At 65.2% G+C, this 114,681-nt stretch carries 95 protein-coding genes and 2 tRNA genes (1 of these 97 only partly in view); 48 read left to right on the top strand and 49 right to left on the bottom strand.

Going from position 1 to position 114,681, the window contains the following annotated elements:
* The 3 genes in view from trpD to AC1RDJ_RS24640 are tightly spaced (at most 32 nt apart) and all read left to right on the top strand, a layout consistent with a single transcriptional unit that may run on beyond the window.
* On the top strand, positions 1-78 hold the 3' portion of the coding sequence (gene trpD / locus AC1RDJ_RS24650; protein ID WP_493028995.1) for an anthranilate phosphoribosyltransferase. The gene continues 966 nt to the left of window position 1, outside the view; the window shows 78 of its 1,044 coding nt (coding positions 967-1,044); its start codon lies beyond the left edge, outside the window; its stop codon occupies positions 76-78.
* 32 nt (positions 79-110) lie between these two features.
* Positions 111-911, top strand: a complete 801-nt coding sequence (gene trpC / locus AC1RDJ_RS24645) for an indole-3-glycerol phosphate synthase TrpC (RefSeq protein WP_493028994.1) — start codon at positions 111-113, stop codon at positions 909-911.
* Positions 912-931: 20 nt separating this feature from the next.
* Positions 932-1,405 carry an energy transducer TonB gene (locus AC1RDJ_RS24640; protein ID WP_493028993.1) on the top strand — a complete coding sequence of 158 codons (474 nt, stop codon included), beginning with the start codon at positions 932-934 and terminating at the stop codon, positions 1,403-1,405.
* Here the strand turns inward: AC1RDJ_RS24640 and AC1RDJ_RS24635 are convergent.
* From AC1RDJ_RS24635 to dkgB, 10 genes are all read right to left on the bottom strand, one after another.
* A complete protein-coding gene (locus tag AC1RDJ_RS24635; protein ID WP_232250983.1) occupies positions 1,356-2,561 on the bottom strand; it encodes a GGDEF domain-containing protein in 1,206 nt (401 codons plus the stop codon). The two genes, AC1RDJ_RS24640 and AC1RDJ_RS24635, sit on opposite strands and share 50 nt — an antisense overlap.
* A 105-nt stretch (positions 2,562-2,666) precedes the next feature.
* On the bottom strand, positions 2,667-3,860 hold the full coding sequence (locus AC1RDJ_RS24630) for a GGDEF domain-containing protein (protein WP_493028992.1): 1,194 nt from the start codon (positions 3,858-3,860) through the stop codon (positions 2,667-2,669).
* Positions 3,861-4,025: 165 nt separating this feature from the next.
* Complete coding sequence (locus AC1RDJ_RS24625; RefSeq protein ID WP_493028999.1) at positions 4,026-5,825, bottom strand: M61 family metallopeptidase; 1,800 nt, start codon at positions 5,823-5,825, stop codon at positions 4,026-4,028.
* Positions 5,826-5,972: 147 nt separating this feature from the next.
* Positions 5,973-6,551: a nucleotidyltransferase family protein gene (locus AC1RDJ_RS24620; protein ID WP_493028990.1), complete on the bottom strand. Its 579-nt coding sequence runs from the start codon at positions 6,549-6,551 to the stop codon at positions 5,973-5,975.
* A 13-nt stretch (positions 6,552-6,564) separates the two neighbouring features.
* The gene (locus tag AC1RDJ_RS24615) at positions 6,565-8,817 is read right to left on the bottom strand and encodes a xanthine dehydrogenase family protein molybdopterin-binding subunit (RefSeq protein WP_493028989.1); all 2,253 of its coding nucleotides are present in this window, start codon (positions 8,815-8,817) and stop codon (positions 6,565-6,567) included.
* Positions 8,818-8,827: 10 nt separating this feature from the next.
* Positions 8,828-9,286, bottom strand: coding sequence for a (2Fe-2S)-binding protein (locus AC1RDJ_RS24610; protein WP_071325478.1), 459 nt, complete (start codon positions 9,284-9,286; stop codon positions 8,828-8,830).
* Positions 9,287-9,416: 130 nt separating this feature from the next.
* Positions 9,417-10,133: a DsbC family protein gene (locus AC1RDJ_RS24605; RefSeq protein ID WP_034785648.1), complete on the bottom strand. Its 717-nt coding sequence runs from the start codon at positions 10,131-10,133 to the stop codon at positions 9,417-9,419.
* A 149-nt stretch (positions 10,134-10,282) separates the two neighbouring features.
* A complete protein-coding gene (locus AC1RDJ_RS24600; protein WP_071325479.1) occupies positions 10,283-11,521 on the bottom strand; it encodes an FAD-dependent monooxygenase in 1,239 nt (412 codons plus the stop codon).
* A 66-nt stretch (positions 11,522-11,587) separates the two neighbouring features.
* The gene (locus AC1RDJ_RS24595) at positions 11,588-12,520 is read right to left on the bottom strand and encodes an LLM class oxidoreductase (RefSeq protein WP_071326725.1); all 933 of its coding nucleotides are present in this window, start codon (positions 12,518-12,520) and stop codon (positions 11,588-11,590) included.
* A 10-nt stretch (positions 12,521-12,530) separates the two neighbouring features.
* Positions 12,531-13,355, bottom strand: a complete 825-nt coding sequence (gene dkgB, locus AC1RDJ_RS24590) for a 2,5-didehydrogluconate reductase DkgB (RefSeq protein WP_493028988.1) — start codon at positions 13,353-13,355, stop codon at positions 12,531-12,533.
* A gap of 186 nt (positions 13,356-13,541) precedes the next feature.
* Here dkgB and AC1RDJ_RS24585 point away from each other — a divergent pair.
* A tRNA-Phe gene (locus AC1RDJ_RS24585) sits at positions 13,542-13,617 on the top strand.
* A gap of 131 nt (positions 13,618-13,748) precedes the next feature.
* Here the strand turns inward: AC1RDJ_RS24585 and AC1RDJ_RS24580 are convergent.
* On the bottom strand, positions 13,749-14,288 hold the full coding sequence (locus tag AC1RDJ_RS24580; protein ID WP_071325481.1) for a DUF2058 domain-containing protein: 540 nt from the start codon (positions 14,286-14,288) through the stop codon (positions 13,749-13,751).
* 277 nt (positions 14,289-14,565) lie between these two features.
* Here AC1RDJ_RS24580 and AC1RDJ_RS24575 point away from each other — a divergent pair, with 277 nt between their 5' ends.
* From AC1RDJ_RS24575 to AC1RDJ_RS24560, 4 genes are all read left to right on the top strand, one after another.
* Entirely contained in the window at positions 14,566-14,871 is a 306-nt protein-coding gene (locus tag AC1RDJ_RS24575) for a PsiF family protein (RefSeq protein ID WP_071325482.1), read from the top strand.
* A gap of 74 nt (positions 14,872-14,945) precedes the next feature.
* The gene (locus AC1RDJ_RS24570) at positions 14,946-15,341 is read left to right on the top strand and encodes an energy transducer TonB (protein ID WP_493028987.1); all 396 of its coding nucleotides are present in this window, start codon (positions 14,946-14,948) and stop codon (positions 15,339-15,341) included.
* A 123-nt stretch (positions 15,342-15,464) separates the two neighbouring features.
* Positions 15,465-17,717 (top strand): putative bifunctional diguanylate cyclase/phosphodiesterase, encoded by a 2,253-nt coding sequence (locus AC1RDJ_RS24565; RefSeq protein ID WP_493028986.1) that lies wholly within the window; start codon positions 15,465-15,467, stop codon positions 17,715-17,717.
* Positions 17,718-17,807: 90 nt separating this feature from the next.
* Complete coding sequence (locus AC1RDJ_RS24560; RefSeq protein WP_493028985.1) at positions 17,808-20,210, top strand: S9 family peptidase; 2,403 nt, start codon at positions 17,808-17,810, stop codon at positions 20,208-20,210.
* Between the two features lie 105 nt (positions 20,211-20,315).
* Here AC1RDJ_RS24560 and AC1RDJ_RS24555 read toward each other — a convergent pair whose 3' ends face one another.
* The gene (locus tag AC1RDJ_RS24555; RefSeq protein WP_493028997.1) at positions 20,316-21,254 is read right to left on the bottom strand and encodes a cytochrome-c peroxidase; all 939 of its coding nucleotides are present in this window, start codon (positions 21,252-21,254) and stop codon (positions 20,316-20,318) included.
* Between the two features lie 265 nt (positions 21,255-21,519).
* On the opposite strand from AC1RDJ_RS24555, the gene AC1RDJ_RS24550 reads away from it, so the two are divergent.
* Positions 21,520-21,951, top strand: a complete 432-nt coding sequence (locus AC1RDJ_RS24550) for a hypothetical protein (RefSeq protein WP_493028984.1) — start codon at positions 21,520-21,522, stop codon at positions 21,949-21,951.
* 36 nt (positions 21,952-21,987) lie between these two features.
* Here AC1RDJ_RS24550 and AC1RDJ_RS24545 read toward each other — a convergent pair whose 3' ends face one another.
* On the bottom strand, positions 21,988-22,758 hold the full coding sequence (locus AC1RDJ_RS24545) for a hypothetical protein (protein WP_493028983.1): 771 nt from the start codon (positions 22,756-22,758) through the stop codon (positions 21,988-21,990).
* 117 nt (positions 22,759-22,875) lie between these two features.
* On the opposite strand from AC1RDJ_RS24545, the gene AC1RDJ_RS24540 reads away from it, so the two are divergent.
* From AC1RDJ_RS24540 to AC1RDJ_RS24525, 4 genes are all read left to right on the top strand, one after another.
* Positions 22,876-22,951: transfer RNA gene (locus tag AC1RDJ_RS24540), tRNA-Phe, on the top strand.
* Positions 22,952-23,217: 266 nt separating this feature from the next.
* Positions 23,218-23,523: a collagen-like protein gene (locus AC1RDJ_RS24535; RefSeq protein ID WP_493028982.1), complete on the top strand. Its 306-nt coding sequence runs from the start codon at positions 23,218-23,220 to the stop codon at positions 23,521-23,523.
* A 132-nt stretch (positions 23,524-23,655) separates the two neighbouring features.
* Positions 23,656-26,037, top strand: coding sequence for an acyl-CoA dehydrogenase (locus AC1RDJ_RS24530; protein WP_493028981.1), 2,382 nt, complete (start codon positions 23,656-23,658; stop codon positions 26,035-26,037).
* A gap of 71 nt (positions 26,038-26,108) precedes the next feature.
* Positions 26,109-26,354, top strand: coding sequence for a DUF1059 domain-containing protein (locus AC1RDJ_RS24525; protein ID WP_071325489.1), 246 nt, complete (start codon positions 26,109-26,111; stop codon positions 26,352-26,354).
* Here the strand turns inward: AC1RDJ_RS24525 and AC1RDJ_RS24520 are convergent.
* A complete protein-coding gene (locus tag AC1RDJ_RS24520) occupies positions 26,351-27,571 on the bottom strand; it encodes a TCR/Tet family MFS transporter (RefSeq protein WP_493028980.1) in 1,221 nt (406 codons plus the stop codon). The two genes, AC1RDJ_RS24525 and AC1RDJ_RS24520, sit on opposite strands and share 4 nt — an antisense overlap.
* A gap of 105 nt (positions 27,572-27,676) precedes the next feature.
* On the opposite strand from AC1RDJ_RS24520, the gene AC1RDJ_RS24515 reads away from it, so the two are divergent.
* The 4 genes from AC1RDJ_RS24515 (at position 27,677) to gdhA (ending at position 32,934) form a co-directional block, all read left to right on the top strand.
* The gene (locus AC1RDJ_RS24515; RefSeq protein WP_493028979.1) at positions 27,677-28,315 is read left to right on the top strand and encodes a TetR/AcrR family transcriptional regulator; all 639 of its coding nucleotides are present in this window, start codon (positions 27,677-27,679) and stop codon (positions 28,313-28,315) included.
* Positions 28,316-28,410: 95 nt separating this feature from the next.
* Complete coding sequence (gene trhP / locus AC1RDJ_RS24510) at positions 28,411-29,772, top strand: prephenate-dependent tRNA uridine(34) hydroxylase TrhP (protein ID WP_493028978.1); 1,362 nt, start codon at positions 28,411-28,413, stop codon at positions 29,770-29,772.
* Positions 29,773-29,955: 183 nt separating this feature from the next.
* Positions 29,956-31,203, top strand: coding sequence for a DUF819 family protein (locus AC1RDJ_RS24505; protein ID WP_493028977.1), 1,248 nt, complete (start codon positions 29,956-29,958; stop codon positions 31,201-31,203).
* Positions 31,204-31,590: 387 nt separating this feature from the next.
* Positions 31,591-32,934: an NADP-specific glutamate dehydrogenase gene (gdhA, locus tag AC1RDJ_RS24500; protein WP_289887396.1), complete on the top strand. Its 1,344-nt coding sequence runs from the start codon at positions 31,591-31,593 to the stop codon at positions 32,932-32,934.
* A gap of 101 nt (positions 32,935-33,035) precedes the next feature.
* Here gdhA and AC1RDJ_RS24495 read toward each other — a convergent pair whose 3' ends face one another.
* On the bottom strand, positions 33,036-33,593 hold the full coding sequence (locus AC1RDJ_RS24495) for a flavin reductase family protein (RefSeq protein WP_071325495.1): 558 nt from the start codon (positions 33,591-33,593) through the stop codon (positions 33,036-33,038).
* A 179-nt stretch (positions 33,594-33,772) separates the two neighbouring features.
* Here AC1RDJ_RS24495 and AC1RDJ_RS24490 point away from each other — a divergent pair, with 179 nt between their 5' ends.
* Together AC1RDJ_RS24490 and AC1RDJ_RS24485 are read left to right on the top strand one after the other, a co-directional pair.
* Positions 33,773-34,393, top strand: coding sequence for a head GIN domain-containing protein (locus AC1RDJ_RS24490; protein ID WP_071325496.1), 621 nt, complete (start codon positions 33,773-33,775; stop codon positions 34,391-34,393).
* Positions 34,394-34,435: 42 nt separating this feature from the next.
* A complete protein-coding gene (locus AC1RDJ_RS24485; RefSeq protein ID WP_071325497.1) occupies positions 34,436-35,233 on the top strand; it encodes an enoyl-CoA hydratase in 798 nt (265 codons plus the stop codon).
* Between the two features lie 137 nt (positions 35,234-35,370).
* Here AC1RDJ_RS24485 and AC1RDJ_RS24480 read toward each other — a convergent pair whose 3' ends face one another.
* The 5 genes from AC1RDJ_RS24480 to AC1RDJ_RS24460 all read right to left on the bottom strand — a co-directional run bounded on the left by AC1RDJ_RS24480 (position 35,371) and on the right by AC1RDJ_RS24460 (position 41,409).
* Positions 35,371-36,108: an AIM24 family protein gene (locus AC1RDJ_RS24480; RefSeq protein ID WP_071325498.1), complete on the bottom strand. Its 738-nt coding sequence runs from the start codon at positions 36,106-36,108 to the stop codon at positions 35,371-35,373.
* A gap of 3 nt (positions 36,109-36,111) precedes the next feature.
* The gene (locus tag AC1RDJ_RS24475) at positions 36,112-36,753 is read right to left on the bottom strand and encodes an AIM24 family protein (protein WP_493028976.1); all 642 of its coding nucleotides are present in this window, start codon (positions 36,751-36,753) and stop codon (positions 36,112-36,114) included.
* Between the two features lie 17 nt (positions 36,754-36,770).
* Complete coding sequence (locus AC1RDJ_RS24470) at positions 36,771-37,388, bottom strand: AIM24 family protein (protein ID WP_198043804.1); 618 nt, start codon at positions 37,386-37,388, stop codon at positions 36,771-36,773.
* Positions 37,389-37,543: 155 nt separating this feature from the next.
* A complete protein-coding gene (locus AC1RDJ_RS24465; protein ID WP_071325500.1) occupies positions 37,544-40,708 on the bottom strand; it encodes a S8 family peptidase in 3,165 nt (1,054 codons plus the stop codon).
* Between the two features lie 2 nt (positions 40,709-40,710).
* The gene (locus AC1RDJ_RS24460) at positions 40,711-41,409 is read right to left on the bottom strand and encodes an NF038120 family PEP-CTERM protein (protein ID WP_071325501.1); all 699 of its coding nucleotides are present in this window, start codon (positions 41,407-41,409) and stop codon (positions 40,711-40,713) included.
* 580 nt (positions 41,410-41,989) lie between these two features.
* Between AC1RDJ_RS24460 and AC1RDJ_RS24455 the strand changes: the two genes are divergently transcribed.
* Together AC1RDJ_RS24455 and AC1RDJ_RS24450 are read left to right on the top strand one after the other, a co-directional pair.
* Positions 41,990-42,919, top strand: a complete 930-nt coding sequence (locus AC1RDJ_RS24455; RefSeq protein WP_493028974.1) for a histidine kinase — start codon at positions 41,990-41,992, stop codon at positions 42,917-42,919.
* A complete protein-coding gene (locus AC1RDJ_RS24450) occupies positions 42,916-43,587 on the top strand; it encodes a response regulator (RefSeq protein ID WP_493028973.1) in 672 nt (223 codons plus the stop codon). The genes AC1RDJ_RS24455 and AC1RDJ_RS24450 overlap by 4 nt, the downstream gene beginning before the upstream one ends.
* Here the strand turns inward: AC1RDJ_RS24450 and AC1RDJ_RS24445 are convergent.
* Together AC1RDJ_RS24445 and AC1RDJ_RS24440 are read right to left on the bottom strand one after the other, a co-directional pair.
* Complete coding sequence (locus tag AC1RDJ_RS24445) at positions 43,584-46,082, bottom strand: TonB-dependent receptor (protein WP_493028972.1); 2,499 nt, start codon at positions 46,080-46,082, stop codon at positions 43,584-43,586. The two genes, AC1RDJ_RS24450 and AC1RDJ_RS24445, sit on opposite strands and share 4 nt — an antisense overlap.
* Positions 46,083-46,186: 104 nt before the next feature.
* Positions 46,187-46,648 carry an Lrp/AsnC family transcriptional regulator gene (locus AC1RDJ_RS24440; protein WP_071325505.1) on the bottom strand — a complete coding sequence of 154 codons (462 nt, stop codon included), beginning with the start codon at positions 46,646-46,648 and terminating at the stop codon, positions 46,187-46,189.
* A 99-nt stretch (positions 46,649-46,747) separates the two neighbouring features.
* On the opposite strand from AC1RDJ_RS24440, the gene ilvB reads away from it, so the two are divergent.
* On the top strand, positions 46,748-48,502 hold the full coding sequence (ilvB, locus tag AC1RDJ_RS24435; RefSeq protein ID WP_493028971.1) for a biosynthetic-type acetolactate synthase large subunit: 1,755 nt from the start codon (positions 46,748-46,750) through the stop codon (positions 48,500-48,502).
* Between the two features lie 85 nt (positions 48,503-48,587).
* Here ilvB and AC1RDJ_RS24430 read toward each other — a convergent pair whose 3' ends face one another.
* Positions 48,588-49,457, bottom strand: coding sequence for a helix-turn-helix domain-containing protein (locus AC1RDJ_RS24430; RefSeq protein ID WP_289887404.1), 870 nt, complete (start codon positions 49,455-49,457; stop codon positions 48,588-48,590).
* A gap of 135 nt (positions 49,458-49,592) precedes the next feature.
* On the opposite strand from AC1RDJ_RS24430, the gene AC1RDJ_RS24425 reads away from it, so the two are divergent.
* From AC1RDJ_RS24425 to bamE, 5 genes are all read left to right on the top strand, one after another.
* Complete coding sequence (locus AC1RDJ_RS24425) at positions 49,593-51,035, top strand: cytochrome P450 (protein ID WP_071325507.1); 1,443 nt, start codon at positions 49,593-49,595, stop codon at positions 51,033-51,035.
* Between the two features lie 36 nt (positions 51,036-51,071).
* Entirely contained in the window at positions 51,072-51,533 is a 462-nt protein-coding gene (locus AC1RDJ_RS24420; protein ID WP_071325508.1) for a GNAT family N-acetyltransferase, read from the top strand.
* Positions 51,530-51,889: a nucleotide pyrophosphohydrolase gene (locus AC1RDJ_RS24415; RefSeq protein ID WP_071325509.1), complete on the top strand. Its 360-nt coding sequence runs from the start codon at positions 51,530-51,532 to the stop codon at positions 51,887-51,889. The genes AC1RDJ_RS24420 and AC1RDJ_RS24415 overlap by 4 nt, the downstream gene beginning before the upstream one ends.
* A gap of 209 nt (positions 51,890-52,098) precedes the next feature.
* Entirely contained in the window at positions 52,099-52,887 is a 789-nt protein-coding gene (locus AC1RDJ_RS24410; protein WP_493028969.1) for a hypothetical protein, read from the top strand.
* Positions 52,884-53,192, top strand: coding sequence for an outer membrane protein assembly factor BamE domain-containing protein (gene bamE / locus AC1RDJ_RS24405; protein WP_493028968.1), 309 nt, complete (start codon positions 52,884-52,886; stop codon positions 53,190-53,192). The genes AC1RDJ_RS24410 and bamE overlap by 4 nt, the downstream gene beginning before the upstream one ends.
* Positions 53,193-53,225: 33 nt before the next feature.
* Here bamE and AC1RDJ_RS24400 read toward each other — a convergent pair whose 3' ends face one another.
* Positions 53,226-54,881: a methyl-accepting chemotaxis protein gene (locus AC1RDJ_RS24400; protein ID WP_071325512.1), complete on the bottom strand. Its 1,656-nt coding sequence runs from the start codon at positions 54,879-54,881 to the stop codon at positions 53,226-53,228.
* Positions 54,882-55,322: 441 nt separating this feature from the next.
* Positions 55,323-57,467, bottom strand: coding sequence for a DEAD/DEAH box helicase (locus AC1RDJ_RS24395; RefSeq protein ID WP_071325513.1), 2,145 nt, complete (start codon positions 57,465-57,467; stop codon positions 55,323-55,325).
* A gap of 326 nt (positions 57,468-57,793) precedes the next feature.
* Between AC1RDJ_RS24395 and AC1RDJ_RS24390 the strand changes: the two genes are divergently transcribed.
* On the top strand, positions 57,794-59,410 hold the full coding sequence (locus AC1RDJ_RS24390) for a M28 family peptidase (protein ID WP_071325514.1): 1,617 nt from the start codon (positions 57,794-57,796) through the stop codon (positions 59,408-59,410).
* Positions 59,411-59,558: 148 nt separating this feature from the next.
* Here AC1RDJ_RS24390 and AC1RDJ_RS24385 read toward each other — a convergent pair whose 3' ends face one another.
* The 3 genes from AC1RDJ_RS24385 to AC1RDJ_RS24375 all read right to left on the bottom strand — a co-directional run bounded on the left by AC1RDJ_RS24385 (position 59,559) and on the right by AC1RDJ_RS24375 (position 63,894).
* Positions 59,559-59,975, bottom strand: coding sequence for an SRPBCC family protein (locus AC1RDJ_RS24385; protein WP_071325515.1), 417 nt, complete (start codon positions 59,973-59,975; stop codon positions 59,559-59,561).
* Positions 59,976-60,127: 152 nt separating this feature from the next.
* A complete protein-coding gene (locus AC1RDJ_RS24380) occupies positions 60,128-60,826 on the bottom strand; it encodes a dienelactone hydrolase family protein (RefSeq protein WP_071325516.1) in 699 nt (232 codons plus the stop codon).
* Positions 60,827-60,951: 125 nt separating this feature from the next.
* Positions 60,952-63,894: a DUF6701 domain-containing protein gene (locus AC1RDJ_RS24375; protein ID WP_493028967.1), complete on the bottom strand. Its 2,943-nt coding sequence runs from the start codon at positions 63,892-63,894 to the stop codon at positions 60,952-60,954.
* A 115-nt stretch (positions 63,895-64,009) separates the two neighbouring features.
* Between AC1RDJ_RS24375 and AC1RDJ_RS24370 the strand changes: the two genes are divergently transcribed.
* Positions 64,010-65,014, top strand: a complete 1,005-nt coding sequence (locus AC1RDJ_RS24370; RefSeq protein ID WP_071325518.1) for a GlxA family transcriptional regulator — start codon at positions 64,010-64,012, stop codon at positions 65,012-65,014.
* Positions 65,015-65,026: 12 nt separating this feature from the next.
* Here AC1RDJ_RS24370 and AC1RDJ_RS24365 read toward each other — a convergent pair whose 3' ends face one another.
* Both AC1RDJ_RS24365 and AC1RDJ_RS24360 read right to left on the bottom strand, forming a co-directional pair.
* Positions 65,027-65,260 (bottom strand): hypothetical protein, encoded by a 234-nt coding sequence (locus tag AC1RDJ_RS24365; RefSeq protein WP_071325519.1) that lies wholly within the window; start codon positions 65,258-65,260, stop codon positions 65,027-65,029.
* 125 nt (positions 65,261-65,385) lie between these two features.
* Positions 65,386-66,492: an S-(hydroxymethyl)glutathione dehydrogenase/class III alcohol dehydrogenase gene (locus AC1RDJ_RS24360; RefSeq protein ID WP_289887415.1), complete on the bottom strand. Its 1,107-nt coding sequence runs from the start codon at positions 66,490-66,492 to the stop codon at positions 65,386-65,388.
* A gap of 270 nt (positions 66,493-66,762) precedes the next feature.
* Between AC1RDJ_RS24360 and AC1RDJ_RS24355 the strand changes: the two genes are divergently transcribed.
* The 3 genes from AC1RDJ_RS24355 (at position 66,763) to AC1RDJ_RS24345 (ending at position 69,628) form a co-directional block, all read left to right on the top strand.
* Positions 66,763-68,214 (top strand): PQQ-dependent sugar dehydrogenase, encoded by a 1,452-nt coding sequence (locus tag AC1RDJ_RS24355; RefSeq protein WP_493028966.1) that lies wholly within the window; start codon positions 66,763-66,765, stop codon positions 68,212-68,214.
* 132 nt (positions 68,215-68,346) lie between these two features.
* The gene (locus AC1RDJ_RS24350; RefSeq protein ID WP_034784316.1) at positions 68,347-68,790 is read left to right on the top strand and encodes a thioesterase family protein; all 444 of its coding nucleotides are present in this window, start codon (positions 68,347-68,349) and stop codon (positions 68,788-68,790) included.
* Positions 68,791-68,842: 52 nt separating this feature from the next.
* On the top strand, positions 68,843-69,628 hold the full coding sequence (locus tag AC1RDJ_RS24345) for a substrate-binding periplasmic protein (protein ID WP_071325522.1): 786 nt from the start codon (positions 68,843-68,845) through the stop codon (positions 69,626-69,628).
* On the opposite strand, the gene AC1RDJ_RS24340 is transcribed toward AC1RDJ_RS24345, so the two are convergent.
* Positions 69,629-70,171, bottom strand: a complete 543-nt coding sequence (locus tag AC1RDJ_RS24340) for a DUF3016 domain-containing protein (protein WP_071326730.1) — start codon at positions 70,169-70,171, stop codon at positions 69,629-69,631. It lies immediately after the preceding gene.
* Positions 70,172-70,329: 158 nt separating this feature from the next.
* Positions 70,330-70,926 (bottom strand): DUF3016 domain-containing protein, encoded by a 597-nt coding sequence (locus AC1RDJ_RS24335; RefSeq protein ID WP_493028965.1) that lies wholly within the window; start codon positions 70,924-70,926, stop codon positions 70,330-70,332.
* A gap of 345 nt (positions 70,927-71,271) precedes the next feature.
* Here AC1RDJ_RS24335 and AC1RDJ_RS24330 point away from each other — a divergent pair, with 345 nt between their 5' ends.
* A complete protein-coding gene (locus AC1RDJ_RS24330; protein ID WP_071325523.1) occupies positions 71,272-72,783 on the top strand; it encodes a DUF3369 domain-containing protein in 1,512 nt (503 codons plus the stop codon).
* A gap of 308 nt (positions 72,784-73,091) precedes the next feature.
* Here the strand turns inward: AC1RDJ_RS24330 and AC1RDJ_RS24325 are convergent, their stop codons facing one another.
* Positions 73,092-75,035 carry a GAF domain-containing sensor histidine kinase gene (locus tag AC1RDJ_RS24325; RefSeq protein ID WP_289887422.1) on the bottom strand — a complete coding sequence of 648 codons (1,944 nt, stop codon included), beginning with the start codon at positions 75,033-75,035 and terminating at the stop codon, positions 73,092-73,094.
* A gap of 181 nt (positions 75,036-75,216) precedes the next feature.
* On the opposite strand from AC1RDJ_RS24325, the gene AC1RDJ_RS24320 reads away from it, so the two are divergent.
* The 5 genes from AC1RDJ_RS24320 to AC1RDJ_RS24300 all read left to right on the top strand — a co-directional run bounded on the left by AC1RDJ_RS24320 (position 75,217) and on the right by AC1RDJ_RS24300 (position 82,957).
* Positions 75,217-76,767 carry a C13 family peptidase gene (locus tag AC1RDJ_RS24320; protein ID WP_289887423.1) on the top strand — a complete coding sequence of 517 codons (1,551 nt, stop codon included), beginning with the start codon at positions 75,217-75,219 and terminating at the stop codon, positions 76,765-76,767.
* A 42-nt stretch (positions 76,768-76,809) separates the two neighbouring features.
* Positions 76,810-77,190, top strand: coding sequence for a cation efflux protein, CzcI family (gene czcI, locus AC1RDJ_RS24315; RefSeq protein WP_289887424.1), 381 nt, complete (start codon positions 76,810-76,812; stop codon positions 77,188-77,190).
* Positions 77,191-77,296: 106 nt separating this feature from the next.
* Positions 77,297-78,535, top strand: coding sequence for a TolC family protein (locus tag AC1RDJ_RS24310; RefSeq protein WP_493028963.1), 1,239 nt, complete (start codon positions 77,297-77,299; stop codon positions 78,533-78,535).
* 10 nt (positions 78,536-78,545) lie between these two features.
* The gene (locus AC1RDJ_RS24305) at positions 78,546-79,751 is read left to right on the top strand and encodes an efflux RND transporter periplasmic adaptor subunit (RefSeq protein ID WP_493028962.1); all 1,206 of its coding nucleotides are present in this window, start codon (positions 78,546-78,548) and stop codon (positions 79,749-79,751) included.
* 23 nt (positions 79,752-79,774) lie between these two features.
* Entirely contained in the window at positions 79,775-82,957 is a 3,183-nt protein-coding gene (locus AC1RDJ_RS24300; protein WP_493028960.1) for an efflux RND transporter permease subunit, read from the top strand.
* Between the two features lie 27 nt (positions 82,958-82,984).
* On the opposite strand, the gene AC1RDJ_RS24295 is transcribed toward AC1RDJ_RS24300, so the two are convergent.
* Positions 82,985-83,497, bottom strand: coding sequence for a hypothetical protein (locus tag AC1RDJ_RS24295; RefSeq protein WP_071325530.1), 513 nt, complete (start codon positions 83,495-83,497; stop codon positions 82,985-82,987).
* A gap of 359 nt (positions 83,498-83,856) precedes the next feature.
* On the opposite strand from AC1RDJ_RS24295, the gene AC1RDJ_RS24290 reads away from it, so the two are divergent.
* Positions 83,857-84,495 carry an Npun_F0296 family exosortase-dependent surface protein gene (locus AC1RDJ_RS24290; protein WP_493028959.1) on the top strand — a complete coding sequence of 213 codons (639 nt, stop codon included), beginning with the start codon at positions 83,857-83,859 and terminating at the stop codon, positions 84,493-84,495.
* Between the two features lie 84 nt (positions 84,496-84,579).
* Here the strand turns inward: AC1RDJ_RS24290 and AC1RDJ_RS24285 are convergent, their stop codons facing one another.
* Positions 84,580-84,816 (bottom strand): hypothetical protein, encoded by a 237-nt coding sequence (locus tag AC1RDJ_RS24285; RefSeq protein ID WP_071325532.1) that lies wholly within the window; start codon positions 84,814-84,816, stop codon positions 84,580-84,582.
* Between the two features lie 211 nt (positions 84,817-85,027).
* Between AC1RDJ_RS24285 and AC1RDJ_RS24280 the strand changes: the two genes are divergently transcribed.
* Positions 85,028-85,402 (top strand): hypothetical protein, encoded by a 375-nt coding sequence (locus tag AC1RDJ_RS24280; protein WP_071325533.1) that lies wholly within the window; start codon positions 85,028-85,030, stop codon positions 85,400-85,402.
* Here AC1RDJ_RS24280 and AC1RDJ_RS24275 read toward each other — a convergent pair whose 3' ends face one another.
* Positions 85,403-88,447, bottom strand: a complete 3,045-nt coding sequence (locus AC1RDJ_RS24275; RefSeq protein WP_289887428.1) for a CHASE domain-containing protein — start codon at positions 88,445-88,447, stop codon at positions 85,403-85,405. It abuts the gene before it with no gap.
* A 24-nt stretch (positions 88,448-88,471) separates the two neighbouring features.
* Positions 88,472-88,669 (bottom strand): hypothetical protein, encoded by a 198-nt coding sequence (locus AC1RDJ_RS24270; protein ID WP_493028958.1) that lies wholly within the window; start codon positions 88,667-88,669, stop codon positions 88,472-88,474.
* A gap of 38 nt (positions 88,670-88,707) precedes the next feature.
* Here AC1RDJ_RS24270 and AC1RDJ_RS24265 point away from each other — a divergent pair, with 38 nt between their 5' ends.
* The 5 genes from AC1RDJ_RS24265 to AC1RDJ_RS24245 all read left to right on the top strand — a co-directional run bounded on the left by AC1RDJ_RS24265 (position 88,708) and on the right by AC1RDJ_RS24245 (position 94,171).
* Positions 88,708-89,583 (top strand): helix-turn-helix transcriptional regulator, encoded by an 876-nt coding sequence (locus AC1RDJ_RS24265; protein ID WP_493028957.1) that lies wholly within the window; start codon positions 88,708-88,710, stop codon positions 89,581-89,583.
* A 107-nt stretch (positions 89,584-89,690) separates the two neighbouring features.
* Positions 89,691-91,811 carry a TonB-dependent siderophore receptor gene (locus AC1RDJ_RS24260; RefSeq protein WP_493028956.1) on the top strand — a complete coding sequence of 707 codons (2,121 nt, stop codon included), beginning with the start codon at positions 89,691-89,693 and terminating at the stop codon, positions 91,809-91,811.
* 8 nt (positions 91,812-91,819) lie between these two features.
* On the top strand, positions 91,820-92,218 hold the full coding sequence (locus AC1RDJ_RS24255) for a cupin domain-containing protein (RefSeq protein WP_289887431.1): 399 nt from the start codon (positions 91,820-91,822) through the stop codon (positions 92,216-92,218).
* The gene (locus AC1RDJ_RS24250; RefSeq protein WP_493028955.1) at positions 92,215-93,441 is read left to right on the top strand and encodes a RhtX/FptX family siderophore transporter; all 1,227 of its coding nucleotides are present in this window, start codon (positions 92,215-92,217) and stop codon (positions 93,439-93,441) included. Before AC1RDJ_RS24255 ends, AC1RDJ_RS24250 begins: the two co-directional genes overlap by 4 nt.
* 46 nt (positions 93,442-93,487) lie before the next feature.
* The gene (locus AC1RDJ_RS24245; protein WP_493028954.1) at positions 93,488-94,171 is read left to right on the top strand and encodes a helix-turn-helix domain-containing protein; all 684 of its coding nucleotides are present in this window, start codon (positions 93,488-93,490) and stop codon (positions 94,169-94,171) included.
* On the opposite strand, the gene AC1RDJ_RS24240 is transcribed toward AC1RDJ_RS24245, so the two are convergent.
* On the bottom strand, positions 94,155-95,060 hold the full coding sequence (locus AC1RDJ_RS24240) for a sterol desaturase family protein (protein WP_493028953.1): 906 nt from the start codon (positions 95,058-95,060) through the stop codon (positions 94,155-94,157). The two genes, AC1RDJ_RS24245 and AC1RDJ_RS24240, sit on opposite strands and share 17 nt — an antisense overlap.
* A gap of 90 nt (positions 95,061-95,150) precedes the next feature.
* Positions 95,151-95,864: a 7-cyano-7-deazaguanine synthase QueC gene (gene queC / locus AC1RDJ_RS24235; protein ID WP_071325541.1), complete on the bottom strand. Its 714-nt coding sequence runs from the start codon at positions 95,862-95,864 to the stop codon at positions 95,151-95,153.
* A 222-nt stretch (positions 95,865-96,086) separates the two neighbouring features.
* Between queC and AC1RDJ_RS24230 the strand changes: the two genes are divergently transcribed.
* Positions 96,087-97,982, top strand: a complete 1,896-nt coding sequence (locus AC1RDJ_RS24230) for an autotransporter assembly complex protein TamA (protein ID WP_071325542.1) — start codon at positions 96,087-96,089, stop codon at positions 97,980-97,982.
* The gene (locus AC1RDJ_RS24225; RefSeq protein ID WP_493028952.1) at positions 97,982-102,412 is read left to right on the top strand and encodes a translocation/assembly module TamB domain-containing protein; all 4,431 of its coding nucleotides are present in this window, start codon (positions 97,982-97,984) and stop codon (positions 102,410-102,412) included. The genes AC1RDJ_RS24230 and AC1RDJ_RS24225 overlap by 1 nt, the downstream gene beginning before the upstream one ends.
* 75 nt (positions 102,413-102,487) lie before the next feature.
* Here AC1RDJ_RS24225 and AC1RDJ_RS24220 read toward each other — a convergent pair whose 3' ends face one another.
* From AC1RDJ_RS24220 to AC1RDJ_RS24210, 3 genes are all read right to left on the bottom strand, one after another.
* Positions 102,488-102,727 (bottom strand): hypothetical protein, encoded by a 240-nt coding sequence (locus AC1RDJ_RS24220; protein WP_493028950.1) that lies wholly within the window; start codon positions 102,725-102,727, stop codon positions 102,488-102,490.
* A gap of 24 nt (positions 102,728-102,751) precedes the next feature.
* Positions 102,752-102,910: a hypothetical protein gene (locus AC1RDJ_RS24215; protein ID WP_198043807.1), complete on the bottom strand. Its 159-nt coding sequence runs from the start codon at positions 102,908-102,910 to the stop codon at positions 102,752-102,754.
* Positions 102,911-102,973: 63 nt separating this feature from the next.
* On the bottom strand, positions 102,974-105,478 hold the full coding sequence (locus tag AC1RDJ_RS24210) for an alpha/beta hydrolase family protein (protein WP_493028948.1): 2,505 nt from the start codon (positions 105,476-105,478) through the stop codon (positions 102,974-102,976).
* Positions 105,479-105,665: 187 nt separating this feature from the next.
* Between AC1RDJ_RS24210 and AC1RDJ_RS24205 the strand changes: the two genes are divergently transcribed.
* Positions 105,666-106,184, top strand: coding sequence for a CcdC protein domain-containing protein (locus tag AC1RDJ_RS24205; protein ID WP_071325546.1), 519 nt, complete (start codon positions 105,666-105,668; stop codon positions 106,182-106,184).
* A gap of 1 nt (position 106,185) precedes the next feature.
* Here AC1RDJ_RS24205 and AC1RDJ_RS24200 read toward each other — a convergent pair whose 3' ends face one another.
* From AC1RDJ_RS24200 to AC1RDJ_RS24170, 7 genes are all read right to left on the bottom strand, one after another.
* Positions 106,186-106,986 carry a hypothetical protein gene (locus tag AC1RDJ_RS24200; RefSeq protein WP_493028946.1) on the bottom strand — a complete coding sequence of 267 codons (801 nt, stop codon included), beginning with the start codon at positions 106,984-106,986 and terminating at the stop codon, positions 106,186-106,188.
* A 12-nt stretch (positions 106,987-106,998) separates the two neighbouring features.
* Entirely contained in the window at positions 106,999-108,018 is a 1,020-nt protein-coding gene (locus AC1RDJ_RS24195; RefSeq protein WP_493028945.1) for a DUF4424 family protein, read from the bottom strand.
* Positions 108,018-110,849 (bottom strand): ATP-binding protein, encoded by a 2,832-nt coding sequence (locus AC1RDJ_RS24190; protein WP_493028944.1) that lies wholly within the window; start codon positions 110,847-110,849, stop codon positions 108,018-108,020. The genes AC1RDJ_RS24195 and AC1RDJ_RS24190 overlap by 1 nt, the downstream gene beginning before the upstream one ends.
* Before the next feature lie 8 nt (positions 110,850-110,857).
* On the bottom strand, positions 110,858-111,607 hold the full coding sequence (locus AC1RDJ_RS24185; protein ID WP_289887440.1) for a hypothetical protein: 750 nt from the start codon (positions 111,605-111,607) through the stop codon (positions 110,858-110,860).
* Positions 111,600-112,970, bottom strand: a complete 1,371-nt coding sequence (locus tag AC1RDJ_RS24180) for a hypothetical protein (protein WP_493028943.1) — start codon at positions 112,968-112,970, stop codon at positions 111,600-111,602. Before AC1RDJ_RS24180 ends, AC1RDJ_RS24185 begins: the two co-directional genes overlap by 8 nt.
* Before the next feature lie 224 nt (positions 112,971-113,194).
* Positions 113,195-113,959: a DUF3108 domain-containing protein gene (locus AC1RDJ_RS24175; protein WP_493028942.1), complete on the bottom strand. Its 765-nt coding sequence runs from the start codon at positions 113,957-113,959 to the stop codon at positions 113,195-113,197.
* Positions 113,956-114,681: DUF3108 domain-containing protein (locus tag AC1RDJ_RS24170; RefSeq protein ID WP_493028941.1), on the bottom strand; the 726-nt coding region annotated here is incomplete at its 5' end. The genes AC1RDJ_RS24175 and AC1RDJ_RS24170, both read right to left, overlap by 4 nt.

The raw sequence follows: 114,681 nt of genomic DNA, 5'->3' as shown, positions 1-114,681 counted from the left end.
AGCTCGGGCGCCGCCATAGCAAAACTCGACCAATTCGTGCAGGTGACGCAGCAGCTGGGCACCCCGGCGCAAGCATAACCTCCCGCCACCTTGATAGAACAGCGACCATCATGTCCGACATACTCGATAAAATCCTGGCCGTGAAAGCCGACGAAGTGGCCAAGGCGAAAGCCCATCGCAGCCTGGCCAGCCTGCGCGGCGACGTGGAAAACGACCGTGCCCTGCGCGCCGACCTGCGCAATTTCGAGGCGAGCCTGCGCCAGCATATCGGCGACGGCAAGCCCGGCATCATCGCCGAAGTCAAAAAAGCATCGCCGTCAAAAGGCGTCATCCGTGCCGATTTCCGCCCGGCCGACATCGCCGCCAGCTATGCCGCCCATGGCGCGGCCTGCCTGTCCGTGCTGACGGACGAACAGTTCTTCCAGGGCGCCGTGGACTACCTGAAGCAGGCGCGCGCCGCCTGCGCCATTCCCGTGCTGCGCAAGGACTTCATGGTCGACATGTACCAGATCTATGAAGCGCGCGCCATGGGCGCCGACTGCATCCTCCTGATCGTCGCAGCGCTCGACCATGGCTTGATGGCCGAGATGGAAGCGTGCGCCCACGAACTGGGCATGGGCGTGCTGATCGAAAGCCACGACGGTGAAGAACTCGATGCGGCGCTAAAGCTCAAGAGCGCCCTGATCGGCATCAACAACCGCAACCTGCGCACGTTTGACACGTCGCTGGAGACCACCATCGGCCTGCTGCCGCGCATTCCGCAAGACAAATTGATCATCACGGAATCGGGCATCCACAGCACGGCCGACGTCCAGCGCATGCGCGAAGCAAGCGTCCATAGCTTCCTCGTGGGCGAAGCCTTCATGCGCGCGCCCGACCCTGGCGTGGAACTGGAACGCCTGTTCGCCTGAGAAGTGGTAGTCTGACGGTCATGAGACAGCTACTGACCGTCCTTGCCGCCGCCATGCTGCTGGCCGCATGCCAGAAGGCCCCCGCGCCCATCGCGCAGGCGCCAGCCCGCGCGCCGACGGCGAGCATGCCGCGGCCAGGGCCGGTCCAGCCACCGGCCACCATCGATGCCTACAAGCTGCTGGTGGCGCAGCAAATCATGGACGCCAATCCCCAGCATACCTTCAGCGGACGCCTGCCGCCCATGCTGCCGGCCATCGTCGTGCTGGACCTCAGCGTGGAACGCGATGGCAGCCTGAAAAATGTCCGTGTGCACCGTTCGCGCGACAACGAAGCGTCGAAGGCGGCGCTGGCCGCCGTGCGGCGCGTGCCCGCTGCCTTCCCGCCCGCAGCCCAATTGATGCGCGGCCGCGACAAGACGCTCGATTTCTCCGAAACCTTCTTGTTCAACGACGAGTATCGCTTCCAGCTGCGGACGTTGTCCGGACCACAGTAGTCACTTCGCAGACATCGACTTCGATGCGGTCGCGGCCATTTTCCTTGGCCTGGTACAGGGCCGCATCGGCGCGCGACAGCAACTGGTCCAGTTCCTCCTGCACCGACGCCTGGCAGGCGATGCCGATGCTGACCGTGCATGGCGGTAATCCCCGTCCATTCGGTTCGCGCAGCAAAGCGCGGATGCGTTCGGCCACGCCGAGCGCGTTGTGCGGCGCCATGTCGGGCATCAGCACGATGAATTCCTCGCCGCCAAACCGCGCCACGCAATCCGATTCGCGCAGGGCGCCGCCGATGATGGTGGCCACATGCGCCAGCACCTTGTCGCCCGTCGCATGGCCATAGCGGTCGTTGATCGACTTGAAAAAATCCAGGTCGATGCTGAGCAAGGTCAAGGGCCGGAGATTGCGCCGTGAATTGGCCTTTTCGCGCTCGTACACATCGCCGAAACCGCGCCGGTTCAACACCTGCGTCAACGGGTCATGCGTCGAACGGCGCTCGAGTATCATCTGCAGGCGGCGCGTCGCCACCGTCATGAAGCCCACCGTCAGCAGCAGCGCCATGAAATTGGCCACCGCCAGGTAGATGCTGGCCAGCGTGCCCGTCACCAGCAAGTCCACGCTGGTGCCGCCATGCAGCAAGGCCGAGCAGCCGCGCGCCAGCACCACGCCCGCCTGCACCAGCATCAGGGAGCCGAAGAACAGGCTGGAAAAATGGCGTTCGCCGTACGCGTACACCAGCTGCGCCTGGCGCGCATAGAAAAAGAAGACAATGCAGGAAAAAACCGCCACGCGCCGCGAAAAGTCGGGCGTCGCAAGCAGCCACCAGGCGATGCCGGCGGTGCCGAGGCAACACGCCGCAAGATAGAAGCGCAGGCTGGGCGCCTGCTCGTAGAATTTTTCCGTGCCCAGCATCGACAGGCCGATGCCCAGCATCAGCGTCACGTTCGCCCCCAGCAGCGCCACCGCGTCGGGCAGGGAGCCGCGCGCGCCAAACAGGAACGAGGCGCACACCAGCAGCAGCAAGCCGGCCGACCAGTGGCCCAGCCCATGCACCTCGCGCCGGAAGCTGCGGTACACGGAAAACATGACCACGCTCATGGCCCCGCACATCAGGGTCGTCATCAACATGATGGTGCGGGGGTCGAGAGTTTCCACGGTCTGGCAAAGTCCAAGAAATCAATAGGGACGCCTGTCCAATTCGAGACTACGATTTTGCAAGGCGCTGTAGAGCAATTTTAGTTCAGTTATGGAAAATTTAGTTCAGTGAAGGCAAATATGATGTTGCTGTTGCAACGATGCCGGCGCCTTCTCCGCCACTTCGACACGGTCGCGTCCCAGCTGCTTGGCGCGGTACAACGCCTTGTCCGAACGCAGCAGCAGGCTGTCCAGCGTTTCCCCGCCTCCAGCCTGGCAGGCGATGCCGATGCTCAGCGTATAGCGCGGCAAGCCGGCATCGGGGCGCGGCTGGCGCAAGGTGTCCTGGAGGCGCTGCGCCACCAGTTCGGCGCGCGCCAGCTGCGTATCGGGCAGCAGCACGACAAATTCCTCGCCGCCGAAACGCGCCACCGCGTCGCTGTCGCGCAAGACGCTGCGGATGACGCTGGCTACGTCGACCAGCACCAGGTCGCCCACGGCATGGCCATGGCGGTCATTGATGGCCTTGAAAAAATCGAGGTCGATGCTCAGCACGGCCAGCGACTGCTCCGCACGCCGCAAACGCGCGCTGACGCGCGCATGGAATTGCGCGAAACCGCGCCGGTTCAGGACGGCCGTCAGCGGGTCGTGGTTGGAGTGCTGCTCGAGTATCGTCTGCAGGCGGCGCGTGGCCACCGCCATGAAGCCGACCGGCAGCAGCAGGGTCATGAAAGCGAGTATCGCCAGATACAGGCTGTGGTGCGGGCCGCCATGCAGGATGTCGCTGCCGGCGCCCCCCTCTTGCAGTGCGCTCAAGCCGCGATGCAGCATCGACAGTGTTTGCACCAGGGCCAGCAGGCCAAAAAAAACCGTGGAAATATGGCGCTCGCCATGCCGCGCGATGACAAGAAATTGCGCGGCATGCAAGGCCAGCATGAGAAAGGAGAACAGCGCCACGCGCATGGCAAAGTCGGGACGCAGGTACAGCCAGCACAGCATGACCAGCAGTCCCAGCAGCCACACGAGGTGAAACAAACGCCAGCTGGGGCGCACGCCATAGAAGCGCTGCGTGCCGATCAGCAGCATGCCGACACCGCACAGCAGGACGGAATTAGCCACCGGCAACAGGAGTTCCGGCACGACCCTGCCGCGCAAGGCAAACAGGCCGCTGGCCAGTATCAGGCCCAGCATGCCGGCCACCCATTCGCGCAGCCCCTGCACACTGTGGGGGAAGCTGCGCTGCGCGGAAAACATCACCACGCACATGGCGCCCGTCATCAGGGTGGACATCAGGACGATGGTGGCGGGATCAAGTTTCACGGAGGAGTCGGCACGGTCAACGGATGGATCGCGCCGCACATGCTTGCAGGCACGAGGAATTTCGTGCGAGAAATTGTACCGTGAAAAACAGGCTGGCAACCGCCGGCAGGGAAATCTTGTGCGTAGCACTATCCTCCCTGGCGGCCCAGGCAACAGATGCCAGAATTACGCGGCGCTTGGACGCTTCGGTCCCGTGGCTTTTTTCGGCGCCGGCAACAGGGCCAGGCTGACACCCGGCACGCGGTCGCCCTGCAACACGGCCGTCAGCGTCATCAGCTCGTCACGGCGGAAGGCGTGGATGGCCACCTTGGCGCCGACCGCGTAGCGGCCCAGCAAGGTGTCGAGGTTGGCCGGGTTGCCCGTCACACGCAAGCCATCGACGGCCACCAGCACGTCGCCGGCCGACAGGCCAGCCAGATGGGCGGCGCCGCCCTGGTGCACCTGCGCCAGCCTGGCGTCGTTGCCGTCGCGGCCCAGGTTGACGTCGAGGCTGGCTTTTTCCGCCTTGCGCGCATCGCTGTACTTGACGCCGAACGGCGCCAGCAGGCGCGCCAGCGGCACATCATCGGTGCCGCGGATGTAGCGCTCGAAGAACGGTTTCATGCGCGTGCCGGAAATCTCATCGAACAGCGCTTCGACTTCGGCCGGCGTGACGCCGCGCGCTTTGCCCTTGTAGAAATCGCGGCCATAACGCTGCCACAGCGCCTGCATCACGTCGTCCAGCGACTTCGCGCCATGCGTCTTGGTGCGCAGGGTCAGGTCGAAGGCCAGCGCGATCAGCGAGCCCTTGGTGTAGTAGCTGACGATGGCGTTCGGCGCGTTTTCATCCTGGCGGTAGTACTTGCCCCAGGCGTCGAAGCTGGAATCGGCCACGCTTTGCTTGTTGCGGCCGCTGCCGCGCAGCACGCTGTTGACGGTCTTGCCGAGCAGCTTGAAGTAAGCCGCCTCGTCGATCAGGCCCGCGCGCACCAGCATCAGGTCATCGTAATAGCTGGTGAAGCCCTCGAAGAGCCACAGCAGCGGCGAATAGCTTTCCGCCTGCAGGTTGTACGGCGCGAAAGCGGCCGGCTTGATGCGCTTGACGTTCCAGGTGTGGAAGTACTCGTGGCTGCACAGGCCGAGGAATTTCAGGTAGCCGTCGCCGATTTCCGTGCTGGTCGACGCCGTCGTCGGCAAGTCGGCGCGCGCGCAGATCAGCGCCGTCGAGGCGCGATGCTCGAGGCCGCCATAACCGTCGCCGACGGCCATCGTCATGAACACATAGCGGTCCATCGGCGCTTTTTTCGTCTTTGGCTCGAAGAAGACGATCTGCGTTTCGCAGATGGCTTTCAGGTCGCGGCACAGACGGTCCAGGTCCAGGTTCGGCACCTTGCCGGTGACGACGATATCGTGCGGCACGCCATGCGCGCTGAAGGTGGCCAGGGCGAAGTCGCCCATCTCCACCGGGTGGTCGATCAGTTCATCGTAGTTGGCCGCCTGGTAGCTGCCGAAGCCATAGCGCCTGGCCTTCAGTTCCGGCAGGGTGGTGGCGACTCTCCAGGTCTTGCAGGCCGCGTCTTTCGGTTGCAGGATATGCACTTCATGCGGCTCGGCCTCCTGGCCCAGCACGCGCAGGAACACGCTGGTGCCGTTGAAGAAGCCATGGTTCTGGTCCAGGTGGGCGGCGCGCACGGACAGGTCCCAGGCGTAGACGTCGTATTCCACCGTCAGGGCGCCCTTGCACGGCGCGGCTTGCCACGAGTGCTTGTCCAGCTTGGTCAGCGCCACGGCCTTGCCTTCGGACTCGGCGCGGATGCTGACGATGTTGCGCGAAAATTCGCGGATCATGTAGCTGCCCGGGATCCAGGCCGGCAAGGCAAATACCTGGCCGATGGCTGCCGGCGACTTGACCGTCAAGGTCACCTTGAACATGTGGCCGGCCAGGTCGGCCGCGGCGATGCTGTAGATGATGCCCGCAGCCGGCATGGTTTTCACTGCGGTTTTCGCCGCGGCTCTGCTTGTGACTTTGCCGCTCGCCTTGGCTGCCGCCTTGGCGATGATTTTCTTGATCGGTGCTTTCTTCATGTTTTCCTCGTGTCTGGCCTGTCTTCCCGGGAGCGCCACTGCCCCGCCTTACAAATCGTCAGGTGTATCAATATCGCGCAAGATGCCGCTGTCGTCCACCGCCACTTCGCGCACGGCATGGCTGCGCACGATGCTGCGCGCACCCTGGTCGCCGTCGAGCGCCAGCAGCAGCGGCAAGTGAACGGCGCTGAACGCGACGGGATTGCCGCGCCGGCCCTGGAAGACGGGCACCGCGATGCGCGCGCCATCGGCAATGGCGTGCGACAAGGCGGCGATTGTAGCCGCTTCCACCCAAGGCATGTCGCCCAGCGCGATCAGCCAGCCCGGCGCGCCGCGCACATGCTCGATGGCGCAGGTGAGCGAGGCAGCCATGCCCGTGTCGGCGTCATGGCAGACGCGCACTTCGCAGCCCAGCGCGCCCAGCACGCGCGCCACCTGCGTGTCGTCGGCGCGCACCACGGCCAGCACGCGCGGCAGGGCCGCCAGCATGGCGCTGGCCGCCGCCGCCACCACGGGCAAGCCCGTGTACGGGCCGTCAGGCAGCGGCTGCAATAACTTATTCTGTACGCCGGAAGGGTCGAACCTGCGTCCCCTTCCGGCTGCCAGCAAGATGCCGACCGTACTCAAAAGACCACTGCCATCATGCGGTCGCCAGGTCGAACGGCAGCTTGCGCAGGCGCTTGCCCGTCAGGGCGAACAGCGCATTGGCGAATGCGGGCGCCAGCGGCGGCACGCCAGGCTCGCCCATGCCCGTCGGCGCATCGCCCGAGGCCACCAGGTGCACTTCGATCACCGGCATGTCGGGCATGCGCGGCACGGGGTAATCGCCGAAGTTCTGCTGCTCCACCACGCCATCCTTGAGCGTGATGGCGGCGCCGGGGATCGTCATGCCCAGCGCCATCAGCGCGGCGCCCTGCACTTGCGCCTCGATCGTCAGGGGATTGACGGCCAGGTTGCAATGCACGCCCGCCCACACCTGGTGCAGCTTGGGCGCGCCTTCCACCACCGAGGCCGTCACCACGTAGGCAACCACGGAATTGAACGATTCGTGCATGGCCACGCCCCAGGCTTGCCCCTTCGGCAGCTTCTTCTTGCCATAGCCGGACTTGGCCACGGCCAGGTCCAGCGCGGCGATGTGGCGCGTATGCTTGGCGTCGATCAGCTGCTTGCGGTAGGCGACGGGGTCCATCTTCGCCACGTGCGCGGCCTCGTCGATCAGTGTTTCCATGACGAAGGCCGTGTGCGTCGAGCCGACGGAACGCCACCACAGCACGGGCACGTTCGCCTTGGCCGTGTGCACGGACAGCTTCATCGGCAGGGTGTACGGCTCGCCCATGCCTTCGACCATGGTGCCGTCGACGCCGTTTTTCACCATGAACGCTTCGAACGGCGTGCCGGCCATGATGGACTGGCCCACGATGGTGTGGTCCCAGGCAAGGATTTTTCCCTTGGCGTCGAGGCCTATCTGCGCGCGGTGCACATGCGATGGCCGGTAGTAGCCGCCCTTGATGTCATCCTCGCGGCTCCACATCAGTTTCAGCGGTCCGCTCTTGCCCGCCGCCCGCCAAGCCTTGGCGACGTTGACCGCTTCGACCACGTAGTCGGACGACGGCACGGCGCGCCGGCCGAAGCCGCCGCCTGCCATCATCGTGTGCAGGGTGACCTGCTCGGGTTTCAGCCCGGACGTGGCGGCGATGGCCGCCTGGTCGCCCGTCTGGAATTGCGAGCCGACCCACATCGTGCATTTGTCGGCCTGCAGGTCGACCACGCAGTTGAGCGGCTCCATCGGCGCGTGCGCCAGGTAGGGGAACTCGTAGACGGCTTCGATCTTTTTCGGCGCCGACGCCAGTTTCGCCATGTCGGCAGGTCTGGCGACGGTGCCCGGCGTTTTCGCCAGCGCCTTGAAGGCCGCCAGCTGCTGGACGCTGCTGACCTTTTCCACGCCACTGGTATCCCACTCGATCGCCAGCGCATCGCGGCCCTGCTTGGCCGGCCAGTAGCCGTCGGCGATCACGGCCACGCCGCTGCCGCCACGGTCGGTCTTCACTTCCAGCACCTCGAGCACGCCCTTGATGGCCTTGGCCTTGCTGGCGTCAAATTTCGCCACTTTTGCGCCAAACACGGGCGGGCGCGCCACCACGGCCACTTTCGCGCCAGGCGGCTTGAAGTCGATGCCGAACTGCTGCTTGCCGGTCGACTTGGCGGCCGCGTCGAGGCGCTTCACGGGCTTGCCGATGATGGAAAATTCGCGCGGATCCTTCAGCTTGACCGTGGCGGGCACGCTCTGGCGCATGGCGGCGTCGGCAAATTCGCCATAGGTCGCCTTTTGTCCGCCGGGCCCATGCAGCACGCCCTTGGCGGCGCGCACCTGGTCGGGACTGACTTTCCACTGCGCGGCGGCGGCGGCCACCAGCATGGCGCGCGCCTTGGCGCCGATTTCGCGGTACTGCGTAAACGAGTGGGCGATGCTGCCCGAGCCGCCCGTCATCTGCATGCCGTAAGCGGCATCCTTGTACTGCTCGCCGGCCGGCGCCAGCGCGCCCTTCACCGTCGCCCAGTCGGCATCGAGTTCCTCGGCGATCAGCATGGGCAGGCTCGTTTGCACGCCCTGGCCAAATTCCAGCCGGTTCACCTGCACCGTCACCGTGTTATCGGGCGCGATATGCAAAAAGGCGTTCGGCGCGTACACGGGCTTGGCGGGGGCGCCATCGGCCGCCAGCGCCAGCTTGCCGGCGCCAGGCAGGAAAAAGCCCAGCATCAAGCCGCCGCCGGCCACCGCGCCAGCCTTCATGAAACCGCGCCGCGACACGCCATCGGTCACCGGCGCCAGTGCCGCGCCCAGGGTCACTCCGCCATGCTGCAATGCTTCCTGATTCAACCATTCGATACGCATGTCGCTCTCCTCAGGCCAGGGTCTTGGCCGCGTCCTTGATGGCTGCGCGGATCCGTTGATAGGTACCGCAGCGACAGATATTGCCGCTCATGGCGCCGTCGATATCGGCATCGCTGGGCGACTTGTTCGTGCGCAGCAGCGCCGTGGCGCTCATCACCTGGCCGCTTTGACAGTAGCCGCATTGCGGCACGTCGTGGCGCACCCATGCCGCCTGCACCGCCTTGCCGACCTGGTCGTTTTCCATCGCCTCGATGGTGGTGATCTTTTGCGCCCCCACGGAGGAAATCGGCGTGATGCAGGAGCGTATGGCCTGGCCATCGAGATGCACCGTGCAGGCGCCGCACAGGGCCATGCCGCAACCGAACTTGGTGCCCGTCATGTTCAGATTATCGCGCAGCGCCCACAGGATGGGCGTGGATGGATCGGCGTCGACCTGCGTGTCGCGTCCGTTGATATTCAATGTAATCATCTGCTGCTCCCCCTTTGAATTGTTATTGAGTCTACAAACAACACCTGATCATACGACAGCGGAAAAAAATGCAAAAAAAAAGCGCACCTTGCGAGGGCGCGCCGTCCAGCCTTCCTGGCGACAGCCCGGATTACTTAATGGTCGAGAATTTCTGTTCCAGCGTTTTCGCATCGACCGCGCCCGGGATGCGGCTGCCGTCGGCAAAGAAGATGGCTGGCGTGCCCGAGACGCGCAATTGCTGGCCCAGGGCGAGGATTTTTTCATGCGGATTGGCGCACGTGGCGGCCACCGTAGCCGGCGCCTTGCCGTTCAGCATCCAGTCATCCCAGGCCTTGTTGCGATCCGGCGCGCACCAGACATTGCGCGACTTGACGATGGAATCGGGCGACAGGATGTTGTACATGAAGGTGTAGACGGTGACGTTGTCGATTTCCTTCAGCGCGTTCTGGCGGAAGCGCTTGCAATAGCCGCAGTTCGGGTCTTCGAATACGGCGATCACGCGCTTGCCATTGCCCTTCACGGTCTTCATGGCCGAATCGAGCGGCAGGTCGGAGAACTTGATGCGGTTGACTTCGTCCAGGCGCACCTTGGTCAGGTCCTGCGACGTCTTGGCGTCGAAGACGTGGCCGACGAACAGGTATTGCGCGGCCTTGTCCGTGTACAGGATGTCGCCGCCCGTGCGCACTTCGTACAGGCCGCCGTACGGGGTTTCCTTGACCGAGTCCACTTTGGCGCCTTCGCCCAGGCGCGGCTCGATCAGTTTCTTGATGTTCGCTTCCGTTGGCGTTTCCGCGCCGGCGCACGACATCATCAGGCCCGAGGCCAGTACCAATGCGATTCTGCTCATTTTTATCACTATCACTTCTCCACTTGAAACGCCTGGCGGCACTGGCATCTGGCCCGGCGCAGTTATCTCTTTAACAAAACGATCGCCGCAAACCAGCTGCGGCGACCTTGAATTTTCACACCTGCCATTATCCAGCGATATCTTAAGACTTACTGATTTCCGAGGGCATGCGAAATCATTTTCCGCTTCAGGGCCGGCAATTTATCCAGCAAGTTTAATCCCAAATTGCGAACCACGCGCAGCGGTTCCAGATCGGCGCCGAACAAGCGCGCCAGGCCATCGGTGGCCAGCTGCATCAGCAGCACGTCTTCCTTGCGCGCGCGCGCATAGCGGGCCAGCACGCGCTCGTCGCCAATGCCGCGGTGCGCCTCGCGTTCGGCGATGGTCTTGACCAGCTGCGCCACGTCGGCAAAGCCCAGGTTCATGCCGTGGCCCGCCATCGGGTGCACCACGTGGGCGGCGTCGCCCACCAGGGCCACGCGCGGCGCCACCATGGCATGCGGGCGCATCAGGGTCAGCGGGAAGGCGCGCACCAGCTCCGGTTGCAGCGGTGTCAGCTTGCCCAGTTTGTCGTGGCAATAGGCGGCCAGGCGCGCAGCCAGGGCGTCGGCCGATTCGTTCATCAATGTATCAGCCAGCGCATCGGGTGCAGACCAGACCAGCGAGACGCGCTCGCCCGGCAATGGCAGCAGCGCGACGATGCCTTCGCTGCCCGTGAACCACTGGTGGGCCGCGCCATGGTGCGGCTTTTCGCAGGCGAAGTTGCTGACCACGCCGCGCTGGCCATACGCACGGTAATCGAGGCCGATGTCGCACTGGCCGCGCACCCAGGACTGGGCGCCGTCCGCGCCGACGACCAGCGCGCAGGTGATGGTGTCGCCGCCATCGAGGTGCACGACGGCCGAGTCATTCGTCCATTCCAGGCGGCTGGCGCGGCCTTGCACGACGTTGACGTTCGGCGCGAACTTCAGGGCGGCGTCCAGCGCCTGGCCCAGGTTGCGGTCTTCGACGATCCACGCCAGGGTGCCCACATGGGCGCCGTAGGCGTCGAAACCGAGTCCGCCCGCCTGCGCGCCGTCGCCGTTGACCAGCATGGCGTCGACGGGCGCCACCCGGTCGGCCGCCAACGCGCCCCACACCTTCAGCGACGACAGCAGCTGGTGCGCCGTGTGATTGAGCGCATACACGCGCACGTCCCAGCTCGGCTCGACCGGCTTGACGGCGGAAGCGGCTGCGGGCGCGCTGGCCGGGCATAACAGGGTGACGCTTTGTCCTGCCTGGGCAAACGCCAGCGCCGTGGTTTTCGCGATGGCGCCGTTGCCGACGATGCAAACGTCGCTGTGGCTATGCATGAAGCGCCGCATGGTAGGGGGAGTGGGACTGTTCATGCGGCCATTATAGCGTTTGCCCCACCGGTTTCAGATAGTCCGGAAGTACAGGACGCCTGCTCCAGGTCAAGCGGCGCCATGAAACACGGGCAATACGTGGTCCGCGATTTCCTGCAGCGCCTCGGCCAGCGGACGGCGGTTCTGCCGCAGCTGCAAGCCGATATGCCGCACGCCGGCCTCGCGCATGGCCTGCAATTCCGCGATCAGGCCGTCGCGCCCCGTGCGCCCGCCGAAACGGAAGCGCTGCAGCGGCATGGACGCATCCTCGTCCAGGTCCAGGTGGATGAAGCTGACGTACGGCTTGTCGCCGCCGGCCACGGCGCGCCACTGCGCCGCACGCCGCGCATGGTCGTCCGGCGTGCCCGGATAGGCGAGCCAGCCATCCATCTGCGCGCCGATCCAGGCCGGCGTTTGCTGCGCCAGCCCCGCCACCAGCAGCGGCAAGGGCGCCCCCGGCCTGGGCAGCAGGCGGATGCCGGGCGGCAGATGCGTCAGGCCCCAGTCGCGCAGCATGGCGACCTGCTCGCGGAAGGCGGCGCCGCGCTGCCCGAAGTCGCGGCCGAACACGGGATATTCGACGGGACGGTCGCCGCTGGCCACGCCCAGCAGCAAACGCCCGCCACTGAGCTGGTCGACGCTGGCCGCCGCCTTCAGGGTCAGTACGGGCTCGCGCAGGGGCAGCACGACGGCTGCCGTGCCCAGCAAGATGTTCTCCGTGATGCCGGCCAGGTAGCCGAGATAGGTAAACACCTCGAACACCTGGGCCGCATCGCCGAACGACGGGTCATACAGGGGCACGTCGCGCAGCCACAGCGCCCTGAAACCGAGGCGGTCGGCCAGCTGCGCCAGTTCCGCGTGCCGGCGCAGGTCCGGCTCGCCCGGCACGCGGCTGGATGCCGCATTCGCCTGGCGCCCCGTGGACGACCAGTCATTATCGAGCGGCAGTTCCAGGCCGATGCTCAGACTCCCCTGCTGTCCCAGCTTGTGCATCGCAGTCATGGCGCCCATATCAATCCCACTGCGGCGCCAGGCCGTCCGGGTTGGCCAGGCGCTCGCCGCGCTCCAGCGTGGCCATCTGCGCCATCTCGTCCGGCGACAGGGTGATGCGCCGGAAATGCAGGTTCGCTTCCAGGTTGGCGCGTTTTGTGGAGGATGGAATCACGGCAAAGCCCTGTTGCAGCGACCAGCTCAAGGCCACCTGCGCCGGCGTCACGCCGTGCCTGGCGGCGATGGCCGCAATCACGGGATCGGCAACCACCTTGCCATAGGCGAGCGGCATGTAGGCCGTGATGTGGATGCCCTGGCTGCGCGCGAAGTCGATGGCCTTGCGGTTTTGCAGGAAGGGGTGGATCTCGATCTGCTGCGTGGCGATTTCCGCCGCACCCACCGTGGCGATGGCCTGCCGCAGCTGCGCGTTGGTGAAATTCGATACGCCGATGGCCCCGGTCAGCCCCTGCGCCTTGGCTTCCGCCAGCGCCGCCATGTACTCGGCGACGGGAATGGCGTCCTGTGGCGAGGGCCAGTGGATCAGGGTCAGGTCCAGCTGCTCGAGCTGCAGCTTGTGCAGGCTGTCCTTCAGGCTGGGAATCAGTTTGTCGCGCTGCAGGTTCTCGATCCAGATCTTCGTCGTGACGAACAGCGCGTCGCGCGGCACGGGGCTGGCGGCGATGGCCTGGCCCACTTCGGCTTCGTTGCCATAGATTTGCGCCGTGTCGATATGGCGGTAGCCGACGTCGAGGCCCGTGGTGACGGAATCGATGACGACCTGGCCCTGCAGGCGGAAGGTGCCCAGGCCGATGGCGGGAATGGCGGTGTGTTGGGTAATGGCATTCATGCGGTATTTCTCTCAAGTCAGTAACGATGAGCACACTATGCGCCCATCCTTTGTTGAGAAAAATACCGCTCACCTCAAATAATATTTGACCCACAAGCAAATAAATACAGACATCGCCGGAAAATCCAGGAAAAGTCGCCGCCAGCCCTTGCATTCGCGTTTTGGTCTGCTATAATTCGCCACCTTGGCCTGGTAGCTCAGTCGGTAGAGCAGAGGATTGAAAATCCTTGTGTCGGTGGTTCGATTCCGCCCCGGGCCACCAAGAATACGCAGCACATATCAGAACGCCAACCTTCGGGTTGGCGTTTTTGTTTGTGGGCCACGCAAAAACGGACCGTTTCCGGCCCGCAGCAACTCCAGTCCGGCGCCGTCAGCGCCGGGCAAGCATCCCCCTTACCACATCAAATCATCAGGAATCTGGAACGCCGCGTACGGATCGTCCTCGTCCACTTCGGTGCTGGCCTGCTTCACGCGCACGACGATGGCGGCGTCGCGTTCGGCGATCTTGTCGGCGATGATGCGCGGCACCAGTTCCACGGCGCCACCCAGGCAGACGATCACCAGGCGGCCCGCCACCAGATGCGCCTGCACGGCGGCCGTCACGTAGATGCGCTCGATCTTGTTATTAAATGTAAAGTTGTACGGCACGTCGCCGTGGTTGCCCTTGCTCTGGCGGTTCTGTTGCACCAGCTGCGCGATCTGCGCCACGATGGCCTTCTGGTTCGCGGCCGCGTCGCGCTGGGCGTTCAGTTCGCGCGCCCGCTCGGCGTTCTTGCGCTGCGTCTCGAGCGCGGCCAGGCGCACCTCGTCGACGCTTTGCGTGCCGCTCTTGCGCTCGTCCTTTTTTTGCTTGCTCTTGTCCTGGTTGGCCAGCTTGACCTTCTTCTTGTCGACCAGGCCGGCCTTTAAAAACTGCTCTTGCAACGAGACCATAACTACTCCGTATTGAGGGTGCGCCGGCCAAGGCAGCGGCATCGGCCGGTGGAAAGACGCTAGCATAGCAAAAAAAGGCGCGCCCGCCGCCGCCGCATGGCGGCCCGGGCCAGCTCCGCGCCGGTATGGCGCCACGCCCTCATGCATCGGTAACAAAAAGACACACTCAATTGGATTTTTTGTTGATAAATGTCATATAGTTAGTTACGTTTTGCATATCGGCATTCCCATGCCGGTTGCATGCCCCTTCCCTAGCCCGCGTCTACAAGGATTTGCCATGAAACAATTAATCGCCCTCTGCATCGCCGCCGCGTTTGCCGGCTCTGCCTTTGCTGCCGCGCCGGAAGCGGCCCCTGTCGCCAAGACGGCGCAACAGTCGAAGATGACCACCTGCAATGCAGATGCCGCCGGCAAGAAAGGCGATGAACGCAAGGCGTTCATGAAGGAATGCCTGAGCGCCAAGCCGGCACCGGCCATGACGCAGCAAAACAAGATGAAGGCGTGCAATGTCGACGCCAAGGACATGAAGGGCGACGAGCGCAAGGCCTTCATGAAATCGTGCCTGAGCGCGCCCAAGAAATAAGCGCCAGCGCGCGTTTCGCCCCACAGCGCCAGCCGGAAGGCTGGCGTTTTCATTTCCACCGTACGGAGTTCCTCTTGTCCTGTCCGCATTCCTTCTGCCTCTCTTCCGCCGGCCGTCTGCTGGCCACGGCTGGCCTGGCCGTCCTCTTGCAAGGCTGCAACACAACAACACCGGCGCCGAGCGCCACACCGGCCGTCGTCGTGCCGGCCAGCATGCCGGCCGGCTGCGCAGCGCCAGCCTGGCCGCTGGAGGCGAAACGGCACGGCGCCCAGGGCAGGGTCACGCTGCGCTTCACGGTGGAAGCGGACGGCAAGGTCAGCAAGGCGGCAGTCATCCGCTCCAGCGGTTATCCCGCCCTCGACCAGGCGGCCCGCGATGCGCTGGCCAAGTGCGTATTCAATCCCGAAACGCTGGACGGCAAGCCCGTCGCCAGCAAGGTAATCATGCCCTACCAGTGGATCAATGAATGACCGGCATTGAACGCTGGCTATCATGATTAATGATCAAGATGACATGAGGATTGATAGCGCGTAATATTTACTCAGCAGTATGAACGGCGCGGCAATAGCTCACCCAGGGGGAAGGACGGCAGCGTGGCGATATCGAGCGATCTCGCGCACTGGCGCGGCCTGGTCTTTACCCGCCTGCTGCAGGTGGTGTTGCTGCTTGGCATCGTGACTGCCATTCCCAGCGCGCTGCTGGCCGCGCGCGAAGCTATCTGGTCCATAGTCGCCCTCGACATACTGGCCATCGGCTGGATCGGCGTCATCTGGCATCTGCGCGCCATGCCCTACCGCTGGCGCGTGTGGCAATTCCTCATCGTCGCCTACCTGGTGGGCGTCGGCCTGCTGCTGAAAATCGGCCCCGTCAGCCAGATCTACATGATGATCATGCCCGTGCTGGCGGCGCTGTTGCTGGGCATGCTGCCAGCGCTGTCGACGCTGGCGCTGACCTCGCTGACCATCTTTTTCCTGGGCCTGCATCCCGACGTCGCCCTGCACATGCACGGCGTGCCCGATTCTCCCGTGCTGCGCGCATTGATCGTGGCCCTGAACTTCCTGTTCATCGCCGCCGTGCTGACCCTGTCCTGCGCCTTCCTGCTGCGCCACCTGGAACGCAGCGGCCAGGCCCTGTCGCAGCTCAACGCCGAGCTGGGCCTGACCGCCACGGCGCTGGCCCGCCTGAACGACATGGTGATGATCGCCGAGGTGGCCGACGCCCATGCCGGCACGGGCGCGGCGCCTGCCACGCGCATCATCTTCGTCAACGACGCCTTCGAACGCAGCAGCGGCTATGCGCGCGCCGAGGCGCTGGGCCGCAGCCTGCTGTTCCAGCAGGGCCCCGCCACCGATGCGGACGAACTGGCGCGCATCGCCGCCGCCATGGCCGGCGCCCAGCCGGCACGCGCGGAATTGCTGAACTACGACAAGAGCGGCAAGGCGTACTGGGTGGAAGTGGAACTGGTGCCGTTCACGGATGCGGACGGCAGGCAGACGCACTGGGTGGCCGTCGAGCGCGAGATCGACGAACGCAAGAAATCGGAAGCGGACATCCACCGCCTGGCCTTCTACGACGTGCTGACGGGCTTGCCCAACCGGCGCCTGCTGATGGACCGCATCGGCCACCTGCTGGCCGCCGCGCCGCGCGACCATACAATCAGCGCGCTGATGTTCATCGACCTCGACCACTTCAAGCACATCAACGACGCGCGCGGCCACGCCACCGGCGACGCGCTGCTGCGCATGGCGGGCGAACGGCTGGCACAGCTGATGCGCAAGGCCGACACGGTGGCGCGCCTGGGCGGCGATGAATTCGTCGTGCTGCTGGCGCACCTGGCCGCCGACGTCGACAGCGCCGCCCGCGCGGCGGCCCAGGTGGCCGAGAAAATCCGCGCCGCCATCGCGCGCGACTTCGATATCGGCGGCCAGTCCTACCACTGCTCGGCCAGCATCGGCGTGACCCTGCTGCCGAAAGCGGGCCAGCAGGCGCACGACCTGCTGCGCGAAGCCGACATCGCCATGTACCGCGCCAAGGCGGAAGGACGCAATGGCATCGCCTTTTTCGAGGCGGCCATGCAGGCGGGCCTGGAGCGCCGCCTGACCCTGGAACGGGCGCTGGCGCGCGCCCTCGATGCGGGCCAGCTGCGCATGCACGTGCAGCCGCAGGTCGACCGCCATGGCCGGGTGACGGGCGCCGAATTGCTGATGCGCTGGCCACAGCCGGACGGCAGCCATATCGCGCCCGGCGTGTTCATCCCCATCGCCGAGGAATCGGGCCTGATCGTCAGGCTCGGGCACTGGGCCCTGCGCGAGGCGTGCCGCGCCGCCACGCTGCTGGCGCAGGCCGGATCGCCCATCGCCGTGTCCGTGAACGTCAGTCCGGCGCAGTTTCGCCAGCCCGATTTCGCCGCCCGCGTGCAGGCCGCGCTGGCCGAGCATGGCACGCCGGCCACCGCCCTGATCCTGGAACTGACGGAAGGCCTGCTGATCGACCAGCGCGACGCCTCGCTGGCGCGCATGCGCGAACTGGCAGCCCTCGGCATCCGCTTTTCCATCGACGATTTCGGCACCGGCTATTCCAGCCTCGCCTACCTGACGTCGATGCCGCTGTACGAGCTGAAAATCGACAAGCGCTTCATCCGCGACACGCGCGACACGGCCATCGTGCAGGCGATCCTGGCCATGGCGCGCCACCTGGGCTTGCGCGTCGTGGCCGAAGGCGTGGAAACGCAGGAGCAGGCCGACTTCCTCACCGCCCACGCCTGCGACGGCCTGCAGGGCTACCTGATCGCGCGGCCCATGCCGCTCGACGACTTTGTCACCTGGCTGGCCCGACCCCGCTCTTAGCTTTCCGACATTTCCTGTATGAAACTCCTCCGCTAGAATACCGGCCTCATAGCCTGTACCTTCACCATCTCCTCGTTAAAGTGATCTCCGATGCGTCTGGTTCTTCCCCTGTTGGCCCCTTCCCTGCTGCTGTCTCTGCTGGCCGCCGCCCTTCCCGCCGTCAGCGCGGCCCCCACCACCACCGCCCCCACGCCGATCACGCTGGACCAGGCCATGGCCGATCCCGACTGGATCGGCACGCCCGTCGAAGCGGCATGGTGGGGCTGGAATGGCCAGCTCTACTACAAGCAGAAACGCCTCGGCTCGCCCCTGCGCGACACCTATCAATTGCCAAACGCCAGCGCCAAGCTCAATAGCGGCAAGAAAGTCGACGATGCGCAACTGGCGAACCTCGACGGCCAGCAGATGGTGCTCAACCGCGCCGGCACGCGCGCCATCCTGCTGCGCAACGGCGACTTGTTCGAGCGCGACCTGAAAAGCGGCAGCTTGACCCAGATCACGCGCGGCGTCTCGGCCATCAGCGACCCGCAATATTCAAACGACGGCGCCGCCGTGCAGTACCGCAGCGGCACCGACTGGTTCAGCTGGAACCGTGCCGAGCGCCTGAGCGCCCCCGTCGCCCTGCTGCGCGCCGCCAAGGACCCGGACGCCAAGCCGGAAGCGGACGCCTTGCGCGAGCTGCAGCTGCGCCTGATCGTCAACCTGGCGCGCCAGAAGGAAGACCGCGAGGCGAGCCGCGAACGGCGCCAGGAAGAGCGCCGCCTGGACAGCACGCGCGCGCCGGAACCGCTCTACCTGGGAGACAAGGTGACGATTTCCGGCAGCGCCCTGTCGCCGGACGGCCGCTGGCTGCTGTTCGTCACGCAGGACAAGGCCGCCGAAAAAGGCAAGCTGGGCAAGCTGGCCCGCTACGTCACGGAAACGGGCTACCCGGAAGCGGACGACGAGCGCACGCGCGTGGGCCGCAACATGCCCATCGCGCAAAGCCTGAAACTGGCCGACCTGCGCACGGGCCAGGTACGCGAGATCGGCTTCGACAGCCTGCCCGGCATCGCCACCGACCCGCTGGCCTCGCTGCGCGCCGAACAGAAGCTGCCGCCCCTGAAAGGCAACCGTGGCGTGCGCGTCGATGCGCAGCGCGACGGCATCGCCTGGACCGATGACGGCAGCAAGGTAGCCGTGCGCATCCGTGCCATCGACAACAAGGACCGCTGGATCGCCAACGTCGACCTGGCCAACGCCGCCCTGCTGCCCGTGCACCGCATCAGCGACACGGCCTGGGTCAACCGCCGCGCCGACGAATTCGGCTGGCTGCCCGACAACGCCACCCTGTGGTACGTGTCCGAGGAAAGCGGCTATGCCCACCTGTACACGAAAACGGGCGCCGCGCCGGCGCGCGCCTTGACCAGCGGCCAGTGGGAAGTGAGCGCCGTCGAATGGAGCCGCGACGGCAAGACCGCCTACTTCATGTGCAACCCCCAGGCGCCAGGCACGTACGAAGTGTGCGCCAGCACGGCCAGGGATGGCGGCGCGCGCGAAGTGACGAATCTGAAAGGCGTGGAAAACTTCGGCCTGTCGCCCGATGGCGGCAAGCTGCTGCTGCGCTATTCCACCAGCTATATGCCGGCCCAGCTGGCGACGGTTGCCGTCGCGGGCGGCAAGGCGACGATCCTGACGGATACGCGCAGCGACGCCTTCAAGGCGCGCAACTGGGTCATGCCGCAGCTGGTGCAAGTGCCGTCCACGCATGGCGCGGCCCCGATCTGGGCCAAGCTGTACCGCCCCGCCAAACTGGAAGCCGGTAAACAGTATCCGATCGTCATGTTCGCGCACGGCGCCGGCTACCTGCAGAACGTGACCGAACGCTACCCTGTCTACTTCCGCGAACAGATGTTCCACAACCTGCTGGTGGAACAGGGGTACATCGTGCTCGACGTCGACTACCGCGCGTCGCTCGGTTACGGCAGCGCCTGGCGTACGGCCATCTACCGCCAGATGGGCCACCCGGAACTGGAAGATTTCGTCGATGGCGCCAATTGGCTGGCTCGGCAGCATCAGGGCGACATCCGGAACGTGGGCATCTATGGCGGCAGCTACGGCGGCTTCATGAGCCTGATGGCCCTGATGCGCGCACCGGACGTGTTCAAGTCCGGCGCCGCCCTGCGTCCCGTAACGGACTGGACCACCTACAACCACGAGTACACGGCGAACATCCTGAACACGCCGGACGTCGATCCGCAAGCGTATAAAATCTCGTCGCCGATCGAATACGCCGACAAGCTGACGGGCAACCTCTTGATCGCCCACGGCATGATCGACGATAACGTGTTTTACCAGGACTCCGTGCGCCTGTCGCAGCGCTTGATCGAGCTCAAGAAGGACAACTGGGAAATGGCCAGCTACCCGATGGAGCGTCACGGTTTCGTGCAACCGGAAGCGTGGTATGACGAGTACCGCCGCATCTATCAGTTGTTCCAGAGAACATTGAAATAAACCGCGATGCCCGCTTGATGCGGGCATTTTTTATGCCGGCGCATTCGGCGGCACGGAAGCAACGGAAGGGGTCAGACCCGCCGGATCTGCCCCCGGGCCAATCACTCAGTCAAACGGCACGGGCCGCGGCGTGGTATCCGACGATGGCGGCAGGATCGGCAGCACGATGTGCGGCTGCTTGCCCGTCAGGGTTTTCAGGAAGGCCACCAGCTTGGCGTTCTCGTCCGGCGTAAACGTGCGGCCCAGCTGCAATCGGCCCATGACGTCGACGGCCTGCGTCAGGGTCGCCGCCTCGCCATCGTGGAAGTAGGGGTAGGTCAGCTCCACGTTGCGCAGGGTCGGCACCTTGAAGTTGAAACGGTCCCCATCCTTGCCCGTCACGGCCGAGCGCCCTTCGGCCGTCATCGCCGTCTTGTACGGTTCCACCACGCCCATCTTCTGGAAGGTATTGCCGCCCACGGCAGGGCCGTTATGGCAGGCGATGCAGCCGCTCGACTTGAACAGCCGGTAGCCGGCCAGCTCATCCTTCGTCAGCGCGCTTTTCTTGCCGCCTAGCCATTGATCGAAACGGGACCCGGGCGTCACCAGCACTTCCTCGAAGGCGGCGATGGCGCGCGTGACTTGCTCGATGGTCAGTTTATCCTGGCCAAACACGTGCCGGAATTGCGCGCGGTAGGCGGGAATCGAGGCCAGCACGTCGATGGCAAGCTCGTGCGTAAAAGCCATCTCGCCGGGATTGGCGATGGGGCCGCCCGCCTGCTCCTGCAAATCCTTGGCGCGGCCATCCCAGAATTGCGCCACGTTCATGCTGGAATTGAGCACCGTCGGTGAATTGATGGGGCCGCGTTGCCAGTTGTGGCCGATCGACGTCTTGATGTTATCGGTGCCGCCCATGCTCAAGTTATGGCAGCTATTGCAGGAAATAAAGCCCGAGCGCGACAGGCGCGGGTCGAAAAACAGCTTCTTGCCCAACTCGACCATCGCCGGATTGCCCACCTTGGCGGCGACAATGGGCTGGATCGGTTCTTTCTCGGCGGCATGCATGGGGACGCCGAATGCGAGGCTGGCGATGAAGAGGAAGGGGGATACGGTGCGGCGCATGGTCTAACTCCTGGAAACATTCCCGAATCGGCGGCGCGCGCCGGCGCGGGAATGCAGCGCGCCGGCCCGGTCGCCACCCGTACATCGCGGATTGGATGTTGATTTATATTAACTTTGACGAGTTGATAATGAAAATGACGGGGATCAAGGTTCTCGCCTAGCGCGAATCGTGCTTGCCATTTACGCAAGCGTGGCACATGATGAAGGCATGACGACATCCACCACCTCCGCCCTGCTGCGCGCCGCGTGCGCCAGCTTCCTGCTGCTGGCCGCCAGCGCCTGCGGCAGCGCCCCCACGCAAGACGATGCGCCGCCCGCTCCCGGCAATGCCGGCTTGCTGGCGCAAATCCAGGCGGAAGTGGGCACCGCCGCCTGCGATTCCACCCAACAATGCCAAACCATCGCCCTCGGCGCCAAGGCGTGCGGCGGCCCCGAGCGCTACCTGGCCTGGTCCAGCAAAGTTAATGATGGCAAGAAACTCAAGGCACTGGCCCAGGCGCAAGCCGAAGCGAGCCGCAAGCAGCAGCAAGCCGATGGCATGATGTCGACCTGCTCCATCGTCACGGATCCGGGCGCCACTTGCGAAGCGGGACGCTGCGTGCTGCAAAAGAGCGGCCTGGGCGGCAACTCCGCGCTATAGCCGCTGGCGCAGCGGCTAGCGGGGGATTGCAACCTGTCAGGACTGCAGCTGCAAGGTCTTGACGATCCTGCTTTCCACCTTCTCGCCCGCGCCCGACATGGCGCTCTTGCTTTCCTTGCGCAGCAACAATAAGTGATCGCCGCTGACGCCGTACTGGCGCGTCTCGTCCGTTTTCTGCGTAAAGCTGACGACGACGAAAGCGCGCCCGCTCACGTCGACATGAAAACGGCTGGCCAGCGGCGTGCTATCGGCGGCGATCCACACGTCGATACCGCCATCGAATTTCTTCACATACTTGCGGTCCTTCTCCGGCACCTTGTCGAGCGACAGGGTAAAACTGAGCAGGCGCGCCGGCTTGCCCTTGTAGCTGTCCATCTTTTCGCCACTGAACACGGCTTCGTCGATCTCGCGCGACAGGGCGTCCGCCGCCGACACCATGGAGCGCAGCTCCGACGCCTTCATTTCCCCCAGCGCAAAACCGATCGGCGTCTTGCCCTTCGGATCCTTCACCTTGGCGCGCTGCTCGGCCTCGACTTTCGCCAGCAAGTCCTTGCTGTAGAGCACCTGCAAGCCGGCCGGCCCGCCCTCGACGGCCACCGTGGCCTGGCCGCTATCCTCTTCCGCCTCCTTGCCCTCGCCCTCGCGGCGCCAGGTCTTCGATTCGACTTGCGCCTTGATCGGCGCTTGTCCCTGCAGCCGGGCCAGCGCCGCATTCAAATCGGCCAGCCCATCGGCCCGGGCCGTCCCGCACGCCACGCTGAACAAGCCGCCCAGCACCAGCCATTGCACGCCATTACGTCGCTGCATCGTCGCATCCTCATGGTACATTGGGATGCCAAAACACCATGTTTTGGCCATCTGTTGCATTTGAACACAGCCAGCTCTGGTCAGGTGGAATCTCTTTCTGCTATAATTCGCCGCCTTGGCCTGGTAGCTCAGTCGGTAGAGCAGAGGATTGAAAATCCTTGTGTCGGTGGTTCGATTCCGCCCCGGGCCACCAAGAATTCAGTAGCACATATCAAAACGCCACCTTCGGGTGGCGTTTTTGTTTCCTGGCCTCTCGCCGCTATGTACGCAAACGTACGGACTGCCGCCCCAGCAAAGCACATGCTGCAGGCAGACCATGACTTCCCGCCGCCAGCGCCCTGCGCGACACGGCGGAACGGCCACCTGGTCAGATCTCCGCCACACCGCCATGCGAAACTCGCGCCCGACGCCGTCGAGCCGTTCCGTACATCAACGGCGCACACTGCCAAAGGATGCATCATGAAAACTACCCTGATATTGCTCGCGCTCGCCTCTACCCTCGCCTTGACGGCCTGCCAGCGCGAGGCGCCGCCCGTCGTACAAGTCATTTCTGGCCCGGCCGGCGCGCCTGGTCCTGCGGGTGCCACCGGTGCCACGGGCGCCGAAGCCCCGCCGGGTGCGACCGGCGCGACCGGGGCCACAGGCCAGACCGGTAACAGCGGTGCCGCCGGCGCACAAGGCAACGATGGCGCCAAGGGCGATGTGGGCGACGACGGCGCTAAGGGTAAAACGGGCGACACGGTAATTGTCGTTCCACAACGCTAATCTAATACGCCTCTCACGGGATACCACAACGCCAACCCATCCGGTTGGCGTTGTGCGTATGTATGCGCTCTACCGCACAGTAACATCGACTGCATCGGCCTATCCTACTCTTATTCAATAGGGGGATACCGCATGCTGATGACTATACTGCTGGTGGCCCTGCTGGGCCTGCTTCTACTCTTCGCGCCCGGCCCCGTGCGCCGCGCCCTGCTCACCCCGCGCCTGCTGGCGCTGTTCAAGCGCATCCTGCCCACCATGTCGGACACGGAACGCGACGCACTCGAGGCGGGCACCACGTGGTGGGATGCGGACCTGTTTTCCGGCCGGCCCGACTGGTCCAAGCTGCTCGCCTATGGACGCGCCTCGCTCACTGCCGAGGAACGCCACTTTCTCGACCACGACGTCGAGCGCCTGTGCGAATTGGTCAACGACTGGGAAACCCAGCAGGAGCAAGACTTGCCGGCCCAGGCCTGGACCTACATGCGGGAGCACGGTTTCCTCGGCATGATCATCCCCAAACAATATGGCGGCAAGCAATTCTCCGCCTACATGCACTCGCAAGTGGTGATGAAGCTGTCGAGCCGCTGCTCGGCGCTGGCCGTCAGCGTGATGGTGCCCAATTCGCTGGGGCCGGCCGAACTGCTGCTGCATTACGGCACCGAGGAACAGAAGGATTATTACCTGCCGCGCCTGGCCGCCGGCGTCGAAATTCCCTGCTTTGCGCTGACCAGCCCGTATGCGGGTTCCGATGCGGCCGCCATCCCCGACCTGGGCGTGGCGTGCATGGGCATGCACGAAGGGCGTCCCACCCTGGGTTTCCGTCTCAGCTGGAACAAGCGCTACATCACGCTGGCGCCCGTGGCGACCTTGCTGGGGCTGGCATTCCAGACCAGCGACCCCGACCACCTGCTCTCCGGGGACGACACTCCCGGCATCACCTGCGCCCTGATTCCCGCCAGCCACGACGGCGTCGTGATCGGACGCCGCCACCACCCGCTCAATGCCGTATTCCAGAACGGTCCCACCTCGGGCCAGGACGTCTTCATTCCCATCGACTGGGTCATCGGCGGCCAGGCGCAAGTGGGCAAGGGCTGGCGCATGCTGATGGAATGCCTGGCGGCCGGGCGCGCCATTTCGCTGCCCTCGTCCAGCGTCGGCATGGGCAAGATGGCCGTGCGCGGCACCAGCGCGTATGCGGCCGTGCGACGCCAGTTCAACATGCCGATCGGCAAATTCGAAGGGGTGCAGGAAGCGCTGGCCCGCATGGGCGCCAATCTGTACTTGATGGATGCGGCGCGCACGCTGGCCGCGCACGCCGTCGACCTGGGCGAGAAGCCGGCCGTCATTTCCGCCATCGTCAAATACCACGTCACGGAACGGGGCCGCGCGCTCGTCAATGACGGCATGGATATTCTCGGCGGCAAGGGCATTTGCATCGGTCCCAACAATTTCCTCGCCAGCGCCTACCAGCAGATTCCCATCGCGATTACCGTCGAAGGCGCCAACATCCTCACCCGCAGCCTGATCATCTTTGGCCAGGGCGCCATCCGCGCGCATCCGTATGTGCTCCGGGAAATGGCCGCCGTGGGCGAAAGCGACCACGGCAAGGCGCTGCGCGATTTCGACGCGGCCTTCTTTGGCCACGTCGGCTTTGTGCTGGGCAACCTGGCCCGGGGGCTGTGGTACGGGCTGGGCGGCGCGCGCCTGGCCGCCGTGCCCGCTGCCGGCGCGCCCGAACTGGCGCCCTATTACCGCGCCCTGACGCGGCTGTCGACGGCGTTTGCCGTCATGACGGACATGTCGATGTTCGTGCTCGGCGGCGAACTCAAGCGGCGCGAGCGCCTGTCCGCGCGCCTGGGCGACGTGCTGTCGCAGCTGTACCTGGCCTCGGCGGTGCTGAAGCGCTACGAGGACGATGGCAGGCCGCCGGCCGACCTGCCCTACGCGCACTGGGCGCTGCAGGACGCGCTGCTCAAGGCGCAGCAGGGCTTGACGGGCGTGCTCGAGAATTTCCCCGCGCGCGTGCTGGCCGCGCTGCTGCGCGTGCTGCTGTTCCCCGTCGGCCTGCCCCACCGCCCGCCATCCGATGAACTCGGCAGCGCGGTGGCGCACGCCATGCAAACGGCCGGCGCCGACCGCGAACGCCTGCTGGCCGATGGCCATGTCGCCAGCGAGGGTAGCCACGGCGGCGATCCGCTGGCCTGCGCCGAGCGGGCGCTGGCCTTGCTGCCGGACGTGCTGCACATCGAAAAACGCCTGAAAGACACGCCCGAAGGCGCGGCCCTCAGGCACCTGCCGCAAAGCCTGCACGCCATGCAGCAGTGGCTGACTGCGGCCAAGGCGGCAAGCTCGGTCAGCTGCCAGGAGCACAACACCTTGCTGGAATTTGCGCGCCTGGTCGATGGCCTGATCCAGGTCGATGATTTTCCGCCCGCTGCGGCGCCGCAGGCACAGGGCGGCGGCGCCGCGCACCGGCTGGATGACGAACCGGCTGGCGAGAGCCGCGCGGCCTAGGCCTCGCTGGTTTGCGGCCTATACTGAATTGAGCGGGTGCGGTGCCCGCTCAATTCAGAAAGGAGTCGATCATGACACGCAAATTCATCGATTGCCGGGAATTCCCTAGCGACATGCATTGCTCGGTGGCCATCTCGGCCGACAGCGAGGAAGAGCTGCTGGGCATTGCGGTAGAGCACGCCGTCTCGGTACACCATCACCAGGATACGCCGGCGCTGCGCCAGCAGTTGCGTCAGATGTTCAAGGATGGCATGCCGCCCGAACATCTGCCCATGAGCGGGCAGGCCGGCAGCAGCGGCGCCTCGCACGCGCACTAGCCAGCGGGGGCCGCCGCCGGCTTCTGCAGGCGCAAGCCCAGCACGAGGGGCACGAGGGCCACATACACGGCGATCACCGACAGCCAGATCGCGCCGGGCCAGTGCGCCCTCACGCCAAAATAGATGCTGGAAAACACCAGCGGACAGAAGACCGACGCCAGGCTCACGGCCGAGGCCAGCACGCCCTGGAACTGCCCTTGCAGGCCTTCATCGACCTGGCGCGTCGCCAGCGATTGCAGGGCTGGCGCGCCGATGCCGCCCAAAGCGAACACGGGCATGATGGCAAAGATCATCCAGCTTTGTCTGGCGAACGCCATGACGACCAAGGCGAGGCAGGCGCAGGCGAGCCCCGCCAGGATGGTGGCCCGCTCGCCCAGCAGTTTCACGGCCGGGCCGGGCAAGTAGGCCTGGGCCAGCGCCTGGCATACGCCGTATGCGCCCAGCGACAGGCCGATCCACAGCCCGTTCCATGCGAAGGCGTCGTGGCCCCACAGCGCCCAGCACACGCCATACACTTCGCCGGCCGCGCTGAAGGTAAAGAAGATGACGGTGATCGGCAACAAGCTCTTGTCCGAAAACACCCAGCGCAGCGGCCGCAAGGGATTCAGCGCCGCCAGGTCGATCTTCCCGCGCGTCGGCGTGCGCGAGGGGTGGCGTGATTCGGGCAGCAGATACCAGGCCAGCAGCAGATTGCAGCCGTTCAACGCGGCCGCCGCCATGAATGGCAGGCGCAAGCCGTAGTCGCCGAGTGCGCCGCCCAGCACGGGACCGATGATGAAGCCCGCGCCGAACATGGCGTTGAGCAAGCCGAAACGGCGCGCCCGCGTTTCTTCTGCGGAAATATCCGTGATGTAGGCGGTGGCCACGGAAACGTTGGCGCTCGTCAACCCGGCGATGGCGCGCCCCAGCAACAGCATCCACAGGCTCGGTGCAAAGGCGAGGAACAGGTAGTTGACGGCCGCGCCGGCCAGCGACAGCAGCAGCACGGGCCGCCGGCCCAGGCGGTCGCTCAGCGCGCCCAGCACGGGCGCGAAAACAAATTGCATCAACGCATACAGGGCCGTCATGACGCCGATGTAGGGCGCCACGTTGTCGGCATGCGTGACGTCGCGCAGCAGCGCGGGCAAGATGGGAAAGATCAGGCCGATGCCGACGGCGTCGAGCACGACGGTGGCGAAGATGACAGGCAGCGCCGCCACGGGAATGGATAATTTCATATACTCAATCTAAATATGTACTCAGTACATAAATAGTATACCCGGCCTTGCCGTGCCATCAAGCGTTATCTGTACTCAGTACACTTCGTGTATGATCGCGGCAACATGACGATTCCTTCCGACCTCCGCTCCCGCAAACGCCTTGCCACACGGCAAGCCATCTCGAATGTCGCCACGCGATTGTTCTTCGTGCGCGGTTTCGACCAGGTGACGGTGGACGAGATCGCGGCGGCGGCCAGCGTGGGGCGCATGACGGTGTTCAACCACTTCCCGCGCAAGGAAGACATGTTCTTCGACCGCGAGGAAGAAGGCCGCGAACTGCTGCGCGCCACCTTGCGCCAGCGCGATCCCGCCGTGGCGCCCCTCGACACCCTGCGCCTGCTGGCGCACCGGCTGGTGGCCGAAGACAGTCCCTACATCACGTTTTCCGCCGCCGGCCAGGGTTTTATTGCCACCATCGCGGGCAGCGACACCTTGAAAGCGCGGGCGCGGGCGATCCGCGACGAGCTGGCGCAAGTGGTGGCGACGGCGCTGGCCGAGAGCACGCAGAGCGAGGCGCACGATCCCCAGGCCCAGCTGGCGGCGCATCTGCTGCTGGCCACCTGGAGCACGGCCCTCATCGAGGCGCACCGGGCCTTCCGCCAGCATGGCGACGCGCAGCAGGCGAAAAGCCTTTTTCTCGCCATCGTGGAACGGGGCCATGCCGGCCTCGACGCGGCCATGGCGGGCACGCCTTACGCCTGAGAAGTCCAGCATCGGCGCGGAATGGCAATTCCTTGACGCCAGGCAAGGCGCCACGGCGCCAGCCCGCCTACAATCGCCGGCTTTGCCCTTCGCCCATGCGCCACGCTCCCGAACTCCTCCTGCCTGCCGGCTCGCTTGCCAAGATGCACGCCGCCTTCGACTTTGGCGCCGATGCCGTCTATGCGGGCCAGCCCCGCTACAGTTTGCGCGTGCGCAATAATGATTTTTCGACCTTGCAAGCCTTGCAGGAGGGAATTGATGGCGCACATGCGCGCGGCAAGCAGTTCTTTGTCGCCAGCAATATCTTCGCCCACAACGCCAAGCTGAAGACCTATCTGCGCGACATGGAACCGGTGATCGCCATGCGGCCCGACGCGCTGATCATGGCCGATCCCGGCCTGATCATGATGGTGCGCGACAAGTGGCCGGAGATCCCCGTCCACCTGTCGGTGCAGGCGAACGCCGTCAACTGGGCCGACGTGAAGTTCTGGCACCGCATGGGCCTGACGCGCGTGATTTTGTCGCGCGAGCTGTCGCTCGACGAGATCGAGGAAATCCGCCAGCGCTGCCCGGAAATGGAGCTGGAAGTGTTCGTCCACGGCGCCCTGTGCATCGCCTATTCGGGCCGCTGCCTGCTGTCCGGCTATTTCAACCACCGCGACCCGAACCAGGGCACGTGCACGAATTCCTGCCGCTGGGATTACAAGGTGAAAAATGCCGCGGAAGACGCCAGCGGCGACCTCGGCGGCATGCAGGTGGTGCCGCTGGCATTCCACCAGGCGCTGGCCGAGGCCGACAACAACGCGTTTTCCGCCCTGCACCAGCAGCCGCGCCACCCGCTGGCCGACCAGCCCTACCTGATCGAGGAAGCGCAGCGCCCGGGCCAGCTGATGCCGATACTCGAAGACGAGCACGGCACCTACATCATGAATTCGAAGGACTTGCGCGCCGTCGAGCACATCGAGCGCCTGGTCAAGATCGGCGTCGATTCGCTGAAGGTCGAGGGCCGCACCAAGTCGCTGTACTACGCGGCGCGCACGGCGCAGGTGTACCGCCAGGCCATCGATGACGCCGTGGCGGGCCGCCCCTTCGACATCGGTCTCCTGGGCCAGCTGCAAGGCCTGGCCAACCGCGGCTACACGGACGGTTTCTACCAGCGCCACCACACGCAGACGCACCAGAACTACATGCGCGGCGCCTCCGAGGCGGATCGCAGCCAGTACGTGGGCGACGTGCTGGGCGTGACGGACGGCTGGGCCAGGGTGGAAGTGAAAAACCGCTTCGCCGTGGGCGACCGCCTCGAGGCCGTGCATCCGGGAGGCAACCGCGACGTCACCATTACCCGCATGCTCAGCGATGACGGCAGCGAGATCCGCGTGGCGCCCGGCAGCGGCCACTTCGTGCGCATCGAACTCGACGGGGCGCTGGACAAGGCCTTGCTGGCCCGTTATTTGTAACCGCCAGTCGGCGGCGCGGGGTGGCGAGCAGTTTGTAAGTGTTTGATTTGACAAGAAAAATTCCGCCTGGCACTGCCTAAATAATTTGTTTAGGCTTCAACATTGCTATACGATACGGCCACCCTGCGCCCGGGGCCGTTATCGGCACCCGGTGCGTCCCTGACACGTTCACCGGAATCCCCGATGCCACCTGCCACTACCGCCCTGATCACCAATGACGCCGTCGTCCTCGGCCTGCTCGCCATGACCCTGGGGGGCGTCTTCTGGACGGCCGCCCGCTCCGACGGCTTCTGGAAAAAGTTCTACACCTATATCCCCTCGCTGCTGATGTGCTACCTGATACCGGCGTTGCTCAACACGTTTGGCATCATCGACGGCAACGCTTCCGGCCTGTACGCCGTGGCGCGCGACTACCTGCTGCCCAGCGCGCTGGTGCTGCTGTGCGTGGCCATCGATTTCGGCGGCATCGTCCGCCTCGGCCCCAAGGCCATCATCATGTTTCTCACAGGAACACTGGGCGTGATGCTGGGCGCCCTCGTCTCGTTCGAAGCACTGCGCCTGATCCATCCGGAAACTGTGGCCGGCGACACGTGGCGCGGCATGACCACCGTGGCCGGCTCATGGATAGGCGGCGGCGCCAACCAGGCCGCCATGAAGGAAGTGTTTGAAGTGGACGCCACCCTGTTTGGCCAGTTCGTCGCCGTCGACGTGCTGGTGGCCAACGTCTGGACGGCCGTGCTGCTGTTCCTGGCCGGCCGCGCGGGCGCCTTCGACCGCTGGACCGGTGCCGACCTGTCGGCCATCAATGCGCTCAAGGACAGCATCGAAAGCTACCGCGCCCAGCACGCGCGCGTTGCCAACCTCACCGACATCATGATCATCCTCGGCGTCGGCCTGGGCGTGACGGGCCTGTCGCACTTCCTCGCCGGCCCCATCATCAGCTGGATCAGCACCCTGCCGGCCGCATGGCGCCTGCAGGATTACAGCCTGACGTCGACCTTCTTCTGGATCGTCGTGCTCGCCACCACCTTCGGCTTGCTGCTGAGCTTTACCCGGGCGCGCAGCCTGGAAGGCGCGGGCGCGTCGACCATCGGCTCGGCCATGCTGTACGTGCTGGTGGCCACCATCGGCATGCACATGGACTTGAAAGCCCTGTTCGACAAGCCCTTCCTTTTCCTGCTGGGCCTGATCTGGATCGCCGTGCACGGCGGCCTGATGCTGCTCGTCGCCAAGCTGATCCGCGCGCCCCTGTTCTTCATGGCCGTCGGCTCGCAAGCGAACATCGGCGGCGCCGCCTCGGCTCCCGTCATCGCCAGCGCCTTCCACCCGTCCCTGGCCCCCGTCGGCGTGCTGCTGGCCGTGCTCGGCTACGCGCTGGGTACCTATGGCGCCTACATCACGGGCTTGATCCTGCGCAGCATGGCGGGCTGATAGCGGTCCTGGCGTGTGCCAGGCAAGCTGCATGAGACGCGACAACGCCAGCCTGCGGGCTGGCGTTGTCATTTCTGCACGGGATATGGCGGCGACCGCTGCGTGCAAGCGCGCGCCTCTCGCCCGATGGCGGCAGTAACCGCCGGTAGCGCCACATGGCGATAACGGCGCGCCATGGCGTGCGCCAGCCTTCGCGTGACGCCGAAACGGCAGCGTCACTTGGTAGTGTTTCCAGGCAGACCAGTTCCCCTTGCAGCGGCCGCAGAAGCCCGCGGAAAACGCCCCACAATGTAGCAGAAACCCCTCAAAACCAAATTTCCGCACTATTTTCGTGCAAAATCTGCGATGATAGTTGCCCAAATAACCGATTACCTCCATGGAATTCTGATGAAATACGCATCTGCTCACGAGTATGTCCAGCATGTCGCCGCACGCAATCCAGGTCAACCCGAGTTTCTGCAAGCCGTCACCGAAGTCATGGAGAGCTTGTGGCCGTTCCTGGAACAGCACCCGAAATACGCGGAACAAGGCTTGCTGGAACGCTTGATCGAGCCGGAACGCGTGGTCATGTTCCGCGTCTCGTGGGTCGACGACCATGGCCAGGTGCAAGTCAATCGCGGCTACCGCATCCAGCACAGCATGGCCATCGGGCCGTACAAGGGCGGCATCCGCTTCCACCCGTCCGTCACCCTGTCCGTGCTGAAATTCCTCGCCTTCGAGCAGACGTTCAAGAATGCGCTGACGACGTTGCCGATGGGCGGCGGCAAGGGCGGTTCCGACTTCGATCCGAAGGGCAAGAGCCCGGGCGAAGTGATGCGCTTCTGCCAGGCCTTCGTGAGCGAACTGTTCCGCCACGTGGGATCGGATACGGACGTGCCTGCCGGCGACATCGGCGTGGGCGGACGCGAAGTGGGTTATATGGCCGGCATGATGAAAAAACTCAGCAACCGCGCCGACTGCGTATTCACGGGCAAGGGCGCCAGCTTCGGCGGCTCGCTGATGCGTCCGGAAGCGACGGGCTACGGCACCGTGTATTTTGCCGAGGAAATGCTGAAAACGCGCGGCCGCTCGTTCGAAGGCATGCGCGTCTCCGTCTCCGGTTCGGGCAACGTGGCGCAATACGCGGTGGAAAAAGCCATGGCCATGGGCGCCAGGGTGGTGACCCTGTCCGATTCGAGCGGCACCGTCATCGACGAGGAAGGTTTCACGCCGGAAAAGCTGGCCATCTTGATGGAGATCAAGAACCACCTTTACGGCCGCGTCAGCGACTACGCCGAACGCACGGGCGCCCGTTTCGAGGCGGGCGTATCGCCATGGCATGTCCCGGTCGACATCGCCCTGCCCTGCGCCACGCAGAATGAGCTGGGCATCGACGATGCGCGCCGTCTCATCGCCAACGGCGTGCAGTGCGTGGCCGAAGGCGCCAACATGCCCACCACCATCGAAGCGGCGAAGGCCTTCGAGGCGGCCGGCGTGCTGTATGCACCGGGCAAGGCCAGCAATGCGGGTGGCGTGGCGACGTCGGGCCTGGAAATGAGCCAGAACGCGGCGCGCATGTCGTGGCCGCGCGAGGAAGTCGATGCCCGCTTGCTGCAGATCATGCAAGGCATCCATGCCGCGTGCAAACAGTACGGCACGCGCGCCGATGGTTCCGTCAGCTATGTGGATGGGGCGAATATCGCCGGTTTCGTGAAAGTGGCCGATGCGATGCTGGCGCAAGGGGTCATCTGAGCGTAGGTCGGATTAGGCGCAAGGCGCCGTCATCCGACAACCTTGCTGGCGCGGCCGGCGGTGGCGTCGGATTACGCGCGGCGTTGCCGCGCTAGTCCGACCTACGACATTTCGGGCTTCATCAGGCTCTTGCGGCTGATCGTGCGGCCCGACACCATGAACTCGCCATTGCCGCGATAATGCAGGGTTTCGGGCAGCTTGGGCGAGGTGGCCACGTGGGCCTTCACGCACTCGAAGATGAAGAAGCCCCCTTTCGGGTTGCCCGCCACCTGCGCCAGCTTGCATTCGAAGTTCGCATAGCACTCGGCGATCAGCGGCGCACCCACCTGCTCGGCCGGCTGCGGCGTCAGGCCGAAGGCCGTGAACTTGTCCGTATCGGCGCCGCTGCAATTGCCGATAGCCACCACCTGGTCGACCATGTCGGCCGTCGGCAGGTTGATCACGCATTCCATGCTGCGCTTGATCATTTCATAGCTGTGATTGGCGTCGGAAATGAAACAGCCGAGCAAGGACGGCGTAAATTCCATCAGCATGTGCCAGCCCATGGTCATGACATCGCTCTCGCCCTTCCACGTGGAACTGACCAGCACCACCGGCCCCGGTTCGAGGAAGCGGCGGATATCGGCGACGGGATAATCTTCTTTGTGGTAATTTTTCATCTAGTCTTCCTGGACTTGGTAGGCCATAGCATAGACCAATGGCGCCATGCCGGGCGCGCGGCAGGCCAGCGGCGGCCTTGTCTCTTCCATGCCGCGATTTGTGCAGTTCATCGCAAATTTCTCCCTGCGGGAGAACTTGCGCCCTAGAATACACTGATCAACTATACAAGGAAATCGCCATGCGCCATCTGTTCCTGCTGTCCGTCCTCTCCCTTGCTTCCCTCGCCCATGCCGACGAGCAGACGCGCGCCGTGGGCGCCTTCAATGCCATCGATATCCGCGGCCCCATCAGCATTGAAGTCGAATCGGGCAAGGAGCAGAGCCTGCTGCTGCGCGGCGACCAGAAGTTCCTCAGCGGCGTCATCACGGAAGTGGTCGATGGCGAACTGAAAATCTCGATGAAGGACAAGAACATCAAGAAAACGGAGGGCGACCCGCGCGTCATCATCACCATGCCGACCCTGCGCAAGCTGATCGCGGAAGGCGCGGGCGAGAAGATATTGACCAAGCTCAATGGTCCACGCGTCGATATCAGCTACAAGGGCGCGGGCCGCCTGGCCGCCGATGGCCAGGTCGACTGGCTGCGCCTGAAGGCGCAAGGCGTGGGCGAAGTCGATACGAAAGCCTTGCTGGCGAAAAACGTCGACGTCAATTTCGAGGGCATCGGCTCCGTCAAGGTGTATTCCTCGGGCGAATTGAACGCCGTCGTGCGCGGCATGGGCGAACTCACCTATTACGGCAAGCCGAAGATCGTGCACAAGTCGATCGCCGGCATCGGCAGCGTCAACGCCGCCAAGTAAGCTTTCCTGAAAAAACAAGGCCATCAGGCCACTGGAGACCGCATGACCGCAACACCGGATACCGAGGCGCCGCTCGTGCTGCGCGAGGACGAGGACGGCCTCGTCACCCTGCGCCTGAACCGCCCGCTGCAGTTCAACGCCCTGTCCGAAGCCATGCTGGCGGCGTTGCAGGCGGAACTCGACCTCATCGCCGGCCAGCCGCACGTGCGCTGCGTGGTGCTGGCGGCCGAAGGCAAAGCCTTTTGCGCGGGCCATGACCTGCGCCAGATGCAGGCCACGCGCCAGCTTGCGTACTATCAAACCCTGTTCGCCCAATGCTCGCGCGTGATGCAGGCGATCCAGGCCCTGCCCGTGCCCGTCATCGCCCGCGTGCATGGCATCGCCACGGCGGCCGGCTGCCAGCTGGTGGCCAGCTGCGACCTGGCCGTGGCTGGCGCATCGGCCCGCTTTGCCGTCTCCGGTATCAACGTGGGCCTGTTCTGCGCCACGCCATCCGTCGCCCTGTCGCGCAACGTGTCGAGCAAGCGGGCCTTCGACATGCTGGTGACGGGCCGCTTCATCGACGCCGACACGGCTGCCGACTGGGGCCTGATTAACGAAACGGTGGCCGACGCGGCGCTCGACGACGCCGTGGCGCGCCTGGCGCAGCAGATCATGGCGAAAAGCCCGACGGCCATCCGCTACGGCAAGGCCATGTTCTACCGCCAGCGCCAGCTGCCGCTGGACGACGCGTATGCGTATGCGGGTGACGTGATGGCGCGCAACATGATGGAAGAGGATGCGGAGGAAGGCGTCACGGCCTTTTTGGAAAAGCGGCCGCCCGGCTGGGCGCGGCCGTGAATACCTGACCGCAGCTGCTGCGCGTCGGCATAGGCAGCCTGCGATGCGCACTGCCTCGGCGGCCCCGTGCTCCAGCACCGGCCGCCCCTCCCTTCCGCCCGCGACGGTGCTGTCAGGGACGCCTGGACTTCGTGCGCTTAACGGCCGTCCTTCATCTGCTGCTGCACAGACAGGCTCAGCTTGCCCAGGTCTTCCTTGCCCAGCAGCGGCAATTGCGACAGCAGCTGCATCAGGGTGGAGCTGCCCGTCACGTCCAGCTCGGACGACTGCACCAGCACCGTGCCGGCGCCCGTGAAGTCGATCTGCTTTTCCTCGCCCGACAGGGTAAATCCCGTCAGCGCGCCGGCCGCCGAGGCCCAGCCCTGCACGTGGGCGTAATCGTAATGGTAGGAGGGGCTCGGGCAATCGGCCCAGCCCAGCACGGCCTGCTCGTCGACGCGGCACGGCAGTTCGAGGAAGTGCACGGGGCCGTTCGACGAGGCGATCACCTTGCCCGTGCCGATCATGGTGAGGTAGCCGGGCAGGGTCGATTCCTGGCAAATCACATCCTTCGTAAACCCCAGCAGGTTTTTCGCGCGGATGGTCATGTTGGCATTGTCCAGGTCATAGCAAGCCAGGTCGTTGCCATTGTCGCCGAGGATCAATTGGCCCTGCCCTTGCGCCACGACAAAGTGGTGGATGTATTTCGGCGCATTGAAGGCATTGCGCACGATCAGGTCGAGCACGCTGCTGCCCATGGCTTCGAAGCGCAGTTCGCCATAGAAGGCGATCATCTTGCCCTTGCGAATGAAGATCTGTTCCTTGACGTCGATGACATACGAAAAACGGTTCAGGTTATCGTTTTTCGGCAAGGTATCGGGGGTGTAAATCGTCATGGCTTACCTTTCGCTCGCTTGGATGTAGACCGTGCCCTGGCCCGTGAACTTCACCTGGTACGATTCGCCCGACGCCTGGCCGACAAAGGTCTTCCAGTTCAAGTCCGTGACGATGGTCGAGCTCAGCTGGCCCGTGTGGCCGATATAGGCTTGCGGATCGACAAACACGGGCACGTCCGGCGTGACGGGCAAGCCGATGGCATTGCCGTCGGACAGGATCGCCACTTCGCCCGTGCCCTGGAAGGTGGTGGTAAACAAGCCCTGGCCCGTAGCCATGCCGCGCACTATGCCCTGCACGCCGCCCTGGTTGCCGAGGAACATGGTGCCGGCCGTCAGGCGCGCATCGAAGGCCAGCAAGGAGTCGCTTTCCACATAGAAGGTTTCGCCGCGCACGGGAATGATGGTGACGAACAGGCCCGCGTGCGCGTAAAACACGCTGCCGCGGCCCGTGGCCGACATCAGCGCGTAGCCTTCATTGGTGACGGCGCGCATGGCCAGACTTTGCACGCCCTGGCCCGCCAGGAACGAGCGGCTGAACGCGACGTCGCCCTGGTAAGACACCATGGCGCCCTTGCGCGCGAATACTTCTTCATTGCTGAGTTTTACCTCAAGCATCTTTTCATTGATTTGCTGATAGACAGGCATCGCTGATCCTCGCTGGCTTAACGTTCGGCGGGCTGGATGAACACCACGCCCTGGCCTGTGAATTTATGCTGGTACGACTCGCCCGAACTCTGGCCGATCATCGTGCGCCAATTGACGTCGAAGACGAATTCCTGGCGGATGTCGCCCTTGAAGCCGACGAAGGCGTCCGGATCCACGCGCAGCGGGTGCGCGGGCGTCACTTCCAGCATGATCAGGTTGCCGCGCGAAATGACGGCCAGGTTGCCATGGCCTTCGACGGTGGTGGAAAACAGGCCCTGGCCCGAGCTGGCGCCGCGCAGGCCGGCAAAGCTGGTGCCCGTCTTCAGGCTCGTGTCGTAGGCCAGCAGGCTGCTGCTTTCGATGGTCAGCTTTTCGCCCGCCAGCGCAATGACGGTGATTTCCGCCGCATTCTGCGCGAAAAACACGGTGCCGCTGCCGGACGCCTGCATCACCTGCATGCCTTCGTTCGTCACCTTGCGCTTGAGCGCGCCAAGGATGCCCTCGCCACCGAGCAGGGATTTTTCAAATTTGATGCTGCCCGTATAGGCGACCATGGCGCCGGCGATGGCCAGCACTTTTTCATCCTGCAGGCGCACTTCCAGCAGGCGGTCGGTATTGGTGCGGAAACTGGTCACGCGCGACTCCCCAAGAATGCCAGGCCACAAAGCCATGGCTGACCGACAAGATACCGGCGCCGCCGACGCCGCGCAAGCGCTATTCCTGGCGAACGGGGGCCGCCCATAAAAAAAGGCGTGCCCGGAGGCACGCCTTGCGCTCAATCAAGCCGCGTTTATTGCGCCAGCGCCTGCTTGTCGCCGCGCGCGTTCTGGAACAGCGGCACGGGATCATCGGTATTGACCTCGACCACCGTCACGCCCTGCACCACGCCAGCGACCTGGTAGCCGACGGCGCCCAGGTGGCGCTTGCCGGCCGCCAGGTTGGACCAGCCCAGGGACACGGAAGCCGTGCCGCCCGTGAAGGCCGTGCCCGGCATCAGCGCCTTGAAGCCGCCGTTGGCAACGCCCGGCGCCAGCACCCACGACGACAGCGTGTAGGTGGCCTGGCCGTTTTGCGGCGCAAAGCCGATCAGGCACACCTTGTACGTGCCGGCGGCAGGCAGGCGCAGTTCCACCATTTCATTGGAACTTTGATTGCCGCTGCTACGCACCAGCACGTTGGCGGCGTTGTACACCTCCATGTCGAGGTCGGTATTTTCGCCGCCCGAGGTTTCCGCGTCATAGGTGGCGAAGCGCGCGGCCAGCGTGCCCGCCGGGATCACCACGTTATGCACATTGACGCCCGTGCCGCCACCGGCCTTGCAGGCGGCCGATGCGGCGGCGCCCGTCGATGCCTGGCCGATCGTGCGCGTCTGGCGCACGGCTTCGATCAGGCCCGACTTGATGCCGACCAGCGGCCCCGTGAAGCCCGTGCCCAGGGTCAGCACCTTGCTGCCCGTGGCCGCTTCGCTGCTGACCAGCGGCGAGACGGCCAGTGCCGTGCCGCGCGCCGTCAGCGGGCTGCGCACCGTGTGCGTGCCATCCGTCCAGCTCAAGGCGCCATACACCCAGGTATCGGCCGGCGCCGTGGTGCGCGTCAGCTTGACCTGGAACTGCGCCTTGGCGCCCGGCGCCAGGTTCAGGCTCGCCGGGGTGACCGCCACCGTGTAGCCGGGCAGGCTGGCCGAGGCCGTGTAGACGGCGCTGCTGCTGCCCACATTCGTCACCGTGCGCGTCAGCGTTTGCGTGCCCAGCACATTGGCCGCCGTCAGCGACGGCAGGTTCAGGTTGTAGGCGGCGATGGTGCCGGTGGTGGCGCAATTGGCGGAATACTGCGTGCGGATATTCAGGCCGCACAGGAAGCGCGCATAGTCGATTTCCGACAGGTCATACACGAGGCCCGGATCGGCTGCGCTGTTGGGCGCGATATGGCCGGCGCCCTGTCCCCATGGCAACTGGCCCGAGGTCTTCGCCGTGGCATCCCAGGACACGGAACCGTTCAAGCCGTCGGAATAGGTGCTGAACGCCGTCGTCATCAGCGCCGACTTGATGGCCGCGGGCGACCAGTCCGGATGCTGCTGCTTGAGCAGTGCCGCCACGCCGGCCACGTGCGGGCTGGCCATCGAGGTGCCGGAATAGAAGTCCCATTCCGCCACTGGCGCCACGCCGCCCGCCGCCACCGCATCGCGCTGCGCCTGCGTCAGGTCGGCCGTCACGCCGGCCAGCACGTTGGTGCCGGGCGCCGACAGGTCCGGCTTCAGGATGTTGGCGTTGGCCACGTTCGGTCCGCGCGAGGAACGGTCGCTGACGATAGGCGCCAGCACCGTGGTGTCGGCGATCGTATGCACTTCGCCCAGCGCCGCCGTGCCGTCGGGGTTGCCGGCCATGAAGGCTTTCAGCGCATCGCCCTGCGCCTGCGCCAGGTGCACGGTAGACAGCACGTGCGCCTGGTTGATGATGGTGTTGGCGCCGCCGGCCACGTTGGCGATGATCATGCCCGCCGCGCCAGCCGTCTTCGCATTGCCGCTCTTGTTGACCAGCACGTTGCCGCCGCGGTCGCATACCAGCACCTTGCCCGCCACCTTCGCCGGGTCGAGATAGGCGGACGTGGCGTCGGCCGCGCCATAGCAGCGCAGCAGGTTGACGTCCGTCGGCGAGACGCCGGCCAGGCCCGCGTCGCGCGAACGGATCAGCGGCAGCGCCGGCGTGTTCGCATTGCTCGAGGCGCCCTCGATCTTGCTGCCGTTGCTGAGGATGACATTGCCCGCATACAGGCGGTTATGGGTGGAGTTGGCCACCGTCGCCAGCCATGGGCTGATGTGCGACACGGGCGCCGGCACATCGGGCGCCGGCGTGGCCGGGCCGGAATTGCCGCCCGAGGTGGCGACGAAGACGCCCGCGTTGGCGGCGCCCAGGAAAGCCTGTTCCGTCGCTTCGTCAAACGCGCCGCCGCCCGCATTCGGGCCGATCGAGAAATTGATGACGTTGACGCCATCCTTCACGGCCTGGTCGATGGCGGCCACGCTGTCGGCCGTGGCGCAACCGTTGCGGCCCGTCGAGGCGGCCGTCCAGCACACCTTGTACGCGGCAATGCGGGCGCGCGGCGCCATGCCCGACACCTTGCCCAGCGACACGCCGCCCGAAGTGGCGATGGCACCATTGTTGCCGCCGGCCGTCGATGCCGTATGCGTGCCGTGTCCGCCATGGCCCGTCAGGCCTGCCACGGAATCGCGCGGCGAACGGAATTCCGTCCAGTGCAGTGCCGACGTGGCGGCGCGGTAAAAGCGCGCACCGATCAGCTTATTGTTGCAATTGTCTGCGGAAAAGCCTTCGCCCGTCTGGCAGCTGCCCTGCCAGCTGGCCGGCGGCGCGCCATACACGACGTTATTGCCGCTGTGGCTGGGCACGCCATTCTCGTCGAGGCGGTCGGCAAACGCCGTGTTCTCGGGCCAGATGCCGCTGTCGACGATGCCGATGATGATGTCTTCGCCCGCATGCGTCTTGCCGCCCAGCTGTTCCCAGATGCCGCCCGGCTTGTCGAGGCCCAGGAAGCTGGGCGTGTAGCTGGTGTCGAGCTGCAGGATGGAGTCGGCGCTGATGTTGAGCACGGCGCTGTTTTTCTTCAGCGCCCGCACTTCATCGTCCGTCAGCAAGGCGGAAAAGCCGTTGAAGACGACGTTGTACTGGTGCGTGATTTCGGCCGCGCTGACGGTTTCGGCCACGGCGGCCTGTTTGGTGTCGAGATAACTGAGGTAAGCCTGCACATCGGCGGCGCCCACATTGATGCGCGCGCCGGGCGCCGGCTGGGTGGCGGCCAGGCCATCGACCTGGCCCGTGTAGCTGGCGGCCGGCTTGTCGGCCAGCTGCACGATGTAGGAGCGGCGTTCCTGGGCCTGTGCCGATTGGGCAAGGCTGGCTGCCAGCATGAGGATGGCGAGCGAGACGGGACGTAATTTCATGCTCAGGCTCCTTGCACGGTGGCGGTGGCGACGGCCTTGGCGGCGCGGCGGCGCGAGACCATGCCGATGGCGCCCAGTCCTGCCAGCAGCAGCAGGTAGGTCGATGGCTCCGGCACGGCGCTGACATTGATGTTGTCGAGCGCGAACTGGCCCTGGTTAAACGCGGGGAAGTCGAGCGAGTTGCTGCAAATGCCGCTCTCGTTGAAGATGCAGGCATTGAAGGTCAGGCCCGTGAAGGCGTAATTGCTGAAGCCGCTCAACAGCGAGGCGCTCTGGAAATAGTAATTGCCATCGCTGCCCTGGCCCGGGAACGCCAGCGAGGTATTGATCACCTGGCCGTTGGTCAGGGTACCGCTCAGCTGCAGCTGGCCCCAATTCTGGTTCGGCAAGCCGGAGATGGGAGCGATGAAGGAATAGTCGAAACCGGTGAGGCTGAAAGCCTGGTGGTCGGCACGGGAAAAATTCACGCCGCCATCGTTGAGGATGGCCAGGTAGTTGCCGGTGCCGCCTTGCGGACAAGCGGCGATATCGCACGAGGATGCCGCGCGGCCATCGAGGATGGCGCCCACGCCGCTGACGCCGCCGCCAGCGGCCGTCGTCGGATCGGCAAGAAACAGCAGGTTGTAGCTCGACGTATTGAGCGTCTGGCCGCTTGCATAAATATCGGGGCGCAGCGAGTCGAAACTGATGACATCCGCCATGGCCGGTGCCGCGGATAGCAGCGCCAGCGTGGCAAGAGCGGAAAACAGGGTTTTGCGACCGCGGGTAGCGGATGGGTGAGGAGCGGCGGGCGATACCCGCGCTGCATACGATGAGCGATTCATTCTATTCCCTTGATTGTTGTGGATAGAGAGGTCGGCAGGTCTGTGCCCGCTTTCAGCTTTTTCACAAAAGTGTCAACAAATATAGCAAATCACATAAAACAAATAACATATTTTTAATATCGTTTATTTATTTTTCATCTAACTTCCCGAAACTTTGTTTTGTTTTCCCTATGAAAGTTTGTCCATTCTCGACGTTACATTCAAACAACAATTTCCTTGTCGTCAAACGTGCGCACCGGCATGCGGACACAACTTCGGATAAGCTCGAAAACCGCGCCTGGTGTCACGGCCGGATCGCGGCGCTACCTCGCGTCGGTGCGGCGCAGCGTCACATCGCGGTACACCTGTTCCATCCTGGAACATGCATCACGGCCCCTTCGCGCGCCGGCCCCGCCCCACGGCCGGTGGCATGAAGATTGCACAACCTCGGCATTACCGTGCTCAGGGAGCGTGCATCATGGAATACGATCAACTTGGCGCCCAGGCAAGCGCGCGCTCCCGGCCACGCCGGGCCGTTTTACTGTGCGGCACGCTGGCGCTGGCGCTGGCATTTTTCCTGCTGGCCGCCAGGCTGGACCTGGCCGAGCGGCTGGCGCATGCGCTGCGGCGCCAGGAACACTGGCAACTCGATGAACTGGCCCTGAGCCTGCTGTTGCTGGCGTTGGCGCTGGCCGGCTGCGCCCTGTGGCGCGGGCGCCAGGTGGCCGCCCTGCTGGCGCACAACCGCGCCCTGACGCAGCGCCTGCTGCGCGCCCAGGAAGACGAGCGCTGTGCGCTGGCGCGCGAATTGCACGATGAAGTGGGGCAAAACTGCACGGCCATCCGCGCGGCCGCCAGCTACATCCTGCGCGCCGGTGCCGGCGACCAGGCCAATGTGCAAGCCAGCGCGGCCAGCATCGCCGGCGCCGCCGAAGCGCTGCACGCGATGGTGCGCAGCATGCTGCGCCGGCTGCGCCCGCCCGTGCTCGACAGCCTGGGCCTGGAGGCGGCCCTGCAGGCGCTGTGCGATGGCTGGGCCGCGCAGCACGGCATCGCCTGCCATTTCGCGCCGCACGCCATTCCGGCCGACCTCGACGACGGCACGGCCATCGCCATCTACCGCCTGGTGCAGGAAGGCTTGACGAACGTGGCGCGCCACGCGGGCGCCCGCCGCGCCACGGTGGAATTGCGCGCCGATGCGCACGGCACCTTGCACCTGGCCATCGAAGACGATGGCCATGGCTTGCGCCAGGACAAAACGGAAGCTGGCGGCTTCGGCATGCTGGGCATGCGCGAGCGCGTGGCGGGCCTGCGCGGCCATATCCACTGGATCAGCACGCTGGGCCGCGGCTTGCGCATCGAAGTGGCGATGCCGCTGGCGGGCGTCGCGCCACGGTGGGCCGCATGAGCACGGGCATCGGCGTGGCCGCGCGGCCGATCCGCGTGATGCTGGTCGACGACCACCCGGTCGTGCGCTCGGGCTACCGCCGCCTGCTGGAACAGGGCGCCGATATCGCCGTCGTGGCCGAAGCGGGCAATGGCGAGGCGGCGTATGCCTTGCATGGACAACACGCGCCTGACGTCTGCGTGACGGACCTGTCCATGCCCGGCATCGGCGGCCTGGAATTGCTGCGCAAGCTGATCGCCCGCGACGCCGGCGCCCGCGTGCTGGTGTTCACCATGCACGACACGCCCCAGCTGATCGCGCGCGCGCTCGACGGCGGCGCCTGCGGCTTCGTCAGCAAGCAGGCCGATCCGGAGCACCTGGTCGAAGCCGTGCGCGCCGCCCATGCGGGCCGCCGCTACCTGGACCCGCACAGCGCGCCCGGCGTGCGGCACGACACGGCCGGCGCGGAAATGCAGCGCTTGAGCAGCCTGAGCCAGCGCGAGTTCGAAATCTTCCGCCTGCTGGCCGAAGGCCGCAGCGCCGCCGACTGCGCCCGCCTGCTGCACCTGAGCAGCAAGACGGTAGCCAACCACCAGACGTGCATCAGGGACAAGCTCGACGTGGCCGGTCCCGCCGCCCTCGTCCACCTGGCGCTGCGCCATCGCGTCATCGAACACATCCACCCTTAAAACGCGTAACGCATGCCCACGTTGATCGCGCGCGGCGCGCCGGCCGCATAAAAGGTCGCGTTGACCATCGGATATGCGCCCCCCACGGTCGGCAGCGGCCGGGCAGCGAAGTTGCCGTTGGCGTCGAAACCCGTCGCGCCCAGCTGGGCGGCCGTGGCGTACTTGCGGTCGAACAGGTTGCTCACCTGGGCAAACACGCTGAGCCGGGGCGTCAGCTGGTATCTGCCGTTCAGCTCGACCACGGCGTAGCCGCCGCTCTTGCCCGCGCCCAGGTAGGACGCGCCGCCCGGCTGGTGCCGGTTGTTTTCATTGCCGCGCGCATACGCGCCCGACACGGCCGTCATGGCCAGCCCCAGCGTCCAGTCGCGTCCGCCCGCGTAATCCACGTGCGCCTTCAGGAGATGGCTGGGGGTGAGCGGGATACGGTTGCCGGGCGCGATGACGATATGGCCTTCCAGGCCGGGGGCTTCCGCGTCGCTGCTGCTGTTGGCGCTGCCGTTGACGGTTTCGCGGCTTTGGTACGTTGCCTGCAGCCACGTGTAGTTGACGCCGAAATCCAGTCCCCCTGCCTTGCCATCGAGCGCCAGTTCCACGCCCTGGTGGCGCGTCTTGCCGAAATTTTTGAAGTAGCCGAAGCCGGCCTGGTTGTCGGCCACGAACAGGATGTCGTCATGGTTTTCCGCGCGAAATACGCCCGCGCTCCACTTCGCCATGCTGCCCCACTGGCCGCGCACGCCCGCTTCCCACGTCTTCGTCACCACCTGTTTCAGGGGCGGGTCGCCGGCCATGGCGTTCGGCAGGCGGCATGGGTTCTCCGGGTCGGCGCAACCGAGCTCGATGGCCGTCGGCGTGCGGCTGCCTTCGTTGTAGCCGAGGTAGGCGCTGCTGCCCGCGGCCGGCGCGTAGGCCAGGCCGATGGCGGGATTGAAGCGGCTGTAGCGGTGGTCGCCGTCGAGCGAACCGCTGCCGCCGCCGGGCGTGATGGCGTCGCGGTTGCGCACCGTGCTGCGGTTGTAGCGGCCCGACACGGTCAGGGTCAGGTCTTGATTGAACGCCATGCTGTCGCTCGCATACACGCTCCATGTGCGCATGCGCCCGCGCAAGTCGACGCGGTTGTCCACGGGCGTGCCATCGTCGTCGATCTGCGTGCCGTCGGCAAAGAAATTCACGGGCGTGATGCTGCGGTCCGGATTCAGATAGCCGAACTGGCTGGTCTGGCGGAACGTGGCGTGGCTCGCATCATAGGCGGCGCCGCCCGTGACGGCATGGCGCGTGCCCGCCACGCCGGCCAGCCAGGTGAACTGGCCGGAAAAGCCATGGTTGTCCTGCTGCGTATGGCTGCGGTTGAGCATGCCGTTGCATTTCTCGGCCGGCTCGTCGTTCAGCAAGACATTGGCTATGCAGCGCCACTTGGGAAACGGCGTGTTGCCCGCGTTCGCCCCGCTGGCGGGAAAACCCGCATAGCCGGCCGCCGCCAGGGCGGCCCGCTCGGCCGCGCCCGGCTGGTAGACGGACTGGTCCAACGACTCGTCGTTCAGGTCGCCATTAAACGTGTGCGTGTCGATCTTGCGGTAATACGCATTGCCGGACAACAGCAAGCTGTCGCTGGCCTGGTGCCTGGCCGTCAGGTTCAGCATGGTCGCCCTGTTCTGCGTCAAGTCCGGCTTCGTGTAGACGCTGCGGTAATCGCGCGCCAGCAGGCGCTGTTCCTGCAAGCCATTGCCCGTCAGCGCATTGTCCGCATGCGCCAGCGTGGCGGCGACCTGCGTGCGCGCATCGCTCCAGCCCAGCTTGCCAAAGGCCTGGCGCACGTCCGACGGCGAATCGTCGCGCCAGCCCTCTTCCTTGTAACGGTTGCCCGTCACATACCAGTGCCAGCCCTGCGCATTGCTGCCGCCGTGCTCGAACTCCACGCCGCGCCGTTGATTGGCGCCCAGGCGCGCCTCGACGGCCGTGCCGGGGCTGGTCTTGCCATCCTTGCTCTGGATGGCCAGCGCGCCGCCCAGGGTGTTCAAGCCGAACAGCGGGTTCGAGCCCGGCATCAGGGTCAGCGAGGCGATCGCCATGCGCGGGATCAAGTCCCAGCTGACGACGTCGCCAAACGGCTGGTTCAAGCGCATGCCGTCGAGGTAGACGGAGAGGCCCTGCGGCGTGCCCAGCAATGGCGACGCCGTGTAGCCGCGGTAGCTGACGTCAGGCTGGAACGGGTTGTTCTGCACCTCGTTGACGACCACGCTGCCCAGGTTGCGGCGCAGAAAGGCCGACAGGTCCAGCGCGCCGCTGCGCGCGATCTGCTGCGCGTCGGCCGTCTGCACGGGCGCGGCGATGGCATCGCGCGCCTGCTCCACGGTGGGCAGCGGCATGCTGCCCGTGATGATGACGACAGGCAAATCGCCCGAGGTGGCCAGGTTCGCGGCCAGGCTGGCGGCAGCCGGCTCGGCGGCGTGCGCCTGGCACAGGGCCAGGGCGGCGGCGGCAAATACGGTCGGTTTCATGCAGGCCCCCGTTGTATAGTGGTTTTTATTACTGCCCAGTATCGGACAGCCACCAGGGGATGGACTAGGGAAAAACTCCCGCCGTGCAGATATGGACGGGATACTCAGCGCTGCAGCGGCAAATAGCTCTGCTTGAGCTGGCGCAAGACAAAACTCGATTTGCTGTGGCGGATGCCGGGAATCTTGTACAGGCGCTCGCGCAGCAGGCGTTCATAGTCGCGCGTGTCGCTGACGGCGATGCGCAGATAGTAATCGTAGTCGCCGGAAACAAGAAACGCTTCCAGCACTTCCGGGATCATGGCCAGCGCGTGGCCGAACTCGAACAGGGCCTGGTCGGAATGGTCGTCCAGGGTCACTTGCACGATGACGGTATCGGCCAGCCCCACCTTGGCCGCGTTCACGTTCACCGTGTAGCCCTCGATGACGCCGTCTTCCTCCATGCGCTTGATGCGCGCCCAGCACGGCGACGACGTCAGCCCCACCTTGGCGCTCAAGTCGTGCAGGCTGATGCGGGCATCCTGCTGCAGGGCCGTCAGGATGGCGAGGTCGAATTTATCGAGCTTCATTCTGCATTCCTCTATTTGAACAGCAAATTTTGCTGAATACGGCATTTTATACGAGAAAACCAGCAGCCTTTTCTGTGGCATCAAGCAGAAAATAAGGCCATGAAACCCGACCACGCCGCCCTCCTCGCCCCGCCCTCCTCTTCCCCTGCGCCGCGCAACGGCGCCAGCGTGCTGATCGACACCCTGCTGGCGCTGGGCGTCGACACCGTCTTCGGCTACCCGGGCGGCGCCGTGCTGCCCCTGTACGACGCGCTGCACGCGCAGCCGCGTTTGCGCCATGTGCTGGTGCGCCACGAGCAGGCGGCCGTGCACGCGGCCGAAGGTTATGCGCGCAGCACGGGCCGGCCCGGCGTGGTCTTCGTCACGTCCGGCCCCGGCATGAGCAATACCACCACGGGACTGCTCGACGCCCTGTGCGATTCGATTCCCGTCATCTGCATCAGCGGCCAGGTGGCCACCACCAGCATCGGCACGGACGCCTTCCAGGAATGCGACGCGCTCGGCATTTCGCGCCCCGTCACCAGGTGGAACCGGCAAATCCGCACGGCCGATGAAACGGCGGCCGTCGTGCGCGAAGCCTACGCGCAAGCCACGCAGGGACGGCCCGGCCCCGTGCTGGTCGACTTTCCCAAGGATCTGCAGCTGGCGCCCGTCGCGCACGGGGCAGCGCTGCCGCCCATCGCCGCCGTCGCCACGTCCCTGCCCGCGCTCGCCGACCTCGAACGGGCCGCCAGCCTGATCGCCGGCGCGCGCCAACCCGTGTTCTATGGCGGCGGCGGACTCATCAACTCCGGCCCCGCCGCCTGCGCCGCCTTCGGGCAACTGGTGAAACTGGCGGCCGCGCCGTGCACCCTGACCCTGCTGGGCCTGGGCGCCTTTCCCGCCTCGCACCCGGCCTTCCTCGGCATGCTGGGCATGCACGGCACGCTGGAAGCGAATCTGGCCATGCACCACGCGGACCTGATCGTCTGCGTCGGCGCCCGCTTCGACGACCGCGTCACCGGCAGACTGGACGCCTTCTGTCCCGGCGCGAAAATCATCCACGTCGATATCGATCCGGCGTCGATTGGCAAGGTGGTGCGCGCCGACGTGGCCCTGCGCGGCGATTGCGCGCCCATACTGGATGCCCTGCTGGCGCAGCTGCGCGGCCGGCTGCTGGCGGACCGCCAGCCGTGGTGGCAGCGCATCGACGGCTGGCGCGCGCAGGATTGCCTGGCGTTCGACGACACGCCGGACGTGATCGCGCCGCAGGCGCTGATGCAGCGGCTGCAGGCGGCGCTGGACGGGCAGGACGCCATCGTTTCCACCGACGTGGGCCAGCACCAGATGTGGGCCGCGCAGCACCTGCGCTTCGAGCAGCCGGGGCGCTGGCTGACGTCGGGCGGCGCCGGCACCATGGGCTACGGGCTGCCGGCCGCCATCGGCGCGCAGGTCGCCCACCCTGACCGCCGCGTGGTGTGCGTCAGCGGCGACGCCTCGATCCTGATGAATATCCAGGAACTGGCGACGGCCGTGCAGCACCGCCTGCCCGTGAAAGTGGTGCTGTCGAACAATGGCTACATGGGCATGGTGCGCCAGTGGCAGGAACTCATCCATGGCGGGCGCTACAGCCACAGCTATACGGAAGCGCTGCCCGACTTCGTCGCCCTGGCGCGCGCGTTCGGCTGGCAGGCGCACACGGTGAGCCGGCGCGACGAGCTCGACGCGGCGCTGGCCGCCTGCCTGGCCTCGAACGGCCCCTGCTTCCTTGACATGCGCGTGCATGGCGAGGAAAACTGCTTCCCCATGCTGGCTCCCGGCGCCGGGCACCATGAGATGACTTTGTCCAAGGGAAAGGTGTACGGCGAGCGGTAGGCCGGATTAGCGGCAACGCCGCGTAATCCGACCTCCCCACCGACCGCGCCAACGCCGGCTTACGCTCCTCCGGACTTCACCCGACCTAGGCCCATATACGATAAACCCAGTAACTTTCATCGTCGCGGCTGGCGCGCGCCAGTTCGGTGGGACTCAGGCCCGTGATGGCGCGCACCTCGCGGCACAGATGGGCCTGGTCGGCGTAACCGCCCTGCAAGGCGATATCGCTCCATGAGGCGTTGCCTTGCAGCATGGCCTCTCGCGCGTCGAGAAACGACTGTTCCGCGCGGCGCATGCGGCGCAGGGTGCGCATGGGCTGGCCGGCCCATGCCTTGATGCGGCGCTCGATATTGCGCGCGCCACTGGCCAGGCCCATCGATGCCGCCTGCACGCCCAGGCGGCGCACCCAGTCCTGGATGGCGCCGGCCGGCTGGTCGCCGCTCTTGCGCACCACCGCCCAGCGCGGCGCCAGGAACGCTTCCACCAGCGCGATGCGCGCCGCGTCGTCGGGCGCGGCCAGCACGGCGTCGGACAGCGCCAGCCAGTCGGCGTCGAACAGCGGTTCGAGCGGGCGCACCTGGTCGAACAGGACTGCCATGTCGATGCCCGTCAGCGCATGCAGGGCGGCCGGATACAGCATCACCATGAACGAGTGCACGGGACCGGGGTTGTAGCTGACCAGCGGATAGCCGCGCGGGCCGCTGAACAGGGCGGGCGGCATGCGCACCTGCAGCAGGTCGGGGCCGGGCGCCGCCGCCTCGACCTCGCCCGCGACGGTCCACAGCAGACAACACATGGGCGTGGCGGGAAAGCGGTTCAGGCGCTGCGCCGGCGGCAGCGGCGCGCAAGGCGTGGTGTCGCGCACGAGGAAGGCGCGCACGCAGGAAGCGAGCGCGGTGCGCGGCGCGATCAGGCGCGTGACGGGTGTGGCGGCGGGAGTCGGTGTGGAAGCCATGGCAACCATTGTAGCGGGATTTTTCGCCGCCCGACGATGTCGTAAACGTTCAATACAGGCAGGCCGCAATCGCGTAGAGTATGGTTATTGTTGCAAGCAATCCTCGTACTTTCACCGTATCGACAGGAGACGTTCATGCCGCCACTCGACCACGCCGCCGCGCCCGCCATCGCGCGGCCCTTGCGCCAGATCCGCCGCTTGCCGGGGCCGTTCGCCCTGCCCATCGTCGGCAACAGCCTGCAAATCAAGCTCACGCGCATCCACCGCGACGTCGAGCAATGGGTGCAGCGCTACGGCCCCTACCTGCGCGCCTGGTTCGGCCGCACGCTGGTGCTGGTGGTGGCCGACAGCGAGGCCGTCGCCGCCGTGCTGCGCGACCGGCCCGACGGTTTCCGGCGTCCGCTCAGCAGCTTCATCGTCTCCGAAGAGATGGGCGGCATCCCCGGCCTGTTCCTGGCCGAAGGCGCGCAGTGGCGCAACCAGCGCCGCATGGTCATGGCCGGCATGGCGCCGGGCGCCATCAAGGCCTACTTCCCGGCGCTGGTATCGGTGGCGCAGCGCCTGCGGCGGCGCTGGCATCTTGCCGCCACGCAAGGCCAGGCCATCGATCTCGATGGCGACCTGAAACGCTATACGGTCGACATCATCGCCGGGCTGGCCTTCGGCACGGAAGTCAACACGCTGGAATCGGGCGAGGACGTGATCCAGCGCCACATGGACGACATCCTGCCCGCCGTGGCGCGGCGCAGCCTGTCGATGTTCCCGTACTGGCGCTACGTCAAGCTGCCCATCGACCGGCGCCTCGACCGCGACGTGGCGGCCCTCTCCGCCGCCGTGGCCGACCTGGTGCAGCAGGCGCGCACGCGCATGGCGCACGATCCGGCGCGCCGCGAACGCCCGCCCAACCTGCTCGAAGCGATGATCGCCGCCGCCGACGAAAAGGACAGCGGCGTGGACGACCGCGCCGTGGCGGGCAATGTGCTGACCATGCTGCTGGCGGGCGAAGACACGACGGCCAACACGATTTCCTGGATGATCTATCTGCTGCAGCGCCATCCGCGCAGCCTGGCGCGGGCGCGCGAGGAAGTGCGGCGCCTGGCGCCCGACGCGGCGCACTTCACGATCGAGCAGATGGATAGCCTCGACTACCTGGGCGCCTGCGCCAGCGAAGCCATGCGCCTGAAACCCGTGGCGCCCTTCCTGCCCGTCGAAGCGCTGCGCGACACGGTCATCGCCGACATCGCCGTGCCGGCCGGCACCCTCGTGTGGTGCGTGATGCGCAACGATACCGTTGCCGACGCCCACTTTCCCGACGCGCAGGCGTTCCAGCCCGAGCGCTGGCTGGCGCAGAGCGGCGAGGCGAACAACAAGCGCGCCTCGATGCCGTTCGGCGCCGGCTTGCGCACGTGTCCGGGACGCTACCTGGCCTTGTTGGAGATCAAGATCGCCATGGCCATGCTGCTGGGCAGCTTCGACATCGCCGGCGTCGACACGCCCGATGGCGGCGAGGCGCAGGAACTGATGGGCTTTGTGATGTCGCCCATCGGCCTGTCGCTGCGCCTGGCGCGGCCGCAGTGATACCATGGGGGCAATCTCCGTCTACCTGCTTTCACCATGCAAATTCTCCTGGAATCGCCGCAGCAAGCCGATGTGCAAACCCTGATCGCCGAGCTTGATGCCTATCAACAAACCCTGTATCCGGCCGAGTGCGTGTATGCGCTGGACCTGGCATCGTTGCCGCCTGAAACCCTGCTGTTTGCCGTCGCCCGCGATGCGGCCGGCGCGGCGCGTGCCTGCGGCGCCATCGTCGTCACGCCCGCTTTCGGCGAGGTCAAGCGCATGTATGTACACCCGGACAGCCGTGGCCTGGGCCTGGCGAAACGCCTGCTGGCCCTGCTGGAAGAACAGGCGCTGGCGCGCGGCTGCCGCCTGCTGACGCTAGAGACGGGCATCCACCAGCCGGACGCCATCGCCCTGTACGCGCGCCACGGCTACCAGCGGCGCGGGCCGTACGGCGACTATCCCGACGATCCGTTCAGTGTCTTCATGGAAAAACCGCTGCAGGCCGCCGCATGAGCGCGCCCACCGACAGCCTGCTGGACATCCGCGCGCGCCTGCGCGCCTTTGCCGACGAGCGCGACTGGGACCAGTTCCACACGCCGAAGAACCTGGCCATGGCCCTGTCCGTGGAAGTGGCGGAACTGGTCGAGCACTACCAGTGGCTGGCCACGGGCGCGGATGCGGAACTGGACGAAGCGAAGCGCGCGGGCATCCGCCATGAACTGGCCGACGTGCTGATGTACCTGGTGCGCCTGGCCGACAAGAGCGGCGTCGACCTGCACGCGGCCGTGCTGGAAAAGATGACGCTGAACGCGCAGAAATATCCGGCGCAGCAGGTGCGCGGCGATGCGCGCAAATATAGCGAATACTAAGAACCTATCCCAGCAGATGAATACGTCCCCTGCCGGCACCCATCAGAAGCGGGGACTGCGTTGTTCGTCATTGCGTGGCTCGCCACGCGTCCTCCTCGCGCCTTGTCCGCGCTCCTGATCGACTGCCAGCAGAAGACGCTCCCTACTGGGATAGGCTCTGAGCCCCCACCCGTGCGTGGCCGCCGCGCAAAAAGGCGTAGCATCAAGCCATGCGTATTCATCTTTCACTGCTACTCGCCAGCTTGCTCCACGTCACTCTTGCGCTGGCGCAAACCGCGCCCGTGCCGCAGGTAAAAGTGGACGCCACGCGCGACCCCGTGGACAAGTCCTACCGCAAGATGCTGCAGGGCGTGGACCGCTTCGAGCGCGACCATGCGCTGGCGCCGCAGGCCAGCCTGCGCTTTCGTTTGCTGCCGCGCCAGCCCGGCGTGGACATGACGGGCGTGCAGCTGCGCATCGCCGGCGACACGGTCAGCATTCCCCTGCCCCTGGCCGACGACAACAGCTTTGCCCCCGTGCGCAATGCGCAGGCCGCGCGCGAGGATGCCGTGCTGATCGCCAACCGCAAGGCCACCACCATGAGCTGGCGCGCGCAGGTGATCACACCCGGCTTGCCGCCCGGCACGCGGCGCCTGGGCGACCTGCGCCTGGAATGCCGCGCCGGCATGGATTCCGGCCTGATCTCGAACGACCCGCAAATCATCGCCTGGCTCTCCAGCATGCTCTACAGCACGGACAAGGTGTGTTCCGAGCCGGACGGCAACTATTTATTCTTCACGGAGCGGCCCCTGTTCGGCGTCACCCTCGTGCATGGCGAGCGCCGCCTGGCCCTGCCCTTCACCATGCTGTACGCGGGCGGCGAACAAACCCCGGCCTCGCTGCCCTATTGCGATTGCCAGGTCTTGCTTGACCGCACGTATTACGCGCCCCTGTGGGACGCCGGCTGGCCCGACGACACCTTGCTGGAATTTACTTACATGGACGAGGTGGTGCCATGAAGTGGCTGACCGTATGTGCCCTGGCATTGCTGGCCGCCTGTTCCGGCACGCGTGCCTTGCAGGCAAGCAAGAGCGTACCGTACGCAACGCTGGAGCAGACGGTGCAGCCAGGCAGCAGCACGCGCGAGCAGGTGCGCGCCGCACTCGGCGAAAGCACGTCCATCCGTTTCGACAGCGGCAATGAAGTGTGGATGTACACCTACCCGGCCGCCTCGGGCGCGCAGGGAGAGTATGTCATTCTGTTTGGCGGGGATGGGGTGGTGAAGAAGGTGCGCAGCGCAGAGGTGTACCGGCCACAGAAGTGAGCCCGCCAGCGGTGCGCTGGCGGGGCAGTCATGCTAGCGTGCCTTCAGCAAGGCGCGCGACGCCATGCCGGCGCCCACGCTGCGGCCCACGCCCGTGGCCTTGCGCTTGGGCGAGGCTTTCAGCTTGAAGATGCCAATCGACTGGGCCACGCTGTTGGTGCGCTGCGCCAGGTTGGCCGCCGCCGCCGCGGCCTCTTCCACCAGCGCCGCGTTCTGCTGCGTAATGCCATCCATGTGGATGACGGCCTGGTTGACCTGGCCGATGCCCTGGTTCTGCTCGCGCGTGGTGGAGGAAATCTCGTCCATCACTTCCGTCACGCGGGCCACCGAGGCGATCACTTCCGTCATGGTGGCGCCCGCATTGCTGGTCAGCACGCTGCCCGCGTTCACGGTGGCGATCGAATGGTCGATCAGGTTTTTCACTTCCTTGGCCGCCGTTGCCGAGCGCTGCGCCAGGCTGCGCACTTCGCCGGCCACGACGGCAAAGCCGCGCCCGTGCTCGCCCGCGCGGGCCGCTTCCACGGCCGCGTTCAAGGCCAGGATATTCGTCTGGAAGGCGATGCCGTCGATGAGACCGATGATGTCGAGAATCTTGCGCGACGAAGTGCTGATCTCGTCCATCGTCGTGACGACTTCGCTGACGATGGTGCCGCCCTTGGCGGCGATGGTCGACGCCTGCGCCGCCAGGTCGTTGGCCGTCGCCACGTGGTCGGCGCTGTTTTGCACGGTGGACGTCAGTTCTTCCATGCTGGCCGCCGTCTGCTCGAGGCTGGACGCCTGCGATTCCGTGCGGCTGGACAGGTCCATATTGCCCGTGGCAATTTCAGCCGTGGTGATGCGGATATCCTCGAAGTTGGCGCGCACGTCGCCAATGATGCTGTGCAGGTTGATATTCGTCTGGCGCAAGGCGGCCATCAATTGACCCATGTCATCATCGCGCACCTTCTCGATGACTCCCGTCAAGTCGCCGCCCGCCATCTTGCGCGCCACCGTGATGGCGTCGCCCAGCGGCGCGACGAGGGAATTGTGCAGATGGGCCCAGAAATACAGCATCAGCGCCACGGCGGCGGCGGCGGCGCCGCTGAGCCAGCTGCGCGTGGCCGTGCTCGTGTCGCCGTCGATATTCCACACGGCGCAGCCGAGGATGGCCAGCACCACGCCAAACACGGCGCAATGCAGGGCGATATCCTGCGACAGGCTCAGCTTGCGCCATTCGGCCAGCTTGGCGGCCCAGCCCTGGCGCACGACGCGGCCATTGCGGATCGCCAGGTTGCCGGCATTGCCGTCCTTGAAACTTTTGTATAGCGCCGCCGCTTCGTTGATCTGCTCGCGCGTGGGCTTGGTGCGCACGGACATATAGCCGATCGGGCGGCCATTTTCGATGACGGGCGTGATATTCGCGAAGACCCAGTAGAAGTCGCCATTCTTGCAGCGGTTCTTGACCATGCCGGTCCACGGCATGCCGCTCTTGATCGTCTCCCACAGGTCGGCGAATGCTTCGACCGGCATATCGGGATGACGCAGGATATTCTGTGGCGCACCCAGCAATTCCATTTCGGAGAAACCGCTGACCTCAATGAAATACTGATTGGCGTAATTGATGTTTCCCTGTAAATCCGTGGTGGAAACAATCGTCATGCCTTCATTTAATACGTATTCATTCTGCGTGATAGGCGTGTTGACCCGCATCCGTCGCTCCTCTATTTTTTTCAACTAGCATAACAAAAAGATAAAAACAATATACCACATCAAGCAGCAGCGAGATATCGCCGAGATGACAGTGACGCCCGTCAAACAATACAATAAAAATCAATTATTTTATGTTTTAGGATTTACTTTGATTCAACTTGATTGATTTTATTGAAATGCAAAATTTTAATGGCGCGCGTATGAAATAATTAATTGAAAATTATTTATTGTTGTCGCAGGCGATAAAGACGGCGCATCGGCCGATAAAAAGACGGCGATGTGCTGCCGCAATGGCGGCGCGCGCAGACACCTGCCAGCCAGCATAACGCGGCGACAAGGTTCGTTTCTTGAGGGAAAATAAAAAACTGGCGCAAACGCGCCAGCCAGGGATCTGTCTCCAATCCGCGACACAGGCGCCGGGGAGGCGCCTGCGGGGATGGATTACTTAAAGGTCTTGCGCGGCGACTTCGGACGCGGTGGCGCAGGCTTGCGCTCCGTCGTGCCATCGTCAAGGCTGATGCGCAGTTTCTGGCCCGAGACGACGACCGATTTCAGGTGGTCGAGGATTTCCGGCGGCATGCCTTCCGGCAAGTCCAGCACGCTGTAATTGTCGAAGATGTCGATGCGGCCGATATGCTTGGCTTCCAGGTTCGCTTCGTTGGCGATGGCGCCGACGATATTGCTTGGCGTCACGGCGTGCTCGCGGCCCACTTCGATGCGGTACGCCGTCACGCCCGGGCGTGGACGTTCCTTCTTCGGTGCGCGCACTGGCGCATCGCCCGCGTCGGCCGGTGCATCCTTGAATGCGGGCGCCGACTTGGCGGCGAACGGCTTGCGCGGCGCGGCTGGCGGCGCCAGGTCCGGTGCATCGCCATCGCGGCTGATGCGCAGTTGCTGGCCCGCCACCCACACGGTCTTCAGCTGGTCCAGCAATTCTTTCGGCATGCTGTCTGGCAAATCCAGGACGCTGTAGTCGTCATAGATTTCGATGCGGCCGATGTTTTTCGAATCGATGCCCGCTTCGTTGGCGATGGCGCCGACGATATTGCCCGGTTTGACGCCATGTTGATGACCTACCTCAATACGGAAAGTCTGCATGCCGGCGTCGGCTGGACGCGAGATGCGTTCCTTTTTCGGGAAGGCCGGGCGTTCGCTGCGCTCGTTGCGGTCGAAACGGTCGCCGCGTTCCGGACGGTCGTTGCGTTCGAAGCGGTCTTGGCGCACGGGACGGTCATCCTGCCACGTGGCTTGCTCGCGCGCCTTGTTCTTGTCCAGCAACAAAGGCACATTGCCACGCGCCATCTTCGCCAGGGCGGCGGCGATTTCGATGGCAGGGATATTCTGTTCGCGCTCGAAATCCTCGATCAGCGACTGGAACTGCTCCAGTTCGCCCAGGGCCAGGGTTTCGCTGATCTGTTCCTTGAACTTGGCGATACGCACGTCGTTGACGGCCTGGATCGTTGGCAGTTCCAGCATGCCGATCGGCTGGCGGGTCGAGCGTTCGATGGCTTTCAACAAGTTCTTTTCACGCGGAGTGATGAACAGAATCGCTTCGCCGCTGCGGCCGGCGCGGCCCGTGCGGCCGATGCGGTGGGTGTAGCTTTCCGGATCGTGCGGCACGTCGTAGTTGACGACGTGGCTGATGCGCTCGACGTCCAGGCCGCGGGCGGCCACGTCGGTTGCGACCAAAATGTCGATCTTGCCGTCTTTCAACTGCTGGATCGTGCGCTCGCGCTGCGCTTGCTGGATGTCGCCATTGATGGCGGCAGCCGAGAAACCGCGTGCCTGCAGCTTGCCGGCCAGCTCTTCCGTACCCAGCTTGGTGCGGGCGAAGATGATCATGCCGTCGAACGCTTCCGCTTCCAGGATGCGGGTCAGCGCGTCGAGCTTGTGCATGCCCGACACCAGCCAGTAGCGCTGGCGGATGTTGTCGGCCGTGCCCGTCTTGGCGGCGACCGTCACTTCGGCTGGATTGACCAGGTAGGTCGTGGCGATGCGCTTGATGACGGAAGGCATGGTGGCCGAGAACAGGGCCGTTTGATGGCCTTCCGGCGTTTCTTGCAAGATGCGTTCGACGTCGTCGATAAAGCCCATGCGCAGCATTTCATCGGCTTCGTCGAGTACCAGGGTTTTGAGCTTGGACAGGTCGAGCGAACCCTTGTCCAGGTGATCGATGACGCGGCCCGGCGTGCCGACGACGACGTGCACGCCGCGGCGCAGCGCCGACAGCTGCGGGCCGTAGCTTTGGCCGCCGTAGATCGGCAGCACGTGGAAGCCGGGAATGTGGGCGGCGTACACCTGGAACGCTTCGGCGACCTGGATGGCCAGTTCGCGCGTCGGTGCCAGGACCAGGGCTTGGGGTGAGCTTTGTTTCAGATCGATGCGCGACAGGATAGGCAAGGCGAAGGCGGCGGTCTTACCCGTGCCCGTTTGCGCCTGGCCCAGCACGTCGCGGTTGGCGAGCAATAATGGAATCGTGGCCGCCTGGATAGGCGACGGTGTTTCGTAACCGACATCCTTGAGCGCGCGAACCAGCGGCTCGCTCAGTTGAAGGTCGGAAAATAAGGAAATTGGTGTATCAGACATGAAATCACTCACAAGTTCGCTCGAATCGCCCAATGCGAAAGAGTGTAGCCGCTAGTTTACTCTTTACTGGACCTTACCGGGTGGCTGGAGGCCGCAGAACGCCGTTTTTTGCGGCATATCGGCCGAAAAAACCCGGAAACATCGGCGATCCGCACGCAATTGGCGCGTGCTTTTACCAATATTGAACGATATATAACAATACGGCGGCTACGTAAATTCCAGACTGCAACACTCATGGCGAACACGGCGCCAGGCACGGTCCCGGCCATGGCGATAGAGTAAGATTGCCGCTGCTTTGCTTTCCCGTATTCACTTTTGGAGTTGTCATGCGTTCCACCTTTGTCCTCGCCGCCAGCCTGCTCGGCACGGCTGCCCTCGCCCAACCGCTCGTCGCCGAAGCGCCGCTGCGCGCCCATCTGTCCTTCCTGGCCGACGATTTACTGGAAGGACGCGGCACGGGCCAGCGCGGCGGCGACCTGGCCGTGCGCTACCTGGAAACGCAGGCGGCCGTGATCGGCTTGCAGCCCTTGCAGGACGGCACCTACCGCCAGGCGCTGACCATCGTCGGCAGCAAGGCCTTGCCATCGAGCACAGTGACCTTCAGCGCGGGCGGCAAGACCTTGTCTCCCGCCTTCGGCAAGGACATCGTCTTTGGCGCCGCCAACGGCCAGGAAAAGGTCGCGTTCGACGCACCCGTCGTGTTTGCCGGTTACGGCATCCGCGCGCCCGAGGAACGCTGGGACGATTTCAAGGGCGTCGACCTGAAGGGCAAGCTCGTCGTCATGATGGTCAACGACCCGCAGCCGACCGCCGCCGAGCCGCAGCGCTTTGCCGGCAAGTCGCTGACCTATTACGGCCGCTGGGTCTACAAGTACGAGGAAGCGCTGCGCCAGGGCGCCGCCGGCGTGCTGCTGATCCACACGACGGCGTCCGCGTCGTATCCGTGGTCGGTGCCGGCCAACGGTTTCGGCCATGAACGCTTCAGCCTGGCTGGCGCGGGCAACGCCATGGAAGGCTGGCTGCAGGAAGACATGGCGCGCGCCCTGTTCCAGCAAGCCGGGCAAGACCTGGACGCCCTGCGCGCGCAGGCCGAAACGCGCGACTTCCGCCCCGTGGCGCTGGACGCCACGGTGAAAGTCCGGCTCGACAGCCAGATCCGCAGCATCGAACAATTCAACGTGGCCGGCATCGTGCCCGGCACCGACCCGAAGCTGAAGGACGAAGCCGTGATTTACTCGGCGCACTGGGACCATCTGGGCAAGGATGATGCAGGCAGCGTCCGCGCCGGCCAGAGCGACCATATCTACAACGGCGCCATCGACAACGCCTCGGGCGCGGCTGCCCTGCTGGCGATGGCGCAAGTGGCCGTGAACCAGCCGGCGCGCCGCACGCAGATCTTCCTGTGGCCGGCCGGCGAGGAAACGGGCATGCTGGGCAGCACGGCCTACACGCGCAATCCGCTGTGGCCGCTGGCCAAGACGGCCGCCGACCTGAACCTGGACAGCATGAACTTCGTCGGCAAGACGCATGACATCGGCGTGGCCGGCGCCGAGCGCAGCAGCCTGTACGCGAGCGCCGGCAAGGTGGCCAAGCGCATGGGCTTGCGCCTGGCGCCGACCATTCCCGACCTGTCCGGCGCCTTTTACCGGGCCGACCACTTCGCGTTCGCCAAGGCCGGCGTGCCCGCCTTCAACGTGGGCTCGGCCGTGTTTTCCGGCGACGGTTCGTTCGACTTCGTCCGGCAGCCGAAGGAATCCAGCGAGCGCCTCGTCGCGTTCAAGAAGGATTACCACCAGGTCACGGACGAGTACAAGCCGTCGTGGGATCTGTCGGGCATGGTGCAGCAGGCGCAATTCACCCTGAATCTCGGCTATGAAGTGGCGAATGAGAAGAACTTGCCTACATGGAACAAGGGCGAGGCGTTTGGCAAGGTGAAGCGCTAAGGGGTCCTGAAATAAAAAAACACCGGCCTGTGCCGGTGTTTTTTTTAAGCGTGCGAGACAAAATGTTCAGGGCCAGGCGTGTTGCCGAAGACAGTACGCATGTACGGCAAGGCAACGCAACAACGCCATGGACTGTTTGTCAGGCGCTCTAGATCGCCATGATGCGTTTCAGGTCGACGAACGCCGTCTCGTACAGATGCTGGAAGGCGCCCACCATGACCTCTTCCACGCCTTCGGCCGCGTCGAACTCGCCCGACCACTCCGCCACGCACACATCCGCGCCCGGCTCGCCCGTGACGCGCAGGGTGGAACGGTAATTCTTGACGGGGATCGGGCCCGAGACGATGGTGTAGCTATAGCTCTTGTCCGCCTCGCTGTAGCTTTGCAGGCGTTCGGCGATGACGGCGCCGTCCGTGGTCTTCAGGCGGCGCACGCGGCCGCCATGTTCGGACAGGCTGGTCTTGATCGAGCTCGACCATTCAGCCAGCGACTGGAAGCCGCCGATAAAATCCCACACGCGTTCGGCGCTTGCCGCCAATGTTACAGAAACAATTACTTGGGCCATCTTTAATTCGGTTCCTCATCCAGGTTTGCCGGGCGTGGCGCCCGGCCGGCCGGAGTTGCCCGGCACAGCCGCTATTTTAGCGCCCATGCGGCTTCGCTGCTGGGCGCGTATCGACATGGACGTGGGCAGCCGGCCGGCCTGGTGCGGCAGTCTTACAGGTTTTCCGCGAGGAAAATCAAGGAATTGCCATGCGCCAGGGCGGCGGCGCGCTGCTGGTAGCTGTCGCGGTGGGTGCAGTTGAAACCATGCTCGGCGCCCGGATAGATATGGATTTCCACGTCTTGCCGGTCTTCGAAGCGCTCGGCGATCTTTTGCACGGCGTCCATCGGGATATGGCTGTCCTGGCCGCCGAAATGCATCAGCAGCGGCACCTTGATCCGCTCAGCCAGGTCCAGCTTGTTCTGGATGCCGCCGCCGTAATACGCGATGGCGACGTCGACCAGGCCCGCCGCGGCGGCCTGGAACGACAGCCGGCCGCCGAAGCAGTAGCCGACCGAGGCCAGCTTGCCCGTCACTTCCGGACGCGCGCGCAGGGCGGCGACGGTGGCGGCGATATCGCCCACGGCGTGCTCGTTGTCGGTCGCCTGCATCAGTTCGACGGCGCGCTTCCAGCCCGCCGCGTCATAGCCCAGCTCGATGTGCGCGCCGGCGCGCCAGAACAGGTCGGGCACCAGCACCACATAGCCATCGGCCGCGTACTGGTCGGCCACGGCGCGGATGTGCTCGTTGACGCCAAAGATTTCCTGCAACAGGATGATGGCCGGCCCCTTGCCGACGTGCGGCACGGCCAGGTAAGCCTGGAAGGTGCCGTCCGGGCCGGCGATGTCGATCCACTGCGAAGTTGTACTCATGGAAACTCCTGTCTGAATGAGGGAAGGTGAGCGGGAATGCCACAGCCAGGCATGTTACTGGTTTTTCCCGCTTTCTGCCCCGGGCCGTCCCATGCGCACGATCTGCCTCAATACCACGCTACGCCTCAATACATTTCGCGCAGGTAAATCACGGGACCGGACTTGAAGACGCCAAAGACGACGATGCCCACCGTGCTGGGCAGATAAACCATGCCGGGCACGGACACCTCGACGCTGCCGACCTTGCCCGCTCCGGGCGCCTGGATGGTCAGCAGCTTATTCTTCGGCAGCTCGCCCTTGTTGACGGTATAAGTACCGCCTTCCACTTGCAAGGCGGCGCAATCGAGGGTTTTCTTGCAATTGGCCAGCAACACCTGGGCCTGGGTAAACTTGCTGCCGCTGTCGGACAGGTTGATGGCCCAGGTCTTGCCGTCCCAGTACTGGGCTTGCACGGGCAGGCGTACGGGATAGCGTTCCGAACCATAACCATGCGGCACCATCAAACGCCCCGACAGCACGGTCAGCACGCCTTCCGAGCCGGCCGCCGCCGGCGCCGAACTGACGCTGGCGCCGCCGTTGGTGCTGCTGGCGCGCAACAGCACGTCGGTGGGCGCCACCATCACCGGCACGCCGCTGGCGCCGGGAAAGCGGTAGGCCAGCGCGGACCGGGCCACGCCCAAGGTGAATTTCGTGGCCGCGATGCTGGTGACGGTGGTTTGCGCATTGCTGCCATCGGTAAGCCGGCTGGCGCCCGGCGTGCCAGGCGGAAACAGCTGCTCGCCCTTCGCCGCATCCCAGCCCTGCACCTGCACGGCCGTCATGTAACTCGTGTCGCGGCCGTCAAAATTGAGCGTGCTCGCATTGGCCTGGTTCTGCGCCGTCACGCGCAAGCCGAAGGCCTGCCCCGAATACGCCGACACGCCCGCGGGCGGCACGCCGACCAGGCATTTCATGGCCGCCGTGCAGGGCGCGGCAAAGACGGCCGTGGGCGGCAAGTCCGTCTCGCCGGGCACGATGATTTCCGTCTTGTAGTGGTGGGGAATATAGAGCACATCGGCGCTGCTGCCCGTCGCCGGCAGCTGCGGCGCCGCGGCGCCCAGGTAGGTGGCCAGGCTGGCCGTGAAGCGTATCTGGCCCACTTCCGGCCAGCTCAGGTTAGCGGCCGTGCCGACGCCATTGTTATTGTTAAACGTCAGGCTGCCCGCCACGGCGGGATCGCTGAAACCGGGGAACACGGGGGCGACGATGGTGCGCCCCAGCTCCACCGTTTGCGCCAGCGTTTCGCGGCCGAAGTTGCGCGTCACCGCGCCCGCCGCGTTCAGGGCCGAGACGCTGATGCTGGTCGCGGGCGCCACCGGCAGCACGGTCATGCCGGCGCGCTGCGGCGTGGCGATGGCGCTGAAGGCGAAGGCTTTCGGTCCGACGATGACCGTGCCGGTGCCCGTCATCGTCAGGCCGCTGTCGCTGCCGCTGGTCGAGGCATAGGTGGCCGTCAGGCCCAGCGCGCCCGCATCGGCGTACAGCAGGTTCGGCGTGGCCTGGCCATCGGCGTCGAATGCCAGCTGCACGGCGGCGCCGGCCGCGCTGCAGGCGCTGCCCGCATTGGCGCCCAGCGGCACGTACACATTATCCTTGTTCTGTATGCGCGCCGGCAGGGTGCCCGTGGTCGGGTTGGCATAGGTGCAGCGCAGCTGCAGCGTCTTGGTCTGGCTGGCGAACAGCGGCACGCAGGCGCGCGGGTTCGACGCCGACGCCTGCAGGGCGCTGATGGCGATGCGGCCCTCCTGCTCCGCATAGCGGGGCGCGCCGCTGACCTGCAGCGCGCTCGTCACAAATGCCATCTGGCAATTCGTCAAGCTGTTGTCGACGCTGCTCTTGCACACCAGCGCACCCGTCGTGGCCGGCGTGCTGCTCAGGCCCAGGGCCACGTTGCCGGCCGCCGTCGTCTGCGCCACGCTGGAAACGGCCATGCCCGTGGCCGGCAAGCTGCCGTTGATCTGCGCCGTCGCGCCGCCCGGCGTCAGGGTCACTTGCGCCGCGCCCGTGTAGACGCTGCTGCAGGCGGCATCGGCGCAAGCCGTGACGGTCACGGGCGCCGGCGCGCAGGTCAGCGCCGCGGGCGGATGCGTGATCTGGAAATGGTGCGGCCCGGCCTGCGTGCTGGGGCCGCATTTCGGTCCCTGCGGCTCATTGAAGCCCCAGCCGCTGTTATTCGTCACGCAGCTGCACGGATTGGACGGCGTGTACGCCTTGCAGGTGATGGTTTGCTGCACCCGGCCTTGCCAGCCCAGGGTGATGTGGTCGACCACGGCGTTGCCCGTGATATACGCGTTCGACGCATCCAGGGTGACGTTGCCGCCCTCCACGTCGCCCTTGATGCCATTGCCCGAGGCGATCGTCAGCGTATTGCTGGCCTTGACGTCGCCCGTGACGAGCAAGCCCGACGCCTTCAAGTCGATATTCGGCGCCGTCAGGTCGCCCGTCACCTGGCTGCCGGAGCCGATGGTGATCGACGTCGTGGCCGTGATATCGCCCTGGATGCGGCTGCTGGCGGCCAGGATATTCACCATGGCGCCGCTGATGGGCCCGTTGATGACGGAGCCCGAGGCGATCTCGACCAGGCCCTTGGCGCTGATGCTGCCCGTCACCTTGACGTTATTCGAGCCCATCTTGATGGTGGTGGCGGCGATGCTGGCGCTGAGGGTCTGCTCCTGCGCCCCCATGCTGAAGGTGCCGCCCTCGGCCGTCAGGTTGCCGCCCGTCACCTTCAGGTTGGGCGGGTTGATATCCTTGATGTCGAGGTTGCCCTTGACCGTCAGCGCGGCGCTGCCGCTCATCGTCAAGCCCTGGTTGTACTTCATCGTCAGCGAACTGTTGACCGTCACGCCATACGCGCTGGCGATGACGACGACGTCCGTATCGCCCAGCGGCAAGGCGGCGCACGTGTATTGCATGCCGGCCAGGGTGCAGCCGCCGACGGCGTTGCCATTGAAACTCAGGGTGGCCGCCTGGACCAGGCCGGTCCATAGCAGGAAGAACAAACCGGCAAGGAAAGTGTATGCGCGCACGATATCCAGAAATCTGATGAGTGGGAAGCCAGCCGCCGCGTCGATTGTTCCATGCTAATCTACGCCATCGCTGTTGTTGCATTATGGCAGTATTTTTCACCCTCGCGCATATCGCATGATCAAGCAAAGTCCCAAAGAATTTCCCCTGCGCACGGTCGATATCATCGTCTATCCGGGCTTCAAGGCGCTCGAAGCCATCGGCGCCATGAAGGTGTTTGACTACGTCAATACCCATTTGCGCCTGCGCAAGCTGCCCGGCGGCTACGACGTGCGCATCGCCTCGACGGCCATCGGCCCGGTTGCATCGGACACCTTGATGTCGCTGCACGCGAGCAAGGCGCTCGACGCGCACCGCCTGCCCGACCTGGCCGTCATCGTCGGCTGCCACCATGTCGAACAAGTGTTGCACGACATCCCCGCCATCGCCGAATGGGTAGCCGAGGCGGCGCCGCGCATCGGCACCCTGGCCGCCCTGTGCACGGGCTGCTTTTTCCTGGCCGAAGCAGGCGTACTCGACGGCAAGAGCGCCGCCACCCACTGGAGCGCCGTGGACAGCCTGCGCCAACGCTATCCTTTGATACAGGTCAATGCCGATGCGATTTTCGTGCGGGAAGGCCGCATTTGGACGTCGGCCGGCGTGACGGCCGGCATCGACCTGGCGCTGGCCCTCGTGGAAGACGATTTCAGCCGCGATATCGCGCTGGAAGTGGCGCGCGACCTGGTGGTGTATCTGAAGCGGCCCGGCGGCCAGTCGCAGTTTTCCGTGCACCTGTCGAGCCAGATGACGACGCATCCCACGATACGCCAGCTGCAGGGCTGGATCATGGAACACCTGGGCGAGGAGTTGAACGTGCCGCTGCTGGCGGCCAGGCTGGCCATGAGCGAGCGCAATTTCACGCGCGTGTTCCAGCGCGAAACGGGCACCAGCCCCACGGCATTCATTGAAACGGCCCGCTTCGAAGTGGCGCGCCGCTTGCTGGAAGACAATGTGTCCTCCTTAAAACAGGTGGCCGTGCAGGCGGGCTTGCACAGCGAGGACAGGCTGCGCCGCCTGTTTCAAAAGAAACTTGCCATCACGCCGAGCGACTATCGCGAACGCTTTTCCAGCACGGCGCGCTAGCCGGAGGAAGAATCAGCGCGGCTTGCCGTGACGTACGTGGCGCGTCGCCAGTTGGCGGTTCTGCCGGGCCAGCGGCGTAAACAGCAGCGCGCACAGCAGATACGTGGCCAGCAGCGCCAGCCAGATGGCGGGCGTGGCGAGGATGGCGGCCTTGCTCCACCATAGGGCCAGCAGGGAAGACAGGGCCGCGCCGAGGAAGACGGGCAGCATGCGGCGCAAAGTGGCGAGGTAGGCAGTGGCAAACATGAACGGCTCCCAAAGCAAGGCGGATGCCTTCACACTAGCAGGGGCAGGCAGCGAAGTACAGCCTGCCGCCCTGCCCCGTCCGTCAAGTGTTGCGCAATGAGTACAGTCAGCTCAGCCCAGCACGCTTAATACAGGACGACCGAACGGATCGATTCGCCGCTCTTCATCAGGTCGAAGCCCTGGTTGATATCCTCGAGCTTCAGGCGGTGCGTGATCAGGTCGTCGATATTGAGCTTGCCTTCCATATACCAGTCGACGATCTTCGGCACGTCCGTGCGGCCGCGCGCGCCGCCGAAGGCCGAGCCGCGCCATTCGCGTCCCGTCACCAGCTGGAATGGCCGCGTGGAAATTTCCTGGCCGGCCGCCGCCACGCCGATGATGAAGGACTTGCCCCAGCCCTTGTGCGTGCACTCGAGCGCCTGGCGCATCAGGGTCGTGTTGCCCACGCATTCGAACGAATAGTCGGCGCCGCCGTCCGTCAGCTGCACGATGGCGTCGACGACATTCTCCACTTCGTTCGGATTGATAAAGTGCGTCATGCCGAACTTGCGCGCGATGGCCTGGCGCGCCGGGTTGATGTCGACGCCGATGATCTTGTCCGCGCCGACCATCTTCGCCGCCTGGATCACGTTCAGGCCGATGCCGCCCAGGCCGAACACGACCACATTGGCGCCCGCCTCGACCTTGGCCGAGAACAGCACGGCGCCCACGCCCGTCGTCACGCCGCAGCCGATGTAGCAGACCTTGTCGAACGGCGCGTCCTCGCGGATCTTCGCCAGGGCGATTTCCGGCACGACGATGTAGTTGGAAAACGTCGAGGTGCCCATGTAGTGGAACAGCGGCTGGCCGTCGATGGAGAAGCGCGAGGTGGCGTCCGGCATCAGGCCGCGGCCCTGGGTCGAGCGGATGGCCTGGCACAGGTTCGTCTTTTGCGACAGGCAGAACTTGCACTGGCGGCATTCCGGCGTGTACAGGGGGATGACGTGGTCGTCCTTTTTCAGGGTCGTCACGCCCGGTCCCACGTCGACGACGATGCCGGCGCCTTCATGGCCGAGGATGGCGGGGAACAGGCCTTCCGGATCGGCGCCGGACAGGGTGTAGTAATCGGTATGGCAAATGCCCGTGGCTTTCAGCTCAACCAGCACTTCGCCGGCGCGCGGGCCGGCCAGGTCGACTTCTTCGATGGTGAGGGGGGCGCCCGCCTTCCAGGCAATCGCGGCTTTCGTTTTCATGTGATGTGTTCCTGCTCGGTTTCAGATGCGCCATTATCGGGCCCGCGTGGACGCCGCGGTGCAGGCGACGCCGCGCTTGTCTGAAAACGCGGCGCATTTGTCCGATGGCGCCGCACGGTGCAGCAGCGCACGGAAGCGCGGCGGCCACGCGGAGTAAGCTTGCGCAAGCTCAATCTTGCCGGCACAAAAACGCGCATTCTAGGCACAAGCCATGCTTCATGCGCCGTACCGGCCCGCTCCGCCATTCCGTCCTTGCCGCAGGAGACTGACATGCGCCATCCACGTTGCCGACATTCCCCTACCTGGCTGGCCCTGCTGCTGGCCTGCTGCCTGGCCCTGCTGGCATCGTGTGGCGGCGGCGGTGGCCACCCTGCGCCGGCCGCCGGCACCGGCAGCCTGAGCGTCAGCATCGGCGGCTTGCCGGCCGGCGTGGCGGGCGCCGTCACGGTCGGCGGCCCTGGCGGCTACAGCAAGACACTGACGCTTTCCGGCACCCTCGACGGCCTGGCACCCGGCGCCTATACGCTGGTCGCCGCCAGCGTGGTTCAGGGCACGGGCAGCCTGACGCCCACGCCGGTGACCCAGCAAGTGCAGGTGAGCGCCGGCGCCACGGCCAGGGCCAGCGTCGCGTATGCGGCGACCGCACCGCTGGCCCTGCGCCTGCAGGAGGTCGTGTCCGGCTTGAGCGCGCCCATCTTCCTCACGGCGCCGCCCGGCGACAGCCGATTATTCATCCTCGAGCGCGCCGGGCGCGTCCGCGTGGTGCAAAACGGCAGCCTGCTGGCGACACCCTTCCTCGACATCAGCACCCTGACCACCACCAGCGGCGAGCGGGGCCTGCTGTCGCTGGCCTTCCATCCGCAATACGCGAGCAATGGCTATTTCTTCCTGTATTACAGCAACCTGGCCGGCGATATCGTCATCGAACGGCGGCAAGTGTCGGTGGGCAACGCCAACGTGGCCGATCCCCTGTCCGCGCTGACCATCCTCACCATTGCCCACCCCACGTTCGGCAACCACTATGGCGGCCTGCTCAGCTTTGGTCCGGACGGCTACCTGTATGCGGGCACGGGCGATGGCGGCAGCGCGGGCGACCCGCCCGGCAACGCGCAAAACACCAACGTGCTGCTGGGCAAATTGTTGCGCCTGGACGTCAGCGCCAGCAGCGTAGCCCAGCCTTACGCCATTCCCGCCGGCAACCCGTTTGCCGGCACGGCGGGCGGGCGCGGCGAAATCTGGGCCTATGGCTTGCGCAACCCGTGGCGCTATGCGTTCGACGTGCCGGCCCAACTGCTGTACATCGCCGACGTGGGCCAGTCCAGCCGCGAGGAAATCAATGTACGCGCCGTGGGCCAGGCCGGCAACAACTATGGCTGGAACATCATGGAAGGCACGCAGTGCTACAACAGCAGCAGCTGCAACCAGGCGGGGCTGGTGCTGCCCGCCGTCGAATACGGCCATGACAGCGCGGGCGGCTGCTCGATCACGGGCGGCTATGTGTACCGGGGCGCGGCCTTGCCGGAACTGGCGGGGCAATACCTGTATTCCGACTATTGCAGCGGCTGGCTGAAAAGTTTCGGCTACAGCAATGGCGCCGCGTCGGCCGTGAAGGACTGGGGCATCGCCAACGTGGGCAATATCATGTCCTTCGGCCAGGATGCGCAAAACGAGCTGTACATGCTGAGCGCCACGGGCACGGTGTACCGGATCGTACGCCAGTAAGCGTCCGAAATAAGCGTGTGCCAGCCGTACTGGCGGCACACGCCTGAGGCGGTGTTTTTCGACGGGACGCGGGGAACCGGCTAGAATTGGCTTTTTTTCGCCGCGCTCCGCGCACCAGCTCAAGAGAACACCATGGCCCGTTTGAAACTTGAATTTCCTGAAGACCAATACTGCTATTCCTCGCAACTGACGGTGCGCACGACGGACATCAATGCCGGCAACCATCTCGGCAACGATTCCATGATTTCCATGATTTCCGAGGCACGCGCGCGCTTCCTGTTCGAATATGGCGTGCGCGACATCGAAGCGGACGGCACCGGCATCATCGTCACCGACCTGGCCACCACCTACCGCGCCGAAGCCCATGCGCGCGACCAGCTGCTGTTCGAAGTGGGCGTCATGGATTTCAACAAATATGGCGGCGACATCACGTTCCGCATCACGCGCCCGCGCGACAACACCCTGATCGCGATGGCCAAGTCCGGTTTTGTATTCTTCAACTATAAGCTCAGCCAGGTCGTGCCCATGGCGGAAGATTTCGGCAGCAAGTTTCCACAAGTGAACTGGATCGATTAATTCGCTCGCCATGCTGTATACTTGCCAGGAAGATAATTAATTCTGGAGCGGCATGCGAGTACCGATACGGGCAGGACTGTGCCTCAGCGTGGCGTTGTTGGGCGCCGTGCCGGGCGCGATGGGCGCGCCGCCAACCGTGATCCTGTATGGCGACGATGACTACGCGCCCTACAGCTACGTGGAGAACGGCGTCTTCAAGGGCATGTATGTCGATATCCTGCGCCAGGCGGCGGGCAGGATGCCGGGCTACCGGCTGGAACTGCAGCCGCGTCCGTGGAAACGGGGCCTCGATGCGCTGGAAAAGGGCCAGGTCTTCGGCCTGTTTCCGCCTGGCCGCAAGACGGAGCGGCCGTATGTGCAGCCTTACTCGGCCATGCTGTACCGCGAATCGGTGGTGCTGTTCTGCCGCGACGCCGTCATGCGCACGCCGCGCACGCATTTCCCCGCCGACTTTGCCGGCCTGACGATCGGCGTCAACGCCGGTTTCCTGCTGTCGGAAAAATTGATGGCGCCCGCGCGCCAGGGACTGCTGCGCCTGGAAGCGGCCAAGGGCAACGAGGCAAACCTGAAGAAACTCGCGCTGGGACGCATCGATTGCTACGCCAGCGACCGCGGCGCGGCGCGGCATACGGCGCGGCGGCTGCGCGGCGAGCTGGCCCGCCACGGCTTTGCCTTGCGCGAGGTGCTGGAACTGTCGTCCGAAGCCACCTATATCGCCTACAGCGCGCGCAACACGCCGGCCTACAAGGCCGATTTCATCGCGCAGATGAATGCCGCCCTGCTGGCGCTGCGGCACAATGGCCAGCTGGGGCGCATCGAACAGGCGTATCTGCGTTGACTAGCGGCGCTGCACTTCGCGCTGCTGCAAGGTCATGACGGGCTTGCTGCGTCCCTGCGGCTTGATGTCGAAGGTGTTCTTGAACCAGTCGTCGATCATCTGCTTTTCATAGCGCAGGGAGTCGCCGCTGGAATAGCGGTTGATGCGCTGCAAATACGACATATCGGACAAATACGCGTTGCCGCTGGCGATCACCTTGCCATTTTGCTCGAGCGCATAGCGCAGGCGCAGGCGCGGCCAGTCCGTGCGGCCATTCATGATGCGCAGGTCGGAAGCGCCACGCCGCGACAGGTCTTCATGGCCAGCCAGGTCGACGTCGGTGATCTCGATCCTGAGTTCCTGCCCAGGCCGCAAACTCTTGCCCAGGAACTGGAAATGCTCGGCCAGCCCGGCAAGCACGTCATCGCGGTCGCGCGTGCTGAACGGCACGTCCGTGTAATTGTCCGGCTTGTCGAAGTGCACCTGCACTCCCGCCCAGGCGCCGCTGCTGGCAAGCAATGCCAATGCGGCCACCCAGGTTTTCGTCGCGTTGGAAATACGCATATCCATTCCTTTCAGAAAGTCTCATAGACAGGCAAGCGCTGCGCTGAACGCCATGGCTGCATCGCAGTCCAATATAACCCGAAGTGGAAATTTCCGTAGCGCAATACACACTGCTCCAGGCGAGTGGCCTGTGCGGCCATGCTCGCCCTTTGCTGCGCTTACTTGCCGGCCTTGGCCTTGGCCTTGGCGCCAAATGTCTTGACGAACCAGTCGTCTATCATCAATTTTTCGTAGCGCAGCTTGTCACCCGTGGAGTACGGATTAATGCGCGTCATGTACGCCATGTCGGACAGGGCCGCGTCGCCACTGCTGATGACCTTGCCATCCTCTTCCAGCACATAATGCAGGCGCATGCCTGGCCAATCCGTGCGGCCATTCATGATGCGGATATCCTGGGTGCTGCGCATGGCAGGATTTTCACGCCCGGCGAGGTCCAGGTCATTGACGTCGATTTTCAGGTTCTGGCCTGGCTTGAGCGACTTGCCCAGTTTATCGAAATGTTCCGCCAGCTCCTTCAAGGCGCTTTCACGGTCGCGCTGCTCATATGGCAAATCGGTAAATTTCTCGGGTTGCTTGAAATTTACCTCGGTTCCCGCCCATGCCGCACTACCGGCAAGCAGGGCAACGCCCGCGATTAAGGCACACGTCATTTTCTTTTGCATGTTCATCCCTTTCAATAAATGGTGGTGGCCCGCAGGCCCTGTCTCTATTCCTTCAATATATAACCGCCTCGCCTCCCTCTGCATAAAATTCATACCTTGTTACCTTATTTATCAAAAAACAAGATCTGGCTTCAGCTATAACATATTTTTTCAGATTTATTGGCAATATTAATTAAAACGAAGTATTGTCTTGAAAATATAGTTGCCTAAGCGATAAAGTATAGATAGTGTCAGCGCCACGGATTTAAAGTGTCATTTTGATATTCGTGTTGCATGAATTGGATCAATTATTCTTGCTTGTTGTTAATACTTAGCTGTCAGTCTACAATCGACAAAATGCGCCCGAAAAACGCGCAACGCCGGTCATGGCGCACAGGAAATCCTGGCGCGGGCGTCTCAGCATTGCGTCAGTTATGCCTTTTAGCGGAACTCGCCCTTATGTCATTTTTGTCTTCAGCATCGCCCAAGTTACCTCCCTGGAAAGTCCTGCTCGTCGATGATGAACCCGACATCCATGACATCACCGAACTGACACTCAGCCGTTTCCGCCTGGAAGGCCGCGCCCTCAGCTTCGTGCATGCGTACAGCGGCGCCGAAGCCAAGCAGGTGCTGGCGCGCGAGGACGGCATCGCCCTCGTCTTCCTCGACGTGGTGATGGAGCGCGAAGACAGCGGCCTGGAAGTGGCGCGCTGGATGCGCGAAGACCTGGGCAACCAGTTCACGCGCATCGTGCTGCGCACCGGCCAGCCGGGCCAGGCCCCGGAAGAGCGCGTGATCGTCAACTACGACATCAACGACTACAAGGAAAAGACGGAACTCGACCGCACCAAGCTGTTTACCACCACCTTTGCCGCCCTGCGCGCCTACCGCGACATCATGAAGGTGGAAGAGGCGCGCCTGGCCCAGCTGCACTACCGCGAAGGCCTCGAGCGCGTCATCGCCGCCTCGGCGCACATCTTCAAGCAGCGCAACCTGCGCGACTTCGCCAGCGGCCTGCTGCAGCAGGTGGTGGCCCTGCTGCGCCTGGAAACGAGCATGCTGCTGCGCCTGCGCGGCGCCAGCGCCATTTCCGGCGAACAGGATTATGAAATCCTCGCGCAGATCGGCGACCTGGACGCCGATGGCGGCATGCTCAGCCCTTCCCTGCTGTCGCAGCTCGACGATGCCAAGAGCAACAAGATTTCTCGCCTGCATGGCGACACCTATGTCGGCTACTTTCCCAACAGCAGCGGCAAGGCGTCCCTGCTCGTCTTGAAAGGGGTGGAAGAAATTTCCGACCTCGACGCGCAATTGCTGGAAGTGTTCTGCTCGGGCGTGGCGATCGCCTTCGACAACATCCTGCTGACGCAGGAAATCACCGATACCCAGGCCGAACTGATCCTGCGCCTGGGCGACGTGGTCGAATCGCGCTCGCACGAAGGCGGCAACCACGTGCGGCGCATGGCCGAAGTGTGCCAGCTGCTGGCGCAGGCGTCCGGCATGTCGGACGAGGAAACCATGGTGCTGCGCCACGCGGCGCCCATGCACGACATCGGCAAGATTTCCACGCCCGACGCCGTGCTGCTGAAACCGGGCAAGCTCGACGCGGCCGAATGGGAAATCATGAAGCAGCACCCGACGGTGGGCATGTCCATCCTCGACGGCTCGCAGCGCCCGCTGCTGAAGGCGGCCGCCGTGATCGCCCACCAGCACCATGAAAAGTACGACGGCAGCGGCTACCCGCAAGGCCTGGTCGGTGAAAACATCCATAAATACGCGCGCATCGCCGCCGTCGCCGACGTCTTCGACGCCCTCATGCACAAGCGCTGCTACAAGGACGCCTGGCCCCTGGAGCGCGTGGTCAGCTACCTGCGCGAAGTGAGCGGCAGCCACCTCGACCCGCAATATGTGGAATTGCTGATTGCCAACCTGGATGAGGCGCTTGCGTTGAATCAGCGTTTCCCGGATTAGCATGCGTACGTCGGATTACGCGGCTGCGCCGCTAATCCGACCTACGTGGCTGCTACAAGGACGCCTGGCCCCTCGAGCGCGTGGTCAGCTACCTGCGCGAAGTAAGCGGCAGCCACCTCGATCCGCAATATGTGGAGTTGCTGATTGCCAACCTGGATGAGGCGCTTGCGTTGAATCAGCGTTTCCCGGATTAGCATGCGTACGTCGGATTACGCGGCTGCGCCGCTAGTCCGACCTACGTGGCTTCGGCCCAAGCCCCAAACACGGGCGTTCCGGGCCAGGCGTCTCCGGCCCGCCGTTTTCAGTTTTCAAGCGCTTTTCGGCTCCAGCGGAAAACGGATTTTATAGTGCAACCCCATCCCCGGCGCGCTGACCACCTTCACCGTGCCGCCCAGCGGCCCCGTCACCAGGTTGTACAGGATGTGCGCGCCCAGGCCGCTGCCGCCGGAACCGCGTTTCGTCGTGAAGAAGGGGTCGAACAGCTGGCCCAGGGTGGCGCTGTCCATGCCCATGCCGTCGTCGCTGTAGTCGAGTTCCAGCATGTCGCCGGCCGTCCTCGCGGACAGCTTGATCCTGCCCGGCTCGCCTTCGGCAAAGCCGTGCACGAGCGAATTGACCACCATGTTGGTGACGATCTGCGACAGCGCGCCCGGATAGCTGCGCAATTGCACCTCGGGCGCGCAATCGATATCCACCTTGACGGGCTTGCCCTTGAGCTTGGGCTGCAGCGAGAGCAGGATTTCATCGAGGTACTTGCGCAGGTTAAAGCTGCGGATGTCGTCCGAGGACTGGTCCACGGCCACCTGCTTGAAGCTGCGCACCAGCGCCGCGGCGCGCTGCGTGTTGGTGGTCATGATGCGCAGGGTCTGGTCGATGATGTCGAAAAACTGCCGCAAACCGTCTTCATCGAGCTGGCCGCCGTCCAGCTCTTCGCGCGTGAGCTTCAATTCCTGCACCAGGTGGCTGGTGGCCGTCACGCAAATGCCCAGCGGCGTATTGATTTCATGCGCCACGCCCGCCACCAGGCGCCCCAGCGAGGCGAGCTTTTCCTGGCGCACCAGTTCCGACTGCGCCTCCTGCAGCGCGTGCAGGGCGCCGTTCAGGGCCGCGTTCTGCTCTTCCAGCGCCGCCTTGGCGTGGCGCATGGCGCTGTCGGCCTGGATGCGCGCCATCGCCACGGCCACGTGGCTGGCCATGAAGGCCAGCACGTCCAGTTCCGCCTGGCCATACACGACGGACGTGTCATAGCTTTGCACGATGATCACGCCATACTTGCGCTCGCCCAGCAGCATGGGCGCGCCCATCCAGCTGGCGATGCCGACATTGCCCAGCGGCTCGTCCATCTCGCCGCTGGCCACCAGCGCCGCGTAGCTGTCCGCATCGAGCAGGCAGGCCTGGCGGCGCGCCAGCACATACGAGCTCATGCCGATGCCGTAATGAAAGCGCTTGACGGGCGCCTGCGCATCCTTTTCATCGACAAAATACGGGATCGTGATGTCCTTGTTGTCCGGGTGATACAGGGCGATGAGGAAATTCTTCGCCGTCACCAGCTCGCTGATGATGGCGTGCAGCCGCGCATACAGGGTCGTCGCGTCGGCCGCCTGCGCCGACAGGTTGGCGATTTCATACAGCGCGTGCTGCAGGTTTTCCGCGCGGCGCCGCTCGGCCACTTCGTGGGCCAGCAGGGCCGTGCGCTCCTGCACCGCCTTTTCCAGCCGGTCCATGCTTTGCATGCCCTGCAGGGCGCTCGACACGTGGGTGGCGATCAGCGCGAACAAGGCCTGGTCTTCCAGGCTGAAACGGTGTTCGGCGTCATAGCTCTGGATGACGATGGCGCCCAGCACCTGCTGCTGCTGGTCCAGCAGCGGACAGCCTATCCAGTGCTCGGCCGCCGTGCCGCCGCCCCAGGCGCCGCCATCGATGGCGCGCATGGCGTCGTCGTCCGCCGTCATCACCAGCTGCTTGCGGTTGACGATGACCCAGGCCGTGGGCGACTGCGCGGCGCTGGCCAGGCGCACGCCCACGTCCGGGTCGGGCGCGGCGTCGAATTCGTCGACAAAGTAGGGAAAGCGCACGAGACCGTCGTCGCGGTCGCTCAGCGCCACATAGAAATTGGCCGCATACATGATGCGCCCCAGCGCCGCGTGCACCGCCTGCAGGAATTCGCTGATATCGCTGCAGGTGCTCGAGCGCTGCCCGATTTCCAGCAACACGGTTTGAACGGCTTCCAGGCGGCTGAGACGGCTTTCCATGGGTGTACTTGTGCCTTGTGTCGATATGTTCTGAAAATCAATATTATCAGTTCAGCCCCTGCTTGGCACGACCTAAAACCAGGAAATTGCCTTGAGACAAGGCAGCACACGCCACGCCGGCATTTGCCACGCTGGCGATACAGTGGCAGACTAGGCCCTCCCTACAGTTCAGATCGTCCTCATGACCGCCACGCTCCGCGCCGCCCTTCGCCCCTATACCCTCGCCGGCCTGCTGGCGTTTGCCGCGCTGGGCATGCCGCCGCTGTGCGCCGCACCGGGCGCGCGGGCGCCGGCGGCGGAAACGGCCGATGGCGGACGCTATTTCGGCCCCCTCGTCGACGGCAAGATGCATGGCCAGGGCCGGCTCGAATACGCGAGCGGCGCGTTTTACGCAGGCGGCTTCGCGCGCGGCGTGTTTTCCGGCCAGGGCCAGCTGCGCCAGGCCTCGGGCGTGGAATACACGGGCGCCTTCCGCCAGGGCGCCTTCGACGGCCTCGGGCGCTACACCTCGCCCAAGGGCGAGATTTACACGGGCACCTTCGTCAAGGGCAGCTTTGATGGCCCAGGCCGCTTCCAGGGCGCCGACGGCGCCACGTTCGAAGGCAACTTCCAGCACTGGCGCCCGCATGGCGCCGGCAAGCTGACCGACACCGATGGCACCGTCTTCGAAGGCCAGTTCGTGCAAGGGCAGGTGCTGGGCAAGGCCCGCGTCACGACGGCCGACGGCATCCACTATGAAGGCCCGCTGAAAGACTGGAAATTCGAAGGCGAAGGCGTGCTGCGCACGGCCGACGGCGACGAATACCGGGGCGGCTTCAAGAATGGCCAGTTCGACGGCAAGGGCGTGCTGCGCTACGCCGTGGCGCAGGCCGACGGCCGGCGCGAAGACAGCGGCAACTGGACGGAGGGGCAACTCGACGACCCGGCCGCCGACAAGCTGACGCGCGACAACATCGAACTGGCCCTGTACGGCCAGCAATCCTTGCTGGAACGCACACTGGCCGGTGTACTGCCGCGCGACCCGGCGAAGAAGATCAATCTGTACCTGCTGGGCGTGGCCGGCGACGGCGCGCAGGAAGTGTTTCACCGCGAAACGAGTTTCGTGCAGCGCCAGTTCGACCGCGACCATGGCACGACGGGCCGTTCCTTGACGCTCGTCAATAGCCGCAACACGGTGGCGCAGCTGCCGATGGCCACCCTCACCAGCATCCGCGCCAGCCTCGACAGCCTGGGGGCGAAGATGGACAAGGCCAACGACATCCTGTTCCTCTTCCTCACCAGCCACGGCTCGCCCGAGCACGAACTGGCGCTGGCGCAAAACGGCATGGACCTGCACAGCCTGCCCGCGCAGGAACTGGCCAGCATGCTCAAGCACAGCGGCATCCGCTGGAAGGTCATCGTCGTCTCGGCCTGCTATGCGGGCGGCTTCATCGCGCCCCTGAAGGATGACAATACCCTCATCATCACGGCCGCGCGCAGCGACCGCACCTCGTTCGGCTGCGACGACCAGAACGATTTCACGTATTTCAGCGAAGCGTATTTCAAGGAAGCGCTGCCGCACAGCGCGGGTTTCGCCGAAGCCTTCGACAAGGCCAAAGTGCTGGTGCAGGCGCGCGAAGCGGCCGATTTCAGCGCCGGCGGCGCGGACGCGGAAGAGCATTCGGAGCCGCAGATGTTCCAGGGCAAGGCCATCGGCGCCCACCTGAAGGCGTGGCGCGCCCAGCCGCGTTAAGCACAGCACGGCCGCCCGCCTTTCTGTACAATAGCCGTCACCATGCGTAAATTCTTCCTCATTTTGCTGCTGTTCGTGCTTCCGCTCCAGATGTCCTGGGCCGCGGCGAGCGCGTATTGCCTGCACGAGGAAGGCAAGGCGGCGCAGCACCTGGGCCACCACAACCACCAGCACAAGGCGGAGGCCAAGGCCGATGCGGACAAGCAGCCGGCCGGCGACAAAAAAGTAGCTGACAAGCAATCCAAAGGCCAGCCGCACAGCGACTGCAACGTCTGCCATGGCATCGGCCATGCCTGGCTGCCAGCCGGCTCCAGCCTGCCCGTTGGCGACACGGCGTCCGTGAATGCGGACACGTCGCCCTTCTTTTACGCCTCCCACATCCCGGACGTTCCCAAGCGTCCCGACTGGTCGTCGGCCGCCTAGGCCGACGGGACGTCCCCTCTTGTTACCTGCCGCCACGCGCCCCTGATCGTTCCGGGCGCCAGCCGGCGCGTCCCGTCGAATTCATTTCCATGTTCTGGAGAATTCGATGTACCGACCCCTCTCTCTGTTATTGCTCTCTGTCGGCCTGCTGGCCGGCAACTTTGCCCACGCGCAAACACCGCCGGAGCCGGCCGCCCCGCTGACCCTGCCCGCCGCGCTGGCCCTGGCCGACGGCGGCAACGCCACCCTGTCGGCCGCCCGCCATGAAGTGGCGGCACAGGGCGGCGCCCTGCAGCAGTCGCGCGCCCTGCCCAACCCGGAACTGCAGACCGTGCTGGAAGACACGCGGCGCGCCACGCGCAGCACCACCGTGCAGCTGAACCAGTTGATCGAACTGGGCGGCAAGCGGGACGCGCGCATGGCCGTCGCCCAGCGCGGCGAAGACCTGGCCCAGGCGGGCCTGTCGCTGCAGCAAGCCGACACGCGCGCCGCCGTCACGACCGCGTTTATCGACGTGCTGGCGGCGCAGGAAGGCTTGCGCCTGGCCGACAGCGCGCAGGCGCTGGCCGCCCGCGCCAGCGACATCACGGCGCGCCGCGTCACGGCCGGCAAGGCTTCGCCCGTCGAGGAAACCCGCGCCCGCGTGGCCGAAGCGAGCGTCAAGCTGGAACTGAACCTGGCGCGCAGCGCCCTGGCCAGCGCGCGCCAGCGCCTGGCCGCCCTGTGGGGCAACGCCACGCCCCGCTTCACCGTGGCGCTGGGGCGCCTGGAAACCTTGCCGGACCTCCCTGCGGCCAGCGAACTGGCGGCGCGCCTGCCGCAAGCGCCCGCCGTGCGCCAGGCGCGCAGCGCGCTGGCGCAGCGACAAGCCATGCTGGACGTGGAACAGCGGCGCGCCACGCCCGACGTCACGGTCAGCGTCGGCATGAAGCGCTCGGAAGAGCTGGGACGCAACCAGGCCATCCTCGGCCTGTCGCTGCCGCTGCCCCTGTTCGACCGCAACGCGGGCAACAAGCTCGAAGCACTGCGCCGCAGCGACAAGGCCAGCGACGAGCTGGCCGCCGCCCGGATCGCCGTGCAAACGGCCGTGGCCGCCGCCAGCGAGCGCCTGGCCACGGCCAGGCTCGACGTGGAAAGCTTGCGCAGCGACATCTTGCCGGGCGCGCAAAGCGCCTACGACGCGGCCAGCAAGGGCTTCGAATTCGGCAAGTTCGCCTTCCTCGACGTGCTCGACGCCCAGCGCACCCTGCTGCAAGCCAAAAACCAGTACCTGCGCGCGCTGACCGAAGCACAGCATGCCGCCGCCGACATCGAGCGCCTGCTGGGCGCGCCCGCCTCCCTGTAAGGAATAATCCATGAAAATCAAACTCGACAAGAAACAAGGCGTCGCCATCGGCGCCATCGTGGCTGCCGGCATCGTGCTGGCTGTTCTGATCCTCGGCACGGGCGGCTCCGGCAGCGCTCCCGCCCCCGCCGCCAAGGTGGAAGAACACGGTGAAAGGAAAGACGAACACGGCCACGCGGAAGTCGAAGGCAAGCTGGAGCTGACTGCCGCGCAAGGCAAGGCGGCCGGCGTCGTCATCGCCACGGCCGCGCCGGGCCGCATCCAGACCACGGTGGCCCTGCCCGGTGAAATCCGCTTCAACGAAGACCGCACGGCGCACGTCGTGCCGCGCCTGGCCGGCGTGGTGGAAGCCGTGCAGGCGGACCTGGGCCAGCTGGTGAAGAAGGGCCAGATACTGGCCGTCATCGCCAGCACGGAACTGTCGGAACAGCGCAGCGAATTGCTGTCGGCGCAGCGGCGCCTGTCGCTGGCCCGCTCCACGTATGAACGCGAAGAAAAACTGTGGCGCGAGAAAATTTCGGCGGAACAGGATTATCTGCAAGCCCAGCAAACGTGGCGCGAAGCGGAAATCGCCGTGCAGAACGCGCAGCAAAAACTCAGCGCGCTGGGCGCCAGCGGTGCCAGCAAAGGGCCACTGAACCGCTACGACATCCGCGCGCCATTCGATGGCATGGTACTGGAGAAACATATCACCCTGGGCGAAGCCGTCAAGGAAGACGCGAACATCTTCGTCATCTCCGACCTGTCGACCGTGTGGGCGGAAATCGCCGTGCCGGCGAAAGACCTGGCCACCGTGCGCATGGGAGGCAAGGCCGAAGTCAAGGCCAGCGCCTTCGATGCCAGCGCGCAAGGCACGATCACCTACGTGGGTGCGCTGCTGGGCGAACAGACGCGCACGGCCAAGGCGCGCATCAGCCTGGCAAACCCCGCCATGGCCTGGCGCCCCGGCCTGTTCGTCAGCGTGGAAGTGGTGGCCGGCGAAGCCGACGCGCCCGTCACCGTGCTGACGCAGGCGATCCAGACGGTGGAAGACAAGCCCGTCGTCTTCGTCCAGCTCAAGGATGGCTACCAGGCCACGCCCGTGATCCTGGGCCGCAGCGATGGCACCTTGACGCAGATCAAGCAGGGACTGGCCGCCGGCACGCCGTACGCGGCGCAAGGCAGCTTCGTCCTGAAATCCGAGCTGGGCAAGGACTCCGCCGGGCATGAACACTGATCACGTGGACAAAGGAAACCATCATGTTTGAACGCTTGATCCGCTTTGCCATCGCGCAGCGCTGGCTGGTGATGCTGGCCGTGGCCGCCATGGCTGGCCTGGGCATCTACAGCTACCAGAAGCTGCCCATCGACGCCGTGCCCGATATCACCAATGTGCAGGTGCAAATCAATACCCAGTCCGCCGGCTACTCGCCGCTGGAAACCGAGCAGAGGGTCACCTTCCCCATCGAGACGGCCATGGCCGGCTTGCCGAACCTGGAGCAGACGCGCTCGCTGTCGCGCTATGGCCTGTCGCAGGTGACGGTGATCTTCAAGGATGGCACGGACATTTATTTTGCCCGCCAGATGATCAACGAGCGCCTGCAGGAAGCCAAGGAAAGCCTGCCGGCCGGCATCACGCCGAAAATGGGGCCCGTCTCCACGGGCCTCGGCGAAATCTATCTGTGGACGGTGGAAACGCAAGACGGTGCGAAAAAGCCGGACGGCACGCCGTACACGCCAACGGACTTGCGCGAAATCCAGGACTGGATCATCAAGCCGCAGTTGCGCAATGTCACGGGCGTGACGGAAATCAATGCCATCGGCGGCTACGCCAAGCAGTACCAGGTGGCGCCGTATCCGGAAAAACTGGCCGCCTACGGCATCAGCCTGCAAGACGTGGTGACGGCGCTCGAACGCAACAATGGCAACGTGGGCGCCGGCTACATCGAGCGGCAGGGCGAACAGCTGCTGATACGCGCGCCGGGCCAGGTGGCGTCGAAGGACGACATCGCCAACATCATCGTCGCCAACGTGCAGGGCGTGGCCATCCGCATCCGCGACGTGGCCGACGTGCTGATCGGGCGCGAGCTGCGCACGGGCGCGGCCACGGAAAACGGCCGCGAAGTGGTGCTGGGCACGGTCTTCATGCTGATCGGGCAAAACAGCCGCGCCGTCTCGCAAGCCGTCGACAGGAAGATGGTGGAGATCAACCGCAGCCTGCCGAAAGGCGTGCACGCCGTCACCGTGTATGACCGCACGGTGCTGGTCGACAAGGCCATCAACACCGTCAAGAAAAACCTGCTGGAAGGCGCCGTGCTGGTGATCGCCATCCTGTTCCTCTTCCTCGGCAATATCCGCGCGGCCGTCATCACGGCCATGGTGATTCCGCTGGCCATGCTGTTCACGTTTACGGGCATGGTGCAATACCACGTCAGCGCCAACCTGATGAGTCTGGGGGCGCTGGACTTCGGCATCATCATCGATGGCGCCGTGGTGATCGTGGAAAACTGCGTGCGCCGCCTGGCCCATGCACAGCAGAAACTGGGGCGGCCACTGACCCTGCAGGAACGTTTTCACGAAGTGTTTGCCGCATCGCAAGAGGCGCGCCGCCCCCTGCTGTATGGTCAGCTGATCATCATGGTCGTGTACCTGCCCATCTTCGCCCTCACCGGCGTGGAAGGACGGATGTTCACGCCGATGGCCCTGACGGTCGTCATCGCCCTGCTCGGTGCCATGCTGCTGTCGATTACCTTCATTCCCGCCGCCGTGGCGCTGTTTATCGGCGACAAGGTGGCGGAAAAGGAAAACGCCATCATGCGCGCGGCCAAGCGCTGGTATGCGCCGCTGCTCGACAAGGTGATGCGCAACACGCCCGTCGTCTTGACAGGCGCGGCGGTGGCCGTCGTGCTGTCGGGCTTGCTCGCCACGCGCATGGGCAGCGAATTCGTGCCCAGCCTGAACGAGGGCGACATCGCCATCCAGGCCCTGCGCATCCCCGGCACCAGCCTGACGCAATCGCTGGCCATGCAGCAGCAGCTGGAACGCAAGCTGATGGACAGCCACAAGGAAATCGCGCGCGTGTTCGCCCGCACGGGAACGGCCGAGATCGCCTCCGACCCCATGCCGCCGAACATTTCCGACGGCTACATCATGCTCAAGCCGCGCGATCAGTGGCCGCAGCCGAAGAAGTCGCGCGAGCAATTGCTGGCGGAAATCGAGGCGACGGCCAGCAGCTTGCCGGGCAACAACTACGAGTTTTCGCAACCGATCCAGCTGCGCTTCAATGAGCTGATTTCCGGCGTGCGCAGCGACGTGGCCGTGAAACTGTTCGGCGACGACATGGCCGTGCTCGACGGCACGGCGGCGAAGATTGCCGGCGTGCTGGGCAAGATCCCGGGCGCCACGGAAGTGAAGGTCGAGCAGACGACGGGGCTGCCCATGCTGACGGTGCAGATCGACCGCGAGCAGACGGCCCGCTATGGCCTCAACATTGCCGACGTGCAAGCGGCCATCGCCACGGCCATCGGCGGCCAGGAAGCAGGCACCCTGTTCCAGGGCGACCGCCGCTTCGACATCGTCGTGCGCCTGCCCGACAGCCTGCGCAGCGACCTCGAGCAATTGAAGCGCCTGCCCATCGCCCTGCCCCTGGGCGCGGCGGCGGAAGGCCGTGCCCGCTTCATTCCGCTCGGCGAAGTGGCCAGCCTGCAAGTGGCGCCGGGGCCGAACCAGATCAGCCGCGAAGACGGCAAGCGCCGCATCGTCATCAGCGCGAATGTGCGCGGGCGCGATATCGGCTCGTTCGTGGCCGATGCGACGCAACAGCTGCAGGCGCAGGTCAGCATTCCTCCCGGCTACTGGACCAGCTGGGGCGGCCAGCTCGAGCAGCTGCAATCGGCCACCAAACGCCTGGAACTGGTGGTGCCGGTGGCGCTGGCCCTCGTCTTCGTCTTGCTGTTTGCCATGTTCGGCAACGTCAAGGATGGCTTGCTGGTCTTTAGCGGCATCCCGTTCGCCCTGACGGGCGGCATCATCGCCCTGTGGCTGCGCGACATCCCCATGTCGATCTCGGCGGCCGTGGGCTTCATCGCCCTGTCCGGCGTGGCCGTGCTGAACGGCCTGGTGATGATCGCCTATATCCGCCAGCTGCGCGAACAGGGCATGTCCCTGCAGGACGCCATCCGCGAGGGGGCCATCACGCGCCTGCGGCCCGTCCTGATGACGGCCCTGGTGGCGTCGCTGGGCTTCGTGCCGATGGCCATTGCCACGGGCACGGGCGCCGAAGTGCAGCGCCCGCTGGCCACCGTGGTGATCGGCGGCATCCTGTCGTCGACGGCCCTGACCCTGCTGGTGCTGCCGCTCTTGTACCGGCTGGCGTACCGCCGGCAAGAGGAGGTGGAAATGCGCACCGCGCCCGAAGGCGCGGCGGTACAGCTGAGTAAATAGAACGAGAGGCGCGCTACCGCAAGCGGCTTAACCCGGCCGGCGGTAGCCGCCTTCGATCCAGTTCGCCGCCGCAGTGGCATTGAACTTGAAGGCGGCCGAGGTGCGCACCTTGGCGATCTGTTCGCCGTCGGCGTCGTAGGCGCTCAGCTCGGCGTACGGGTGGTCTTCATCGGGCACGATGTCGAACATCACCTTCACCTGGCCCTCGTCGGTGGCGACAAACAGGTTCTTGTGCAGTTGCGCATGCAGCTGCTGTTCATGGCGGCGCAGCACTTCCGAGGCCGTCTTGACCAGCGTGTTGAAGGCGTTGACGTCGAGCGGCTTCGGGTTTTTCTTGTCGCGGCCCATGGTCCACGGCCCCACCAGGGCCGGTTCCGGTTCGCCATCCTTGATCATGGCCACGGCCCAGCCTTCATCTTCCTCATTCTTGATCACGCGCGCCGTCCAGCCATTGCCCACCCACAGGCGCGGTTCCTGGATCGGGGCGTCACTGTCCTGCGCGGACGGTTCGTCGGAAAAGGCGGAGAAATCGGTACTCATGGCGGTGCTCGTGGTGGAAGGTCGGGGCTAGCATGATAGTCGAAATCGGCCGCCCGTGCCGTCTTGCCTTGCCGTAAGCAGCCGCCCGCCATAGTCGATCCCGGCAATAAGGCAAGGAGACAAATTAGTAGACTTATTCTAGTGATCGGGCTTTGATATTGCTCAAGTAAACCTATTATTCATTTGCAATCTGAATTGTGTTTTTTATATTTCAAATATTGCATTTAGTAATGCTTGGCCACAAGAAATTTTCTCCCCATGCGACGCCCTCGCCCCGGCCGCCGCACGGCACCGCCATGCCAGGCACTCCTATCGCCCATGACCGCTGCATACACCTATAATCATCAGAGGGACTCAACATGAAAATCTTGACTACGCTGGCCCTGGTCACGCTGACAGCCGCGACCGCGACTGCAAGCGCCGCCCCCACCTTCACTGCCGGCGGCACGGCACTGGCAGGTGAAGGCCTCGTCACCTCCGTCGCCGGCGCCACGACGATCAACTTCAACGATGGCTTACTGCCAAGCAACTACACGGGCGCCGTGTTTACCAGCAACCACCCCAGCTATGCCGCGCAACCGCCCAACGATTTGACGCCCTTCTATTCCGTCGGCGTTTCCGATGGCCAGATCACGCCGGGGATGGCCACCTTCAGTGGCGGCCTCAGCTATTTTGGTTTCTACATGGGATCGCCCGACACGTATAACAGCATCGTCTTCACCATGGGCGACAGCAGCACGGTCGTCCTGACCGGTTCGCAGATGGCGGCACTGGGCGGCGTCAGCCCGAATGGCGACCAGTCCGTCGGCCTGTACATCAACGCCTGGGCCGGCGAAGGAGCGAAATTCACCTCGATCGCCTTCCACTCGCCGAACACGAACGCGTTTGAAAGCGACAACCACGCCTACATCGCCGCCGTACCGGAACCGGGCACGTATGCCATGCTGCTGGCCGGCCTGGGCCTGCTGGGTTTCATGCTGCGCCGCAAAGCGTCATAACACGGCCATGCGCAAGCCAAAGCCCGCGACGCGGGCTTTTTTCACGACCGGCCATCGCCTGGACGGCAACGCTCTGGAGCAGCCTCAACACATGGACATGGCGGGCCGGTTCGGCCACGTCAGCGGCGGGCCCGGCGGTATCCAGCGCGGGTCGATGGCCGGCAGCGGCGCATGGTAGTTGAAGGGCGTGATGATGATCGGCGGAATCGCCGATGGCGCGCCGACGGGCTCGGCACAAGACTGCGTGGCGCTGCGCTGGCGCGTGCTGCGATGGTCCAGGGGGGATAGCGATTGATCCCCGGTATCTGCAAACAAAAGCATGTTGCCCTCCTTGCGAGACTGAGGTATTCAGTATAGGACGGCTTGCGCGTATTACAAGAAAAGAAATCTTGTTCCCGATCAGCGTTTCCTGCCCGCCGCCGACCTTCCATACCGTGAAAATGACCGCCTGTCGCACGCCGCTGGCGGCCCTCCCGGCGCGCCACTACAGTGTGACCATGCTGCAACCGATTCCCATCACACAGAGGCTGTCATGAAAAAAATTCTCGCGTTTTCCCTGATCTTCGTCCTCGCCTACATGTTGCTCGACAAGATAGGTTCCCACGATATGATCATGCACATCGACGGCGACGAAGTCGACGGCCCGCTGGGCGCCCTGTGCGCGCTGGTCTTCGCCGGTGGCGGCTTGCTGATCGCGGCCATCGCGCTGGTGTTCGCCGCCGTCGTCACGGGCGTGGTCCTGGCGGGCGTGGGCATGGTGCTGGTGGCCGTCGTCGCCTTCTGCGTGCTGCTGGCGCTGCTGCTCAGCACACCCGTGCTGCTGCCGCTGCTGATCCCCGTCGCCATCGTCTGGCTGCTGGTCAGCCGCAACCGCAAGCAGGCGCAAGCCCGCCAGCACAGCCTGTAATCACTGCGCCATGAACTTGCTGAGCACGCCGTCGCTGCCGCCATCGTTCTGCTCGATGCGGTTGCGCCCGCCCCGCTTGGCACGGTACAGCGCCTCGTCGGCGCGCGCCAGCACGGCGTCGCAATCGGCATCGGTACCGGCCATGGCCGCCATGCCGATGCTGACCGTGACGGTGATCACGATGCCGCCGTCGGTGGTCAGCGCGCTGTCCGCGACGCGCCGGCGCAAGCGCTCGGCGAATATGGCCGCCGCCGGCAAATCCGTCCCCGGCAGCAAGATGGCGAATTCCTCGCCGCCCACGCGGCCCGGCACGTCGACCTTGCGCAGCACCTGGCACATCAGCGCGCCCAGATGGCGCAGCACGGCATCGCCGACGGCATGGCCATGGTCATCGTTGACACGCTTGAAGTGATCGATATCGAGCATCAGCACGCTGGCGCAACTGGCCAGTTCACGTTGCAAGCGGGCATGCTCATTTTCCAGCGCCGCCATGAACTGGCGCCGGTTCGGCAAGTTGGTGAGGAAGTCGGTGGTCGCCAGTTGCAGCAATTCCGCATTCATGCGCTTGCGCTCGGTGATGTCGAGCGATGACACCATGACGAAGTCCAGGCTGTCCGCATGCCCCGGCATCACCAGCAGGCTCAGTTCATTCTGCCGGACCGCGCCATCGAGACGCACGAAGCTGCTTTCGCACTCGTACAGGTGGGCGCCACCAGCCAGCGCCAGCAACGCGTCGCCAAAGCGCGGCAAGGCGCTGTCGTCGAAATTTTGCGCCAGGCCCAGCGCGCCACGGCGCTGGTCCTCCTCGTTGGCGCGCACCTGCGCCAGCGCGGCACCATTCGCGTCGATGATGCGCACCAGCCCCGCCAGCCGCGGCAAGGCGGCCGGATCGGCCTGGAAGTAAGCGCCCAGGTCGCTCACGCCCGACGCCGTCAGCGCATCGAGCGCGGCACGCACGGCCGACCAGTCCTGTTCCCACAGGGCCACGGGCGCATGGTCGTACAGGCTGCGGAAACGCGCCTCGCCGGCCCGCAGCGCCAGCGCCACCTGCGCCTGCTCGATGGCCATGCCGGCCAGGTGCGCCGCCTCGCCCAGGCGCGCCAGATGGGCCGCGCCGGGCAGCGCGGGCTGGCGGTGATACGCCATCAATACGCCCAGCAGCTTGCCCGAGCCGCCACGCACGGGTTCGGCCCAGCACGAGTGCAGCTGGGCCCGCCACGCCAGGTCCATCGTCCCCAGCTCATCGGCCTCGGCATGCAGGTCGGCGACGATCACGCGCTGACCGGCGCGCAGCGCTTGCGCGGCGATGCCGTGCACGCCCTGCAGGGTGTCGAGGTCGTGGCCATGGCTGGCCAGGTTGAAAAACGCGGGCAAGCCCGGCGCCGCGCCCAGCACCAGGCGGTGGCGGCTCTCGTCGAGCAGCAGGATGCTGCACAGCATGGCCGGATGGTCGGCTTGCACGCTGAGCACCACGCTTTCCAGCACGCGCTCGAGCGGTGCGCCCGTGGCCAGCATTTCCAGCACCTGTCGCCGCGTGTGCTCGCGCCGCTCCATCTGGCTGCGCTCGCTGATATCGCGGAAGGTCCACAGCCGCGCCTGCTCGTTACCCAGCTGCATACTGCGCACATATTGCTCGATCACCCGCCCATCGCGCAGGTGCAGCACGTCGCGCCGCTCGCGGTGGCCGTGCGGCGCATGGCCACGCGCGCCGAGGAACGGTGCAGCCTGCTCGAGCTGGCTGGCGACATGGCGCACCAGGGCCTCGCCATCGGCTTGCCAGTCGAGCGCATCGGGCACCTGCCACAAGTCGCGGAAGCGCCGGTTCGACGTGAAGATGCGGCCATCGAGGCTGTCGACGAGGATGCCGTCGATGGTGGAATCGAGGATGCTGCGCAGCATGGCCTGGCTGCGCTGGGCCGCGCTGGCCATCGCCAGCACGCTGGCCTGCCCCTGCTCGAGCTGGCCGGCCAGCTCGCTCGAGCGCGCCAGCGCCGCCTGCGCGCGGGCCCGGCTGGCCGCCAGCAGCCAGGCCGCCATGGCCAGCGCCACGCTGACCAGCACGCCCGTCCAGGCCACCGCCAGCGGCCGCTCCAGCAGCTCGCCATCGAAACCGGGCATGGCGCGCACGCGCAAGGTCCACGCATGGCCGGCGATCGTGAGGGCCTGCCGCGACGCCAGCGCCGTCGACGCCTCCGCCGACAGCGCGCCCGGCAGGCTGTCGTACATGAGGGCCGCCTCGTCCAGCTGCGCGCCGTCGTAGATTTCCAGGTCCAGCTGGCGCGACGCCTCGCCGCCCACGCCCGCCATCAGGTCGCCCATGCGAAACGGCGCAAAGACCCAGGCCCGCAGCGCGGCGCGCCGCTGCTCCTGCGTGCCATGCGGCAAGCCATTCTCATACACGGGCAGCACGATCAGGAAGCCATACACCCCGCTATTGCCGCCATCCTGCACCAGGCGGATCTTGCCCGTCATGGCGGCCTGGCCCGTGTCGCGCGCCTGTTCCAGCGCCGCGCGGCGCACCGGTTCGGACAGGATGTCATAGCCGAACGCCAGCAGGTTGCTGTCACTCAAAGGTTCCAGATACGTGATCGGCGCATGCCAGGCGCGCTGGCCCGGCGGACGCACGGCGTAGCCGGCATAGCCCTCGGCGCGCACGCTGGCCTCGTGCCGCGCGCGCGCGCTGCCGGGCAGCAGCGGCAGGAAGCCGACGCCGTGGATGCCGGGAAAATGGCGGTCCACCTGCTGCACGGCCAGGTAGGCATGGAATTCGCCGCGCGTGACTTCCTGCGAGCTCGCATACAGGCCCTGCACGCCATGCAGCACCTGGATATAGGTCTGCATGCGACTGACGATGCTGCCCACCAGTTCGCGCACGCGGAAATCAAAATCGGCCCGCACCTGCTGCTCGCTGGCGTCACTGGCGTTGCGCCAGGCGCCATACGTCAGGCCCAGGCACAGCGCCAGCACCAGCATGGCGCACAGGCGCGGGCCCACCCAGTGCGATACCGGCTTGGAAAACCACGACGAGGGCGCGCGTGTTTGCATGACGGACTGAAAGCTGAACGACAATCACACCGCGGCAGCGCCCGGAACGGCGCTGGCAGCGGGCTGAACAACTACCATCAGTAGTTGATGAGAATGATAGTACGTTACAGCAGGATGGCTTGCAATGCCGTATTTTGTGTAAAAAAGACTACATCTTGCAAAGTTGCAACTGAGTTTTCCCGGCATAAAGTCGTCGCCACCATAACTGATAATGATTCTCATTTATAATTATCATCCCGCTTCTCCTCCACGCCGCCAACATGCCCTCCCCGCCGCCTCTCCCCAACGACGCTTCCTGGCAACTGCCGCTGGCCACGCCCAGACTGGAACTGCGCGCCGGCACCCTGTCTTTTGCCGAGCCGGCGCACAGCATCGAGCACAACGAGGCAGGCCTGAAACTGGTGCTGGTACTGGGCGGCCAGCTTGACTATCAATTGCAAAGCGGCGGCGCCGTCAATGTCGAAGGCCCGGCCTTCCACATCAGCCTGAGCGAAACGCCATTCGCCGTCAGCCACCGCTATGCCGCACGGCAAGCTCTGCAGTATCTGAGCGTGCGCATGCCGATGGATGCCCTGCACGACACTTTCGGCGCCGAACTGGGTTCGTTGGCGCGGCGTATCGCCCCGGCCACGCGGCAGGCGATGGCGACGGCGAACGGGCGCGCCGGCAAGGCACTTCAGGCGCTGGGCAGGCAGATCATGCTGTGCCCGCTTGCCGGGCCGCTGCGCCAGCTGTATTTATCCGGCAAGGCGCTGGAACTGACGGCCGCCGTAATGGACGGCCTGGCGGACACGCGCACGCACGCGGCGGCGCCCGGCACGCGACAGCTGCGCAGCCTGCAACAGGCGCGCGACATCCTGCTGCAGCGCCTGCACGCGCCGCCCACCCTGCCGGAGCTGGCGCGCCTGGCCGGCACCAACGCCAGCACGCTGAGCCAGGGCTTCCGCCAGCTGTTCGGCACCAGCGTCTTCGCCTACGTGCGCGAGCAGCGGCTGGAACTCGCTTACCGCATGCTGGCGTCCGGCAACATCAGCGTGGCCGACGCGGCGCACGCCTGCGGCTATACGGACTCCCATTTCAGCAAGGTCTTCCGGCAGCGCTACGGCGTTTCCCCCAGCGACATGCGCTGCGCCTGACGGAATACGCGCAATCGCCAGGAAAACAGCGGCAATCCTTAACGCGCCGGCACCGGCACTCCGTACCATATTGAGATTGATTCTCAATACGAAAGGTGCGGTTTTTCATGGCAATGTTTTTTCTTCCCCCACGCGGCCTGCGCTGGTCCCGGCATACCCTGCACCTCATGGCCGCGCTCGCCACCAGCCAGCTGGCGCAGGCGGCCGACGCCCCCGAGCCCGAGGCCAGCCTGCCCGTCATCGCCGTCACGGCCACGCGCGAAGCGGGCGCGAACATGGGCAAGACGGGCGCCTCGCTGAAGGAGACGCCGCAGTCGCTCAGCATCATCAGCCAGGAACGCATGCAGGAGCAAAACCTGCATACGCTCGACGATGTGCTGCAGCAAGCGACGGGCACCACCGTGCAGCCGTTCCAGCTGCTGACCACGGCCTACTATGCGCGCGGTTTCAAGATTGATTCCTTCGAGCAGGATGGCGTCCCCATACTGATGGGCAACATGGCCAGTCCCCAGCAAGACATGGCGATGCTGGAGCGCGTGGAAATCCTGCGCGGCGCCAACGGCTTGCTGCATGGCAGCGGCAACCCTGCCGCCACCGTCAACCTGGTGGCCAAGCGGCCGCAAAAGACCTTCGCCGCGCAAGGCGCGCTGTCGGCTGGCAGCTGGGACCGCCGCCGCGGCGAAGCCGACTTCGGCGGCCCCCTGAACGCCGCTGCCACGCTGCGCGCGCGCGTCGTCGCCACGCATGAGGAACGGGACTTTTTCTACGACGTGGCGCAACAGAACAGCAGCAACCTGTATGCCGTAGGCGAACTGGACCTGGCGCCCGGCAGCGTGCTCAGCGTGGGCGCCCAGAAACAGCGCATCCGTTCCATCACCAACATGGCGGGCGTGCCGCGCTATGCGGACGGCGGCGATATCGGCTTGCCGCGCTCCACCTATCTCGATGCGGCATGGGACCAGTTCGACTGGGATACCCAGCGCGTCTTCGCCAGCCTGGAACAGCAATTTGCCAATGGCTGGCAAGCCAAGGTGCAAGCGAATCACTTGTCCGGCGACTCCTTCCTGCAATACGCGGGCTTGTATGGCGCCGCGCGCCGCGACCAGCGCCCGTCCTCGAGCGTAATGGGCGCCGCCTACCGCTTCGACAACCGCCAGAACAGCGTGGATGCCTACGCCAGCGGCCCCTTCAGCCTGGGCGGCCGCCAGCATGAGTTGTTGCTGGGCGCCAACGTCCAGCACACATCCAGCGAGCAGTTCTCGGCCAGCTTCCTGCCGCCGTTCAAAGGCACGTATGACGTGTTGCACTGGAACCCGTACGCGCTGGCGGAACCGGCCACCGGCGCCTATGCCTCGCGCGGCCCGACCACGGTCAGCCAGTGGGGCGCCTACGCCATGGCGCGTTTCCACCTCAGCGATGCGCTGACGGCCATCACGGGTGCGCGCCTGAGCCGCTGGAAGCAGGAAACACGCACGGCGACAGTCGAACCGGACACCCAGCTGACGCCGTACGGCGGCCTGGTCTACGCCCTCTCGCCGCAATGGTCGGGCTATGGCAGCTACACCCAGGTATTCCAGCCGCAAAGCCAGACCAGCATCGACGGCAAGACGCTCGATCCCGTGACGGGCAACAACCTGGAAGCGGGCGTGAAAGGCACGCTGGCCAATGGCAGGCTGGACGTGTCCCTGGCCGTCTACCAGATCCGCCAGAACAAGCGGGCCCAGGAAGACCCGAACTTCCCCTGCGCGGGCAACGTCTGCTACTACATCGCGGGCGGCGAAGTGCAGAGCCGCGGCCTGGAAGCGGAAGCGAACGGCCAGCTGACGCCCGACCTGAACCTGTCGGCCGGCTACAGCTACAACACGACGCGCTACCTGAAGGACGCCCAGTCGCAGGGCCAGGCGTTTGCCAGCTTCGCGCCCGCCCACATCGTGCGCGCGTGGGCCAACGCCACCCTGCCGTGGGGCGCGCGGCGCCTGAGCGCCGGACTGGGCTTGCAGGCGCAGAGCCGCTACAGCGTCACCTCGGGCGGCGTGACCCTGCGCCAGGGCGGCTATGCGCTGGCCAATGCCCGCCTGGGCTGGCGCATCGACCGCCATTTCACGGCCGCGCTCAACGTCAACAACCTGTTCGACAAACACTATTACCAGAGCCTGTCCGGCACGGCCTGGAACAACCGCTATGGCGAGCCGCGCAGCGTGATGCTGTCCGTGCGCGCCCAGTACTGAGGTCCCCCATGAACGACGACAACTGCACCCTTTTCCCCCTCGACGGCCATCTGCTGGCGCTGCACGCCGACGCGCTGGCGCAGGCCATGCCCTACCATGCGCGCGGCAAGAGCCGCGCCGACTGGATCATCGGCGTCAAGCACGTCAGCGACGCGCAATCCGTGCATGGCGACCATTGGGAACGCCACCCGCGCGGCGATGAAACCCTGTGCCTGCTCGAAGGCAGCATCGAACTGGTACTGCAGGCGGACGACGGCGCGGAACGCCGCATCGCCGTGCAGGCGGGGCAAGCGTGCATCGTGGCGCGCGGCACCTGGCACCGGCTGCAGGTGCACGCGCCCGGACGCCTGCTGTTCATCACGCCCAGCATCGGCAGCGAACACCGCAAAGTGGGCGGTGCAGCATGAGGCCGGCGCTGCAGCGGGCCCACCTGTGGCTGATGGTCGCGGCCCTGTACTTCACGCAGGGCGTGCCGCTGGGACTGGCCATGGAAGCGCTGCCGGCCATGCTGCGCCGCGACGACGCGCCGCTCGACAGCCTGGCCTTTTTGCCGCTCGTGGGCTTGCCCTGGGTGCTGAAATTTCTCTGGGCGGCGCAGGTCGACAACCGCTGGAATGCGCGCCTGGGCCGGCGCCGCAGCTGGCTGCTGCCGATGCAGGCGCTGGCCACCGCCTGCCTGCTGGGCGCCGCGCTGCTGGGCCTGTCCGCCGCCAGCGCGCCGCTGATCGTCGCCCTGGCCGCGCTCGGTTCGCTGGCCAGCGCCACGCAGGATATCGCCACCGACGGCATGCTGGCCGAACGCTTCGACGGCGCCGCGCTGGGCCGCGCCAATGCCTTGCAGGTGGGCGGCACGATGGTCGGCTTCTTCACGGGCGGCTCCGGGGTGTTGATGCTGTCGGGCATGTTCGGCCAGCGCGCGGCGCTGCTGGCGCTCGCGGCCATCGGCGCGGCCAGCCTGCTGCTCGTCGTGTCGTGGCGCGAAACTGCGCTCGGAGCCGCGCGGCCCGCTGCGGTCCCCGCCGCGCGCAAGGCCAGCTTGCGCGGCTTCATCGGCCGCCCCGGCGCACCTGCGCTGCTGGGCATCGCCTTCCTGTCGTCGATGACGGCCGTCGCCGGCTATGGCCTGTCGAAACTGCTGCTGGTCGACGCCGGCTGGCCGCTGGAAGACGTCGGCCAGGTGGGCGTGGCCGGCGGCATGGTCACCGTGCTGCTGGGCTGTGGCGGCGGCGCCTGGCTGATCGGCCGCCATGGCGCCCGGCGCGTCTTCCTGCTGGGCATAGGCGCGTCGGCCGCCGCTGCCGGCCTGTGGCTGTGGCTGGCCGCCATGGCGGCACCCATGCCGTCCAGCCTGGTCTGGCTGGCGACGGCGCTGGGCTGCTTTGGCGCCGGCTGCGCATCCGTCTCCATGCTGACCATGGCCATGCAATTTGCCAGCCAGAGCGGCCAGGCGGGCACGGACATGACGGCCGTGCAAAGCATGCGCGACGGCGGTGAAATCCTCACCTCGTCCACCCTGACGGGCGTGGCGGCCGCAGCCGGCTATGGCGGCAGCTTTGCCCTCGGCATCGCCTGTGCGCTGCTGGCCATGCTGTTGGCGCGCCGCCTGGCGCAGCAGCGCCAGCCAGCCTGAACGCCGTGCTGTACAGTGATGTCCATTACAGACTCAGGAGCATCGCTTGCTCGACGACCGCTGGCAGGGCACGCTGTGGCTGGCGCCTGACTTTGCCATCCTGCATGGCGAAGCGGGCGCCACGGACAGCCACGCCCATTATGCGCACCAGCTGATGCTGAGCACGGGCGCGCCCTTCACCGCAGAGCTCGACGGTAGCATCCATACGGCGCAGCGCCTGCTGGTGGCCAGCCTGCGCCCGCACGCCATCGTGGCCGCGCCGGCTCCCCTGTTCACCATCTATGCGGAGCCCCAATGCCTGGGCGTGGCGGCCCTGCTGGCGGCGCAGGACGGCGTGCACGAGCCCACGCTGGACAGCCTGGCCGCCGCACTGCAGGCGCAGCCGCGCCAGCAGCTGGCCGACGCGCGCCTGCAGCGGGCGCTGGACCAGGTCGATGCCTTGTTGTCCGGCAAGGTCAGCGCGGCCGCCGTGGCCGATGCAGCGCATTTGTCGCTGAGCCAGCTGGAGCGCCTGTTCAGTGCGCAGCTGGGCTTGCCCGTGCGGCGCCTCGTGCTGTGGCGCCGCCTGCGCCTGGCCATCCGCTTTATCCTGCTCGGCAATACCTTGACCCACGCCGCGCACGCGGCCGGCTTTGCCGACGCCGCGCATTTTTCGCGCACCATGCGCAGCCTGTTCGGCGTGCGCGCCGACCGCAGCTTGCGCCAGCTCAACGTCAAGCTGCTCGATTAAGCGCCGATTTCAAGCCGGCCGGCAATTCGGGCGCGCGCACGCCCTCTTCCGCGCGGAACGGCTCGAGCAGCTGCGCGCCATATGCGACGGGATAATCGGGGCGGCTGCCAATGCCGAGGTCATCGCCCGTCATGCGGTAGGCGGGGGCGTCGAAGCGGGTGCCCAGCAAGCGATCCCAGCAGGTAAAGAACAGGCCGAAATTCACGTCGCCTGCCGTGCCGTATTTCATGTGGTGGAAACGGTGCAGCGGCGCCCAAGCGAAGATCTGGCGCAGCGGGCCCATGCGCATATCGACATTCGCATGCTGCAGCAACAACTGGATGGCCACGGCAAACGCCAGCACGGCCATGACGCTTTCCGGGATGCCCAGCAGCAGCAAGGGCAGCATGCCGCCCGCCGCTTCCAGCAGCAGGTGCAAGGGATGTTTCATCCAGCCATTGAAACCGTACAGGCGCTGCACGCTGTGGTGCACGGCGTGCAGTTTCCACAGGAAATAATAGCGGTGGCTCAGGTAATGCACGACGGTGATGCCGCAGTCGGCGATGAGTATCGCCAGCAGCAACTGCGCCCAGAACGGCCAGGCGCCGGGCCAGAAGTCCCCCAGCGCCATGTGTCCGGCCAGCAGGGGAAAGGCGGCCAGGCCCAGCAGGTACAGCGCTTCATTGACGAGCGCGTGCAGGCTGTCGCGCCAGCCATCGCCATGCGCATGGTTCCACGCGCCGTCATACGGCAGATAACGCTCGGCAAGAAAGGACGTCAGCAGGGCCAGCAGCAACAGCGGCGGCAAGACCCAGAACGCATGCTGGCGGTACGCCACCAGCCAGGTGGCGGCGCCGATGAAGCCGGCCCAGAACACGGGGCCGTACAGCGCGGCAAAGAGGGATTTCATGGCAAGGTTCTCCTGTGGCAAAAACCACAGCATGGCCGTCCTCCCTGCCGCGCCGCTTGAAGAAACGGCGCAAACTGCGTATTGGGCAGCTTACTCGGCCGCCTTTTTCGCCGCGTATTGCTGATAGCCGTTGGCGCGCAGGGCGCAGGCCGGGCAGGTGCCGCAGCCATAGCCCCAGGCGTGCAGCTCGCCGCGCTCGCCCAGGTAGCAGGTGTGCGTGCCGCTGCGGATCAGGTCGACCAGCGGCTGGCCGCCCAGGTCTTCCGCCAGGTCCCAGCTTTGCGCCTTGTCCAGCCACATCAGCGGCGTTTCCAGTTTCAGGCGCGTGTTCATGCCCAGGTTCAGGGCCACTTGCAGCGCCTTCATCGTGTCGTCGCGGCAATCCGGATAGCCGGAGAAATCCGTCTCGCACATGCCGCCCACGAGCACCGTCAAGCCGCGGCGGTAGGCCACGGTGGCGGCCACCGTCATGAACAGCAAGTTGCGCCCAGGAACGAAGGTGTTCGGCAAGCCGTTTTCCTGCATGACGATCTCGACGTTCTGCGTCATGGCCGTATCGGAAATGGCGGAAATCAGCGACAGGTCTATCATGTGATCAGGGCCGAGGCGGCTGTCCCACTCGGGCGACTGCTGGCGCATCTGCTCGAGCACGCCGGGACGCACCGTCAGCTCGATCGCATGGCGCTGGCCATAGTCGAAGCCAATCGTTTCCACGCGGCTATAGTGCTTGAGGGCCCAGGCCAGGCAGGTGGTGGAATCTTGCCCACCGCTAAAGAGCACGAGTGCGGAGTCAGTTGCTAGCATAATTTCTTTCTTTTCAGTTTTATTCTGTCCAATAGTGCGCGGGGAAACATGATTCCCCGTGCAAAAAATACTTATTCGTCCGCCATCAGTTTACCTATTCCGGTAACATGCAGTCAGCATTTACTCATCTGGAGCACCATGTTTTCTGCACGACCCATACGGCACACAGCCGCCGGCAAGGCGACACGACCACGAATTTTGGCACAAGTAGTGACAAAAGTAATGGGTCAACTGACACTGGCGGCCGCCGGCAGTGCCATCCTGCTGTTTCCGCTCGCCAACGCCAGCGCGCAGGAAACCACGCCAGATGCCGCAGCAGACAGCGCCAGCGCCACGGAAGCGGCGCCGGCACCGCTGCAATACGAGGTCAAGGTCAACGCGCCCGGCGATCTCGATGAGTTGCTGGAAAAAAACCTGGACCTGGAACGCTTCCGCGGCAACCCGCGCATGGACCGCGAGCAATTGCAACGTCTCGTGCGCGATGCTCCTGAGCAAGTTAAAAATCTCGTCGCCACGGCCGGCTATTACACGCCCGTCGTCACCGTGCGCGTCGACACGACGGGCGCCAAGCCCGTCGTCATCGTCGACGTCGAACCGGGCGAAGCGGTGACCGTCGGCCAGGTCGAGCTGGAATTGCGCGGTTTCGATCCCACGCCGCCGCTGGCCGCCTCCGAACCCTACGATACGGAAGCGCTCAAGCGCAGCTGGTCCCTGAAGACGGGCAGCGTGTTTCGCCAGTCGGACTGGGAATCGGCCAAGCGCGCGCTGCTGCGCGAAGTGGTGCAGACGCGCTACCCGCGCGCCCAGCTGGTCGACACGCAAGCCGTGGTCGACCCGGAAACGCACAAGGTGTCGCTGCTGGTGGTGCTCGACAGCGGCCCCGAGCTGCGCTTCGGCGAGCTGCGCATCGAAGGCTTGAAACGCTATCCTGAAAGCATCATCCGCAACCTCGACAAGATCCGCCCCGGCGAGTACTACAGCGAATCGGCGCTGCAATCGTTCCAGGCGCGCCTGCAGGACACCGGCTACTTTGCCAGCGTGGAAGTGAGCGCCGACATGAGCAGCATTCTCAGCGAACAGATCGAGGCGGGCCAGGAAAGCCAGCAAGCCGATGCGGCCGGCGCCGCGCCCGTGGAAAAACCGGCCAACCGCGGCCCCGCGCCGCAACTGCCGCTGGTGGTGCGCGTGACGGAAAACAAGCAGCAAAACGTCAGCGCCGGTCTCGGTTTCAGTACGAACACGGGGAATCGCGCCCAGCTCAACTACGACAACCTGAATGTGTTCGGCACACGCTTCAAGAGCGCGATCACGATGGAAACGAAGAAACAGGCGGCGCACGCCAACTTCTATTTCCCCACCACCGAGCGCGGCTACAACGACAGCGCGGGCGCCTCGTTCGAGCGCAGCGACATTTCCAATGAAATCACGGCCGTCACCACCATCTCGGCCAAGCGCAACTGGGGCGGCACCAACTTGGAGCGCAGCCTGACGTTCGAGTTCCTCAGCGAAGACAAGACCGTCGTCGGCCTGGAACAGACGCGCAGCAAGAGCTTGCCGCTGACCTATGCCATCACCAAGCGCAGCCTCGACAGCCTGCTGTTCCCCACCAAGGGCTATGTCATCAACGCGCAGGTGGGCGGCGCGCTGCTGCCCGTGCTGACGGACGAGCGCTTCGTGCGCGTGGCCGGCAAGGCCGTGTATTACCGGCCGCTCGGTGAAAAAGGCGAACTCATACTACGCGGCGAAATGGGCGCGCTGGGCTCGAAAGAGAAGCGCGGCGTGCCGGCCGTCTACCTGTTCCGCGCCGGCGGCGACCAGTCGGTGCGCGGCTATGCCTACCAGGAACTGGGCGTGAAGGAAGGCGACGCCACCGTCGGCGGGCGCTACATGGCCACTGCCAGCGCCGAATACCAGTACTGGTTCAAGCCGAAATGGGCCATCGCCGCCTTCTACGACGCCGGCAACGCGGCCGATACCGTCAAGGCGCTGACGCCGAAATCGGGCTACGGCCTGGGCGGGCGCTACCGCAGCCCCGTCGGCCCCATCAATGTCGACGTGGCGTATGGCCACGCCGTCCACGCCTACCGTTTGCACTTCTCTCTGGGATTCACTTTCTGATGTCCGATATTACTACCGAGTCCCCCAACGGCGCCGCGCCGCCACCGCCGCCGGCGAAAAAGCCGCGCCGCTGGCTGCGCTACCTGCTGATCGCCGTCGCCAGCCTGGCCGTGCTGCTGGGCGCCGCCTTCTGGTTCCTGGGCCGCGAATCGACGCTGCAAATGCTGGTGCAAAAGGTGGCCAGCGCCAGCGGCGGCGAGATCGAAGTGACTGGCGTGTCCGGCTCGCTGTACAACCGCATGCACCTGGGCCACGTCAGCTACCGCAGCAAGACGCAGCACATCACGGCCGACAACATCGACATCAACTGGTCGCCGTTCCAGTTCTTCTCGGAAGGCATCGCCATCAGCGAACTGCACGTGGCCAGCCTGTCCGTGGAAACCACGGCGCCGTCCGACGAGCCGTCAACCATGCCCGCCAGCCTGGCCTCGCCGTTCAAGGTGGGCATCAGCGATGCACGCCTGGACAAGGTGACGCTCGTCAGCGCGGGTGGCAACACGGTGTTTGAAAAGATACATTTCACCTTGTCCGGCGACAAGACCCAATGGCAGCTGGAAAACGCCACGGCCCTGACGCCGTTCGGCCAGGCCGCGGCCAGCGCGACGATCGCCGCCACCCAGCCATTCAAGCTCAGCGGCAAAGCCAGCTTGACGCAGCTCAATCCGGCCGCCGGCGAAAAGCCGGCCGCCCTGGCCCTGCAACTGGGCGGCGACTTGAATGTGCTGAACGTGACGGCCAAGGGCAGCGCGGGAGCGGCCACGGCCGATGCCCAGCTGGCACTGGCGCCGTTCGACCCCGTCATCATTCTGCGCTCGGCCAGCATCCGTGGCCGCAACATCAATCCGGGCAAGTTCGACGCCACCCTGCCGCAGGCGGACCTGAGCCTGGAACTCGATGCCGCCATCGACACGCGGCCTAACGCGCAGACGGTGTCGGGCAAGCTGGCCATCCTCAACCACGCCACGCCGGGTCCCATCGACCAGCAAAAGCTGCCGCTGCGCCAGTTCGAGGCGCGCCTGGGCGGCACCCTGACGGCCACCACGCTGGAGTCGGCCATCATCGACTTCGGCAACGCGGGCAAATTCACGGGCAGTGGCAAGCTCAACCGCGACGCCGCCGACGCCCCCATCGGCAATGCACAGTTGACCTTGCACACGGACAAGATCGACTTGCAGCATATCTACAGCAGCATCAACAGCACGAAGATCGTCGGCGACATCGTGCTCGACAGCGACGGCAAGACGCAAACCCTGCGCGCCAGGCTGGGTGAAGCCAAGCTGCGCCTGGACGTGGAAGCCACGCTGGCCGACTCGCTGGTGCAGTTGCGCAAGGCCACCTTGCAAGCAGGCAAGAGCAACGTCAACGCGACGGGCCAGATCAGCCTGAAAGACGCACAGGAATTCAAGGCTGTCGCCACGGCCAGCCGCTTGAACCCGGCCGATTTCGGCGCCTTCCCCGTGGCCGACCTGAACCTCGACGTGCGCGCCAACGGCCACGTGGCGCCGACCTGGCTGGCCAATGCGGACTTCACCGTACGCCCCAGCAAACTGCTCGACCAGCCCTTGTCGGGCAAGGGCAAGCTGACGGCGGACGCGGCCCACTTCAGCGGCATCGACGTGCAGTTGGCGCTGGGCAAGAACAACGTGACGGCCAAGGGCAACTTTGGCGGCGCCGGCGAAAAACTCAACTGGAATGTCGATGCGCGCCAGCTCTCCGCCGTACAGGCCGACTTGCTGGGCAGCGTGCTGGCCAGCGGCGTCGTGCAAGGCACCCTGCAGCAGCCGCGCACGAGCTTTGTTGCCGATGCAAAAGGATTGGGCCTGGCCAGCGGCAAGCGTCCCGCGCCAGACAGCGCCATCCACGCCAGCGGCGAAGTGGGCTTGACGGGGCCCAAGAAAGAAGCGGAATTGAAAGTGACGGGTTCCTTGCAAAAGATCAACCCGGCCGCCTTCGGTGCGGACTTGCCCAGTGGTAATGTCAATGCGGATTTCACCGGCAGCGGCCGCCTGACGAGCGACTGGCAAGTGGCCCTGAACCTGGGCTTGCGCGAATCGACGCTGCAAAACGCCCCGCTGGCCGGCTACGCCAAGCTGTCGGCGAATGCGAAACGCATCGACAGCGTCGATACGGAACTGCGCCTGGGCCCGAACAGCTTGCAAGCGAAAGGCGCGCTGGGCGGCGCCACCGACAAGCTGGCGTGGAAACTCGATGCGCCGCAACTGTCGACACTCGGTCCCCGCTTTGCCGGCGTGCTGCATGCGGCAGGCGCCGTCTCGGGCAAGCTGGAGGCGCCCGCCGCGCAACTGACGCTCGATGGCAAGGATCTGACCTTCTTTGGCGACCAGCAATTGAAGGCCGTGAAAGGCAGCGCCAGCGTGGGCGCCGGCCAAGGCGCGCTCGACCCCATGATCAGCGAGCTGGAAATCACGGGCTACAGCACGCCCACCTTCAAGCTGGCCAACGCCCGCCTGGGCACCACGGGCACGCGCGGCAGCCATACCGTGAGCCTGACGGCGCGCAACGACGATTTCGATGCCAGCGTGCAAATCAAGGGCAGCCAGAGCGGCGCCAGCTGGATCGGCAGCATCGACAGCCTGCAAAACAAGGGCCGCTATGCGCTCGTGCTGCAGGCGCCCGTGCCCGTGAAAGTGGCCGGTCCGGCCGGCAGCGGCGTGGCGGGCCTGGGCCAGCCCGAGCAGATCAGCGTGGGCAACACCGTCATCAAGTTGCCGGCAGGTAGCATCACCATGCAAAGCCTGGCCAAGAGCGGCCCGCGCTGGACCAGTGCCGGCCAGGCGGCCGGCGTGGCGCTGACCTATCTGGCGCAAGTGATCCCGTCGCTGCAAGCCAATGCGCGCAGCGACCTGACCCTGGGCGCGCAATGGTCGCTCGACATGCAGGTGCCGACAGCGAAGCAGAAAGAGCCGTCACTGGCCGGCATGCTGCACGTCTACCGCGAAAAAGGCGACGTGACGGTGGGCGTGGAACAGCCGCTGGCGCTGGGATTGCGCACCCTCGATGCGCGGGTGGATGTAGCGAACCAGCAACTGCGCCTGGCCGTGAAACTGGACGGCGCGCGCGCGGGCCAGAGCGACATCAACGCCACCGTGCAAATGCTGGGCGGGCGCATCAGCAACGACAGCGCCCTCTCCCTGACGGGCACCACCAGCATCGATTCGCTGGCCTGGCTGGCGCCGCTGACGGGGCAACCCGGCCTGGAACTGGGCGGCGCCTTGAAGGTCGCCCTGTCCGGCAGCGGCAGCATCGGCGCGCCGCAATTAAATGGCGACATCAACGGCAGCAAGCTGCTGGTGAACTGGGCCGACCAGGGCTTGAAGCTGCGCAATGGCGTGCTGCAAGCCAAACTGGCGGGCGATCAATTGCAATTGCAGCGCCTGAGCTTTGACGGCGGCGACGGCAAGGTGCAGGCTGACGGCTGGGTACGCTTTGCGAATGGCGAAGCGAGCCTGGAACTGAAATTGATGGCCGACCGCCTGCAGGCGCTGTCGCGCCCCGACCGCACGCTCGTATTGTCGGGCAACAGTACCCTCGTGCGTAACGACAAGCGCTTCAGCTTCGAGGGCAAGTTCAAGGCCAACCGCGCGCTGATCGAACTGGCGCCGCAAGACACGCCCACGCAAAGCAGCGACGTGGTGGTGCTGGGCAAGGAGGTCAAGGGCAGCAAGGAAGCGCCGTCGCTGCCCCTGAATATCGACCTCGAATTCGACCTGGGCAATGCCTTCCACCTGCGCGGCATGGGCCTGGACGCCGACCTGGCCGGCAATGTACGCGCCAGAGTCATCAACCGCGCCGCGCCGCGCGTGACGGGCAGCATCCGCGTCGCCAGCGGCCAGTACGCGGCATACGGCCAAAAACTGTCCATCGAGCGGGGATTGATCAACTTCACGGGCGCCTACGACAATCCGGCCCTGAACATCCTGGCCGTGCGCAAGCGTCCCGAAGGCGAAGCGCTGTCGGAAACGAATGTGGAAGCGGGCGTGGAAGTGCGCGGCACGGCGCAGGCGCCGACGGCCAAGCTGGTCTCCACGCCGAGCGTCTCGGACAGCGACAAGCTGGCCTGGCTGATCCTCGGCCATGGCGCGGAAACGGCGGCCGGCGATGAGATGGCCCTGCTGACGACGGCCGCCGGTGCCCTGTTCGGCGGCTCCGGCGGCGGCTTGCAGGGCAAGCTGGCCAGTTCGCTGGGACTCGACGAGGTGGGCCTGTCGCAGGCGCAAGGGCTGGAAAGCACGGTCGTCACCGTCGGCAAGCGCCTGTCGTCGCGCGCCTACCTGACGTTCGAGCAAGGCACGAGCACGGCGACGAGCCTGGTCAAGCTGCGTTACAAGCTGAACCGCCGCATCACCTTGCAATTCCAGACCGGCACGAACAATGCGCTGGACGTGTTGTATACCTGGGCATTTGATTAAATCAGGGGTCTGACCCCGAACCAGCAACAACAAAGGGCGCCTCGGCGCCCTTTTCCTTGATCTGCCGCAAACGGCTTACTCGGCCACGTCGAGGCCGCGCTCGATCATGCCTTCGACATAGGCGCGCAGGTATTGTTCCAGCGCCGGGCCGGACAGCACGTTGGCCGTCAGCGCGCCGTGCGGCGAGCCTTTCAGCACGCCATCGTGGTACACGCACGCAATCCATGCCACGTCCGTGCCGGGCGTGTAATCGAGTTCGTAGTCAAACGATTCGCCGCTGACCTTGCGTGTGTAGACTTCCTTGACAATTGCCATCTAAAACAGCCTTTCTTGACGAGATTAACTGGGGTGGGGGTGCGGCACGGGATCATCCTGCGGCACCGGGTGCACGGGCCCAGGCTGGTGCCCGGGCGCCTGCTGCGGCTCCGGCGCCGGCATCGGTTCATCGACAGGCGCCGGATCGGGCGCGCGGTGGGCATCAATGGCAAACGCTGACATGGCTGGCCTCCCTGCGGATAAGGACAAAGGAAGACCATACCACGAGATGCGCGCCGCCTGTCCCTATTTGCCTGCCGGCTTGACGTCGGCGGCCACCGGCTGGGCGTTCTTCACATATTTCTCCAGCCAGTTGTTGCTTTCGTACAGCATCTGCATGATCGATTCGCGCGCGCGGTAGGCGTGGCTTTCATTCGGCAGCATCACCAGGCGCGCCGTGCCGCCCAATCCCTTGACGGCCTGGAACATGCGCTCGCTCTGGATGGGGAAGGTGCCCGAATTGTTGTCCTGCTCGCCATGGATCATCAGCAGCGCATCCTTGATCTTGTCGGCATAGTTAAATGGCGACATGGCCTGGTAGACGGCCGGCGCCTGCCAGAACGAGCGCTCTTCCGACTGGAAGCCGAAGGGCGTCAGGGTGCGGTTGTAGGCGCCGCTGCGGGCGATGCCGGCACGGAACAGGCGCGTATGCGCAAGCAGGTTGCCCGTCATGAACGCGCCATACGAGTGGCCGCCGATGGCGATGCGGTTACGGTCGGCAACGCCACGGCGCACCACTTCCTCGACGGCTGCCTCGGCGTCGGCCACCAGCTGCGGCAGGTAGGTGTCATTCGGCTCCTGCTCGCCATTGCCGACGATGGGGAACGATGGATTGTCCAGCACGGCATAACCCATGGACAGGAAGGCGGCCGGGCCCCAGTAGCTGACGGCATTGAATTTATACGGCGAGCCCTTGGTCTGGCTGGCGGCGCTGGCCGTCTTGAATTCCTGCGGATACGCCCACATCAGCGTGGGCAGCGGGCCGTCGCGTTTGGCATCGTAGTTCGGCGGCAGCATCAGGGTGGCCGTCAAGTCCACGCCGTCGGCGCGCTTGTAGCGGATCAGCTCTTTCTGCACCTCCTTCAATTGCGGCAGCGGATGGGGGAAGTGCGTGAGCGGCGTCAGCGGTGCGGCGCCCTGCTTGAGGTTGCGCACATAGTAGTTCGGCTGCTCGGTCGGCGATTCGCGCGTTGACAGCAGGCGGCTGCCGTCCTCGTCCAGCACGGCCACCACGTTTTCATAGTAGGGCGCGGCGCTCTGGAACAGGCGTTCCTTTTTCTTCGTCGCCAGGTTCAGGCGGTCGATGAAGGGACGGTCGCCTTCGGCGGAAGCACCGGCGCCGTCGAGCAGGATCGCGTTATCAACGGAGATCAGCAGGCGCGGCAGGCCGGCCGCGTCGGCGCGCATGACGGGCTGGCCCGGATCGTTATAGCGGTCTTCGAACGAACCCGCGTACACGAGGTCGCCGGGCGTACCCGCCGTCGCGGACGGCTGGTCCGGGTTGATGCGCCATTGCTTGACGGCGCGCGTCTTGTACCACGCTTCGCTGAGCAGGGCCAGGTCGCCGCGGCCCCAGGCCACGCCCGCATAGCGCGAACCCAGCCTGGCCAGCACGGCCGGCTTGGCCGTGAACGGCGCCGCCTGCGTGTAGACGATGTCGCGGATCTCCAGCGCGCCGGCCGGGTCGCCGCCATCCTGCGCTTCGGCCCATACCAGGGTGGCGGGTGCATCGACCCGCCAGCTGACGTCGCGCACGCCGGCGGAGACGGCGTCATTACCGGGTGGCAAGCCCTCCTCCAGCGGCTTGCGTGCCAGCACGTGCAGCGCCTTGCCCGCCAGGTCGCGCACCTCGATCGTGTGGCCGAAGTCGCGCGCCGGCACGATGTAGGAATACGGCCGCACGATGCTGGTCGTCAGCAGGTGCTTGCCATCGGGCGAAGCCGAGACGCGCGAAAACTGGCCGGGCTGCCCCACCAGGCGCTGCTTGCCCGCCACATCGAGCAAAGCCAGCTGCACGGTGGTGTAGTGTTCGAACAGCTGGGCGTCCTGCTCGTTCTTCAGCAGGTCGGGATAGGTGCGCAGCTGCTTGACGGCACCGCCGGGCAGGCTGTCCTGGATGGACGGGCCCGTCGGGATACCGTTCGGCACGGGCGCCGCCCCCAGCTTGGCCGGTTTCAGCTGCACCAGCAGTGTCTTACTGTCCGGCATCCAGGAAAAGCCGCGGCCATACACGGTCGACAGGGGGGAGCTGGCCAGCTTGCGCGCCGCTTTGGTCTGCACGTCGAGCAGCCACAGTTCCACGCCCGATTCCTTCACGCCCTTGGCGGCATCGGCATAAACGATGTGGCTGAACGCCAGGTAGCGCTGGTCGGGCGACCAGGCCAGGTCGGCGATGCGCGGCGATGCGGGCAAGCCGCTGACCTTGATCTCCTTTTGCGTATCGATATCGAGCAAGCCCAGGCCCGTGTGAAAACTGAAACGGCTGGCCGAATACGTGCGCGGGTTGATGCGCAAGCCTGCCAGCTTCAGTTCCGGCTGCGCCACTTCGCTGATGCTGGGCAAGGATGGCGTCGCTAGCACGGCGGCCAGGTTGCGTTTCGGGCTCAGGTTCAGGGTCGGTGCGCGCGGCGCATCGACGATGGCTTGCAGGGGCGCCGGCGGCTGTTGATAAGCGCCATCTTGTGCCATGGCCAGCGAGGACGAGGCCATCAAGCCGACAGTGATGGGCAGCAGGGGAAAACGAGTAGACATGACACTCCGGGGACGTGGATAAGAAACAGTGACTGAGCGCAGCGTGCCGCTCGTGGCGGCACGGCATGACAGGGCATAGTGCTTTCATGCCATGTAAATGTCAATAAGCAACTTTTGCCTGCCGCCCCGCTTCGCCTTCGCCCCCATCTGGCTTACAATCGCTGTTTTCTCCGCCCCGAATGCATACATGGAAACCACCACCCTCGCCCTGCTGCTCCTGGTCCCGCTGCTGGTCTGGCGCATCTATTCGCGCCTGAAGAAACTGGTGGCGCGCCAGAAATCGCAGCTGTGGCGTCACTGGACGGTGGCGATCGCCTTCCCCGCGCTGCTGCTGTTCCTGGCGACGACGACGAAATTCGAGCTCTTGCCCCTGTCCAGCCTGGGCGCGGCGGCGCTGGCCGGCGGCTGGCTCGGTGTGCTGGGCTTGAAGCTGACGCGCTTCGAGCACGTCGGCAAGGACTTCTTCTTCACCCAGCACCGCTATCTGGGCCTGGCCATCACGATGCTGTTCATCGCCCGTCTGCTGTACCGCGGCATGGAAATCTACCTGAACACGCGCCTCGACGTGCCCGTGCCGCCGCCGCCGTTCGGCCAGAGCCCGCTGACCATGGCCGCCTATGGCCTCGTCATCGGCTACTACGCCGTGTACGCGTGGGGCCTGGTGCGCTGGCGCCAGCGCAACAAGCCCTTGCAAGCCGCGGAATGACTCAGTAGTACTGGCACAAGCCGTCACAGCTGGTCACGGCCAGCGCCTGGCGTATCGTCGCCAGCGACGGCGCCAGCGCAGGATCGAGCTCCTGGCCCACCCCGTCCAGGCTGGCCAGCAAGCGCTCGCGCAACGGCGGCGGCATCAGTCCCACATGCACAGCCGCGTGTTGTGCGGCCGCTTCCAGCATCACTTTCTTTTGCGCCACGCTCCAGAATGGCGCCAGCACGAACTGCACCACGCCCGTGTAAGCGGTGGCCGATCCCTTGCTGAACGCGCGGGCGCGCAGGCGCTCGGTCCCGCTCACCTCCTGCGCCGGCTGGGCGCTGAACTCCTGCGCCATCAAGCCGATCAGGTGCGCATGGCAATGCACGCCAAAGGCGAACATGGTGCTCATTTCATCGCCATACTCGGCCAGGTTCTGCGTCACCTGGTCCTTGCGCGCCTGCTGCAGCTCGGCGCCGGACAGCGGCAGCGGCCGCTCAAGGCCAAACGCGTAATAGGCCTTGCCCAGGTTCGTTGCCCGCTCGCACAGGGCCACGCTCTGGTTCATGTCGTGCAGCGCGCTAACGGGCGCCTGGAACAGGCGCGGACCGTCGGCGACGTGGGCAAACAGCTGCGCCACGGCAGGGTCGCGCAGGCGCGGCAAGCCGCTTTGCACGGTGGACGCGGCCATCATGGCTTGCAGGCGCGTGCTGGCTTGCTGGAAATCGGTATAACTGTCGGCCCAGGCGGCGGGCGCGGCAAGCAGCGCGCCCAGGCACAGGATACGCAGGCGGCGGTGGAGAACAGTAGTGGGCAAGGTACGGCCTTTCTATTGCATTAACAAGTAATTGGCACGCAGCGCAGGCGCCTCGCCCGTATTCTCGCTGCCATCCTCGACATTGCCGAAGTAGACGTTCAGATCCTGCTGCGGGCGGAAGTTGCGCAGCTTGACTTGCAAGGTGGTGGGATTGATCTTGGTGAAGGTGCCGGGGAAGCACAGGCTGATCAGCTCATCCGGCTTGCCCTTGACCAGGTTCAAGGTAAAGTCTTCGATGCCGTTCTTCCAGGCGTTGCCGGTCTTCAAGATGTACGAGACCCACTTGGCATTGACGAAACCGCTCTCGCCCTGCTTTTTCGCCAGCCGGTTCCAGCTCGCGTAAAAGGCCTTGTCGCCGCAATATTTTTGTTCAAAATCCTTGCCTTCCCCCAAGTAGGAGGCACCAGGGCCGGCCGCCACGAAGGGGGCATACTGATGGCGCACGCGCACCGTTTTGCCAGCCGGAAATTTCTGCCGCCATTGGTAGACCACCGTCACGGACCAGGCCGGCACCCATGCTTCGTCTTCGGACAGCTTGGCCAGCAAGCCGTCGGCGATCATGGCCTTTTTCTGCACGGCATTCAAGGGCGCGACCTTTTTTTCGAACGGGCTGAACGACGGGAAATAAGCGACTTGCGCATCCGACAGGCCCAGCTGCGCCAGGCGCGCCGTCACGTCAAGGCCGTCGAGCTTGGCGACCAGCACGGTCTGGTAATCCTTGCGCCTGCCATCGACCTCGATCGAGAACTGCCGCGGCTGGCCATAGTACGTGGGCGACTGGTGGTAGCCGGCCTGGTAGGCGGGCAGCGGGAAGATGATGGTCTCTTCCACATCGCTTTTCGATTCGTTGAGAAACTCGTACTCGACCTTGATCAAGTCCGTGCTGACAGTCAGCACTTCCTTTTTCATGGCCACGGCGTCGGTCTTGCCGACGATAATGCCGCCGGCACTGACCGAGCCGATGCCGTCATTGGCCATGGCTGGCGCCGAGCATGCCAGTGCCAGCGCGGCCGGAAGCAGCCAGCGGCGCATCACGCCGCCTTGCCCGGCACGGGCTCGACCCGGCGCTGCAGCACGAAAATCGGCTGCGCCCATTGCGTATCCTTTTTCTTCTTGCTCGTGATCAGAGTGAGCTCCGAAGGGTCGTAGACGTCCGTGTTGTGCGTCAACGGCGTCGTCATCAGGTATTGCGCTTCCGTGTTTTTCAGGAACTCGCCGACCAGCTGGATGTTGCGGATATCGAGGTGGGCAAACGGTTCGTCGATAAAGACGAAGCCGCCGGAACCATCTTCCGATTTCAGCAGGCCAATCAGCAGCACCAGCGACTTCATCACCTGCTGGCCGCCCGACGCTTCGCCATCGTTCATGCCGATGACGCCCTTGCCGTCGAACTTGAAGCGCACGTGCAAGCCCGCCTGCGACAGCTGCACGTCGTCGTTTTCCAGGCGCACGGGGTCCGCATGCACTTCGATGCCGGCCAGTTCACCCAGCTCCTTGATGTTCTTGCTGTAGGTCTTGATGGTGTAGCGCAAGCGTTCCATGTAGGCGCCACGGGCATTGCCCGTCGCTTCGATGGCGCGGTTGTTCTGGTAGCGGCGCTCGTCCGTTTCCGACTGGCGGCCATGCAGCTGGTCCGACAGGCGGTGGTGCTGGTCGATGACGGTGGCGTCGAGTTCCCAGTCGTCGCGCGCCAGGCTGCTTTGCAGGCTGGCCACGCGCAAGTCGACCTGGTGCGCATTCTGGTGCTCGGCCACGAGGGCCGCGCGGCGCGCGGGCCGGCGCCAGCTTTTCGGCAGGTGGCGCCAGGCGTGGCGCAAGGCCAGCAAGGCGCGCGCATGCTCGGCGCGCTGCTCGATCTGTTTCTTGTAGCCGAGGCGTGAACCGGCTTCCGCTTCCGACAGCGCCAGGCGCGCGTTTTGCCACACGGTATCGGCGCGCGTGCGCGCCACGGTGGCGTTCTTCGTCAGATTGCCCAGCTCGCCCAGGCGTCCGCCCACTTCCAGGCGCTCATCCTTCAGCGGCTTCGAATTGCGCAGCGCTTCGGCGAACTCTTCCTGGCGCGCGCTGAGTTCCTTGGCCGCATCGACGCCGGCGATGCGCGCTTTCAAGGCGCCCACTTCGGCCGCCAGTTTCGAGATCGCCAGGGTCAGCGTATCTTCCTGGCCTTCCAGGCTTGGTAGCGAGCGCAGCAGTGCTTCCAGGCGGCCGCTGCGGCCAGCCTGGCCGAAGCGGTAGCGCGACGCTTCGACGAACAGCGAGCGCCCGCCGCGGCGTTCGCGGTGATACGCCTCGGGCGTGATCCACTCTTCGTGGCTGCCCAGCTTGAAACCGGCCTCGACGGAATCAACGCGGGAGATGCGCGACAATTGCTCGATCAGCCAGCTTGGCACGGGCGCGGAAAATTTCACCACGGCCAGCAGGCTTTCGTCTTTCGCGACCGGCGCCGTGACCAGGTCGGGCACGATGAAGTGGCGGTAGCGTTCCTTCTCGGCCAGGCGATAGGCGGCCGCCGCATCCTTGGCCTTGTCCAGCAATACCACGGAGGCATAGCCGCCCAGCACGCCTTCGACGGCGCCCTGCCAGCGGCTGTCCGTCACTTCGACGATGTCCGACAGCATGGCGTGGGAAATCCCCGCATCGCGCAGCGCGCGACGCATGCCGCGCACATTGTCCGGCTCCGGCATGGCCGTCTTGCCTTGCAGCGCGGCAATGGTTGCCTGTTCGCCCGCGATGCGCGCCGACAGCGCGTCGCGCTGCTGGCGCTGGCGCAGCAGATCCGCTTCCTTCTGTTCCAGCTGGGCCGCCACTTCGGCGATGTCGCTGCCCGAATCGGCCGCCAGCTTGTGCAAACGCTCCTTCTGTTCCAGCAGGCTGTCCAGCGGTTTCAGTTTCGCGTTGATCAGGGACAAACGGCTCTGCAAGCCGATCGACTCCTGCTCCAGCAAGGTTTCATTCATCTGCGCGTCGGACAGCGCCTTCGCCTGCGCCGCCAGCGCATTGCGTTTATCGGTCAGCTGCTGGTCCGCCTGCGCCATCGGTTTGCGCGCATCGCGCAATTGCCGGCTGGCCGCGGCCGCCTTTTCGCGCGCCTCGTGGTACTGCAGGCTGGGCAGCACTTCCTCGAGCAGGTTGCGGCGTTCCTTGTGCAAGCCTTCCCACTGGTGGTAATTGGCCACGCGCAGGCGCAAGCCTTCCAGGTTGGTCTTCGATGCCTCGAGTTCCGTTTCGAAGCGTTTCAGCTCCACTTCCGTGTCGCGCTGGTGGCGCTTGGCTTCATCGTAGGCGTCCAACACTTCCTTGTCGCCGAACACCTGGAACACGAGGTCGAGCAGCTGGCGCGGCGCGTATTCGCACAATTTGTCCGTCTCGCCCTGCTCCAGCGCCAGCACCTTCGACATGGCCGGCGACAGGCCGGCATTGGCCAGGCGCTTGCGGTAGTTTTCCACGCCCAGCCAGTCGTTGGCGTCCGTGATGTCCTCGATCTGCACATTGCCCGGACGCATCAGATACTGGCGCTTCCAGTCGCCGCCGTTCTTCTGGATCTGGCAAAACAGGGTCACTTCATCGTCGCTGAAGAAGCCGGAACTGCGGAACGGCCGGTTCGACAGCTGCTTGCCCACGTTCTTGTTGTCGACCACGGCGCGCAGCCAGGCCGTCTGCTGGCCCGAGTGGCGCGCATAATGCTTGTACGTGCGCCCCATCGAGCAGTCGAGGCCGAACAGGGTGCGCAAGGCGTCGAGCAAGGTGGTCTTGCCCGAGCCGTTCTGCCCCGCGATGGTGATGATCTTCGCGTCGAGCGGAATATTCTTGATGCGCTGCCAGTAATCCCAGTGCACCAATTCAAGTGATTTGATATGAAACATGGCCGCTTTCAGTGAGGGAGGTCGGACGACGGCGTATCACCCGCGTCGCTGATGTCGGTGGACACATCGGCGTCCACGTCGGCGTCGAGCTCGGCGTCCGCCAGCGCATCGCCGCCCACGACGACCAGGCGCGCCGGCGCCCGCTTGAACACGTCGGCCAGGGCGCCGTTGATGATGCGCTCCTTCAAGACGTCCGTGTCCATCATCAGGTCCAGCAGCGGGCCTTCGAGGATAAAGTCGCCGCGCCGCTCGATGAAGCCCAGCTTGGCCAGCGTGCCCAGGTTCATGTCCATGCGCGTCTTCTTGCCCAGCTTGTCGCCGAAGTCCGACAGCAGCGCCTTGTAGGAAATGCCGATCGACGCGTCTTCCGCGCGCGGCAGCGGCTTTTCCGTGCCGAACATGTCATTCTGGTCGTCATCGGCGTGCTGGTGCGTTTCCTGGCGTTCGCGCTTGGGCAGGATGATCTGCGCCCACAGCACCACCAGCAAGGCCACGCCATCGCGCGCCAGGCCGAAATTATTGTTTTGCCACACGTCGCGCGCGCCGAAGATCTTCGGCTCGATGGTGCGCGTCAGGGCCAGCGTGACATGGTCGGCATACACGTTGTCGAGCAATTTCAGGCCGCAGGCCAGCAGTCGCGCATCGATCTCGGCGCGGAACAGTTCGTCCGACAGCACGCGCTTGACCAGCTTGTCGTCGCGGCGCAGGGTTTGATGCGTGAGCAGGCGCGCAATCAGGATTTGGGAATCGTCATTCATCGGCGGTGCCGCTATCTAAATCAAGTGAAACATTCAGTGAAAGCGAGGCGATCGACATGGCCGCCACGTGGGGGTCGGTCAGTTGGGCCATCTCGTCGGTCGGTGTAAAGGTGATCGGCAAACGGGCCAGTTCGGCCGTCGACCCCTGCAGGCTTGCTTCGGAAACATCACCGAGCAGCGGCAGCATGGAGGCGCGGTACGAGGCCACGGCAAAGCTGGCCGGCAGCAGGGAATCCTGCACGGGCACGCTCTTCGGCCCCTCTTCGCCGATGCTGGGGAAATTGCCCAGGCTGGCGAAGTTCGACAGGCGGTCCAGCAAATCGTCGAGTTCAAGCTGCATGGCGGGTCCGTCGCTGATGGTGGTGGGCGCGTCCTCGCCGCTGGGCAGGCCCGTGTTGATGACGCCCGCCGCCCGTTCGGACAGCAGCTCCGTTTCGGCCACGTCGATCATCTCGGCCGGCGTGGCGAACAGGGGCACGACGGGCTGGTCGATGGCGCCCTCGGCCAGGCTGGCCAGGTCCTCATGCAGCAGCAGCCAGCGCTTGATGTCGGTCGTCGACAGGCCCGACTGGCCCAGGTGCACCCTCTGGCGCTCGATCTGGTTCAGCGCGCGCGAAAACATGCCTTGCATGTTCAGCAACTTGCTCTGCGCGCGGCCGATCGCCTGCGCCGCCTTGTGCGTGGCGCTGTCCGCGTTTTCATCGGAGGTAATCGCCACGAGGATTTCCGAGCCTTTTTCCACCCAGTCGCAGGCCATGTTCCACTTCGCCTGCGCCGTGCGCAAACGGAATTCGGAACCGGAGGCGATGGCGTCGGAGAATTCCTCCGTCAAGTCCACCAGGCGCCCCAGCAGATGTTGCAGTTGCTCCACCGACACGCCGCCCACGGCTTGCGCGCCCGCCACCTGCGACAGCAAAAAGCCCATCTCGGCTTCGTCTTCCGTCTGGCCCAGGCCCAGCAGGCTGTCGATGGCCGACAGCACGTTGCGCGCCATCGGCGTGACGCGGTACACGCCCTGCTGCGCATCCCAGGCCAGCAGCTGGTTCGAACGCAGGCGCAGCAAGACCGTTTCCAGGCTTTCCGGCAACAGATAAGCGAGCCGGGTATTGATGTCGGCGCGCGTGTAGGCGGACGTGGCCGCATCGGCGGCCAGCTCGCGCAACACGAGCAGGCGCACCAGCACGCCATCGAAACCGCCATGGAACAGGGCCGTAAACACTTGCAGCAAGGGTTGCGCCCGCTTCAAATGGAATACCTGCTCGATCTCGTCGGCCGAAATATTGGGCTGGAAATGCGCCTGCAAGGAATCGTGATGCTCTTGCTCTGTCTGATTTGCATCCGTAGCCACGGCTGCACTTGCCATTATATCAATCATTCTATTCCGGATGAGTGTTCAGCGGGCGGCGCTGCGGGCTAACGCTGCGCTGCGGGGCGGGGGCGTCAGTATATCAGTTCTGACATGCAATTCGACACGTGGCGGGGGGCACTGCGGACAGGGCGCAACACGCAGGCGGCACCAGCGCACGCGGCGCCTGCCAGATGGCGGGGGCGATCCGGCAGATCAGCCCCCGCAACAACAGTGAACGCTTACTTTTTAATGATCTTCTGCAAAGTCTGCTCGACATAATCGCCGTCTTCATCGGCAAATGTCACCTTCACGGGATACCATTCCAGCGACGGCGCCAGCCACAGGTCCACCTGCTGGCCCTGCTTGTTCGACGGCGGCGCCTTGACCAGGTGAATGGCGGCAACTTCGCCCAGGCCCGTAGCCACCTTGTCTTCCTTGACGACCTTGAAAGTCCACGGTTCGGCGTCGCGGCGGCCGGCGACGAAGAACGTCCATTCCGAGCCGGCGACGAATTTCTCGGGCGCGGCGCGCGCCACGCTGGCCAGTTGCCAGACGGTGCTGTTGCGGTCCTGCTCGCCGCCTTTCAGCGGATAACTGTCATCGCCTTCGCTGAAGACGATGGTCTTGCTGTCGCGCTTGAACGTGGTCGTGGCCGCCTCCTTGCGGAAGCGTTTTTCCACGAACTGCGCGGGCGCCAGGCCGTAATCGTCGACCGTGCCTTCGCTGCGCTGCTCGAGGATCTTGCCAAACAGGGCAGCCTTGGTTTCGGCCAGCAGCGAATACTTGCCGTCGCCCGCGCGCCAGTTGCTGACGGACTCGCCGGCCAGCGAAATGCCGCGCTGCCGGGCCTTGATGGAATAGACGAGGTCTGCCGATGGCGCCAGCTTGTACGGGCGCTTGATGACGGGATGCTCCACGGGCTCGTCCGCCGCCATGGCGGGAGACAGGGTGGCGGCCAGCAAGCCGGCGGCCAGTACATGTTTCAAGGTGCTCAAAGAATTCATTTATTTTCCTGTGATGTCGGTGCTGCGTTGACGCTGATCTTGGTCACGGTTTGCGTGGTCAGCGCCCCGTTCGCTTCAGTATTGCGTATTTGTACCGGATACCATTGCATGGACGGCGCCAGCCAGATATCGAGTTGCGACGAATAGGTGCCGGGTTTCGGCGGCCGGCGCAGATGCCAGGTCACCAGGCGCCCCATCTTCGTGTCGAGCTCTTCCTCGCCCACCAGCTGGAAGCGGAACACGGTCGCTTCCTTTTCTTCGCCGACGAGAATGTCGATATTGCCCACCAGCTGGTTGACGTCGGCGCGGCCGATGGCGGCCAGCTGGAATGGCACGGTGGCCTTGTCCTGCACGCCCTCCTGCCACGGCGCCGTGACCGTGCTGGCCGAGAACGTGATGGTCTTGGCATCGCGGTTGAAATGCGTGGCCGTCTGCGCGCGGCCCTTGCGTTTTTCCGTGGCCGTGACGGGCACGACGCCGCTGGCATCGATCATGCCTTCGCTCGTCAAGACCAGCAGGTTGATGCGCGTGATCAACATGCTCAAGCCCACTTCCAGCTTCAGCTGGTAGCTGTCGCCGTGGTTTTGCCACGCCATGGATGCGACGCCCTGCCATTTGGTGCCATCGGCATCGCGCCGGTCCACGTGCAGGTCGAACTGGGCCGACGCCGGCGCATTCGCCTTGTAACGCCGCGCCGCCGCACCGTCGTCTTTGTCGCGATC

The organism is Janthinobacterium sp. GW822-FHT07H10, from assembly GCF_058798675.1.
This window is presented reverse-complemented; position numbering and strand designations above follow the sequence as displayed.

Excerpts from the sequence above, each read along its gene's own strand:
- AC1RDJ_RS24560 (WP_493028985.1), top strand. The coding sequence starts at position 17,808 with ATGCGTCTGGTTCTTCCCCTGTTGGCCCCTTCCCTGCTGCTGTCTCTG.
- AC1RDJ_RS24230 (WP_071325542.1), top strand. The coding sequence starts at position 96,087 with ATGGGTCAACTGACACTGGCGGCCGCCGGCAGTGCCATCCTGCTGTTT.
- AC1RDJ_RS24525 (WP_071325489.1), top strand. The coding sequence starts at position 26,109 with ATGACACGCAAATTCATCGATTGCCGGGAATTCCCTAGCGACATGCAT.
- bamE (WP_493028968.1), top strand. The coding sequence starts at position 52,884 with ATGAAGTGGCTGACCGTATGTGCCCTGGCATTGCTGGCCGCCTGTTCC.
- AC1RDJ_RS24325 (WP_289887422.1), bottom strand. The coding sequence starts at position 75,035 with ATGGAAAGCCGTCTCAGCCGCCTGGAAGCCGTTCAAACCGTGTTGCTG.
- AC1RDJ_RS24415 (WP_071325509.1), top strand. The coding sequence starts at position 51,530 with ATGAGCGCGCCCACCGACAGCCTGCTGGACATCCGCGCGCGCCTGCGC.
- AC1RDJ_RS24185 (WP_289887440.1), bottom strand. The coding sequence starts at position 111,607 with ATGAATGACGATTCCCAAATCCTGATTGCGCGCCTGCTCACGCATCAA.
- AC1RDJ_RS24225 (WP_493028952.1), top strand. The coding sequence starts at position 97,982 with ATGTCCGATATTACTACCGAGTCCCCCAACGGCGCCGCGCCGCCACCG.
- AC1RDJ_RS24370 (WP_071325518.1), top strand. The coding sequence starts at position 64,010 with ATGATCAAGCAAAGTCCCAAAGAATTTCCCCTGCGCACGGTCGATATC.
- AC1RDJ_RS24305 (WP_493028962.1), top strand. The coding sequence starts at position 78,546 with ATGAAAATCAAACTCGACAAGAAACAAGGCGTCGCCATCGGCGCCATC.
- AC1RDJ_RS24330 (WP_071325523.1), top strand. The coding sequence starts at position 71,272 with ATGTCATTTTTGTCTTCAGCATCGCCCAAGTTACCTCCCTGGAAAGTC.
- AC1RDJ_RS24195 (WP_493028945.1), bottom strand. The coding sequence starts at position 108,018 with ATGCGCCGCTGGCTGCTTCCGGCCGCGCTGGCACTGGCATGCTCGGCG.
- AC1RDJ_RS24275 (WP_289887428.1), bottom strand. The coding sequence starts at position 88,447 with ATGCAAACACGCGCGCCCTCGTCGTGGTTTTCCAAGCCGGTATCGCAC.
- gdhA (WP_289887396.1), top strand. The coding sequence starts at position 31,591 with ATGAAATACGCATCTGCTCACGAGTATGTCCAGCATGTCGCCGCACGC.
- AC1RDJ_RS24255 (WP_289887431.1), top strand. The coding sequence starts at position 91,820 with ATGAACGACGACAACTGCACCCTTTTCCCCCTCGACGGCCATCTGCTG.
- AC1RDJ_RS24180 (WP_493028943.1), bottom strand. The coding sequence starts at position 112,970 with ATGGCAAGTGCAGCCGTGGCTACGGATGCAAATCAGACAGAGCAAGAG.
- AC1RDJ_RS24610 (WP_071325478.1), bottom strand. The coding sequence starts at position 9,286 with ATGATTACATTGAATATCAACGGACGCGACACGCAGGTCGACGCCGAT.
- AC1RDJ_RS24505 (WP_493028977.1), top strand. The coding sequence starts at position 29,956 with ATGCCACCTGCCACTACCGCCCTGATCACCAATGACGCCGTCGTCCTC.
- AC1RDJ_RS24475 (WP_493028976.1), bottom strand. The coding sequence starts at position 36,753 with ATGCCTGTCTATCAGCAAATCAATGAAAAGATGCTTGAGGTAAAACTC.
- AC1RDJ_RS24360 (WP_289887415.1), bottom strand. The coding sequence starts at position 66,492 with ATGAAAACGAAAGCCGCGATTGCCTGGAAGGCGGGCGCCCCCCTCACC.
- AC1RDJ_RS24385 (WP_071325515.1), bottom strand. The coding sequence starts at position 59,975 with ATGGCCCAAGTAATTGTTTCTGTAACATTGGCGGCAAGCGCCGAACGC.
- AC1RDJ_RS24455 (WP_493028974.1), top strand. The coding sequence starts at position 41,990 with ATGGAATACGATCAACTTGGCGCCCAGGCAAGCGCGCGCTCCCGGCCA.
- AC1RDJ_RS24615 (WP_493028989.1), bottom strand. The coding sequence starts at position 8,817 with ATGCGTATCGAATGGTTGAATCAGGAAGCATTGCAGCATGGCGGAGTG.
- AC1RDJ_RS24380 (WP_071325516.1), bottom strand. The coding sequence starts at position 60,826 with ATGAGTACAACTTCGCAGTGGATCGACATCGCCGGCCCGGACGGCACC.
- AC1RDJ_RS24420 (WP_071325508.1), top strand. The coding sequence starts at position 51,072 with ATGCAAATTCTCCTGGAATCGCCGCAGCAAGCCGATGTGCAAACCCTG.
- AC1RDJ_RS24270 (WP_493028958.1), bottom strand. The coding sequence starts at position 88,669 with ATGAGAATCATTATCAGTTATGGTGGCGACGACTTTATGCCGGGAAAA.
- AC1RDJ_RS24335 (WP_493028965.1), bottom strand. The coding sequence starts at position 70,926 with ATGAATTTTATGCAGAGGGAGGCGAGGCGGTTATATATTGAAGGAATA.
- AC1RDJ_RS24280 (WP_071325533.1), top strand. The coding sequence starts at position 85,028 with ATGAAAAAAATTCTCGCGTTTTCCCTGATCTTCGTCCTCGCCTACATG.
- AC1RDJ_RS24300 (WP_493028960.1), top strand. The coding sequence starts at position 79,775 with ATGTTTGAACGCTTGATCCGCTTTGCCATCGCGCAGCGCTGGCTGGTG.
- AC1RDJ_RS24605 (WP_034785648.1), bottom strand. The coding sequence starts at position 10,133 with ATGAGCAGAATCGCATTGGTACTGGCCTCGGGCCTGATGATGTCGTGC.
- AC1RDJ_RS24440 (WP_071325505.1), bottom strand. The coding sequence starts at position 46,648 with ATGAAGCTCGATAAATTCGACCTCGCCATCCTGACGGCCCTGCAGCAG.
- AC1RDJ_RS24495 (WP_071325495.1), bottom strand. The coding sequence starts at position 33,593 with ATGAAAAATTACCACAAAGAAGATTATCCCGTCGCCGATATCCGCCGC.
- AC1RDJ_RS24260 (WP_493028956.1), top strand. The coding sequence starts at position 89,691 with ATGGCAATGTTTTTTCTTCCCCCACGCGGCCTGCGCTGGTCCCGGCAT.
- AC1RDJ_RS24250 (WP_493028955.1), top strand. The coding sequence starts at position 92,215 with ATGAGGCCGGCGCTGCAGCGGGCCCACCTGTGGCTGATGGTCGCGGCC.
- trhP (WP_493028978.1), top strand. The coding sequence starts at position 28,411 with ATGCGCCACGCTCCCGAACTCCTCCTGCCTGCCGGCTCGCTTGCCAAG.
- AC1RDJ_RS24395 (WP_071325513.1), bottom strand. The coding sequence starts at position 57,467 with ATGTCTGATACACCAATTTCCTTATTTTCCGACCTTCAACTGAGCGAG.
- AC1RDJ_RS24400 (WP_071325512.1), bottom strand. The coding sequence starts at position 54,881 with ATGCGGGTCAACACGCCTATCACGCAGAATGAATACGTATTAAATGAA.
- AC1RDJ_RS24340 (WP_071326730.1), bottom strand. The coding sequence starts at position 70,171 with ATGCGTATTTCCAACGCGACGAAAACCTGGGTGGCCGCATTGGCATTG.
- AC1RDJ_RS24345 (WP_071325522.1), top strand. The coding sequence starts at position 68,843 with ATGCGAGTACCGATACGGGCAGGACTGTGCCTCAGCGTGGCGTTGTTG.
- AC1RDJ_RS24295 (WP_071325530.1), bottom strand. The coding sequence starts at position 83,497 with ATGAGTACCGATTTCTCCGCCTTTTCCGACGAACCGTCCGCGCAGGAC.
- AC1RDJ_RS24205 (WP_071325546.1), top strand. The coding sequence starts at position 105,666 with ATGGAAACCACCACCCTCGCCCTGCTGCTCCTGGTCCCGCTGCTGGTC.
- AC1RDJ_RS24265 (WP_493028957.1), top strand. The coding sequence starts at position 88,708 with ATGCCCTCCCCGCCGCCTCTCCCCAACGACGCTTCCTGGCAACTGCCG.
- AC1RDJ_RS24555 (WP_493028997.1), bottom strand. The coding sequence starts at position 21,254 with ATGCATGCCGCCGAGAAAGAACCGATCCAGCCCATTGTCGCCGCCAAG.
- trpC (WP_493028994.1), top strand. The coding sequence starts at position 111 with ATGTCCGACATACTCGATAAAATCCTGGCCGTGAAAGCCGACGAAGTG.
- AC1RDJ_RS24320 (WP_289887423.1), top strand. The coding sequence starts at position 75,217 with ATGACCGCCACGCTCCGCGCCGCCCTTCGCCCCTATACCCTCGCCGGC.
- AC1RDJ_RS24355 (WP_493028966.1), top strand. The coding sequence starts at position 66,763 with ATGCGCCATCCACGTTGCCGACATTCCCCTACCTGGCTGGCCCTGCTG.
- ilvB (WP_493028971.1), top strand. The coding sequence starts at position 46,748 with ATGAAACCCGACCACGCCGCCCTCCTCGCCCCGCCCTCCTCTTCCCCT.
- AC1RDJ_RS24190 (WP_493028944.1), bottom strand. The coding sequence starts at position 110,849 with ATGTTTCATATCAAATCACTTGAATTGGTGCACTGGGATTACTGGCAG.
- AC1RDJ_RS24450 (WP_493028973.1), top strand. The coding sequence starts at position 42,916 with ATGAGCACGGGCATCGGCGTGGCCGCGCGGCCGATCCGCGTGATGCTG.
- AC1RDJ_RS24215 (WP_198043807.1), bottom strand. The coding sequence starts at position 102,910 with ATGTCAGCGTTTGCCATTGATGCCCACCGCGCGCCCGATCCGGCGCCT.
- AC1RDJ_RS24640 (WP_493028993.1), top strand. The coding sequence starts at position 932 with ATGAGACAGCTACTGACCGTCCTTGCCGCCGCCATGCTGCTGGCCGCA.
- AC1RDJ_RS24445 (WP_493028972.1), bottom strand. The coding sequence starts at position 46,082 with ATGAAACCGACCGTATTTGCCGCCGCCGCCCTGGCCCTGTGCCAGGCG.
- AC1RDJ_RS24550 (WP_493028984.1), top strand. The coding sequence starts at position 21,520 with ATGACGACATCCACCACCTCCGCCCTGCTGCGCGCCGCGTGCGCCAGC.
- AC1RDJ_RS24490 (WP_071325496.1), top strand. The coding sequence starts at position 33,773 with ATGCGCCATCTGTTCCTGCTGTCCGTCCTCTCCCTTGCTTCCCTCGCC.
- AC1RDJ_RS24515 (WP_493028979.1), top strand. The coding sequence starts at position 27,677 with ATGACGATTCCTTCCGACCTCCGCTCCCGCAAACGCCTTGCCACACGG.
- AC1RDJ_RS24530 (WP_493028981.1), top strand. The coding sequence starts at position 23,656 with ATGCTGATGACTATACTGCTGGTGGCCCTGCTGGGCCTGCTTCTACTC.
- AC1RDJ_RS24465 (WP_071325500.1), bottom strand. The coding sequence starts at position 40,708 with ATGAAATTACGTCCCGTCTCGCTCGCCATCCTCATGCTGGCAGCCAGC.
- AC1RDJ_RS24520 (WP_493028980.1), bottom strand. The coding sequence starts at position 27,571 with ATGAAATTATCCATTCCCGTGGCGGCGCTGCCTGTCATCTTCGCCACC.
- AC1RDJ_RS24410 (WP_493028969.1), top strand. The coding sequence starts at position 52,099 with ATGCGTATTCATCTTTCACTGCTACTCGCCAGCTTGCTCCACGTCACT.
- AC1RDJ_RS24220 (WP_493028950.1), bottom strand. The coding sequence starts at position 102,727 with ATGGCAATTGTCAAGGAAGTCTACACACGCAAGGTCAGCGGCGAATCG.
- AC1RDJ_RS24310 (WP_493028963.1), top strand. The coding sequence starts at position 77,297 with ATGTACCGACCCCTCTCTCTGTTATTGCTCTCTGTCGGCCTGCTGGCC.
- AC1RDJ_RS24480 (WP_071325498.1), bottom strand. The coding sequence starts at position 36,108 with ATGACGATTTACACCCCCGATACCTTGCCGAAAAACGATAACCTGAAC.
- AC1RDJ_RS24210 (WP_493028948.1), bottom strand. The coding sequence starts at position 105,478 with ATGTCTACTCGTTTTCCCCTGCTGCCCATCACTGTCGGCTTGATGGCC.
- AC1RDJ_RS24595 (WP_071326725.1), bottom strand. The coding sequence starts at position 12,520 with ATGACTGCGATGCACAAGCTGGGACAGCAGGGGAGTCTGAGCATCGGC.
- AC1RDJ_RS24535 (WP_493028982.1), top strand. The coding sequence starts at position 23,218 with ATGAAAACTACCCTGATATTGCTCGCGCTCGCCTCTACCCTCGCCTTG.
- AC1RDJ_RS24485 (WP_071325497.1), top strand. The coding sequence starts at position 34,436 with ATGACCGCAACACCGGATACCGAGGCGCCGCTCGTGCTGCGCGAGGAC.
- AC1RDJ_RS24580 (WP_071325481.1), bottom strand. The coding sequence starts at position 14,288 with ATGGTCTCGTTGCAAGAGCAGTTTTTAAAGGCCGGCCTGGTCGACAAG.
- AC1RDJ_RS24600 (WP_071325479.1), bottom strand. The coding sequence starts at position 11,521 with ATGAACAGTCCCACTCCCCCTACCATGCGGCGCTTCATGCATAGCCAC.
- AC1RDJ_RS24390 (WP_071325514.1), top strand. The coding sequence starts at position 57,794 with ATGCGTTCCACCTTTGTCCTCGCCGCCAGCCTGCTCGGCACGGCTGCC.
- dkgB (WP_493028988.1), bottom strand. The coding sequence starts at position 13,355 with ATGAATGCCATTACCCAACACACCGCCATTCCCGCCATCGGCCTGGGC.
- AC1RDJ_RS24290 (WP_493028959.1), top strand. The coding sequence starts at position 83,857 with ATGAAAATCTTGACTACGCTGGCCCTGGTCACGCTGACAGCCGCGACC.
- AC1RDJ_RS24425 (WP_071325507.1), top strand. The coding sequence starts at position 49,593 with ATGCCGCCACTCGACCACGCCGCCGCGCCCGCCATCGCGCGGCCCTTG.
- czcI (WP_289887424.1), top strand. The coding sequence starts at position 76,810 with ATGCGTAAATTCTTCCTCATTTTGCTGCTGTTCGTGCTTCCGCTCCAG.
- AC1RDJ_RS24575 (WP_071325482.1), top strand. The coding sequence starts at position 14,566 with ATGAAACAATTAATCGCCCTCTGCATCGCCGCCGCGTTTGCCGGCTCT.
- AC1RDJ_RS24460 (WP_071325501.1), bottom strand. The coding sequence starts at position 41,409 with ATGGCGGATGTCATCAGTTTCGACTCGCTGCGCCCCGATATTTATGCA.
- AC1RDJ_RS24350 (WP_034784316.1), top strand. The coding sequence starts at position 68,347 with ATGGCCCGTTTGAAACTTGAATTTCCTGAAGACCAATACTGCTATTCC.
- AC1RDJ_RS24625 (WP_493028999.1), bottom strand. The coding sequence starts at position 5,825 with ATGCCGGCTGCGGGCATCATCTACAGCATCGCCGCGGCCGACCTGGCC.
- AC1RDJ_RS24285 (WP_071325532.1), bottom strand. The coding sequence starts at position 84,816 with ATGCTTTTGTTTGCAGATACCGGGGATCAATCGCTATCCCCCCTGGAC.
- AC1RDJ_RS24175 (WP_493028942.1), bottom strand. The coding sequence starts at position 113,959 with ATGAATTCTTTGAGCACCTTGAAACATGTACTGGCCGCCGGCTTGCTG.
- AC1RDJ_RS24365 (WP_071325519.1), bottom strand. The coding sequence starts at position 65,260 with ATGTTTGCCACTGCCTACCTCGCCACTTTGCGCCGCATGCTGCCCGTC.
- AC1RDJ_RS24240 (WP_493028953.1), bottom strand. The coding sequence starts at position 95,060 with ATGAAATCCCTCTTTGCCGCGCTGTACGGCCCCGTGTTCTGGGCCGGC.
- AC1RDJ_RS24545 (WP_493028983.1), bottom strand. The coding sequence starts at position 22,758 with ATGCAGCGACGTAATGGCGTGCAATGGCTGGTGCTGGGCGGCTTGTTC.
- queC (WP_071325541.1), bottom strand. The coding sequence starts at position 95,864 with ATGCTAGCAACTGACTCCGCACTCGTGCTCTTTAGCGGTGGGCAAGAT.
- AC1RDJ_RS24430 (WP_289887404.1), bottom strand. The coding sequence starts at position 49,457 with ATGGCTTCCACACCGACTCCCGCCGCCACACCCGTCACGCGCCTGATC.